We start from the raw sequence: 110,422 nt of genomic DNA on the forward strand, positions 1-110,422 counted from the left end.
GCCGCCGCCGCGTGGTCGAACATGAGGCCGCGCAGGCCGGAGCCGGTGGCGCTGGGGAGCTGCACGAGGATCGGCGTCACCGGCTGCCCGGCCGCGCGCACCAGGCGGAAGCCACAGCCGGCGCCCGAGCCGTAGACCATCTGGCTCGGCATCGACATCCAGAGCGTGTCCGGGCAGCCGATGTAGAGACCGTCCGGCACGTAGAAGCTGAGGCCGCTGTTGAACGCGCGCTGTGCTTTTGTGAAAAGCGAGGCGCCGTCAAAGTCCAGCACTGAGGAAAGCTCGCGCGCCTTGTCTTGAAGCGTGCGGCGCGGCGCGGCGCTATCGACGGGCTGATACGTCCCATCCGATCCGGCGCCACCCAACGCGATCAGCGCAACAGGATCGGTACTGGTGAGGCGGTACTGCGCCAAGCCGTCAGCGCAATCGAGGAACAGCACGTCTCCCTTCAGGAGCCGACGACGGGCCACATCGAAGTAGCCCGCAGCCGTGACCGCGCCGAGCGCGTCTGCCGTCCGATAGAACCAGACACTGTTGCCGTTCCCGTAGGAAACGGACGACATGCCCAGCCAATCGAACGGCATTTCGACGCGCCCCGGATCAGGTCAGGTCGGTGGCCGCGACCGTGACGCCGCCGACAGCCGCGGCGGTGACGCGGAGGATGCTGCCGGTCTCCGACCCGCCGACGCTCATGCGGGCGAAGATCACGTCGCCCTGGTTGAGCGTCGGCTGCGCGCTGTTGAAGTAGCCGGCCGCAACCACCGTCGCCTTGGCGTCGGCAGTCTTGTAGAGCCAGATCGCGTTGCCGTTGCCGTAGGCGACCTGGGAGAGGTTCTTGAGGTCGAGCGCCATGGATCAGGTCTCCGTGCTCTTGAGGCGCACGAGACCGGCTTCATCGATCAGGCCGGCACCCATCGCCATCATGGCGTTGATCCAGTGCGCGGCGCGGTCGCCGTGCCAGGTGATGTCGGTGGTGACATCCTCCTGGATCGCATGCGCCACTGCGGACTTGTGGTAGATGAAACCGGTCCGGATGTTCGACGTGATCGACAGGCCCGTGTAGCGAAGCCACACGACGCCCAGCCACCGCTTCATCTCCATGCCCTGCCCGCCGAACGGCAGGTCGGTCTGGCCGATGTACTGGCTGTTCACGAACTCGGTAATGCCGAGCATGTTCGTCCAGCCCTGCGGCGACACGAGGCCCACACGGTCGCCGTCATCGGGCACGTCGTTGGCGTTCAGCATCTCCAGGCCCTTGAGGATCTTGGCCTTGGTGATGCCGGCGCTGTCCGCCAGGTCACCGGTGCCGGTGACGTTGCGCGCGGTCGTCGCGCCGTCGAGCGCGGCGACGATCAGCGCATCCGTCTGCCGGCCCAGCGCGTAGGCGTGCGCATTGGCGAGAAGCTGGCGCTCCGGGATGTTGGTTTTCAGCTCGTCGAGCTTGTCCACCCAGTCGCCCGCGTAGTAGTCCGACAGGAACACCTCGACCGAGGAGTGGTCGGGGTTCATCGGCGGAATGGGCGAGTTGCGCGGCTTCTGCACCGCCGTGCCCGTGCCGAACTTGGGGAACATCACCGACGCGCCGCGCACACCGGTCTTGGTTCGGACGGACCCGCGCAGCTTGCTCGACTTGCGCTGGTACGCCTCCTTCACCTCGCTCTCGAACTGCTTGATGAAGGCAACGGGGATCGTGTTGGCCGTCACTGCCGGCAACCTCGTGAATGGGACGGGGGTCCGCATCCGCTCGGTTGTCCTGGGGCGATGCTCTGCGCGGGTGTCCGTCACCGGGCCGCGGCATCGCGGGGCAGGGCCACGCGTCAGCTACAGGGGCGGGTCCAATAGGCCCCGCCGCCTGTCAACAGGAAATCAGCCTCGCCCGAAGGGGTTCGGCACGCCGGCAGGGGTGGCGGCGTAGAGCTGTTCGAAGCCGCGCGTCACCCGCGCCTGGAATTCGGGGTCGGTCCGGTAGCGCGGGTCGGCCACCATCCTGTCCAGCTCGGCCTGCGTCACCCGGCTGCCGGCGCCGGCGCCGTTGATCGGCGCGAAGGTGGCGCCGGTCGCGCGGGTGATCAGGCTCTCGATCGCCTCGAAGGTCGCGCGGTCATGCACCACGCCGTCGAGGGACAGCGCCTTCTCGCCGATGAGCTGCTTCGCCTGCCCCCAGACATAGTTGGCGCGCTCCCGGCCGTGCTCGCCCAGCTCGCCGTAGAAGCGGTCGCGCTCGGCGGCGATCTGCGCCGCGGTGGGCTGCCGCGCCACCTGCATCTGGGCGTACTGCCCGATCAGCCCGGAGAACTCCTCCTGGCTCATGCCGGCCCGGTACGCCAGGTCGCGCGCCATGCCGTAGAGCGGATCGGCCTTGTCCAGGACCATCACCGTCTTGCCCTCGGGCGCCTTGAAGTCGGGCCCGGGCGGCTCCTCCAGCAGCAGCAGCCCCTCGGGCGCCTCGGCCGGCGGGCGGATCTCGTAGGCGGCGGCGCTGGCGGGCCGGTTGCCGAACAGCGTCTTCTCGGCCGCCGCGCGCGCCTCCTCCTGCCGACGGCCGACGAGCTTCTCCAGCTCGCCGTACCCCTTCACCAGCGCGTCGGTGCGCAGCTCGCCCTTGGCCGGGTCCCAGAACTTCTCCGGCACGCCGGCCGGCCGCTCGGTGACGGCCGCCTGCTGCTGCCCGCCCGGGGCGGGGCCGCCCGCCGGTGCTCCCTCACCCGCCGCCGGCGCTCCCGTCCCCGGCTGCGCGCCGCTGCCGCTCTCGTCGGCCATGCTCGATCCTCTCCATGATGATGCCGAACAGGCGCTTCTGCCCGTTCAGGTCCCGCAACTCGGCCTCGCTCGCCGTGGGGGGGAGGCATGGCTGGTGGACCAGCGCCTCCAGGTCGAGCAGCACGCGCTGCCCGGCCGGCGTGCTGAACGCCGCCAGGTACAGGTCCGCCAGCTCGTCGCGCTGCTGCACCGCGCGCTGGCGCGCCACCTCCAGGGCGGCGCTGCGGGTCGTGGGGGCGCTCATACCGCCGGCGCCTCCGGCTGCGGCAGCATGCCCGCCTGCTGCGCGAGGGCCATGCCCTGCTGCATCATCGCCGCCTTCTCGGCCGCCGTGCGGATCAGCGAGGGGTCGATGCCCAGCCGGTCCGCCAGCCAGGGCGTCGCTGCGTCCGTGTTCACCGCCAGCAGCGTCGCCTGTGGCCCGGCCACCTGCTGGTGCACGGCGGTGAATTGCGTGAACCGGAGCACCTCGCCCTGCGCCATGGCGCGCGTCAGCGGCGCCAGGGGGCGGATCGCCACCTGCCGGCCGTCCAGCCGCGGCCAGCCGGCGCCGGCCTGCCCCTGGTGGTGCCGGAGGATCCAGTAGACCCGCCGCACCAGCGGGAACAGGAAGTCCACCAGCAGCGAGCCATAGGCCGAGGACAGCGCCTCGGCCCGGTCCGCCGTCCGCTGCATCACCTCCGTGGCCGACATCGGCGTCTTCGTGGTCGGCCCCAGGTCGGGGATGTAGAAGGCGCCCTTGATCACGCCCGTCAGCCGCTCGGCCTCCGTCTCGGCCGGCCGGAGGTCGAAGCGCGGCGTCAGCGGCTCCAGCCCCTTGCCGCCCGGCGCGCGGGGGATCAGCGTGCCCGGCACCGACAAGTCCACCGTGTCGGGGTTCAGCACCCCGTCGTCGTCGTACTGCCAGACGCCGGTGAGCTGCATGTCCAGCGCCTCCAGCCGGATCTCCATCAGCTTGTTGAGCTGGCGGATGTCGGGCAGCGCCACCTGCATGGGGCCGCGCCCGAAGGCGCCGCCGGACCGCTCGAAGTCCCAGGCCAGAAAGGGACAGGAGCCGGCGCCGCGCCACTCGTTCTCGGCCACCACCTCCTCGGCGCTGCCGCCGTCGTCCGGCAGCACGGCGAACTGCCACACCTCCTCGGCCGGCTGCCCCCAGTCGCGGGTGCAGATCTCCACCACCTGCACCTTCTCCTCCGGCGTCGTATCGAGGAGGTCCCGCCACCGGTCCGGCAGCCGCGCGCGGGGGTAGAGCACCGGCACGTGCCGCACCTCCAGCCGGCGCGGGCGGAACAGTCCGTCGTACCGGCCGTCCGGCCCCTGCGAGAGGTAGGCCGTGGACAGCGGCACGTGCTCGAACCGCACCGGCTCGATCGCCGAGCCCGGGTTCGCGATCATGACCCCGGTCCCGACCCCGAAATCCTCCATCGCGGCATGGGCCTCGCTCCGGAAGCGGCTGCTGTTGATCTCCGTCGTGATCGTGCGCGTCAGGGCGGCGAGCCACCCCTCGGCATCCCGACCGCCCTGCGCGTCCGATCCCGCCTGGAGGTCGAACGGCTGCTCGTTCGTCGGCCAGATGCCCGTCAGCATCGAGGAGGCGAACCGCTGGAGCGCGAACGCCGCCGTGCTGTCGAACACGTTGTTCTGCACCACCGCCCCGCCGATCGCCTGCTGGTTCGGCCGGTCGCGCAACGGCAGCCCGTGCTCGTAGCACTCGGTCAGCAGGGCTTCGAGCGGCTGCCGCCGCCCCTTCGCCGCCTGGTACAGCCGCGCCAGCTCCTTCGCGTCGGCCGCCATCACACCCCGCCCAGCTTCGCCGGATAGCCGGCCTCGCTGCCGCTCAGCAGCGCGAACCGCCCGCGCAGCCGCTGCGCCGTCGCCGCGTTGTCGGCCGCCAGCCGCGCCGCCGCCTCCTGCGCCTTGATCTCGGCGTCGCGCTTGGCCTTCTCCTCCTCGGCCGTCGCCGCCTGCTGCGCCGCGGACGGCTGCGCCGCGACCGTCGTCCCACCGCCACCCATCACCGCCTCCGCGCCCTGCCGCGACGAGGCATCCAATCCGGGCCCCGCGGGATCAAGGCACCACCTCGGCCCCGGCCGCGAGCATCCGGCGGTACAGCCCCCACGGCGTCAGCGGCGTCGCGCGCATCCCGAGCAGCGCCGCGATCGCGCCGGCGCACGTCACCACCCACCGCGGCCGCGCCAGCCGCGCCCCCTGCCGGTCGATCCGCAGGATCCGCAGCGCCCCCACCTTGTTCATCGCGAAGGCCTCGACCACCGCCTCGAAGGGGATCAGCCGCACGTCCAGGCAGGTGAACGCCGGGTCGAAGAACACCCAGTGCACCTCGCCCGCCCGGTCCGGGTTGCCCCGCGGCGCGAAGGCGAAACAGTGCGCGAAGCCCTTCCGGCACAGCCGGTGCCACCACACCGTGTCCGCCGGCTGGAACGCCACGAACCACGTGCCCGGCTGCGGCACGAACGGCTCCAGGTGCACCACCTCGCCCGGCGGCGCCATCTCACCGTCCACGCAGCAGCCCTCCCCATCCGCGCCCGCGCCCGGCCGCCACCACCACCTGCCGCCGCGGCGCCTCGCGAGGCAGGCCGCCCACGCCGGGCGTGCCGGCCTTCTGGAACAGCGCCCGCCCCTCCCCGCCGCCGAGGATGAGGTACTGGCAGGCGTCCGCCACGTGGCTGAACCGGTTCTTCAACGGCCGGTCCGCATACCGGTCCTGGCTGCCCTGGATCCGCGGGTAGGCGTACTGGCCGCCCATCGCCGCCGTCAGCACCGGGCACGCCCCCTGGTCGATCAGGAACCGCGGCCGCCCGTCGAGGAGCTGCTGCAGCACCTCCCCCACCGCGTCCCGCCGCACCACCCAGTCGTTGTTCCCGGGCGCCGGGATGATGCGGATGCCCTCGGCTCGCATCGCCAGGAACGGCGACACGTCGTCGCTCTGCTCCATGTTCTCCCCCGCCGGGTCGCCCCACACCGCGTAGTCCCAGGCGGGGAACCACTGCGCCAGCGACCGCTTCAGCGCCCGCCCGAACTCGCGCGCGCCCATGCTCTCGGTCACGATCTCCCGCAGCACCCGCCACTGCCCGAACACGCACTGCCCGATCGCCGCCGCCGGCGTCCGACCGAAATCCACCCCCACCAGGATCTCGTGCCCCCGCACCGGCTCCAGGTCCCGCTTGCCGTGCAGCTCCACCCGGAACTGCGGCCACACCGCCTTGCCCGCCCGCTTCGCCCCGGGCTTGTTCCCCAGCTCCGTGTCGATCTCGGCCTTCGTCCGCCCGCCGATCTTGTCGGCGTAGTACCCCGCCGGCAGGAACCGCAGGTTCTCGGCCTCGGGGTTCGGCACGTACCCCGTCACCTCCCCCGCCTCGTCCCGCTCCTCGATCACCGCCGAGGGCTGGAGGTGGAACTCCCAGTCCGCCGGCTTGACCATCGACATCCGGTCCTCGCGCGACAGACCCTCCGGCATCGGCGCCTGGCCGCTGATCACCGACAGCCACGACCCCATCTCCGGCGGGTTCGTGTCCCCCAGCACCTGCGGCTGCGTGCACCCACCCCAGGCCACCGGCGGATACCGCCCCACGCGCTCGACCAGCGCCACGATGATCTGCCGGTCCACGTACCGCGCCTCGGACACGTAGGCGTCGCTGATCTCCAGCGACTTCAGGTCCTCTAGCGCGCTGTCCGGATCGTCCAGGCCGTAGAACAGGATCTCCCAATCCACCCCGGGCATCCGGATGTGGTGCCGCGGCCGCCCGGAAATCAGCGTCGCGCCCCACGTCTTCTCGGGCATCACCAGCCGCTTCGTCGGCAGCACCGTGTCCTTGATCTGCTTGAGCGTGTTCCGCACCACCAGCGTCCGCCGGAACCGCTTGCCCTTCCACGGCCGCTGCACCGCAAAGGCGTTCGCCATCAGCGCGTGCCACGACGCCGTGCTCTTGCCCGACCCCACCGGGCCCTGGATGAGCTTCACCTTCGCCGGCGACGCGATGTACCGCTCCAGCACCGCCCCGTCCGGCTCGATCCGAACCGGCGGCGCGCCCCGCAGGATCGTCTCGCCCTCGGCATCGTGCTGGAGCAGCGGGGGCATCAGCCCCGCCCCGCCTTCACCCGCACGCGCGGCTTCCAGGGCCAGCCCGCCGCCCTCAGCGCCCAGTACGCCGACAAGCACCGTTGCAGCATCGCGCGCTTCTCGGCATCGCTCCGCCGCTCGGCCAGCTCCCGCGCCAGCCGCTCCTGCTCGCGGCAGCAGTCGTCGTCACGATCCATCGGGCACCACCTTCTTCCGCGGCTTCCGGGGGCCAGGATTTTTTCCACCCTGACCTTTCGGGGCCGGAGACTTGCGGGTGACCCGGCTGGGGACTGGCGCGCGCGGATTTTCGACCCCCCGGCCCTCCTCGGCCGCCGCGTGAGCGACCCCCCCGGGGGGTGCCTTGCCCCTGCCGGAGCGGCGCGGGCCTGTGACCCTCGCCTGCTCAAGGCGCGTGTCACTCTCGTCCGTCGCAGTGCTATCCACGATGTTCGCCGCGTCTGACATGCGCTGTGCCAGCGTCTCGCCTGCATCGGTGCGGAACACGATCTGCACGGTCACGCCGGCGCCGGTCGCCTGCTGCGCGGACTGGTCCAGTCCACCGATCCGCAGTCCTGCCAACGCGGCGTCGAGCCTGACGCGCTCGCTGGTCGCTCGGCGCTCAAGGTGTCGTAACACGGCGAGAGAGCTGGCCGCGTCAATCTGCGCCGCTTCCTGGAGCGCCTTCGTCAGTGCTGCGCGCACGGCCGGGCGGGCGAGGGCGCGGGATGCCTGGATGCGGGCCACGTCACCTCTTCCATAGCCGGCGGCGGTTCCGGCCTGCTCACGGGTGACGGATGCGCCGCGGGAAGCGGCGTGCACGATGGCGTCCACGAGCCGCTGTTCCTTCTCCGTCAGGGCTCGCTGGGCCTGAGTTTCATCCGAACATGCCGCCAGGGCTTCGCTCATGACCTCGCCGCATCCAATAGGGCGAGGGGCGGCGCAAGCGGTGTGTGCGGTGCCAGGAAGTAGGATGCGGAGGATCAGGGGGATGTTTCAGCCGCCCTATACGAACTGTCATGGTACGTGTGTGGGGGTGGGATCGTATTTGACAGTTCGCACGGGGTAGCGGGAATATCCCCCTGATCCTACTGATCCTACTTTTACGATGCCGCACCGATAGAGGGGGCGTGACGTGGACGGCCTGTACGAGCGGGACATCCTGGCGTGGTCGGAGGATCAGGCGGCGCGTCTGGGGCGGCTGGCGGCGAGCGAGCGGGCGAACGAGGCCGGGATCGACTGGGCCAACGTGATCGAGGAAGTGGAGAGCGTGGGGCGGTCGGAGTTCCAGGCGGTCGAGAGCCTGCTGGTGGAGGCGCTGCGGCACATGGCGAAGCTGGCGGCGTGGCCGGAGGCGCCGGCGACGGCGCACTGGACCACCGAGGCGCTGGCGTTCCTGCTGGGCGCCCGGCGGCGGATCAGCCCGAGCATGCGGCGGCGGCTGGACGTGCCGGGGCTCTACGCCGATGCGGCGCGTCTGGTGCGTCGCCAGGCGGTGGCCGAGGGGCGGGCGATGGCGCCGATCGTGGACGCCTGCCCGCTCACCCTGGACGAGCTGCTGGCGGCGGACGCCGACCCGGCCGTGCTGGCGGGTCGGCTGCGGGCGGGGTGAGGGTCCAGCTCAGCCGAGCTTACCCTGCTCCCGCATCTCTCGCTCCCACTTCATGTCATCGGCGCGGTCAAGCTCGCTTTCACCGCTGTCCCGATCGATGTGCTGACCCGGGCCACGCCGAGCATGCGCGATGAATGCCCTGACCAATCGGTCTAGCGAGACCTCGGCCGGCGCTCGTGCGCCGATCTTCATCCACACTGGCAGTCGGCTCGTGATGAAGTCCAAATAGTCAGCGTCGTTGGGCGTCCATACCTCCAGGACCGTATCGCCGCTGTCCAGCTTGATGATCCAACCCTCCTCGGCGAAGCTTTCCGGGATCAACCACGAACGCGCCACATTGACATAGTCGTCGTTCTTTCCGAACGACATCACGGTGTGCTGTTCTCCATAAGACTGGGCGGTTGCCTCGTCCCACCATGTCGGCCGGTTTGCCATCTTGAAGCATCCGTCAGTCCACATGACCACCCGCTCAACCCTGCCACTCTCGCTCATTGCGATCCCTCTTTCTGCTGGCCTTACACCTTCACCAGCCGCCACAACGTGGCATTGTCGCGCTTCTTCTCGCTGGCCCCAAGCCGGAAGCCACGGATGACGCGCTTCTGCACGTCGCGCAGCCACTTCCCGAGTTTATCCCGGTCGATGACGCCGTTCTTCCCGGCGACGGCCAGCAGCGCATCGCGGAACTCGGCGTGGCGGAGCAACTTCGCGCCCTCCATGCCGGCGCCGTCTGACGTGGTGCCGTAGTGAAACTCGGTGGCGGTGGCGAGCACGTCCCGAGCGCGCACCTCTCGGTCGCCGAACGTGGTCCACCACCACGCCATCACCTCGGCGTTGCGCTCCATCTCCGGGTCCAGCTTCCGCATCGCCTCCTGCGACGCCACCGGATCGGCGCAGTCGAGCCAGATGAGCGCGTTCCGAACCCAACCGCTCCACTCCTCGAACGAGCCGAGCGGCTGCACACCCTTCTGCGCCGGCCGCCCGGCGACGTGGAAGGCGCGCAGGATGGTGAGAGCGGCGGCGAGGTAGCTGCCCCGCCGCGCCTTGGCGCGGGCCACCGGCTCGAAGTCGAAGACGCGCAGCTCGGGGCGCTCCACGCCGGGATCGAGCTGGCAGAGGAGGGCCCGGCGCGTCATGTCGCCGAGGAAGGCCAGGTTGTTGCCCGTCGCCATGACCAGGGCGTCCGAGGGCATCTCGGGCATCTCGCTCTTGCCCAGGATGCGGGTGCGCACGACGGGCTGCGTCATCATCTGGCAGAGCATGTCGCCCCCGACCGGGGCGGTGGCGTTGTCGATCGACACCACGGCGGCGCCGGCGAGGAGGAGGGCGCCGAGGCGCTTTTCCGTCTCCTCGTCGTTCCTGCCCTGCGTGACCACACCCACCTCCCGGCCGGTGGCGACGACACCGGCGATGTCCACCAGCTTCGACTTGCCGGAGCCCGGGGTGGGGGCGGTGAAGCCGAAGGCAGGCGCCGTGCGGAGCGAGCGGCGGATGCAGGCGGTCAGGATGCCGGCCAGCGCCACGGCGCGGTCCGTGTCCGAGCAGAAGTTGAAGTGCTGGATCAGGTCGCGGAGGAGCTGCAGCGCGTCCTCGGCCTGCCGCCGGGTCGGGTGTACCGGGATCTCGGGATAGTCCTCCCCCTGCGGGTCGTAGAGCAGGCCGGTGGCCTCGTCGTAGCCCGGAACCTGGAGGATAGAGCCGTCCGGCCGCAGGGTCGGGCCGTTGGTGACGCCGGCGATGTTGGGCAGGCGCCAGAGGCCGGCGCGCTGCTGGTAGGTCTTGGTGATGTCCATGGGCGCGTCGGCCACCACCCAGCTATCGGACCGGGCGTCCCACTTCTCCCAGGCGGCGGCGGTGTCCAGCGCCTCGCGGAGGGCGTGGTCACCCATCTCCAGCAGGCGCAGGCCGGTGGTGGTGCGGTTGCCGGAGATCCGGAACTCGGTCAGGCCCGGCCGGACCAGGTACGGGCCGCGCTGGTAGATGCCGAGATCGGCGGCGATCAGGGCGCCCTCGGCCGCGTCCACGATGGCGGCGATGTTGCCCTTCAGCAGGCGGATCAGCGGCCGGTTGCCCCGGTTCGGGTCGGGCTTGGTGTCCTCGGGGCGGGCGCCGCGGTCCCAGAGACGCTGCCAGTACCGCTCGTCGGCCGAGGCTTCCTCGCCCTTGCCGTGCGGCCACCGGCGCAGCAGCACCTTGCATTCCGGGAAGGAGAAGCCGCAACGGCGCAGCAGCGCCATCATGGACATGTCCATGCCGGAGCGGCTGCTGTCGTTCAGCCCTTCGGTGCTGCCCTCCCAGCGGCGCGCGACCTTGCGCCTCTTGGCGAACATGCCGTTCAGGCGCGCGAGCAGTGCGGCGTGGTCGGGGTCGGCGCCTTCGGTTTCGCCCTGCGGTGGAGCGCCATCGGAATTCCGATAACGCTCCTCCCGTGCCGGCGGCGGCTCCGTGAACTCGGCCTGCGCCTCTTCCCCGCGCCCGGACCGCACAAGGGCGGGGCCGGCCTCCTTGATCGCCCACAGCAGGGTGCGCAGGTCCACCGGCCGCATGTCGCGCGGCGCGCTCTCGAAGTGCTGGTCGGTGACGGCGAAATAGCGGTTGCCGAGGTGCAGCTCGATCGCCGGCGGGTGGTCGCCCTTGCCCTTCTTGAACTGCTTGCCGTGGTCGGTGCCCATCACGGCGCGCAGCGCCGGCAGGTCGGCCGCGGCATAGGTGAAGAACACCTTCACCCCGGTACCAGAGGGGCTGACCTCGGTGTAGGAGGCGAACCGCTCCATCACCTCCAGCGCCCATGGCTCGATCTGGCCGGTGGCGGGGTCGCGGCAGGTGTCCAGGTCCACCCCGCCAAAGGCCAGGCCCTCGTGCTGGTCCGACGCGCCCAGCTCGATCCCGACGCCGCCGCCGGCTCCGTTCACATGCCGCCGGGCCCAGTCCTCGGCCTCGCGGCGCCGCGCCCAGGTGGCGGGATCGTCGGCCTTGGCCCGGGAGCCGGTGCGCGGAGCGTAAGGCACCTTCGTGACCTTGCCGGCACGCTCCTCGTTCCGCCAGCCAACCCACCGCGGCATCGCGGCGGCGGCAGAGAGTGCGATCGGCGTCACCGGCTAGCCTCCAGCACCGCCACCGCCTCTTCCGGCGAGCGCACCACCCCCGCCACGCCGCCGAACCGCAGCACCATGGCGATGAACGCCCGCTGCTCCTGCGTCGCGCGGCCGTTGGCCTTCACCTCCAGGGCGACGAACCGGCCGATCACCTGCCCGACCATGGCGGGCGTGATGGTGACGGCCTGGATGCCGATCAGGTCGGAGCCGCCCGGGTTGCCGACGCCGTACCGGACCACGCTGCCGTCCGGGTAGTGCGCGACGCCGGCGTTGTTCCGGAAGACGCGCGTGTCCTCGCGGCCGCCCACGGCGAGCATGATGGCGGCCTGGATCTGGGCTTCGGTCACGGCAGCCTCCCGGCGAGGACCTGCCCGACCAGCGCCGCCAGGAAGGCGAGCGCGGTGACGAAGATGGCCTGCTTGAGGGTCATTGGGGCGCTCCGCCCATCTCGCGCATCACGTGCCAGGTCCAGCCGGGCTGAAATCCCTTGGCCCGGCGGATCGTCTCGACCTCGGCGCGGCCGATCCCGGGCCGGAGGAGGTTCCGCGTCGGCGTCGCGCGCAGCCGGGCGATGATCTCGGGGGTGACGGCGACCAGCTCGCCGTCGAGTTCGAGGAGTTCCTGCCGCTCCTCCCGTGCGTCGCCGTAGGAATGCCCGCAGGCGGGGCATTTGGGCGCCGGCGGATGCATGGCCCAGCAGGCAGGGCACTGCGTGACCGCCGGCGCGCCCTCGCGCTGCCGCTTCGGCCGGCCCGCCAGGCTCCATTCCCGCGGCGTGTCCGGCAGGCCGTGCCGGAGCGTGTTGCCGGCGTGGTCCAGGATCACGAGGTGGTCCTTGCCGGGCGCCGGGCGGAGGCCACGGCCGACCTGCTGCAAGTGAAGCCCGACGCTTTTCGTCGGCCGCAGCAGGATCACGGCGCCGATCGCCGGCACGTCCAGGCCCTCGCTGATCAGTTCACACGCGCAAAGGATTTGCACCGAGCCGTCCGCGAGCCCGTTGATGGCTGCGTCCCGGTCGGCCGGGGGCGTGGCTCCCGAGGCGGCCACGGCGCGCCAGCCCGCGTCCCGGAAGGCCAGGGCGACCTTCTCTGCGTGGCGGATGGAGGAGCAGAAGGCGACGGCCGGCCGGCCCGGGGCGAGGCGCTGGTAGTGCGCCACCGCGTCGCCGGTGATGGAGGGCTCCTCCATGGCCTCGGCCAGGGCGCCGGCCTCGTAGTCGCCGCCGCGGATGCCGACGCCCGATAGGTCGGGCCCATGGGCAGGCGCGTAGGCCACGGCCGGGCACAGGTAGCCGCGCTCGGTCAGCCAGGCCACGTCGGGGCCCTGCACCAGGATGTCGAACGGTCCGCCAGCGGCCCGGCCGAGGCCCTTGCCGTCGGCGCGCTCCGGCGTGGCGGTGACGCCGAGGATCCGGGCCTGGGGGAAGGCGGCGATCACCTCGGCCCACTGTCCGGCGACGGCGTGGTGCGCCTCGTCGATGATGATGAGGCCCGGGTTCAGCCCGGCGGCCTCGCCTTGCAGCCGGCGGCCGAGGGTCTGGACGGAGGCGACGTGGACCGGGTGACAGGTCAGGGTGTGGCCGGGCGCGATGATGCCGTGCTCGGGCACGCCGGCCTCGGTCAGCTTCTCGCTGGCCTGCCGCAGCAATTCCTTCCGGTGCACGAGGATCAGCACGCTGTTGCCGCGCCGGACGGCCTCGACGGCGATGTGGGAGAAAATTCTAGTCTTGCCGGCGCCTGTCGGGAGCTGCACCAGCACCGCGCGGTGCGCTGCCAGAAATGCCCGCCGGGCCGACCAGACGACGCTCTCCTGGTAGTCCCGCAGGGACACGGACATCACGATCCTCGGGTGTAGGCGCGGCGCGCACAGGCGGCGCAGTAGGGCTTGCCGGGCTCGACCGGCGCGCCGCAGTACCGGTGCGTCGGCTGCTCCTGGTGACCCCACAGAGGCCATCGGCATGTCCGGTGGATCACCGGCGCGGCGGGCGCGGAGGCGACCACCGGCGCCGGGCAGCGTGTCCGGTTGGCCGCCGACACGGCGAGCCGGTTCCGGAGGCCGTGCTTGACCGGGAACGCGATCACGGGTGCGGCGCGCTCCCGGTCCGGTCAGGCGGTGCGCCAGATGCGCGTCAGGTTCTCGCCCGCCTTGCGCACCTCGAACTTCGCGCCGGGCGCGTGCTTCTTCGCCCAGATCTCGGCCGAGCGGCGCGCGCCGGCGGCCGACATGTGCTGCACGGTGACGGACTGGCCGGGCTGGAGCCTGCCCCAGTCGTACACCTGCCCGCGCGCCAGCTCGGGCGACGGGATCGGCAGGCCCGTCTCGATCTCGCCGAAGACGGCGTGCGGCTTCTTCGGCGCGTTCGGGTCGCGGGCGCGCTTGGGCTTGTCGGCGGTCGTCGTCTCACTCATCGTCGTCATCCTTGTTGAGGGTGGTCCTGATGCTCCGGCGGTCTGTCAGCCGGGCAACGCGGTCTCGCGCTCGACCGAGCAGCTCACGGATGCGTCGCGCGCGCCACGTCAGCCAACCCAGATGCCAGCGTGCCAACACGAGCCGGAGGCTCATCCGTTTCTCCGTCGATTTTCGCGAGAAGGGCATCGAGCGCGGCCATCTCGTGTTCGGCACGGAGCCGGGCGAGACGCAGGCGATCCGCCTGCCGGCGCTTCAGGCGCTCGTATTCATCGACGGCAAGGTGCGTGACCTGCCGCCACCAGTAGGACTTCGCCCGGCGCGGGCTGATCCCGAAGAAGCGCGACACGGCCTCGTATGCCGCGTCCAGCGTGCCGAGCTTCGCCCGCTCGTCGCGGATGCTGTCGCGCACCCATTCCGTCGCGCGGTCGATGCAGCTCGTGTGCATTTCACCCACCCGTCTGTGCAAATCGCCCAACACGCTGTGCGTCCTTCCGCTCACAGTTGCTCTTGTCGGCGGAGCAACACGCGATGGACGGCAGCGAGGTGAACGGCAGCGGCGAGGCGGCGCGGGGTGGGTGCCCCGCGCCCGTCTTTTGCGGCGTCAGCGACGACCGGCGGCACACGCGCGTGCAGGCCGACGCGGTGCTGGGACCGGCCGAGCTGGAGACGCTGATCGTGACGCTGCTGGCGTGCCGCGCGGCGATGGCGCCGCGGCGCCTGCCCCTCCTGTTCGAGGGCAGCCGCACGCTGGTCGGCGACGCCTGGAAGGTGCGCGACGACGGCGCGGTGATGGTCCACCACCCGGGGCTCGGCTGGATCGGCGCGGTCGGCCCGAGCCGTTGCTGACCCGGGCCGACCTGCTCCACCATGGGGATGCGACCCACCCATGGAGGAACCCACATGTCGGACGCAGTGCCCGACCAGCCCCACAAGTTCACCTTGCAGGAGCTATTCATCCGCCTTTCGACGGCGCAGGGCATGGTCATGGCTGCCATGGTCCGTGCCCTGCGGTCGGACGATCCTGCCGCTGTGGCGGCTGTCGCGGCGCGCCTTCAGAACTGGCAGCCGGTTCACGAGGACCCGATGACGCAGGAGATGGCGACCAAGATGCATCGCATGATGGTCCTGACGCTGACGGCGAGCGAGGAACCAGCCGGCCGGGCGTGAACTCCAGGGCCGTGGGGTCGATCGACACCCACGGCTTCAGCGCCGGCCAGATCAGCCACAGCAGGAACCGGGCGACGAGACGGCGCATCACGCGGCGTCCTCCGAGGACGCGGCGTTGGCGAGCGCGGTGGCCTCGATATGGGCGCAGAGAAAGCCACGGAGCCAGCGAAGGGAGGCGAGAACTCTCTTTTCGTCAGGATGTCCCTTGAAATGGGCAGCAAACTCGGCTGGCGAAGTGTTCTTCGCAATATGGAGAGTATGAAAAACGATGTCCCCCACCAGCAGAGCGTAAGCGGCCCCGCTGTCTCCTGCTGCCAACTGAAGGATTTCGTAATAGGTGGCGTGCGGACGCTCGTCCCAGAGCGCCGAGACTTCGCGCAGGAGGCCCGCCATTTCTTGACCTTGTTCGGTAAGGCGGGCGCCTTCTTCGAGGCGGGCCTGCGCGAATGCCTCACACTCAGCGCGCGATGCCCCGTGGTGCCTGAACATCACGTTGGCGAGGTTGGCTCCACGATCCTCAGCCATGGAAGCGCGCGGCACGGCGACGGTCAGCATCTCCGGCACGAACTCGAACCATTCGTCCCTGACATGCTGGTCGGCGAACCGGCGGTGCAGCCATCGCTCCTCGGGGAGATCGCCGTCGGCAGTGCGCAGGAGCGTCAGCACGGTGGCGCTGCCAGTCTGGAGTTGCGCCATGCGTCGGCCGACGTCGCCCGTGCAGCCGATCTTCACGTGCCCATCGGCACCGGAGCGGAGGAAATAGACGGTCACGGCGCGCTCGCGGGGGCGGGGTGGGCGTCAGCGGGCGGGTACAGGTCCGGCCGCAGTTCGTGGCGGGTGACCTTGCCGCCGGTGGCACGCTCGACGGCGAGGACCCGCTCGGCAGGCACCCTCCGCACCCGCCACTTGAAGACGCTGGAGGGCTTCACGCCAACCAGATCCGCGAGCTTGGTCAGCCCGCCAGCCAGTTCGATCGCGCGTTCAGCGGCCGTGTCCATGCCTGCATGTAGCCATAAGCTAAGACACATCGCAATGGCTAACTTAGCCACAAGCCATGCGCCCTAGGCTAAAGGCGAGTAGGATGCTGGCATGACACTAGGCCAGAAGCTGAAAGACCTCCGAAACCGCGCCGGGATTGGGCAGGCTGAGGTTGCCGCTGAAATGGGAGTGTCCACGCCCACTGTCAGTGAGTGGGAGAACGGGAAGAAGAACCCCAGCAGCGGAAAACTCGCCGCGCTTGCTATTTTCTACTCGGTTTCCACAGACTACCTACTTGGTAATGAAGAGTTGCCTCCAGGCGATAAAGACAAAAAGTTGTTTGTTAGACGCCGAGGAGAAGTAGGAAACCTCGGCGCGTCGATGCGAGAAAGCCGATATCTCGTAAACGAAATCGAAACATTGATGAAAGAGCTTGGAGAGGACAATGACAACTTAAAACGGCTGTTGGAATTGAGAAAGAATATGCTCGATAACGCCAAAGAATTGATTGACACGCAAAATAAGTGGATCGACCAATCTAAAAAACGATCGGAAGTTTTGCAAAACGATGCGACAGTTTTTGCAAAAGCTCTGAGAGAGCTGCTTTCCAGACCAGAAGTGCGCTCGCAAGTCCTTGCGGGAGGTGAGGCAGAGGCATGGAGCGACATTGAGCATCGCGTCCGGCTGTTCCTCCACCGTGAGGCCGGCGAGGACGACGATGCAAGCTCAGTCTCAGGCTAATTTTAGCTTGCAGTGAATTTAGCTTAAGGCCAATACTCCCCTCCGCACCCCCAGTGTGGAGGCCCACCCGTGGACACCCCGTCCGCCCCCGCCTACCCCGCCCAGCCTGATCCCGCCGGCCCGGCGACCGCCCTGGAGCCCATCGTGCGCGAGCACGACGGCGCCGCCTGGGCGGACAGCCGGGACGTGGCGGCCGGTTTCCGGAAGCTGCACAAGGACGTCCTGAAGGCGTACCGGAACCTCGCCTGCTCGGAGGAATTCCGCCGGCGCAATTTTGCGCCGTTCTATATCAAGGACTTGACCGGCGAGAGCCTGTCCCACGTCCGCATGACCAAGAACGGCTTCGCCTTCCTGGCGCTGGGCTTCACCGGCGCCGAGGCGGCGGCCTTCAAGGAGGCGTACATCACCCGGTTCGACGCGATGGAGGCCGAGTTGCGCGGCCGGCCTGCGGTGGACCCGGTCGCGGCGCTGAACGATCCCACGCAGCTCCGGAACCTGCTGCTCGGCTACAGCGAGCGCATGATCGCGCTGGAAGCGAAGGTCGAGGCCGACAAGCCCAAGGCCGCCTTCTACGACCGCTTCGTCAACGCCGATGGCAACTACGGCTTGCAGAACGCGGCGCGAGTGCTGGGTCAGCCGCCCAACAAGTTCGTCCAGCACCTCAAGGGCGACGGCTACCTCTTCTACCAGGGCGGCTCGCTGGTGCCGAAGGTCCAGTACCGCAAGTACTTCGACGTGAAGTGCACGATGGTCGATGACAAGGCGCGCTACCAGACCTTCATCACGCCGCTCGGCATGCAGTACTTCGCGCGCAAGTTCGGTGTGGATCGGCTGCCGCTCTGCGACGAGCAGGCGCAGCGCGTGCACTTCGCTGGCGAGGAGGCGCACTGATGCCCGAGCCCGTGCCCATCTCCTATGAGACGTTCGTCGCGGACGAGGTCGGCCAGTACCGCGCCACACCTTCCGCTCTCGCGGCCGGCTTCATGATCGAGCAGGACGTGGTTGTCCCGATGCCCGACGGGTCGAAGCTCTACACCACGCGCGTGCTGATGACGCAGAAGGGCTTGGCGCACTTCAAGGCGCTGCTGGCGGAGGATGCACGGTGATGGCGACCCTCAAGGCGGCCGCGCGCCGCTCCCGCAAGGCCGAGGTCGCGGTGGCGACCGGCACCTTCACCACCCCGCCGCCGGCCGCCGAGGCGCCGGCCAGCGAGCCGCGCCACTACCTCGACCGGATCGCCGAGGCGGCGACGGCGACGGACCTGATGGGCATCTGCGCCGCCCTACGCCGCATGGAGCGGTTCCGGCACGAGCCGGCCTGGCTGGACGGCGGCACCGACGAGGAAGGCGATGCCTGGAACAACGCCGAGGAGCTGCTGCTCGATCGGCTCTCCAAGCTGCCCATCATCACGCCGACGCAGGCCCGCACGGTGCTGAACCTCGGCCTCGACTGGTTCTTCGAGATCAAGGATGCACCGGCGGCGGAACACCTGAACTACCCCGACCCCGCCCGCATCTACGACGTCATCAAGCACGCGCGCGACGCGCTGACCGCGACGGCGCGCCAGCCCGACCCCGCCTCCTCCGGCCACGTCGCCATGCTGGCCGAGCTGCGCGCGATCCAGGCCCGGCAGGATCTCTGGAACGACGACAAGCTGCCGGAAGCCGAGGGGCAGGCGGACTACGAGGCGTGGTGGCGGGTGGTCAAGCGCGCCATCGCGACGCCGCCCACGACGCAGGCCGACGTGGTGGCGATGGCCCACATGTTCCCGATCGTGCTGGATAGCGTGAAGGGGCCGACCCTGGACCCGCAGGAAGCCTTCGCCCTCACGCTGGTCAACGGCATCATCGGCGGCGCCGCACCCGCGCCGGCCCGGCCTGCCAAGCCCTGCCCGGTGGAGGCGCTGGGGCGGGAGTGGAAGCGGCTGGACGATGCGGTCGCCGGAGAATGGGACGCGGGAAACGACGACGATCCCCGGCACGATCGCGACCGCCGCATCCTGCTCTCCCGCATGCTCGCCGCCGAGAACGAGACAACGTGGCAGCGAGCGCGGACCCCGCTGGGCGCGCTGTTCCAGGCCATGGTCACCATGTCCCAGGTCCGGAAGCTGGAGGACCTGCGCAACCCCGAGGCCGAGGACGACGCCGAGAAGCTGGTCGAGAGCATCGAACGCCTGCTGCAATCCCTGTGCGCGTTCCTGGAGGACAGCTTCAGCGTTTCCAGGCGCGATGTGGGTGTGCAGGCGTTCCTCGACCGCGATCTCGATCCGCACGCCCGCATGGCGGCGGCGCTGGCAGAAGCGGAGGGCATGGCGTGATGCACATGCCCATCCACATCACCTACACCCCCGCCGACATCGCCGAGATGCGCGCCGCCGACGTCATCATGGCGACCTTCCCGGAAGGCGACCACCTCATCCTCAAGGGTGACGACCTGCTCAAGCTGATCGCCGACAGCGGCAAGGCGATGGAGACGCGCATCATGCGCGTCCCCTGCCGCAACACCACCGAGGCCGAGATACTGGCGGCGGTGCTCCAGGTCTACTGCCAGGAGCGGGGGCACTGATGACCTTCCACGGCACCCCACCCGCCCCGGACTGCGGCGCCATCAGCCCCCGCACCGAGGCGCTGCGCCCCGACATCGGCCTGTCGGAGGAGGTGGTCGGCGCGATCCGGCGCCTGCGCAAGCAGGGGCAGCCAGCGGCCGACATCGCCGCCACCCTGGCCCTGCCGATCGAGGTGGTGGAGCGCGCCATGCTGGCGATGCGGACCGACCGCCCCGACAGCACGCGCGCCACGCTCAACGTCACCCGCGAGGCGGCGCGCTTCGTCAACGGCGAGCGCGGCCGGCCGGACGAGCCGATCTGGGCGGTGATGGACCGGCTCGTCGCCGAGCTGATCGAGAGGAGGCGGGCCGGTGTCTGAGGCCAGGGTGTTTCCGTCGGAAGACGGCACGGCGCGCTTCATCTTCTCGTTCGAGGGTGGGGCGCCGGTCCTCCGCTACAACACGGACAAAGGCCATTGGGCTCGGCAGCAGTTCGCCCGGCGCCAGGCGATCGACCTCGCATCCTTCCTGCTCGACAGCGCCGAGAAGATGCCAGTTCCAGGAGCAACACTGCACTGCGCGTTCTGCGGCAAGTCGCAGCACGAGGTGCGCAAGCTGATCGCCGGGCCGGCGGTGTTCATCTGCGACGAGTGCGTGGACCTATGCCACGCCATCGTGGCTAAGGCGGAGGGCGGCGATGGCTGACGGCGCCCTCACCCACAAGGAAGTCGCGGAGCGGTTCGCCATCTCGCCGCGCACGCTCCGCGACATGGTTGCCGCCCATCACATCCCAATCCTGCGGATCGGCCGCGCCGTCAGGTACGACGCCGTGTCGCTGGCCGCCATGGAGGAGGCATTCAGGTGCCGCTCAAGCTCGTCCGGCGCAAAGGCTCCGCGCTCTGGTACATCCAAGGCACTGTCGCCGGAACAAGAATTCGCGAAAGCACGGGCATTGCTGATCGAGGCCTCGCGGAAGAGAAGCGAGCCCAGCGCGAAGCCGAACTCTTCCGTGGTGCCGTTTACGGGAGCCGCGCGGTCGTCAACTTCTCGAAGGCGGTGACCTCGTACATGAAGGTCAACAAGCCTTCGCCCGAGACGTCGAAGCTGGTGACCCGCCTGCACGGCCTGCTGGGGATGAAGCTGCTCAAGGACATCAAGCAGGAGCAGGTGGACGAGGCGATCGAGGCAATCTGCCCGGGCGCCTCACCGCAGCGGCAGGTCCGCGCGGTCATCACCCCGCTGACCGCGATCCTCAACCACGCGGCCTACCGGGACTGGTGCGACCCGCCCCGCTTCAAGCGCCCGCCCGGCGCGGCCGGCGAGAAGCGCACCCGCTGGCTGACCCCCGACGAATACCGGCGCCTCCTGACCTCGGCCTCGCCCCACCTCCAGCCCATGATCGTGTTCATGGCCTGCACCGGGGCCCGCATGGGGGAGGTGCTGACCCTCCAGTGGCGGGACGTGGATCTGGACCACGGCCGGGCCGTCCTGCGGGACGTGAAGGCCCAGCACGGCGTCCGCCGGAACCGGCTGTGCGACCTGCCCCCGGCCGCGGTCGAGGCCCTGCGCGGCATCGAGGGGCGGCAGGGCGAGGTGTTCCGCACCGAGGACGGCAAGGCCTACTCCGGCAAGGGCGGCCTCGGCAGCCGCGCCAAGAGCGCATGGGCCACCGCCTGCCGGCGCGCCGGGTTCGAAGGCGAGTGGGTGGTGACCCGCTGGGAGGACGGCACCGTCAGGAACCGGTGGTGGCAGGTCGAGGACGTGACCCCCCACGTCCTGCGGCACACCTGGGCCACCTGGCACTACGCCGTCCATCGCGATCTGTTGAAGCTCAAGCTGGACGGCGACTGGTCGAGCGTCACCCTGTGCGAGCGGTACGCCAAGCTGGCGCCGGCGGCGATGGCCCCGGCGATCATGCGGTGCTGGGGTCAGGAGGTCGCGGCGCAGGCGGTCGGTTAGGAGAAAAGACCCATCCCTGACGCATGGGAAATGCCCAACCGAGGCATCCATTTGCCGAGTAAGTATTTGATTTGCAACGGGAAATAGGTTGACATGGCGGGGGTCACAGGTTCAATCCCTGTCGCGCCCACCAATCCTCCCATGCTGGCAGGATTGGGGCCCGGCCCGGCGGAACGCACGCCTCATCGCAGCCCGATCCACCGGCTCCACCCGCACGCAGGGCGCCTCGCCCCTTCGCGAGGTCCTGGCCGGCGCTTCGGGAGGCGTCGCCGGACAACGCCGCGGGCCCGGAACTCAGACGGCCGCCGCGAGCGCGCCCGGCAGCGCCCCGATCACGTCCTCGGCCAGCATCCCATGCTGGTCGCAACGCCTGGCGGCGGCGCCGTGCAGCCAGACGGCGGCGGCCGCCGCCTCGAAGGGCGGCATGCCCTGCGCGAGCAGGCTGCCGGCGATCCCGGCCAGCACGTCGCCCGTGCCGGCGGTGGCGAGGCTCGGCGGCGCGTCGGCGTTGATCGCGGCGCGGCCATCCGGCGCCGCGATCACCGTGTCCGGCCCCTTCAGCACCAGCACCCCGCCGAAGGCGGCCGCGGCACGGCGCGCGGCCGCCAGCCGGTCCTCGCCCGCCTCCCCGAACACGCGGGCGAACTCGCCGGCATGCGGCGTGGCGATGGCGACGCCGCGCAGCCCGGCCGGATCGCCCGCGCAGGCGGTGAGCGCACCGGCATCGGCCACCACGGCGCGGCCGGCCTCGACCAGTTGCCGCAGCGCGGCGCGCGTGGCGGGCGCCGGCGGCAGGCCGGGGCCGATCACCCAGGCGTGGCGGCGCTCGTCGGCGAGCAGTTCGCCGATCCCCTCCTCCACCACGATCGTGCCGGGCAGGTCGTTCCGGTACACGGCGGCGGCGGCCGCATCGGGCGCCGCGATGGTGGCGAGCCCCACGCCGGCGCGGCGGGCGGCGCCGGCGACCAGCCGCGCGGCGCCGGTCATGCCGTCGCTGCCGACGATCGTCAGGTGGCCGCGCCGGTACTTGTGCGATTCGGCCGTCAACGCGGGGAGACGCCACAGGCCGGGCCGGTTCTCGCCTGGCCGGTTCTCGCCCGGCCGGTTCTCGCCCGGCCAATTCTCGAAGGTGCGCGGCGCGATCGGGCCGAGCACGGCGTCGGGCAGGCCGATATCGGCCAGCACCACCTCGCCGCACAGGTCGCGGCCGGGCAGCAGCAGGTGGCCGGGCTTGCGCCGGAAGAAGGTCACGGTGACGGCGGCCTGCGGCGCGAAGCCGCGCACGGCGCCGTTGGCGCCGTCGACGCCCGAGGGCACGTCCACCGCCAGCAGCGGGGCGCGGACGGCGCGCAGCACGGCCTCCACCTCGGGATCGAGGGCGCGGGAGAGGCCAGCGCCGAACACCGCGTCGATCACGAGGCCGGCGCGCGCGGCGAGCGCCGGCGTCGGCGCCACCACCGGGCCGCCCCAGCGCGAGGCCGCCACGGCCGCGTCGCTGCCGGGGCGCGGCGGGCCGAAGGCCGCGACCGTGACCGGCCATCCGCGCCCCTCCAGCAGCCGCGCCGCCACGTAGCCGTCGCCGCCGTTGTTGCCGGGGCCGGCGAGGACCAGCGCGCGGCAGGGCCGGAAGCGGCAGGCCGCCCGCGCCACCGCCGCCCCCGCCGCCTCCATCAGCCCGATCCCGGAACGGCCCGCGGCGATCGCCGCGCGGTCCGCCTCCGCCATCTCCGCGGGCGTCAGCAGCGCATGGGGCAGGATCGCTTCGGGCATCGGGCGCGCTCTCCGTTCCCCGGGCCGGAAGCGGGCCTGGGGCGGCGACCATACGCCGATTGGCTGGTACGGTTGCGCCGCGAACCGGGGAACTGAGGTGGGGCATGGCCTTCGTGGTGGCGCTGGCGCAGCGCAAGGGTGGCGTGGGAAAGTCCACGGTGGCGGCCAATCTCGCCGTGTCGCTGGGGCTGCGCGGCCAGCGCGTCGCCATCCTCGACACCGACCCGCAGAAGACGCTGCGCCACTGGCACGAGGCACGCGAGCGCAGTGTCGCCAGGCAGGGGGCCGCCAGGGAGGGGACCGCCAGGGAAGGAGCCGCCAGGGGCGGCGCCGGGAGCGCGGCCAACGCGCCCAGGGTGGAGATCGCCTTCGAGGATCCTTCCGGCTGGCGCGTGCCCGGCACGGTGGAACGGCTGCGCCGCAGCCACGACGTGGTGATGCTCGACACGCCGCCACACTCGGAGACCGACACCCGCCTGGCGATCCGCGCCGCCGACCTGGTGCTGGTGCCGCTCCAGCCCTCCCCCGCCGACCTCTGGGCCACCGACGCGATGCTGGAACTGGCCCTGGCCGAGAAGCGGCCGGCGGTGCTGCTGCTCAACCGCGTGCCCGCCACGGGGAAGCTGCGCGCCGAGATCGGGGCGGAGCTGAAGCAGCGCGGACTGGCCGTGATGCCGGTCGAGCTGGGCAACCGCACCGCCTATGCGAGCGCCTTCCTGCACGGGCTGGGGGTGGCCGAGGCCTCGCCGCGCTCGGCCGCCGCGACCGAGATGGCCGAGCTGGCGGAGGCGATGCTGGCAGTCGCGCCGAAGGGCTGAGACGCCGGGAAAGCCCGAGGGAGGCTCCGGAAGCAGGCGCCGCCTCCCTGGCGGGGCCCGTGGCAGCGCCCCGGCGCGTGGACGCCGGCCAAGCCCGCCGCTGGAGCCGTTCCGGCCTGGCCGTATCGGGCCGGAACGGCTCCAGCCTTTTGGTTTTTCGCATTTTCCAGGTCGCCGGGTGAGGACACCCGGCTTGAAAATGCTCTAGAACCACCCTGGGCGGCCGGCCCCGCGCGGCGGACGCGCGAGGAGAAGGACCGGCCCCATGCCGACCGAATTGCTGTTCCGCGACGATGCCTACGAGCCGGGCTGCGAGGCCAGGGTGCTCGCCGCCGGACCCGAGGGCGTGGTGCTCGACCGCACCGTGTTCTACCCGCGCGCCGGTGGCCAGCCGGGCGACACGGGCACGCTGCGCTGGCCGGGCGGCAGCCTGGCCGTCGCCGACACGCTCAAGGGGCCGGACGACACCGTGCTGCATCTCCCCGATGGCGGGCCCGGCGACGGGGCGCTGCCGCCGCCCGGCACCATGGTCGAAGCCGTGCTGGACTGGCCCCGCCGCCACCGGCTGATGCGCATGCACACCGCGCTGCACCTGCTGTGCAGCCTGCTGCCGGGCGTGGGCGTGACGGGCGGGCAGATCGGGACCGAGAAGTCGCGGCTGGACTTCGACCTCGCCGGCGCCGCCCTGCCGGAGAAGGAGGCGCTGGCGGCGGCGATCAACGCGCTGGTCGCGGCGGACCATCCCGTGACGGAAGGCTGGATCTCCGAGGCGGAGCTGGACGCCAATCCGGGCCTCGTGCGCACGCTCTCCGTGCAGCCGCCGCGCGGCGCGGGCCGCATCCGCCTCGTGCGCATCGGCGACGGCATGCCGCCGGTCGATCTGCAGCCCTGCGGCGGCACGCATGTGCGGGCGACCGGCGAGATCGGGCCAGTCACGATCGGCAAGATCGAGAGCAAGGGCAAGGCCAACCGGCGCGTCCATCTCGCGCTGGCGGACTGAACGGGGGAACGAACATGGCGGATGGGAATTTCGGACCGCTGGTCTCGACGGAATGGCTGGCCGGCGAGCTGGGCAAGCCCGATCTCGTGGTGTTCGACTGCACCTTCTACCTGCCGACCGAGAAGCGCGACGCGCCCGCCGAATTCCGCGACGCCCACATCCCCGGCGCGCGCTTCTTCGACATCGAGGAGATCGCCGATCCGGAGAGCGACCTGCCGCACATGCTGCCCACGGCGGCCCGCTTCCAGAAGCTCGTGCGGGCGCTCGGCGTCTCGGCCTCCTCGCGCGTGGTGTTCTACGACCAGAAGGGGATCTTCTCGGTCGCGCGCGGCTGGTGGATGCTGCGCCTGTTCGGGCACGATGCGGTGGCGGTGCTCGACGGCGGCCTGCCGAAATGGCGCGCCGAGGGGCGGCCGGTCGAATCCGGCGAACCGGCGCCGGCGCAGCCCGGCGATCTCGTCGCGGACTTCCGCGCCACGCGGCTGCGCGGCATCGGCGACATGAAGGCGATCGTCGCCGACGGCTCCGCGCTGGTGCTGGACGCGCGCGGCAAGGGCCGCTTCGACGGCACCGCGCCGGAGCCGCGCCCCGGCCTGCCCGCCGGCCACATGCCGGGTGCCGCGAGCGTGCCCTTCACCGACCTGCTCGCCCCCGACCAGACCCTGCTGCCGCCCGCGGCGCTGCGCGCCCGCTTCGCCGCCGCCGGCGTGGACGGCACGCGGCCGGTCGTCACCTCCTGCGGCACCGGCGTCTCGGCCTGCGTGCTGACGCTGGGGCTGGCGCGGGCCGGACTGCCGGAAGGCGCCGTCTACGACGGCTCCTGGACCGAATGGGCCGGACGGCCCGAGACACCCAAGGTGACGAGCTGACATGCCCGACGACAGCATCCCTCCCCGCCCGCGCCATCACGAGGAGGGCTTCGCCACCCGCATGTCGCATGCCGGCCGCGCCGGCACGCGCGTCCACGGCTTCGTCAACCCGGCCGTGCATCGCGGCTCGACGGTGCTCTACCCGGACTGCGCCAGCCGCGGCGGGTTGTGGAAGGACCGCTTCAACCAGGTCCTGACCTACGGCATCCATGGCGGGCCGACGCACCACGCGCTGGAGGACGTGGTCGCCGAGATCGAGGGCGGCACGCGCTGCTTCATCGTCGGCAACGGGCTCGCGGCCTGCGCCGTGCCGCTGCTCGCCTTCCTCGGCGCGGGCGACCACTGCCTGGTGCCGGACAGCGTCTATGGGCCGGTGCGCACGCTCTGCGACGGGCAGCTCCGCCGCTACGGCGTCGAGACCACCTACTACGACCCGACCGTGGACGAGGCCGGGATGCGCGCGCTGCTGCGGCCGAACACCAAGGTGGTCTACACGGAGAGTCCGGGCAGCCACACCTTCGAGATGCAGGACATCCCCGCCATCGCCCGCGCCGCGCACGCGCACGGCGCCAAGGTGCTGATGGACAACACCTGGGGCATCCACCACTTCCAGCCCTTCCGGCACGGCGTCGACGTCTCGATGCAGGCGCTGACCAAGTATGTCGGCGGGCATTCCGACATCCTGCTCGGCTCCGTCACCGTGGCGAACGACGCGGACTGGGCCGTGGTGCGCGGCGCCGGCGCCGAGATGGGTCACTACGCCAGCCCCGACGATTGCTGGCTGGCGCTGCGCGGCGCCCGCACCCTGCCGGTGCGCCTCAGGCACCAGGAGCAGGCCGGCATCGCGGTGGCGCGCTGGTTCGAGGCGCGGCCCGAGGTGCAGCAGGTCCTGCACCCCGCCCTGCCCTCGCATCCCCAGCACGAGCTGTGGAAGCGCGACTTCACCGGCGCATGCTCGCTGTTCGGCGTGATCTTCCGGCCGGAATTCACCATGGCCCGCGTCTCGGCGATGGTGGAGGGGCTGGCGCTGTTCGGCATCGGCGCCTCCTGGGGCGGCTACGAGAGCCTCGCCCTGCCGACCACGGGCTTCGTGACGCGCACCGCGACCTCGGCGCATCCCGGGCCGATGGTGCGCTTCCATATCGGGCTGGAAGAGGTGCCGGACCTGATCGCCGATCTCGCGCGCGGGCTGGATGGGCTGAGCGCAGGGGGCTGAGGCAGGCGGGGCGGCCGCGGCCGCCCCGCGCTGGTGCCGGCCCGCTTCCGCGCCGCCGCCTGGACGGCGCGAGCGGGTCGACGGCAAGGCGTGGCAGCCTCAAACATCCGGCGCGTGCGGCGCGACCTCCACCACCGGGTCCTCGGCCCATTCCTTCAGCAGCGTGAAGCCGACCGCCAGCAGCACCGGCCCCAGGAACAGCCCCAGGAAGCCGAAGGCGAACACGCCGCCCAGCGCGCCGAGCAGCGTCAGCAGCAACGGCAGGTCGGCGCCGCGCGAGATCATCAGCGGGCGGATCACGTTGTCCACGCTGCTGATGCCGAGCGCGCCGTAGAGCGCGAGGAAGATGCCCCAGCCCGTCGAGCCCTGGCTGAACAGCCAGAGCGAGGCGGGAATCCAGACCACCGGCGCGCCGATCGGGAAGATCGAGATGCAGCCCGTGACCACGCCGAGCAGCACGGGCTGCGGCACGCCGGCGATCCACAGGCCGAAGGCGGTCATGATGCCCTGCGCGATGGCGGTGCCGATCAGCCCGTACACCACCCCCTGCGTCACGTCGCCGGTCAGCGTGATCAGCCGCTTGGTGCGCGCGCCCGCCATCTTGCCGATCACCGCCTCGGTGCGCGCGGCGATGGCCGGCCCGTCGCGGTAGAGGAAGAAGGCCAGGAACAGGGAGACCAGCAGCTCGGCCAGCCCGCTCAGCACGGCGAGCAGCAGGCCGAGCAATTGCTGCGCGATCACGCCGAGATAGGGCCGCACCATGCCGAGCAGGCCGGAGAAGTCGAACCGCAGGCTGTGCAGCCACTCGTTGATGTAGCCGCCCACCACCGGCAGGCCGGCGAGCCAGTCGCCGAGGCCCGGCAGCCCGTCGCTGAGCAGCGATTCGATGGACGCCCGCAGCCCCTCCACGTCCTCGCGTCGCACGGGGGCGGCGAAGGCGAGCGGCAGCGCCACCAGCAGCGTCTCCAGCGTCACCATCAGCAGCGCCGCCCAGGTGGGGCCGAGGCCGGTGCGCTGGCGCAGCAGGCGGAACAGCGGCCAGGTGGAATAGACCAGGATCGCCGCCCAGAGCAGCGCCGAGAGGAAGGGCCGCAGCACCAGCAGGCATCCCACGGCCAGCGCGACCGTCGCCAGGAAGCCGAGCAGGCGGGCGGGTCGGAGGAGCGAATCCATCGGTGTCATGCGTTCCATCTCGCCGGCGGTCTCGGGATGGCCCGGCCGGTCACTCCTGTTGCGGCAGCGTCGCGGCCGGAGCAAGGTATCCGGGGCAAGGCGTCCGGGGCGGGGCATCGGCCCCGCCCGGACGTCCCGGTCGGTGCCGGCGCCGGGGCTGGAAGATCCATGCCAAGGCGCCAAGCCGGGGCGCCATGGTGGCGGCGGATGCTTTCATGCGCACGGCGGATGAACCTGACCCGTCCGGCCTCGGCCTCCGCGCCACCGTCGACGGGCCGGTCGACTCCGCCGGACTCAGTCCCCGACCGCGACGCCCTCGCGGCGCGGGTCGGCGGCGCCGACGAAGCCGCCCTCGGTGACGCGGATCGCCTGCAGGCCGGAGGTCATGCCGCGCACCGTCACCGGGAAGCCGCGCGCCTCCAGCGCCGGGGCCAGCGCCGCGGCGCTGGTGCCGCTCTCCAGCTCGACGGTCGGCCCCACCGTGCCGACATGCGGCAGCGCCAGCGCCGCGGCCGGCTCCAGCCGCCAGTCCAGCATCGCCACCAGCGACTGCGCCACGTAGCCGATGATGCGCGAGCCGCCCGGCGAGCCCACCGCCAGCACCACCCTCCCCCGGGCGTCGAAGACCAGCGTGGGCGACATGGAGGAGCGCGGCCGCTTGCCGCCCTCGACCCGGTTGGCGACGGGGCGGCCGTCGATCTCGGGCAGGAAGGAGAAGTCGGTCAGCTCGTTGTTCAGCACGAAGCCGCGCACCAGCAGCCTGGCGCCGAAGGTGTCCTCGACGGTGGTGGTCATGGCCAGCGCGTTGCCCTGCGCGTCCACGATCGAGACGTGGCTGGTGCCGTGCTCCGGCTGCGCCGGCTGCGAGGCCGGCGCCTCTCCCTCCCCCTGGCGCCAGCGGGGGTTGCCGGCGCGCACCGCGGCCAGGGCGCGGTTGCGGTCGATGAGCTGGGCGCGGGCCGTGAGGTAGCCGGGGTCGAGCAGCCCGACCAGCGGCATGCGCACGAAGTCGGGGTCGGCGAGGTAGGCGTTGCGGTCGGCGAAGGCGAGCCGCCCGGCCTCGCCCAGCAGGTGCGCGGCGTCGAGGCCCGTGGGCTCCAGCGACGCCAGGTCGAAATGCTCCAGCAGGCCGAGGATCTGCGCCACCGTGGTGCCGCCCGAGGAAGGCGGCGGGAAGCCGCAGACGCGCCACGCGCGATAGGGCGCGCAGACCGCCCGCCGCGGCTTCGCCTCGTAGCCGGCGAGGTCGTCCGTGGTCATCAGCCCGGGGCTGGCGGCGCCGCGCACCGCCACCACGATGTCGTTGGCGATGGCGCCGCGGTACAGCGCGTCGGCGCCGTTCTGGGCGATGGCGCGCAGCGTCTCGGCCAGGGCCGGGTTGCGCAGGCGCTGGCCCTCCGCCAGCGGCTGCCCGTCGGGCAGCAGGTAGGCGCGCATCGCGGGGTCGCGGCGCAGCCGCTCCGCATCGGCCGCGATCTCGGCCGCGAGCCGGCGCGAGACGGGGAAGCCCTCCTCGGCCAGCGCGATGGCGGGCTGGAACAGCCGCGCCCAGGGCAGCTTCCCGTGCGCGCGGTGCGCCGCCTCCAGCATGCGCACCGTGCCGGGCACGCCGACGCTCCGCCCGCCCAGCACCGCGTCGTAGAAGGGCATCGGCTGGCCGTCGCGCAGGAACAGGTCCGGGCCGGCGGCGGCGGGCGCCGTCTCCCGCCCGTCCCAGGCGTGCAGGCGGCGGCCGGCGGCGTCCCAGAGCATCAGCAACGCGCCGCCGCCGATGCCGCTCGACTGCGGCTCGACCAGGGTCAGCACCATCTGCACGGCGATCGCGGCATCGACCACGCTGCCGCCCTCGCGCAGGATGGCGAGCCCGGCCTCGGCGGCCAGCGGGTGCGCCGCCGCCACCATGCGCTGGCGCGGCAACCCCTGGGACGCTCCCTGGGACGTCCCCTGGCCCCCTCCCTGGGATGTCCCCTGGCCCGAGGCCCCGCCGGCGGGCCAGAAGCCGAGGAAGGGGCCGGCGAGCAGCAGGAGTACCAGGATGGGCCGTCGCATGGTGTCTCCTTTCTCGGATCCCGCCACCGACGCCATGCCAGACGCGGCGACGGGACACCATGCCCCCGGCGACGCCCCGGCGGCGGAATTGCGCGGCCGTGTCGCGGAGACGCGCGGGCGCCACGCGGAGGCACGGGCGGCCGAGGCGCTGCGCCGGGACGGATGGCGCATCCTGGGCGAACGGGTCAGGACCGAGGCGGGCGAGATCGACCTGGTGGCCGAGCGTGACGGGCTGCTGGCCTTCGTCGAGGTGAAGGCGCGGCCGACGCTCGCGGGGGCGGCGGCCGCGCTGGGGGCGAGGCAGCGCGCCCGGCTGCTGGGGGCGGCGGAGATCTGGCTGGGCGCGAATCCGGGCCGCGGCGCGGCGGGGGTGCGGTTCGACGTGATCGTGGTGGCGACGGACGGGGCGGTGCGGCGGATCGCCGATGCGTTCCGGCTGGGCGACTGATACGCATGGCGGGATCGTTCGACCCGTCTTCATGAATCGGGGGTCTCGAAGGGGACTTCGCCCCTTCGCGGGGTCCGGGGCGGCGCCCCGGGGTGTGTCAACGAGTGACGCCGTCGGTATGGGGACAGGGAAGCCGGAGACGCGGCATCCGAAGGCGGGGGCGCCAGAAGATCAGGACCGGAGCCGGGACCGGAGGCGGCGCCCTGGCCCGGCGCCCTGGCCCGGCGCGCTGCCCGGCCGGCGCCCGCGCCGCCGTCAGCGTCGTTGCGCCAGCGTCGTCCTGTAGCCCGCATAGCCGCGCATCAGGGTCGCGAACAGCTTGTCGGCCGTGAGGCGGTAGCCCGCCGCCCGCAGGTGGATGCGGTCCGGCAGGGCGAGCGGCGGCTCCTGCCGCGCCCAGCGGTCGATGGCGCACCGGCCTTCCCCGGAGGCTCCCCCAGGGCCACCCCCGGAGCCACCCCCGGTTCCACCCATGGCTTCCGACCAGTCCCAGAAGGCCCAGCCATTGGCCGCCGCCACACGGCGCTGCGCCTCGCGCACCGCGGCGAGGTTGGTGGCCGGGCGCCAGCGGCCGCCCTCGCAGGTCTCGCCCGCATGGCCCTCCCGCACCGGCCGCAGCGCGTCCGGCGGGCCCATGACCAGCACCGCCGCGCGCGGCGCCATGGCGGCGAGCGCCCGCACCCGCTGCTCGAAGAGCTGCGGGTAGGCGGCGGTGTCGGTCGATTCCCGCACGCCCTCGTTGGTGCCGAAGGCGATCACCAGCATGGCCGGGTCGGCGCGGGCGATCTCGGCCGCGACGGTCGCCGGGTCCCAGGCGCCCGGCAGCTCGATGGTGGCGCCGATCGTGCCGAGGTTGCTCCAGACCACGCCCGGCGCGTTGCGCCCGGCGCTCCAGGAGAGCAGCGAGACCGGCCCGTCGCCGCGCGTGCGCAGCGCGAGCTGCCGCGTCCCGGCCGGCAGCGAGAGCTTGACGAACTCGGCCGCCACGCGCGGGCCGGCGGTCGTCACCGTCCCGGCCGGACGGCCGTCGGCGAGCACGTCCAGCGTGCCGCCGCCGGGCTGGCGCAGCACCTCGACCTCGGCGCGGTCGAGGCCGCCCGGCACTTCGGTCGCCAGCGTCATCTCGGCGCCGGCGGCGCCCGTCTGCTGCCGCAGCCCGGCCAGGCCGAACGGGCCGGGCATGCCGCCCTCGGCGCTGCTGACCAGGGTCCAGTCCGGCGAGGCGGTGACGTGGACCTGCGCCGGGTTGTAGGTGCGGAAGGCGATGCCCGGCGGCAGCATGCCGCGCCCGGCATTGCCGAAGCGGCCCTGGAAGTTCTCCCGCATCCGGCCGGAGAAGGCGTCGTTGGCGGTGTGGCTGTCGCCGATCTGGAGCACCGTGACCGGCTCCCGACGCGTCCCGGCCTCGCGCGCGGCCAGGGCGGAAAAGAACGGCGCGAGGCCGCCGGCATTCGCCGGCGCCGGCGCGGCGGCGCCGCGTGCGTCGGCCGGGGCGGTGCCGGAGGCGCAGGCGGCCAGCAGCAGCCCGAGCAGCAGCGCCCCGGAGGCGCGGCGGGAGGCCTCCAGGGAGGCCCCCAGGGAGGCCCCCAGGGAGGCCCCTAGGGAGGCCCCCGGCGAAGCCCGAACGGCGCCGGGCGTGGCGACGCGCGCCGTCGCGCTCGGCCGGGTCATGGCTGCGCCGCCGGCGCGTCGGTGGCCGCTTCCGCGGCCGGTCGTGCCTCGGCCGGCGGCGCGTCGGGGGGCGGCGCGTTGGTGGGCGGCACGTCGGGGGGCGGCGCTTCTGCGGCAGGCGCCGCCGGCCCGGCGGGCGCGGCCTCGGCCGGCGCGGGCCGGCCGGCGGCCACGACGGCACGCCCCTGGCGCGCGGCGGCCTGCATCCGGTCCGCCTCGGCCCGCACCTGCTGCATCACCCGCGCCGCGACGAGGTCGTAGCCAGCCATGGTGAAGTGGATGCCGTCATCGGTGCGCAGCCGCTGCATGGAGCCGTCGAGCGCCGGGCCGGAGCCGACGAAGCGCCCGGAATCGTCGGCGACCAGGGTCCAGATGTCGAGATAGGTGCCGCCGGCGGCGACGGTGGCGTCGCGGAACAGGCCGTTCAGGTACTGCATGTCGCGGCTGTAATTGGCCTCGCGCGCGATCGGGTTGCCGCACCAGATCACGGGGATGCCGGCCTCGGCGAAGGCGCGCAGGATGGCCTCCACCCGCCCGCGGTAGAATTCCAGCCACGCCGCGCTGCGGAAGGGCAGGTAGCGCCCCTCGGCGGGGCGCGCCGGCACGCGGTCGTTGCCGCCGAACATCAGCACGGCGATGTCGGGCCGGTCGTGCTCGGCGGTGCGCTGGGCGACGGCCAGCCAGTCGTGGATCACCGGCTGGCTGATCGCGGTCGCGGGCTTGGTGCGGTTGAGCACGCGGAAGCGCGGGTCCCGCCGCACCTGCCGCAGCATCATCTGGGCGAGGCCCTGCGCCTGGCTGTCGCCGAGCACCGCGATGGTGAGCGGCCCGCCCTCCTCGGCCCGCGCCCGGCGGCCGGCGAGCAGGAGCCCCGCCAGCCCGCCGAGGACGGCGCCGCGGCGGGGGAGCGGCGCCGCGTGGCGGTGCGCCGGGAACGACAGGTCGGTCATGGGCATTCGTGCAGGGATTTCCCGGGCCGGATCGGAGGCGAGAGGCGGCGCCGCGCGGCGGCGGGCGCGGCCAGCCAATAGCCGCTATCGCCGCCGACGGGTAGCCGCGACGGCGGCGGCCGGCAACCCGACCTCGCCAACCCCTTGCTACAGAACGCTTTCCGTGGCCGGAACGGCACGCCCGGGTGCGCCCCGGCCCCCGCCGCCGTCCCGCTTTCCCTACTCCGCTCCCTATCCTGCTCCCTACCCCGCCCCCTACCCTGCTCCCTCTGGCGCCGGCGGGAACAGCCAGCCTTCCGCCGGCTCGTTGGCGCGCGGTCGGGCGGCGGCCGGGCGGCGCGGCGGGGCGGCGCCGCTGCGCAGGCGGATCAGCTCGTCCACCAGCCGGTCCACGGTCTGCCAGATCGGCTCGTCGCCCTGCCGCTCGCTCATGACGAAGCGGTGCGCGGCCAGGGTGACGTTGAGCGTGCCGCGCGTGGTCTCCGGCCGGGCGGAGCGCATCTGCACCAGCGCCTTCTCCACCTCCTCCAGCGGCACGCCGAAATGCGCGGCGATCCGCTCGGGCTCGTGCCCCTCGCGGCGCAGCCGGCGCGCCTTGTCGCGCTGGGTCGGCGTCAGCAGGATCGACGGCCGCAGCGCCTCGGTGCGGCGCGACATCTCGCCCGAGCCGGTGCCGGGCGGCTTTCCCTTGAACTTGGTCGGCATGGCTTGCTCCCAGGCCGGCACCGAGGCGCCCCGCGCGCCGGCCTGCATCTCTCGGGCCGCAGCATAGGCGGGATGCGCCGGCGCCGCACCTCCCCTGCCGGCCCGCGCGGCCCTTCCCGCCGCGACGCGCGCCGCCCCCGCGGGAGCCGCGTCGCCGTCACTCCTCCCGCAGCGCCGCCCCGCCCGCGATCGGCGCCACCGGCAGCAGCAGGGCCAGCAGCGCCAGCAGCAGCAGCAGGAAGGGCCGCGGCGAGAGGCCGGAAGCCGCCGCCTCGATCGCCGCCGCGCCGAAGATCACCGCCGGGATCGAGAGCGGCAGCACCAGCAGCGGCAGCAGCACGCCGCCGCGCCGCGCGCCCAGCGTCAGCGCCGCCGCCGCCGTGCCGAGCAGCGACAGCACCCCGGTCGCCAGCCCGAGCGCCGCCGCCGCCGCGCCCCAGGCCGCGACCGGCAGGTTGAGCAGCGCCGCCGCCGCCGGCACCGCCGCCAGCAGCGGCGCGCCCGTGGTCAGCCAGTGGCCGAGCGCCTTGGCGGCGGCGAGCCCGGCGCCGGGCAGGCCGGAGAGGCGGAGCTGGTCCAGCGAGCCGTCCTCCGCGTCGGCGCCGAACAGCCGGTCGAGCGGCAGCAGCGCGGCGAGCAGCGCCGCCGCCACCAGCGCGCCGGGGGCGAGGCGCGCCAGCGCCTCGGGCGAGGGGCCGATGCCGAAGGGGAACAGCGCCGCCACCAGCACGAAGAACAGCACCGCCGCCAGCGTGTCGGCCGGGTGGCGCAGCGCGAGGCGCAGCTCGCGCGCCAGGACGGCGAGGAAGGGCCTCACCGGCGGGGTCGTCCGGGCCGGCGGGCGGCGGCGGCGCGGCTCACAGCGCCAGCGTCCCGGCCCCGGGCAGCGGCAGCGGCAGGTGCGTCGCGGCCACCACCATGCCCCCTCCGGCGCGGTGGGCGGCGAGCAGCGCGCCGAGCCGCCCGACCGAGGCGGCGTCGAGCCCCACCGTCGGCTCGTCGAGCAGCCAGAGCGGCGCCGTGGCGGCCGGGACCAGCGCCAGCCGGGCCAGCGCCAGCCGGCGCCGCTGCCCGGCCGAGAGCACCCGCGCCGGCAGCTCCGCGAGCGGCGCGAGGTCGAGCGCCGCCAGCGCCGCCGCCGCGTCGCCGCCCCAGAGGCGGGCATAGAGGGCGAGGTTCTCGCGCAGCGTCAGCGCCGGCTTCGCGGCATCCGCATGGCCGACATAGCGCAGGCGCCGCGCATGCGCGGCGCGGTCGGCCTGCACGTCCTCGCCCGCCCAGAGCAGCCGCCCCGCCGCCGGCGCGAGCAGCCCGGCAAGCAGGCGAAGCAGGCTCGACTTGCCCGCGCCGTTGGCACCCGTCAGCAGCAGCGCCCCGCCCGGCGCCAGGCGGAAGCCGAGCCCGGCGAACACCGCCCGCTCGCCCCGCAGGCAGGCCAGATCCTCGGCTTCCAGCATCGCCCCTTCCCGAACCCCAACCGCGAACCCCGATCGGCCACCCCGTTCCCGGCCACCCGTTGCCGATGCCCCGGCGCCGATGCCCCGGCGCCGACGCCCCATCGCCCGGGGCCCACCACCCGCGGCCCGTGGCCGGCGCATCCCTTGCATGGCCGCCTTCCGGAGCCAACCCTTGCGTTGTCAACCCACTATCCGGGCCACCGCCCGGGGCCACCCGTGGACCGGCTCCCGCAGCCGTGCTTTAAGCCGGTCGGGATCGCATCCATATTTTGCCGCGCACAATCGATAAGGGGTCTGCAATCATGCGGATGATCGGGCAGGACAGCCTGAAGACCAGTCAGACGCTGACGGTCGACGGCAAGGAGTACCGCTACTTCTCCCTGCCCGAGGCGGCGAAGACCATCGGCGACATCAGCCGCCTGCCGGTCAGCCTGAAGGTGCTGCTGGAGAACATCCTGCGCTTCGAGGACGGCCGCTCCTACACGGTGGACGACGCCAAGGCGGTGGCGGGCTGGCTGCCGGCCGGCCACTCCGACAAGGAGGTGCCGTTCCGCCCCGCCCGCATCCTGATGCAGGACTTCACCGGCGTCCCCGGCGTGGTCGACCTCGCCGCCATGCGCGACGGCATCATCCGCCTCGGCGGCGACCCGCGCCGCGTCAACCCGCTGGTCCCGGTCGACCTCGTCATCGACCACTCCGTGATGGTGGACGTCTCCGGCACCGCCGACGCGCTGGAGAAGAACGTCGAGATCGAGTTCGAGCGCAACGGCGAGCGCTACACCTTCCTCCGCTGGGGCCAGACCGCGTTCGACAATTTCCGGGTCGTCCCGCCCGGCACCGGCATCTGCCACCAGGTGAACCTGGAGTACCTCGCCCAGGTGGTCTGGACCGCGCAGGACGGCGGCGACACCTACGCCTACCCCGACAGCTGCTACGGCACGGACAGCCACACCACCATGGTGAACGGCCTCGGCGTGCTGGGCTGGGGCGTGGGCGGCATCGAGGCCGAGGCGGCCATGCTCGGCCAGCCGATCGCCATGCTGATCCCCGACGTGATCGGCTTCCGCCTGACCGGGAAGCTGCGCGAGGGCGTCACCGCGACCGACCTCGTGCTGACCGTCACCCAGATGCTGCGCAAGAAGGGCGTGGTCGGCAAGTTCGTGGAGTTCTTCGGCTCCGGCCTCGACGACCTGCCGCTGGCCGACCGCGCCACCATCGCCAACATGGCGCCCGAATACGGCGCGACCTGCGGCTTCTTCCCGGTCGACAAGGCCACCATCGAGTATCTGCGCCTCTCCGGCCGCGACGAGCACCGCATCAGGCTCGTCGAGGCCTACGCCAAGGCGCAGAACATGTTCCGCGACGCGAACACCCCGGACCCGGTGTTCACCGACACGCTGGAGCTCGACCTCTCCACCGTGCAGCCCTCGCTGGCCGGCCCGAAGCGGCCGCAGGACAAGGTGCTGCTGGCCGAGGCGGCGCCCGCCTTCAAGGAGGCCAGCAAGTCCCTCGGCGTCGCCGACGGCACGCTCGGCAACCGCGTCCCGGTGGCCGGCGCCAATTACGACCTCGGCAACGGCGACGTGGTGATCGCGGCGATCACCTCCTGCACCAACACCTCCAACCCCTACGTGCTGGTCGCCGCCGGCCTGGTGGCCAAGAAGGCCAACGAGAAGGGCCTCAAGCCCAAGCCCTGGGTGAAGACCTCCCTCGCCCCCGGCTCCCAGGTGGTGCCGGAATATCTCGACAAGGCCGGGCTGACGCCGCACCTCGACGCGCTGGGCTTCCAGACCGTCGGCTTCGGCTGCACCACCTGCATCGGCAACTCCGGCCCGCTGCCGGACCCGATCGTGGACGCGATCGAGGACAACAAGCTGGTCGCGGTCTCGGTGCTCTCGGGCAACCGCAACTTCGAGGGCCGCGTGCACCCGAACGTGCGCGCCAACTACCTCGCCTCGCCGCCGCTGGTGGTGGCCTACGCGCTGGCCGGCTCGATCCTGATCGACATCACCAAGGAGCCGCTCGGCACCGGCAAGGACGGCCAGCCCGTCTACCTCAAGGACATCTGGCCGACCCAGGCCGAGGTGAACGCGCTGGTGGGCGAGGCCGTCACGCGGCCGCTGTTCCTCGCGCGCTACGCCGACGTCTTCAAGGGCCCGCAGCCCTGGCAGGACATCTCGGTGGACGCCGACACCGACACCTACCGCTGGAACAGCGGCTCCACCTACGTGCAGAACCCGCCCTACTTCGAGGGCATGACGCTGGAGCCGAAGCCGGTCGAGCCGATCACCGGCGCGCGCATCCTGGCCAAGCTGGGCGACTCGATCACCACCGACCACATCTCCCCGGCCGGTTCGATCAAGAAGGCCTCGCCCGCCGGCGAGTACCTGCTGGAGCACCAGGTCCGGCAGAACGACTTCAACAGCTACGGCGCCCGCCGCGGCAACCACGAGGTCATGATGCGGGGCACCTTCGCCAACATCCGCATCAAGAACGAGCTGGCCCCCGGCACCGAGGGCGGCGTGACGCGCCACCTGCCCGACGGCGCGGTGATGCCGATCTACGACGCCGCCATGAAGTACAAGGCGGAGGGCGTGCCGCTGGTGGTGATCGGCGGCAAGGAGTACGGCACCGGCTCCTCGCGCGACTGGGCGGCGAAGGGCACCTTCCTGCTCGGCGTGCGCGCGGTGATCACCGAGAGCTTCGAGCGCATCCACCGCTCCAACCTCGTCGGCATGGGCGTGCTGCCGCTCACCTTCATGAACGGCGAGACGCGCGAGACCCTCGGCCTGACCGGCGAGGAGACCATCGACATCGAGGGGCTGGAGAACTTGTCCCCGCGCATGACGCTGACGCTCGTCATCCACCGCCCGGACGGCACCACGCACCGGACCGACGTGCTCTGCCGCGTCGATACGGCGGACGAGGTCGAGTACTACCGCAACGGCGGCATCCTGCATTACGTGCTGCGCGGGATGGCCTCGGAGAAGGCGGCCGCCTGAGGCCGCTTCGCGTTCCGGCCGGCGGGCCGGGAGCGGGCTGAACGGGGGCGCGGGCCGGCAACGGCCCGCGCCCTTTTCCCTGCGCGCGGCACCGCCCTTCCCGCCCGCCACCGGGCCGGCATTTCCGGCCGCCCGCCTTCCCGCGCTACACTCCGCGCCCCGGCGCGGCGGAACCGTGCCGGCGGGGAGGAAATCCATGCCGAACGAGGTCGAATCCGGCCGCCGGCCGCTGCTGCTCGGCACCATGGCCGCCGCCATCGCCGGCACCGCCCGGGCGCAGACGGCGGGACAGGCGCCGCAACCGGCCCAGCCGGCCGCCGGCGCGGTGCGCTGGTCCACCGGCACCGAGCGGCCGCGCCTGCGCGTGCCGGCCAATGCCTGCGACTGCCACCACCACATCTACGACTCGAAGTACCCGGCCGCCGCCAACGCCGTGCTGCTGCCGCCCGACGCCTCGATCGCCGACTACCGGGCGCTGCAACGGCGCCTCGGCACCACGCGCAACGTGATCGTGCAGCCCTCCACCTACGGCACCGACAACCGCGTGACGCTCGACGCGATGAAGGAGATGGGTGCCAACACGCGCGCCGTCGCCGTGGTGAACGCCGAGGTCTCCGATGCGGAGCTGCGCCGGCTGCACGACCTCGGCGTGCGCGGCATCCGCTTCAATTTGCAGCAGGCGGGTGCGACGACCATCGACATGCTGGAGCCGCTCTCGCGCCGCATCCACGGGATGGGCTGGCACTGCCAGGTCTTCATGCCGGGCGAGAAGCTCGCCGAGGCGCGCGACCTGTTCATGCGCCTGCCGAGCCGGCTGGTGTTCGACCATCTCGGCCACGTGCCGCAGCCGGCCGGCGTCGAGAGCCCGACCTTCGCGACGGTCAGGGCGCTGATCGACAAGGGCAACACCTGGGTGAAGCTCTCGGGCGCCTACATCGACACCCGGGTCGGGCCGCCGGGCTACGCGGACACCAGCGCGGTGGCGCGCGCCTACGCCGCGCACGCGCCGCAGCGCATGGTCTGGGGCAGCGACTGGCCGCACCCGACGCAGGCGGCCGACCAGAAGCCGGACGACGCGGTGCTGCTCGACCTGCTCGCGGCCTGGGTGCCGGACGAGGCGGCGCGCAACCGCATCCTGGTGGACAACCCGGCGGAGCTGTACGACTTCCCGCGAGGGTGAAAATGGAGGTGCCTCGGCAATTCGATTAATGATCTGTCCGAGGCACCACTTGGACCTCGCGGCGCCGTAATGGATCCATTACTGACCTAATGAAAAATCCTCGGCCTTACATTTCAGCGAGATTCGCAAAGGTGCATCACCTTCTATCAAGCCATCTAGGTTGCGAATCGATTCTTTTAGGTAAGAATCCACCCTCATCCAAAAAACTTCATGGCGATCTCCATCGGTGTTTGCGGGCATCATTCGAGCAAAACGCTCACAGCGCGCCAAATCGAGTTGCCCCTGAACATGTTTCAGCCATTCGCGCATTATCTGAGCCGCCGCTAAATTTTCGTTTAAAAGTACTTGAGCCTCACTAAGAGCTTGCAATCCTAAAAACACCACCATAACCGCTTGGCGCGCTCGGTCAATCGCCCGCACAGTTTTCGATGAAGTGTCCCACATCAAACGTGTCGCATTGTATTTTGGTGGCTGCGGAATAATTTGGATTAATTCTGCCGCCTGCTGCAAAGCTCCGCCTATTGATTTTTGTAGGCCGTCTATTGTCAAGGCCAACATTTGACTGCGACTATTTCCATAATACTGAATTGTTCGAAGCGAAATGATTGCCGATTTCACCCTCCCAAGATCGCCCGCAATTTGCAACTTTAGAAGAAGATTGATATCATTCTGAAGCGTTTTAAGCTGACTAGAAATCTGTACCAGCATGGCATGACCTGCTAGCACGCTGACAGACGCAAGCAACCCAGGGCTGATCTCGCTAAGCCTTGCGACGGCGATAATCTTACCATCCGGCCCTTTCACAAAAGCATCGTATAGCCCATCCTTTCGCGGATTTAAGGCGCCGCCGACAGGCTGGCTAAGCACAACGTGATAAGAACCTCCTCTAGGCAGTTCCGCGATTCTGTGGCCGAGATCAGCAAAAGTAGCGCCGATCTCGGCAGCGAGTGCCGCCTGGTGTTGGCCAGCCACCTGATTGGTGGCAGGGCAAATCATCTCAGGCTGTGGTATTTCACCCATCCGGCGGCATTCCCAAATCCATTACGGACACCGAAGCCTATCAGGACTTGCATCAATAATGAAATGCCTTATCTGGAACCATAGATTCCCGTGATAGGTTCACCTTATCCCAGCCGCAGCTCCCGGAACGCCGCCCGCCCAGTGCCGCTCACCATCACCCCGACCTCGCCCGACAGCGGCTCGCCGTCGCCGATCGAGGCGACCTGCTGCCCGTCCATGGCGATGGCGAAGGACTCGGGCCGCACGGTGAGGCGCATGGCGTGCCAGCCACCGCCGCCCCAGGCGCCGTTGCGGCTCGACACGGACCGGGCGAAGCCGCCATCGGCGTAGCGGTAGACCGAGAGCGTGTCGCCGGCGAGCATCGCCACCCGGTAGCGCCTGCCGGGGCCCCCATCGCCGCGCTGGAAGGCGAAGACGATGCCCGCGCCCACCGCATGCCCCTCCACCGCCGGGATGTCGCCGTTCACCAGCACCTCCACCGCGTAGGCCGGGCCGGGCGGCGCGGTGAGGGCGGCGGTCCAGGCCGTGGGATCGGTCTCGTTGGCGAAGGTCAGGGCGCCGTCGCCCGTGGCCTGCACCAGCCAGGCGCCCTGCCGGCCGTAGCGCACGCGGCGGCCGATCTCGCCCATCGTGTAGGCGGTCTGTCCGCCGGCAGGCGGCGCGGCGGGCGCCGGGCCGGCGGGCGGCGGCGCCTTCTGCGCCAGCGCCGGCATGCCGCCCAGGGCGAGGGCCGCCGGCGCCGCGCCGAACGCCAGGCACGCGAACATTCTCCTGCGCATCGCGCGCTCTCCTTCCTGCCGGCGCAGCCGCCGGCGCCGCGGGGACGGCCGGCAAGACCACCCGCCTCGCGCCCGCATCGCCCGACGGCCGCCATCATGCCGCATCGGCACGCGGCGGCGCGGAAGCGCTTCAGGGCGTCGGCCGCCCGGCCGCCGCTCCCGCCCGCACCCCCAGCGCCGCCGGCACTGCCGCCGCGCAGAGCGCCGCCATCGCCCAGAACGCCCCGCCGCCGAGCCAGGCGTAGAGCGGCCCGCAGAGCAGCGTCAGCACGCCGCTCGCCAGCCCGACGCCGAGCGAGGCGTGCAGCGTCTGCGCCGTGGCGGCGAGCGGCGCCGGCACGCCGCCCGCCAGCAGCCGCATGGCGGCGAGGTGCTGCGCGCCGAAGGTCAGCCCGTGCAGCGCCTGCGCCAGCACCAGCGCCGGCAGCCAGCCGGTGACGGCGGTGATCGACCAGCGCAGCACCCCCGCCGCCGCCGCCAGCAGCGACAGGCCGCGCGGCCCGAGCCGCGCCACCAGCGGCGCGCCGAAGACGAAGAGAATCACCTCCAGCACCACGCCCTCGCCCCAGAGCAGGCCGATCAGCGCGGGCGAGAGGCCGAGCGACTGCCAGTGCAGCGCGCCGAAGCCGTAGTAGAGCGCGTGGCTGCCCTGGATCAGCGCGGAGAGCAGCAGCAGCCGGCGGAAGCCCGGCAGGCGCAGCACGGCGGCGAAGCCGGCGCGGCCGGACCGGGCCTCGACGCGCTCGCGCGGCAGAAGCAGGGCGCAGAGCGCCACCAGCGCCATGCCGCCCGCGATCAGCCAGACCACGATGCCGATCCCGGCGAGCTGCACCGCCCAGCCGGCCGCCACGGTGCAGAGGATGAAGGCGACGGAGCCGGCGGCGCGGACGCGGCCGTAGTCGAAGCCCTCGCGCCGGGCGACGCGCAGCGTCAGCATGTCCGACATCGGGATCAGCGGCGCCGAGACGATGCCGTGCAGCACCGCGACGGCGAGCAGCGCCCAGAAGCCCGCGGCCAGCCCGTAGGCCGTGGCGGTGAGCGTGGCGATGGCGGCGGACGCCAGCAGCACGCCGCGCGGATCGCCCGTGGCGTCGGCCACCCGCCCGGCGAGCGGCCCGGCCAGCAGCCGCACCGCCGAGGCGGCGGCGAGCAGCGCCGCGATCCCCTGCGCGGTGACGCCGAGGGCGGCGAGGTAGGCCGGCAGGAAGGGCTGGGCGACCCCGACCGCGCCGAACAGCGCGGCGTAGAGCAGGGCGAAGCGGGTCGGCAGTCTCATGGAGGGCGGCACCCTGGCCGTCCCGGCGGCGCGGGGAAAGCCGATTCCGGCGCGTCTCGCGCCACGTCTTCCGGCGCGTCTCGCGCCACGTCTTCCAGCGCGTCTCGCGCCACGTCGGCCGGGCCGGGTTGCCGCCCATGCGGCCGCCGCATGGCGCGCGCGGCGCAACCGGCCCTATCCTCGCCGGCAAGGAAGCGTCGCCAACCCAACACCGGAGACACGATGATTCCGCACCGCCCCGCCGCCCCGGCGAGCCGCCGCCTCCCCGCGCGCCGTCCCCGATGATCGCCGCCCTCGCCACCCTGCTCTGCTGCCAGCTCGCCGGCGAGTTGCTGGCACGGCTGCTGCACCTGCCCGTGCCCGGCCCGGTGATCGGTATGGTGATCCTGTTCGCCGCGCTGGTGGCCCGCGGCCGCGTGCCCGAGGCGCTGGGCCGCACCACGGACACGCTGCTGACCCATCTCGGCCTGCTCTACGTGCCGGCCGGGGTCGGGCTGGTGCTGTTCCTGCCGCTGCTGGCGCAGAACTGGCTGACGCTGCTGCTGGCGGTGGTGGGCGGCACGCTGGCGGGCATCGCCGCCACCGGGCTGATCGCCGAATTCCTGTTCCGGCGCTGGGGCTGAGCCATGGACGTGCCCGTCCCCGACCTCAAGGAGCTCTGGGTCTACCTGGCGCGGGAGCCGCTGGCGGCGCTGACCGTCACGCTGCTCGCCTGGCTGGCGGCGCTGCGGCTGCAGCGGCTGCTGCGGCTGCACCCGCTGGCCAACCCGGTGCTGATGGCGATCCTCCTCCTCGCCTGCGGCCTGCTGCTGACCGGCGTGCAGTACCGCGACTACTTCCAGGGCGCGCAGTTCGTGCACTTCCTGCTCGGCCCGGCGACGGTGGCGCTGGCGGTGCCGCTCTACCGCGAATGGAACGGGCTGCGCCGGGCGCTGCCGGCGGTGCTGACGGCGGTGCTGCTGGGCGGCATGGCCGCGGCCTGGGCCGGGGTGGCGGTGGCGCTCGCGCTGCATGCCGCGCCCGAGATCGTGGCCTCGCTGGCGCCGCGCTCCGTCACCACGCCGGTCGCGATGGGCATCGCGGAGCGGATCGGCGGGCTGCCCTCGCTGACGGCGGCGGTGGTGCTCTCCTCCGGCGCGACGGGGGCGGCGCTGGGGCCGGCGCTGATGAACCTGCTGCGGCTGCGCGACTGGCGCGCGCGCGGCCTCGCCATCGGCACCGCCTCGCACGGGATCGGCACGGCGCGGGCCATCTCGGTGAACGCGCAGGCCGGCGCCTTCGCCGGGCTCGGCATGGGGCTGAACGCGCTGCTCAGCGCCATCCTGCTGCCGGTGCTCTGGAAGCTGTTCATGTGAGCCGGCGCGCCGCCGCCTGCCGGGCGGCTTCCCGCGCCGGGGGCCGGGCGGCGCCCTACGGGTCGCCGATCGTCTTCATGTGGACGAAGACGCATTTGTGCGATTTGCCATCCATCAGCCGCTCGCTCGCATCCTTGGTGTTCTTGCCGATGCACTCGGTGGCGGTGGAGCCGTCCGGCCGGTAGGCGCCGGTCTGGTTGCCGTCGATGGTGGTGAACTTGCCGTCCTCGCCGGGGGGATCGACCACCATGCAGACATGCTTCCAGTACATCATGCCGGCGCTCTTCGGCTTGGGCTGCTCGCCCGGCTTCGGCTTCGGCGGGTCGTTGGAGCGGATCAGGCAGACATCGCCCATCCGCACCGGGTGCGCGCCGTCGATGTCGACATAGTCCTTCTGCACCAGCGCCTTGGCATCGGCCTTCGGCACCGCGTCCCAGGACCAGCCATAGGGGTCCGGCCCGGCATAGCGCAGCACCTCGGCGAGCGTCGGGTTGTGCAGCGTCCAGCCGATCGCCTTCTCCGGCGAGGCCAGCGTGTTGACGTTGCCGCCCAAGGGGTTGCCCCCCTTCACGCTGCCGACCGCCTGGTAGCACCAGTGGACGAAGGCGCCGCACCATTGCATCCCGGCCTTGAGGCCGTAGCGGCCGTCGCCGCCATTCGCGGTGCGGCCGATCTTGCTGTTCATCTGGTCCTCGGCCACCCGCACCAGCGCCTTGCGGAAGGACAGCGCGGCCACCTCGCGCTTGATCGAATCCGTCATGAACGCCTTCTCGCCGGCGCGCCGCGCCTCCGGGTCGCCGACCACCTCGATCGCCATCTCGCGCACCCAGGGGGTGCTGCCGTTCAGATAGGCGTTGAGCGTGGTGCGCCCGAGCGTGCGGCCGGTGACGACGAGCTTGCGCAGGTCCTGGCTGCGCTCCCAGCCGGTCAGCTCGGCGCTGTTGCGCTCCTGCGCGGAGACCTTGCCCTCGCTCAGGCCGGCGATGCCCTCGTCGCCCATCTTCGGGGTCAGCTCCGCGCCCGCCACCAGCAGCAGCGAGGCGCTGCCGCCGCGCGGCACCACCAGCAGGTCCGTGCCGCCGGGGCCGGGCGGCCCGAACGACGCGCCGTAGGCGGGCGTTCCCGGGGCGATGCGCAGATGGGCCATGGGCAACCTCCTCCGCTCGCGGCATGGCCCCGACGGCCGGACCGATGCAGGTCGGCACAGGAAACGGAAACGGACTTACAACACCCTTGCGTCGGCCGGCCCCCTGCGTCGCCGGCATCGAACCCGACCGGCCGGGACGGCAGGAAACCGCCCGGCCCGGAGCCGGCGGCGGGCGGGGCCGGCGCGCGCCACGACAGATCATTACCATTCAAGAATAAACAGTCGCCGTCCCCGTGCCCGCCGCCGAGCCGGTGGCGGCCGCGCCGCGCCGCTGGTATCGCTGGCGCATGCGCCGACGCTCCACCCTGCTGCTCGCCGGAACCCTGCCCCTCTCCCTCGCGCGCCCCCTCGCGCGCCCCGCGCTGGCCCAGCCGGCGGCGCGCGACACGCTGACCATCGGCATCACCCAGTTCCCTTCCACCTTCCACCCGAACATCGAGGCGATGGTGGCCAAGAGCTACGTGCTCGGCTTCTGCCACCGCCCGCTCACCGCCTACGACGCCGACTGGAAGCTCGTCCCGATGTCCTGCGAGGCGCTGCCGACGCTGGAGAACGGGCTGGCGGTGCGCGAGGAAGCCCCTGGTGGAAAGCCCGGCCTGCGCCTGACCTACCGGCTGCGCGAGGGGCTGCGCTGGGGCGACGGCACGCCGGTCTCCTCGGCCGACCTGCGCTTCGCCTGGGAGGCGGGGCGCGATTCCGCCACCGGCTTCGGCGGCGCCGAATTCTACCGCTCCGCCCACGCGCTCGACGTGGTGGACGCGCGCACCGTGACGCTGCACCTCGACAAGGTGACCTTCGACTTCGCCTCGATGGGCGACTTCGTGCCGCTGCCCGCCCACATCGAGCGCGCCCGCTGGGAGGCCGACCGGCACGGCTACCGCTCCCGCAGCGCCTACGAGACCGAGACCGCCAATCCCGGCCTGTGGAACGGCCCGTTCCGCGTCGCCGAGGTGCAGCCCGGCGCCGGCGTCACGCTGGAGCGCAACCCGGAATGGCGCGGCCCCGAGCCGGCCTTCCGCCGCATCCGGATACGCACCGTCGAGAACACGGCGGCGCTGGAGGCGCAATTGCTCGCCGGCCAGGTGGACATGGTGGCGGGCGAGCTGGGCCTGCCGCTGGACCAGACCCTGGCGCTGCAACGCCGCACCGGCGAGCGCTTCCGCTTCGCCTTCCGCTCGGGCCTCGCCTACGAGCACATCGACTGCAACCTCGACACGCCGATCCTGGCCGACCGCCGCGTGCGCCAGGCGCTGCTGCACGCCGCCGACCGCGCGCGCATCAACGAGCGCCTGTTCGGCGGCAAGCAGACCATCGCGCAGACCTCGGTGAATCCGCTCGACGGCGTGTTCGACGAGGGGGTGCGCCGCTATCCCTACGACCCGGCGCGCGCCGCCGCGCTGCTGGAGGAGGCGGGCTGGCGCCCGGGCCCGGACGGGCTGCGCCGCAACGCCGCCGGCGAGACGCTCTCGCTGTCGCTGATGACCACCGCCGGCAACCGCACGCGCGAGGCGGTGCAGCAGGTGCTGCAGGGGATGTGGCGGCAGGTCGGCGTCGAGACGCGCATCCGCAACGAGCCGCCGCGCGTGTTCTTCTCGGAGACGATGTCGAAGCGCCGCTTCGCCGGCCTCGCGCAGTACGCCTGGCTCTCGGCGCCGGAAGGCGTGCCGCGCTCCACCCTGCATTCCGACGAGATCCCGCGCGCCGAGCGCAACTGGTCCGGCCAGAACTACACCGGCTTCCGCAACGCCGAGATGGACGCGCTGCTGGAGGCCCTGCCGATCGAGCTGGACCGCGACCGGCGCACCGCGCTCTGGCACCGCCTCCAGGCGATCTACGCCGAGGAGCTGCCGGCCCTGCCGCTCTGGTTCTACGCCGACGCGCATATCTGGCCGCAATGGCTGGAGGGCGTGCGCCCGACCGGGCACCTCAACCTCTCCACCCTCTGGGCCGAGCAGTGGCGCGGCCGGTGACGGGCCGCGGCAGGGGCGATGCGCGGCAGGGAGGGGCGCGGCAGGGAGGGGCGCGGCAGGGAGGGGCCGCCATCGGTGACGGGGCCTGCGCGGCTGGCGGGGCGCTGACGCCGTGGCGCGCCTGATCGCCGCCCGCCTCGCCCAGATGGCGGTGCTGCTCGCGCTGCTCTCCTTCGCCGCCTACATGCTGATCGGGCTGATGCCGGGCGACCCGGTCGATCTCGCCATCATGGCCGATCCGCGCCTGACCGCGGCGGACGCGGCGCGGCTGCGCGCGCTGCACGGGCTGGACCAGCCGCTGCTCGCCCGCTACGGCGCCTGGGCGCTGGCCGTGCTGCACGGCGAGTTCGGCTTCTCGCGCCTCTATGCCCGCCCGGCGGCCGCGGTGCTGTGGCCGGCGCTGGGCAGCACGCTGGTGCTGCTGGCCGCCTCGCTCTCGCTCGCCATCCTGGTCGGCGTCGGGCTCGGCGCGCTGGCGGCGCTGCGGCCGCGCCTCGCGCCGTTCGTCGAGGCGCTGGCGCTGCTCGGGCAGGCGGTGCCGACCTTCTGGCTCGGCATGCTGCTCATCATCCTGTTCGCCGTCGATCTGGGCTGGCTGCCGGCCGGCGGCGAGGCGGACGCGCCGGGCCTGCTCGCCGCGCTGCGCTTCCTGGCGCTGCCGGTGGCGACGCTGGCGATCGCCAACCTCGCCGCCTATGCCCGCCACAGCGCCGCCGCGCTGGAGACCGCGCTGCGCGAGCCCTGGATCCGCAGCGCCCGCGCGCGCGGCGCCTCGGAGGAGCAGGTGCTTTGGCGGCACGCGGCGCCGAATGCCGCCGTGCCGGTGCTGACCATCGCGGCGCTGGACGCGGGCGCGCTGGTCTCCGGCGCGCTGGTGACGGAGACGGTGTTCGCGCGGCCGGGGATGGGCAAGCTGATCTACGACGCGGTGATGGGCAACGACTACAATCTCGCCCTGCTGGCGCTGCTGCTGACCGCCGCCGTGACGGTGCTCTCGGGCCTCGCCGCCGACCTCGCGCAACGCGCCCTCGATCCGCGCCTGCGCGACGCATGAAGGGTCGCTTCCACATCGGGGGTCTCGAAGGGGGCTTCGCCCCCCAATGGCCTTTGGCGCGGGAAGAAGGGAAGGGCGGCGCCCTTCCCTGCCGGGATCCGGGGCGGGGCCCCGGCCGGAACCTGACGCGGAGTCACCGGCCCTGAGCCCGCGCGACGCCACCGACGCCCCGATCCCCGCCGATGCCCCGCCCCGCCCCGCGCGGCGCCCGGGGAATCCGCGCCTGCTGGCCGGGCTGCTGCTGCTCGGCGGGCTCGCCGCCGGGGCGGCGCTGGCCGATGCCGTGGCGGGGCTGCTCGGCCACGACGCCTTCGCGCCCGACCTGTTCTCGCGCTTCGAGCCGCCCTCCGCCGCGCATCCGCTCGGCACGGACGAGCTGGGCCGCGACATCCTGCTGCGGCTGCTGTACGGCGCGCGCGTCTCGCTGGCGGTCGGGCTCGCCACGGCGCTGGCGGCCTCCGTCGTCGGCACGCTGGCCGGCGTGGTCGCGGCCTGGCGCGGCGGCCTCGTGGACGCGCTGGTGATGCGCCTCGCCGACGCGCTGCTCGCCCTGCCGGCGCTGCCGCTGCTGGTGGTGCTGGCGGCGATCGACCCGGCGCGCCTCGGCCTGCCGGCGCGCGGGGAGGGTCTCGGCACGGCCGGCGCCGACATCCTGCGCATCACGCTGATCCTGGCGCTGTTCGGCTGGGTGGGCGTGGCGCGCCTCTCGCGCGCGGCCGCGCTCTCCGTGCTGGCGCGCGACCACATCCGCGCCGCCCGCGCGCTCGGCGCCACCGAGGCGCGGGTGCTGCGCCGCCACGTCCTGCCCAACATCCTGGCCCCCGTCGCGGTGGCGACGGCGCTGGCCGTGGGCGGCGCGGTGCTGGCCGAGAGCGTGCTGAGCTTCCTCGGCCTCGGCATCCAGCCGCCGGCGCCCTCCTGGGGCAACATGCTGGCCAATGCGCAGGAGCTGGTCTTCGCGGCGCCGCTCTCGGCGCTGTGGCCGGGGCTGGCGATCCTGCTCACCGTCACCGGCTGCAACCTCGTCGCGGACGGGCTGCGGCGGCGCTGAAACGGGACAGGCCGGATCGCCGCAGGGCGCGACCCGGCCGCCGGACGACAACGGGGAGAATGCCGGCATGCGGCTTCACGTCACGCTTTCCGCCACCTTGCTGCTCGCCCTGGCCTGCCACGCCGGCGCGGCCCTGGCCGGGGAGGGGGCCGAGGGGCCCGGCGAACGCTGCCGCCGCCTCGGCGACGACGATGCGACGCACGGCATCCCCGCCTCGCTCGCCCCCGCCGCACGGCGGGCGCTCGGGCTGAACATGAGCGACGCCGAGGCGATGCGCGGCACGGTCTATCGCTGCATGGGCGGCGCGGTGCTGGTGTGCAGCCATGGCGCCAACATCCCCTGCGCCAAGGGCGACACCGGCCGCGACCTGCCCGCCGCGCGCGAGTTCTGCCGCGCCAACCCGGACACCGACTTCATCCCCGCCTACGTCACCGGCCACGACACGGTGCTGAACTGGCGCTGCCAGGATGGCCGCGCCGTGGCGAGCGGTCCCGGCCAGGCGCTGGACGCGCGCGGCTTCGTCGCGTCGCAGTGGCGGCCCCTGCCATGAGGCGCGGCGCCCCCGGGTGACGCCCCGGGCTGGTCGGAATTCCCCGCGCGCCGGAGAATGCCGGCCGGAACGGCGCCGGCCCTTGATCCGGCGCATTCGCCGGGCCGCCGGGCGATTCCGCCCGGCCTGGGAATGCCCTGGGCAAGGCCCGACCGGCGCACCGGGGGACGCACCGGGGCACGACGTGTCCGGCACCGGCCGGCACGGCATCACGGAGGAACGATCCATGCGCTGGCCCATCCTGCTGCTGCTCGCCGCCACGGCGGCCGCCGCTCCGGCGAAGGCGGAGGTGACACGCTTCGACGTGACCTCCCGGCAGTCCCCGGCCCTGGGCGGCCGGAGCTTCGGCCCCGCCGGCACGGCCGAGCGGATCACCGGCCGCGCCACCATCGCGCTCGACCCGGCCGACCCGCGCAACGCCGTCATCGCCGATCTCGCCCTCGCCCCGCGCAACGCCGAGGGTCGCGTCGAGGCGGCGACGGACGTGGTGATCCTGCGGCCGCAGCGCCCGAACGGCACGCTGCTGTTCGAGGTGCTGAACCGCGGCCGCAAGCTGGTCACGAGCTGGACGCAGGACACGGAAAGCGCCGCCGGCATCCGCCTGGAACGGCCCGACGACGCCGGCAACGGCTTCCTGCTGGAGCAGGGCTTCACCCTGGTCTGGGCCGAGTGGCAGGCGGACTCGCCCGCCGTGCCGGGCGCGCTGCGCCTCGCCGTGCCGACCGTGCCGGGCGTCACCGGCCCCTCGCGCGAGGAATGGAGCTTCGCGGACACGGCCAGCCCGAAGCGGGTCCGGCTCAGCTACCCGATCGCCGACCGCGCCGGGCTGCGGCTGACGGTGCGCGACCGCGCCGACGCGCCGCGCGCCACGCCGGAGGGGCTCGGCCTCACGGTGATCGACGACGACACGGTGGAGATCGCCCGCCCCTCCGGCGCCGCCGCGAACGCGCTCTACGAGCTGACCTACACGGCGCGGGACCCGCGCGTGATGGGCATGGGCCTGGCCGTCATCCGCGACGTCACCGCCTTCCTCCGGTACGACACCAGCGCCGCCAACCCGCTGGCCGCCAGGGGAGGCGATGGGGGTGCCGATGGGGGCCGCACCGGCATCGCGCGCGCCATCGGTCTCGGCATCTCGCAGTCCGGCCGCGTGCTGCGCGACTTCCTCTATTTCGGCATGAACCGGGACGAGCGCGGCCGGCAGGTGTTCGAGGGCGCGATGCCGATCATCCCCGGCGCGCGGCGCTCCTTCCTCAACGCGCGCTTCGCGCAGCCCGGTCGCAACCCGGGGCCGGAATTCGACCGGCTCTACCCGGTGCTGCAATTCCCCTTCACCTACCCGGTGCTGGACGACCCGCTGAGCGGCCGGCGCGACGGCATCCTGCTGCGCTGCCGCCTCGACAATTCCTGCCCGCGCCTCATGCAGATGGATTCCGAGTTCGAGTTCTGGGGCTCGCAGGCCAGCCTGCTGGTGACGGACCCGCAGGGCTTCCCGGTGGCGATGCCGGCCGATGTCCGGCTCTACATGCTGGCCGGCGCGCCGCACGGCAACCTGTGGAACGCGGTGGCGCGGCGCAACCCGGCCTGCGCCCTGCCGGTCAACCCGCAGAGCGGCGGGCCGGTGCTGCGGGCGCTGATCGTGGCGATGCAGGACTGGATCGCGACCGGCGCCGAGCCGTCCGCCAGCCGCTACCCGCGCCGCGAGGAGGGAACGCTGGTGCCGGCCGGCCAGGCGCTGCCGGCCATCCCCGGCCTCGGCTACCGCGCGCAATACGCGCGCGCCAACCTGATCGAGCCCAACCCGAACGAGCAGGGCGCGGGCGTGCCGGCCATCCGTGGCGAGTACCCGCTGTTCCTGCCGCGCGCCGGGCTCGACGGCAACGCCATCGCCGGCATCCGCCAGCCGCTGCTGGCCGTGCCGCGCGCCACCTACACGGGCTGGAACCCGATCGCGGGCGCCGACGGGCCGCAGGATCTCTGCACGCAACTCGGCGGCGTGCTGCCCCTGCCCGCCACGGCGGCCGAGGCGCGCGCCGCCGGCGACCCGCGCCCGACGCTGGAGGCGCTGTATCCGACGCCGGAATCCTACGTGGAGGCGGTGCGTGCCGCGGCCGCCGAGCTGCTGCACGCGAGGCTGCTGCTGCCGCGCGACGCCGAGGCGGCGGTGGCGGCGGCCCGGGACGGCACGCTGGCGCGGCTGGGCCGATAGCTTTCCCTGCCGGGGTTTCCAAAGGGGCTTCGCCCTTTGGCGGGATGGTCTAGAGCCGATCCAGCCTGACTGTATCAGGCCGGAACGGCTCTAGCCTTTGATTTTTCGCATTTTCCGAGCCGCTGAGCGAGGACGCTCAGCTTGAAAATGCTCCAGGAAGGGCGGCGCCCTTCCTGGATGCCGGCCGAGGCCCAGGCGGCCGGCGTGCAGACCGGGCTGACGCCGGGCCAGGAGACGCGGCCCGGCTACATGCCGCTCGACGAATTCGCCGACGAGGCCGTGGCGCTGTTCACGCGGCAGCCGACGCCGCCCGAGATCCTGGTCGAGCGGGTCCGGCCGCTGCGCTTCGCCGAGGCGGAGGGGCAATTCGACGAAAGGCTGGCGTCGCTGAGCGACATGGCCCGGCGCGCCCGGGCCGATGCCGGGGAAGGGCGGCACTGAACGGGGCGGCGGGGCCGGGACGGGCGCCGGGCGCCGCCCCTTTCCCGCCGCCGCGCCGCCTCAGCTCCCGATCGTCCCGCCATCCTTGCGCACGATCGCGATCACGCTCGGGCGCGGCGGCATGCCCTCCCGGAAGTCCGGCCAGCGCGTCGAAGGCCGCTCGAAGGTGCTGCCGGCATCCTCGCCGGGGTGCTGGATCGCCAGGAACAGCGTGGAATCGTCCGGTGTCAGCTTCGGGCCGCACACCTCGGCCCCGGTGGGGGCCTGGTAGAACAGCCGGGTCAGGGCACGGCCCTCGCCCGTCGTGTCGGCGCCGTACAGCCCGTCCGCGACGCGCGACGAGGCGGGGGCGCCATCGGTCGCGATCCAGATCCGGCCCTTGCTGTCGAAGGTACAGTTGTCGGGGCAGCTCAGCCAGCCGTTCCCGCTGATCGCCGCGTTGTACTGCGTGCCGGGCACCGCGCCCGGCTGGCCGGCGACCAGGAAGATCTCCCAGCGCGCCGTCTCCGCCGCGTGGTCCACCCGGCCGGTCCCCGCGCCGGGCGGGACGATCTCGACGACGTGCCCGTGGTCGTTGCGCGGGCGCGGGTTGGCGGCGTCCACGCGCTCGGGCGTGCGCCGGCCGTTGTTGGTCAGCATGACGTAGACGCGCCCCGTCGCCGGGTTGGTCTCCACGTCCTCCGGCCGGTCCATCGGCGTGGCGCCCAGCAGGTCGGCGGCGCGTCGCGTCTCGATCAGCACCTCGGCCTGGGAGCGGAAGCCGTTCGCCTCGGTCAGCGGCCCCTGGCCGTGCACCACGGGCAGCCAGCGCAGCGTGCCGTCCGCCTCGAAGCGCGCGACGTACAGCGTGCCCTCGTCGAGCAGGTCGCGGTTGGCGGCGCGGTCCTCGCGGTTCCAGGGCCGGGCGGTGACGAATTTGTAGACGTAGTCGAAGCGTTCGTCGTCGCCCATGTAGAAGGCGACGCGCCCGTCCGGGCACACCGCATGGGTGCAGCCCTCGTGCTTGACGCGGCCGAGCGCGGTGCGCTTCACCGGCACGCTCTCCGGGTCGTAGGGGTCGAACTCCACCACCCAGCCGAAGCGGTTGGGCTCGTTCGGCTCGCGGTCGAGGTTGAAGCGGTCGAAGTGGCGGTCCCAGGCGTAGGTGGCGGCGCGCTCGATGCCGTAGCGCCTGTACATGGCAGCCTGGACGCCGGTCTCGGCCGCGTCGCCGCCGAAGTACTGGTTGAAGTTCTCCTCGCAGGTGACGACCGTGCCCCAGGGCGTGTTGCCGCCGGCGCAGTTGTTGAGCATGCCGCGCACCAGCGTGCCGGTCGGGTCGGCGCTCGTGCGCAGCCGCTCGTGCCCGGCCGCCGGGCCGCCGATGCGGATCGGCGTCTCGCCGGTGATGCGCCGGTTCAGCCGGCTCTCCCGGTCGTGGCGCCAGGTGCCGTCCACGCGGCGTATCTCCACCACGCTGGCGCCGTGCGCGGCGATCTCCACCGAGGCCTGCGCCGCCGTGGTGCCGAGCCGCGCCGCCTGGCCGGTGCCGATCCCCGGGAACATCAGGTTGGTGTTGGTGTATTCGTGGTTCACCACCAGCAGCCCGTGGTCGGCGCTGCGGCTGCCGCGCGGCAGCGGGAAGAAGTCCACGTAGTCGTTGTTGTAGCCGAATTGCCGCGCCTGGGCCTCGGCGGTGGGGCTGGCCGGGTCGAAGGCGGGCGCGTCCGGCAGGATCGGGTCGCCCCAGCGCAGCAGCACCTGGATCTCGTAGCCCTCGGGCACCCGGTCGCGCGGGGAGATGCCGTGGGTCAGCTCGCCGAAGGTCAGGGTGGAGGGGCCGGCGGGCGCCGCGCCCGGGGCCGCCCCGCCGGCGGCCGCCGTCCCGCCCCCTGCCCCCGTCCCCTGCGCCCCCGCCCCCTGCGCCCCTGCCCCGGCCGCCGGCGCGGCGGCGGCAGCGGCCAGCCCGAGCAGCACCGCGCGGCGCGACAGGCGCTCGGCCATCACCTCGCCGATGGTCCGCGCCGGAGCCGGATTGCTGCCGATATCCTCGCGCCCGGCCCGTGCCTCATCGCCGGCGCGCGGCGCCTCGTGTCCCGTCTTCATGCGCTGCATCCCTGCCCCTTCGCGGGGTGATCCATCCGGCCGCGCCGGTGCTAGCCCCCGTCATGCGACGGGACGATGACGGAGCCATGACGAATCGATGACGCTGCCAACGCCGCCCCGGCGGGCGACACCTCCGTCCGGCCCTTCCGCCCCGCCCCGCCCGGCCTTATGACGCGCCCATGACTCCTGCCTCCTCCGATCCGGGTGACGTGGCGGCCCGGGTGCGGCCGCATGCCGGCCGGAACCTGCCGCTGCGGGTCGGGACGCGCGCCTCGCCGCTCGCCCTCTACCAGACCCGGCTGTTCCTGCGGCTGGTCGAGCACTTCTGCCCGGTGCTGCGGAATTTCAAAGCCTTCGAGGAGCATGCGATCAGCACCTCGGGCGACCGCATCCAGGACCGGCGCCTGGCGGAGATCGGCGGCAAGGGTCTGTTCGCCAAGGAGATCCACGAGGCGCTGCTGGACCGGCGCGTTGACTTCGCCGTGCACAGCCTCAAGGACCTGGAGACCGAGCTGCCGCCGGGCATCGTGCTCGCCTGCACCCTCAAGCGCGAGGATGCGCGCGACGCGCTGATCCTGGCCCCCGGCCAGATGGCGCCGGACCCGGCCGACCCCTGGGGCGCGATCCCGGCCGGCGCGGTGGTCGGCACCGCCTCGCTGCGCCGGCAGGCGCAGCTGCTGCACGCGCGGCCGGACCTGCGGGTGGCGATGATCCGCGGCAACGTGCAGACGCGCCTCGGCCGGGTGGCGAGCGGCGAGGTGGACGCCTCGCTGCTGGCGCTGGCCGGGCTGCGCCGCCTCGACCTGGAGGACCGCGCGGCGCTGGTGCTGGACCCCGAGGCGATGGTGCCGGCCGCCGGCCAGGGCATCATCGGCATCACCTGCCGCGCCGGCGACGAGGAGCTGCACCAGCTCCTCTCCGGCATCGAGGACCGGGAGGCCGCCGCCGTCTCCACCGCCGAGCGGGCGATGCTGGCGGCGCTGGACGGCTCCTGCCGCACCCCGATCGGCGGCCATGCCCGCCTGCTGCCGGCGCCGCCGGGCACCTCGCCGGACGGCAAGGGCGAGGTGTTGCACCTCACCGGGCTGGTGGCGCGGCCGGACGGCTCCTTCCTGCTCAAGCGCAGCCTGCACGGCCCGGCCGGCGAGGCGCGCCGGCTGGGCGAGGAGCTGGGCCGCAGCCTGCGCGCCGATTCGCCGGCCGACATCTTCGGCTGACGTCCCTGGCGGCCGTTGGCCGCCACCCGTCCCGGCCGGCCGGGCCCCGCCGCCCGGAATCCCGCGCCCGAACGCCCGGCCCGCCTTGTCCGCGTTGCGCGGTGCCGGGCGCGCGCCGGGCGCCCCGGCTGCCATGCACGGCGCCCCTGGCCCCCGCGCCGCTCCTCTGCGCCCGTCCCCGGACGCGCGACGCTGCCGGTCGCCGCCGCCGCCTCGGCACCGGACACGGCCTGTCCCGGGGCTCGAAGGGGGGCCAGATGGGGAGCCGGATCCGGGTCCCGGCACGATCGCCCTTCCCACCCGGCGCGGCCCGGCGCATCTCCCCGCCCATGGCCGATGCCGTCCTGATCACCCGACCGGAACCCGGCGCCGCCGGCACGGCACGCGCCGTGGCGGCGCTCGGCTGGCAGCCGGTCGCGGCGCCCGCCCTGCTGCTGGCCCCGCGCCCCCCCGCCATCCTGCCCCCGGCCCAGGCGCTGCTGCTGACCAGCCGCGCCGCGGCACGGGCGCTGGCGCCCGATCCGGCCCCGAGCGATGCCTCGGATGCCTCCTCGTGCGATCGCGCGCTGCCCGTGCTCGCCGTGGGCGACCGCACCGCCGCCGAGGCGCGCGAACGCGGCTTCCGGCGGGTCGAGAGCGCTGGGCGCACCGCCGCCGAGCTCGCCGCCCTCGCCGCCGCCCGCCTGGATCCCGGCGCCGGGCCGCTGCTGCTGGCGGTGGGCGAGGGCTACGGCGCGGAACTCGCGGCGGCGCTGCGCGGGCGCGGCTTCCGGGTGCACCGGCGGGTGGTCTACCGCGCCGCGCCCGCCCCCTCGCTGCCGCCCCCGGCACGCGCGGCGCTGGCGGCGGGCCGGATCGGCGCCGCGTTGTTCTACTCGCCGCGCTCGGCCGCCTGTGCGATGACCCTCCTGCGCGAGGCGGGCCTTGCCGGCGCCGCGACGCGGATGCTGGCGCTGGCGATCAGCCCCCGGGTCGCGGAGACGCTGCGCGCCGCGCCGGTCGCATGGCGCGCCGTCCACGTCGCCGCGCAACCCGACGAGGCCGCGCTGTTGGCACTGCTGGGGCGGGCGGATAGGACTGACGCGTTTTCCGGCTGGGCAGCGGCGCCCGACGGCCCGGACAATGCGACGAGGCGTTGATCCACGACGTTGCCGGAGCCGCCGGCGCGGGCGATTCGCGTGGTGGCCCCGGGCGGCCCCGGCGGGACGCCGCGGCCGGGGCGCCAGGGACCGAGGCGCGAGGGACTGGGTGAAACCGAGAATGAGCGACGCACGATGAGCGACCGGCCCGAACCCACAGCGCCCGAGGGCGCGGCCATCCCGGTCAGCACGGCGCCCGCGCGGCGCTTCCACCTCGACCCGGCCGTGTTGATGCTCGGCATCGCCGGCCTGGTGCTGGTCGTGGTGCTGGGCTTCCTGTGGCGCCAGCCCGCCGTGCAGGGCGGCAGCTACGTCGATCCCGACCGGGTGGAGGCGCTGGAGACACGGGTGCGGCAGCTCGGCAACCTGGAGCCGCTGGCCGGCCGGGTGCAGGAGCTGGAGGCCCGTTCCCGCGAGCTGGCCGCCCTGCAGGAGCGCGTGCAGCGCCTCGCCGTGCTGGACGACCGGGTGCGCGCGCTGGAGCCGCTGGCGCAGCGCGTGCAGCAGCTCCAGGGTCTCGGCGACCAGGTGCAGCAGCTCGCCGGCCTGCCGGACCGCGTGCAGCAGCAGATCGCCGCGGCGACCGCACCGCTCGCGGACCGGCTGCAGCAGCTCGCGGCCCAGGCCGCGCCCCTGGCGGACCGGCTGCAGGCGCTGGAGGCGCGCCCGGCGCCCGACCTCGCGCCGCTGCAGTCGGGCCTCGCCGATCTCGGCCGCCGGCTGGAGGCGCAGGACCAGACGCTGCGCAACCTCGCCGCCCGCCCCGCCTTCGACCCGGCCGCCGTCGCCTCGCGCGAGGCGCTGGACCGGCTGTCGCAGCGCGCCGACGGGCTCTCGGCGCAGATGCAGGCGCTGCAGGCCGAGCAGGGCCGCCGGCTCGACGCCGCCGAGCGCGGCACCGGCGAGCGTCTGGCCGCCATCGAGCGCGGCCTGACCGAGCGCGTGGCGACGCTGGAGCGCACCCTGGGCGAGCGCGTCGCCGGCGCCGAGACCGGCGCGCAGCAGCGCGTCGCCGCCCTCGACACCTCGCTGCAGGGCCGGATCGCGGCGCTGGAGACGGCGCTCGGGCAGCGCGTCGCCACGGCCGAGAGCGGGCTCGGCGCCCGCCTCGGCGCCCTGGAGCAGGCGCAGCAGCGCCTCGCCGCGGTGGAGGGCCGCGCCGCGCGGCTCGCCGCCGTCGATTCGGTGCGCGCCCTGCTGGAGGCCGGCCGGCCGCTGGCCCCGGCGCTGCGCAACGTGCCGGACGCACCGGCCCCGCTCGCCCGCTTCGCCAATGCCGCGCCGCCGACCGAGGCCTCGCTCCGCCTCGCCTTCGACGAGCATGCGCGCGCCGCCCGCGCCGCCTCCGATCCCGGCGCGCAGCAGCAGGGCGTGCTGGACAGCGCCCTGTCCCGCCTGTCCGGACTCGTGACGGTGCGCCGCGGCGACCAGGTGGTGTTCGGCGACGCCGCCGCGGCCGAGATCGAGGCGTCGCGCCGGGCGCTGGAGGCGGGCGACCTCGATGCCTCGCTGGTGCCGCTGCGCAAGCTGCCGCCGGCGGCGCAGGAGGCGATGCGCCCCTGGGTCGAGCAGGTGCAGGCGCTGATCGCGGCCCGCGCCGCGCTGCGCCAGATGGCGGCGGGCTGAGCCGATGCGTCGTGCCATTTCGCTGCTGATCGTCCTCGTCGCCGGCGTCGCGCTGGCCTGGTGGCTGGCCGCGCTCGGCGGCACGGTGGAGATCCGGGTGCAGGACGCCTGGATCGGCCTCTCGCTGCCGATCCTGCTGCTGCTGCTCGCCCTGCTGTTCATCGTGCTGCTGGCGATCGCCTCGCTGATCGGCTGGCTGCGCCGGATGCCGGCGCGGCTGCGCCAGCGACGCGCCCTGCGCCAGCGCAGCGAGGGCGACGCGGCGGTGACGCGGGTGCTGATCGCCCTGGCCGCCGGCACCGCCGACACGGCGCGGCTGGAGGCCAGGCGCGCCCGCACCCTGCTCGGCGAGACGCCGCAGGTGCTGCTGCTGACCGCCGAGGCGGAGCGGCTGGCCGGGCGCGAGGAGGCCGCCGCCGAGGCCTTCGCCGCCCTGGCCGAGCGCCCCGATGCCCGCTTCCTCGGCCTGCGCGGCCTGCTGCGTCAGGCCATGGCGCGCGAGGACTGGGAGGAGGCCAAGCGACTGGCGCGCGAGGCCGAGGCGGCGCAGCCCGGCGCCGGCTGGATCCGCGAGGAGCGGGCGCAGTTGGCGCTGCGCACCCAGGACTGGCGCGAGGCGCTTTCCCTCGCCCCGCCCGACGCCCCGCGCGCGGCACTCAGCCTCGCCGCCGCGGGACAGGAGCCCGATCCGGCCAAGGCGGCGGAGCTGGAGCGCAAGGCCTTCCAGGCCGACCCCGGCTTCGCCCCCGCGGCGCTGGCGCACGCGGCGCGGCAGCGCGCCGCCGGCAGCCCACGCCGCGCGCGGGCCACGCTGGAGGAGGCCTGGGCGGTGGCGCCGCACCCCGACCTCGCCGCGCCGCTGCTGGAGGGGGTGACGGAGCCCCTGGCTCGGGTGAAGGCGGTGGAGCAGCTGATCCGCCGCAACCCGCAGCATCCCGAGAGCCGGCTGCTGCTGGCGCGGATCGCACTGGAGGCGGGGCTGACGGGCCGGGCGCGGCAGGAGCTGGACGCGCTGCGGGCCGCGGGCCAGGCGGACCGGCGGGCCTACCTGCTGCTCGCCGAGCTGGAGGAGGCCGAGCACGGCGATGCGCCCGAGTCGCGCGCCGCGCAGTCGCGCTGGCTGCGCGAGGGCGCGCTGGCGGCACCCGAGCCGCGCTGGCGCTGCGGCAACTGCGGCACGGATCACACCGGCTGGAAGCCGGTATGCAGCGCCTGCAACGCGGTGGGCCAGATCGCCTGGACCAAGCCGACTCCGGCGATGCCAGCCGCGGCGGAGGCGTGATTCGACGGTTGCCCGCTCCGGACGGCACCGCTATAGCGGCTCCGCCCGGACTGGCCGTGATCATCCGCGCCTGAATTCCGGACGTCACGACCACCGTGGTGACCGATCCGGCGCCGCCTTAGCTCAGCGGTAGAGCAACTGATTCGTAATCAGTAGGTCCCCGGTTCAATCCCGGGAGGCGGCACCACTTTCCCCACGGGGGCACATCGGGGGCACAAATCCGAAGTTGCCCCCCTTCCCTCTTCCTCACAGCACCATGCCAGACCGTCTCCGGTGTGGCGCCAAGCGCTTTGGGCGCCTGGGACCAGGCACCTTGCCTGAGCGGCTGCCGCCGACACCTGGGCGTCGTCGGAGCAGGGCGCCCTGGCGACGGGGCGCCCTCTCTCCAGGTCACCAGTAGCAGGTGTGGGGCTGCCGGCCGCCGAGGCGATGCGCCCCGGCGTCGGGGCGCCGCGCGACCCACCCGCGGGCCGCGACGCCGGCGGCCGGTGCCGTCACTCGCCCGCGGCGGGGTCCACGGGCACCACGATGCGGCCGCGCACCTGCCCGGCGAGCAGGCGGCCCGCCGCCGCGACGGTGTCCGGCAGCGCCACCTCCTCGACCAGCCCGGCGAAATGCGCCGGGTCGAAATCCCGCGCGAGGCGCGACCAGGCCTCCAGCCGGCGCGGGCGCGGGCACATCACGCTGTCCACCCCGGCCAGGGTGACGCCGCGCAGGATGAAGGGCGCCACCGTCGCCGGCAGCGACATGCCGGCGGCGAGGCCGCAGGCCGCGACCACGCCGCCGTAGCGCATGGCGGCGCAGACATTGGCCAGCACGTTGCCGCCCGCCACGTCCACCGCGCCGGCCCAGCGTTCCTTGGCCAGCGGCTTGCCGGGCTCGCCGTAGGCGCCGCGCCCGATCACCTCGGCGGCGCCGAGCGCGGCGAGGTAGGCCGACTCCGACTCCCGCCCCGTCATGGCCACCACGCGGTAGCCGAGCTTCGCCAGCACCGCGACCGCGACGCTGCCCACGCCGCCGGCGGCGCCCGTCACCAGCACCTCGCCGTCGCCGGGCTTCACCCCCTCCCGCTCCAGCGCCAGCACGCAGAGCATGGCGGTGTAGCCGGCCGTGCCGATCGCCGCGGCCTGCCGCAGCGTGAAGGGCGCCTGCAGCGGCACCAGCCACTCGCCCTTCAGCCTCGCCCGGCCGGCGAGGCCGCCCCAATGCGTCTCGCCCACGCCCCAGCCGTTCAGCACGACCCTGTCGCCCGGCTTCCACCCGGGGCTGTCCGAGGCCTCGACCACGCCGGCGAGGTCGATCCCGGGCACCATCGGGAAGCTGCGCACCACCGGCGCCTTGCCGGTGATGGCCAGCGCGTCCTTGTAGTTCAGCGTCGAGTACGCGACCCGCACGGTGACGTCGCCGGCGGGCAGGCGCGTCTCGTCGAGCCGGGTCAGGCCGGCACCGTAGGTGCCCTCGGTCTTGTCGATCAGGATGGCATCGAACATGGTCTGGCTCCGGAACAGGGCGGCAGAGGGGTGGGCGGGGGTGCGGGCCGGGCGGATGCCGGAACGGCTCCAGCCTTCGATTCGGCGCATTTTCCGAGGCGCCGGACGAGTACGCACATCCTGGGAACGCTCTATGGCAAGGCCTGCCCACCATAGCGCCGGTCCAGCAACAGGCCGATCCGGTCGCGCTGGATCTCGCTGGTGCCGTCGACATAGGCGGCGATGCGGGCGGCGGCGAGGTGGCGGGCGAAGGGCTGCGCGTCGGTCAGCCCGTCCGCGCCCATCGCCTGCATGCAGGCCGAGACGGCGGGCAGCGCCATCTCGACCGCGAAGAGCTTGGCCTGCGACGCCTCCAGGATCGCGTCCCGCCCCTGCTCGACCAGCAGCGCGGCACGGTCGACGAGCAGCCGCGACGCCTCCAGCCGGGTCGCCACCTCGGCCAGCGACCAGCGCAGCCCCTGGTGCTCCAGCAGCGTGCGGCCGAAGGCCCGGCGCGTGCCGGCATGGTCCACGGCCCGACCCAGGCATTCGGCGACCATCCCGTTCACCATCGCCGACACGTGGACGCGGGCGGCGGTGATGCCGGCCATGGCGCGCCGGAACGCCTCGCCGGGCGGGGCGAGCAGGTCGGCATCGGGGACGAACACGTCGTCGAGGGCGATGGCCGCCGCGCCGATCGCGCCGCCGCCGATCAGCCCGTAGGGCGCGCCGCGCGTGACGCCCGGGGCGCGCAGGTCCGCCAGGAAGCAGGCGATGCCCCGGGCGCCGCTGCCGGGGGCCGTCTGGGCGTGGAGCAGGGCCAGGTCGGCATGGGTGCCGTTGGTGACCCAGGCCTTGTCGCCGCGCAGGCGCCAGCCGCCATCCACCTTCGTGGCCAGCGTGGCCATGGCCGAGGCGTCGCTGCCGGCGCCGGGCTCGGTGAGGACGATGGTGGAGACCAGATCGCCCGCGAGCAGGCCCGGCAGCCAGCGTTCCCGCTGCTCCGGCGTGCCCTCGCGGACCAGCCGCGCGATGCCGCTCTGCAGGTTGTTGAGCGCGAAGGCGGAGGCCATGCAGGCCCGCGCCATCGTCTCGGCGACGTGGATCTTGCAGGGGAAGGAGGCGCCCTGCCCGCCCAGCGCCCGCGGCACCGTCAGCCCCGCGAAGCCCTCGGCGGCGTAGCGGCGGAAGGCCGGGCGCGGCAGCGCCTCGCGCCGCCGCTCCCGCCCGGCGGCGTCGGGCGCGATCACCGCCGCCGCGAAGGCGGCGGCGCGGGCGACGAAAGCCCGCTCCTCCGCGGGGAGCGGCGGATCCATGGTCGGGCCGGTCATCGGCGTTCCTCCCCTTGCTCAGGCAAACCGTCGTCGGAGGCGGGACGCCTCGGGCCCTCCCCTGCCCGCCACGCGGCGCGAGGCCGGGCCGGGCCTGGAGGGACTGGTAGAGCATTTTCGCGCCGGGTGGACGTGCCCGGCGGCGGGGGAGAGCGTGAAACCGACGGCCGGCGCCGTTCCGGCCCGACCGCGCCGGACCACCGGCCCCGGCCACGACCACGGCCCTAACCGCGCCTGCGCCGCCACGGCTCCCCGCTTCCGGAGCGGCTTCCGTTCGCACGGCTCGCGAAATCCGCTACGGCTCCTTGTCCCGCCGGGCATCCTCGCCCGATCGGGCGTTGCCTCCGACCGGGATCCGCGCCGGCCTGCCTTCCGGCGAGCGCCGTCCGCGCAGCGCGGCGAGCGGCAGGCGGCCGGATTCCTTCAGCCGCTCCAGCACGATCGAGGAGCGGACCCGCGCCACGCTGCCGTGCGGCAGCAGCACGTCGTTCACCAGCGCCGAGAGGTCCTGGAGGTCTGGCAGCACGGCCTTGAGCAGGTAGTCCGTGTCGCCGGTCATGGCGTAGGCCTCCTGCACCGCGTCCAGCCGCGCCACCAGTTCGCGGAAGCGGCGGGCATTGTCGCCGGTATGGGTGGCCAGCGTGACCTGGATGAACACCAGCAGCCGCAGGCCGAGCCGTTCCGCCGCCAGCTCGGCCCGGTAGCCGCGGATCAGCCCCGCCGCCTCCAGCGCCGTGCGCCGGCGCGAGCATTGCGAGGCGGAGAGGCCGACCCGCTCGCCGGCTTCCTGGTTGGTCAGCCGGCCGTCCTCCTGCAGCACGGCGAGCAGGCGCAGGTCGGCGGCGTCGAGACTGACGATATCATGCATGCCGAGGCATCCCGACGCATGTTCCGTGCGGAATTTCGGCCATACGGCCTCATTCCGCAAGCCTCTTGCGCGGCTTCCGCCCTAGCCTTGCGCGAAGCAGAGCTTTCGAGGAGGCGTGCCATGGGTCCCTTTCCGCACGATGCGCCGCGCGCGACGATCAGCCCGCACAACCCGATGGGCACGGACGGCTTCGGCTTCGTCGAGTACGCGCATCCCGAGCCGGAGAGGCTGCACGCGCTGTTCCGGCAGATGGGCTTCGCGGCGGTGGCGCGGCACCGCGCGAAGCGGGCCACCCTCTACCGGCAGGGCGACATCGACTACCTGGTGACCGAGGAGCCGGGCAGCCACGCCGCCCGCTTCGCCGAGGCGCACGGCCCCTGCGTCCCGTCCATGGCCTTTCGGGTGGTGGATGCGCGGCACGCCTACCATCGCGCGCTGGAGCTGGGCGCGGAGCCGGCCGAGGCGGGGCGGACGCTGGACGTGCCGGCGATCCGGGGGATCGGCGGCAGCCTGCTCTACTTCATCGACCGCTACGGCGAGCGCGGCTCGGCCTACGACGCGGAATTCGAGTGGCTCGGCGCGCGCGACCCGCGCCCCGAGGGGGTGGGCCTCTACTACATCGACCATCTGACGCACAACGTGTTCCGGGGCCGGATGGACGTCTGGTACGAATTCTACCGCAAGCTCTTCAACTTCCGGCAGATCCGCTACTTCGACATCAAGGGCGAGTACACGGGCCTGTTCTCCCGCGCGCTGACCAGCCCGGACGGGCGCATCCGCATCCCGCTGAACGAGAGCGCCGACGAGGAGAGCCAGATCGAGGAGTACCTGCGCGCCTACAAGGGCGAGGGCATCCAGCACATCGCCTGCGGCTGCGACGACATCTACGGCACCATCGAGGGGCTGCGCGGGCGCGGGCTGGCCTTCATGCCCTCGCCGCCGGAGACCTACTACGAGAAGGTCGATGCGCGGCTGCCCGGCCATGGCGAGGACCTGGCGCGGCTGCGGCGCAACGGCATCCTGGTGGATGGCGAGGGCGTGGTGGAGGACCGCAAGGCGCGCCTGCTGCTGCAGATCTTCTCGGCCAACGTGATCGGGCCGGTGTTCTTCGAGTTCATCGAGCGCAAGGGCGACGACGGCTTCGGCGAGGGCAATTTCCGCGCCCTGTTCGAGAGCATCGAGGAGGACCAGATCCGGCGCGGCGTGATCTCCGCCGCGGCGTAGCGGGGCGGTCGGACGGCACCGCGCAGGCGACCCCGGCCAGCGCGGCCGGGGCCGGCGCGGGGGATGGGGGCGGCGCCACCGGCCCCATGCGCCTCCCGCGCGAAGCCGGCCCGCGGCGGGCGGTGCCGCCGCGGGGCCGGCGTCAGATGTGCAGCGCGCGGCCTTCCACCGCCAGCGCCGCCTCCTTCACCGCCTCGTTCAGCGAGGGGTGCGCGTGGCAGGTGCGCGCCACGTCCTCGCTGCTGGCGCCGAACTCGATCGCCATCACCAGTTCGGCGATCAGCGTGCCGGCATCGGGCCCGATGATGTGGGCACCGAGCACGCGGTCGGTCTTCGCGTCCGCCAGGATCTTCACGAAGCCGTCCGTGTCGCCCATGGCGCGGGCGCGGCCGTTGGCGGTGAAGGGGAACTTGCCGACCTTGTAGGCGACGCCCTTCTCCTTGAGCTGCTCCTCGGTCTGCCCGACCGAGGCGACCTCGGGCCAGGTGTAGACCACGGCCGGGATCGCGTCGTAGTTCACGTGCCCGGCCTGCCCGGCGATGATCTCGGCGACGGCGACGCCCTCCTCCTCGGCCTTGTGCGCCAGCATCGGGCCGGCGATCACGTCGCCGATGGCGTAGATGCCGGGCACGCTGGTCGCGTAGTGCGCGTCGGTCTTCACCCGGCCGCGCTCGTCGAGCGCGACACCCGCCTCGGCCGCGCCCAGCCCGTCGGCGAAGGCGCGGCGGCCGATCGAGAGCAGCACCACGTCGGCCTTCAGCGTCTCCGCCTCGCCGCCCGCCGCCGGCTCCAGCGTCAGCGTCACGCCGTCCTCGCCCTTCTCGGCGGCGGTGACCTTGGTCTTGAGGCGGAACTTCAGCCCCTGCTTGCCCAGGATGCGCTCGAAGGTCTTGCCCACCTCGCGGTCCGTGCCCGGGACGATGTGGTCGAGGAACTCCACCACCGTCACCTCGGCGCCGAGGCGCCGCCAGACCGAGCCCAGCTCCAGCCCGATCACGCCGCCGCCGATGACGACGAGGTGCCCCGGCACCTTGTCCAGCTCAAGCCCGCCCGTCGAGGTGACGATCCGCTTCTCGTCCACCTCGACGCCGCGCAGCGGCGTGCTCTCGCTGCCCGTCGCGATGACGATGTTCTTCGCGCCGTAGGTCTCGCCGTTCACCTCGACCTGGCCGGGCCCGGCGATGCGCCCCCTGCCCTTCAGCCAGGTGACCTTGTTCTTGCGGAACAGGAACTCGATGCCCTTGACGTTGGCCGTCACCACCTCGGCGCGGCGGGCCTGCATGCGGGCGAGGTCGAGCGTCAGCCCCGCCACGCCGATGCCGTGGTCGGCGAACTTGTGGTTCGCCTCCTCGAACAGCTCGGAGGATTGCAGCAGCGCCTTGGAGGGGATGCAGCCGATGTTGAGGCAGGTGCCGCCCAGCGTCTCGCGCATCTCGACGCAGGCGGTCTTCAGCCCGAGCTGCGCCGCGCGGATGGCGCAGACATAGCCGCCGGGGCCGGCGCCGATGACGATGACATCGTAGTTCTCAGCCATGTGACGGTTTTTTCCTGAGCTGGGCACGGAGGAGCGGGGCGGACCATGGCGCGGCGGCCGGGCCGGTTCAACCCCGGCCGGCAGTGGAGGAGCCAGGGGGAGAGCCAGCGGGAGCGGAGGGGCCGGCGGCGTCCGGAAAGCGCGCGCCGGCGGCGGCCGGCGACAGTGCGGCGAGCAGCAGCAGCAGCCAGCCGAGCATCAGCAGCAGGCCGCCGGTCGGCGCCACCCGGCCGAGCGGCATCCCGCCGATCGCCCCCGCATAGACGGCGCCGCAGAACAGCAGCGCCCCCAGCGCGAAGGCGGCGCCGGCGGCGTGCCCCAGGGCGCGGGCCGTGCCGGCGCGCCGCTCGGCCAGCAGCCCGGTCGCCAGCAGCGCCAGCGCGTGCCAGCCCTGCATGGTCAGGCCGTTCTGCACGGCGGCGAGGGCGGCGGGCCCGAGGCGCTGCGGCAGGCCGTGCGCCGCCCAGGCGGCCATGGCCACGGCGAGCAGGCCGAACAGGGAGCCGAGGGCGAGCCAGAGACGCGACATGGCCGGCTTGGTAGCCCCGGGGCGCCGGAAAGGCCAGGAGCGCCGCCCCCCGATGCCGGCTCTCGCCCGCGCCGAGGCGCGGGCGGCGGCTGCGGCGAACCGCAGTCCGGTCGGGACAGCGGTTCGTCGCAGCTCGTCGTGCTCGGCGCGGATTCACGCCGCCGGGCGTGCCCGCCCGCCGGCGATCCGCTCTATTCCGCGTCCGCCTGCCGGTCCGGCGCCGCCGCCCGGAAGGCGGGCAGGGCGGCGCAGGCCGCCTCGGCGGCCAGGAGGCGCGGCAGCCCCTCCAGCGCGACGCCGAAGCGGCGCCCGTTGGCGAGCTGCGGCACCAGGCAGAGATCGGCCAGGGTCGGCGCGTCGCCGAAGCAGAACGGGCCGGGCTCCCCGGCCAGCAGCGCCTCGCAGGCGGCCAGCCCGTCGGCGATGATCCAGCGCGCCCAGCCCGTCACCTCCGCCTCCGGCAGTCCCAGGCCGCGCAGCCGCGCCAGCACCTTGAGGTTCTGCACCGGGTGGATGTCGCAGGCGATGGCCTGGGCGAAGGCCCGGATGCGGGCGCGTTGCCGCGCGTCGCCGGGCAGCAGCGGCGGCGCGGGATGCGTCTCGTCCAGCCACTCGCAGATGGCGAGGGACTGGGTGAGCACCGCCCCTCCCCCCGGCCCGTCATCCGTCTCCAGCGCCGGCACCAGCCCCTGCGGGTTCAGCCGCAGGAAGTCCGGCGCGCGCTGCCCGCCATGCCGCAGGTGGTGGAAGGCGTGCTCCGCGTCGAGGCCCTTGAGGTTCAGCGCGATGCGCACGCGCCACGCCGCCGAGGACCGGAAATAGCCATGCAGGCGCATCGCCGCCCTGCCTCCGTTGCCATGTGGGAAAGCCGAAAGCCGGGGCCGGGCGGGAACGCCTGCCGGGGGCGCCCCCGCACGGCCTCAGTCCAGGGTGATGCCAAGCTCGCGGATCAGCGGAAGCCAGGTCGCCCGCTCCGCGTTCAGCAGCGCCTGGAACTCGGCCGGGCCGCCGGTCAGCGGCTCCAGCCCGATCTCGCGCATCCGCCGCCGCACCCCCTCGTCGGCCAGCGTCCTGGCCAGTTCCTCGGTGAGCCGGGCGACGACGGCGTCCGGCGTCGCCTTCGGGACCACCATTCCCTGCCAGGCATAGGCCTCGAAGCCGCGCAGCCCGGCCGCCTCCTGCGCCGTCGGCACGTCCGGCAGGTCGGCGGGGCGGGCGGCGGAGAACACCGCCAGCGGCCGGACGCGCCCGGAGCGCAGGTAGTCGACGCTGGAGGGGTAGTCCACGACCATGGCGGGCACGGTGCCGGCCAGCAGGTCGTTGAGCGCCGGCGCCGCGCCGCGATACGGCACGTGGTTGAAGCGCACCCCCGCCTCGCGCGCGAAGCGTTCCAGGGCGAGATGGTGCGGCGAACCGACCCCCGGCGAGGCGACGTCGATCGTCCCCGGCGCCGCCTTCGCCCTGTCCAGCAACTCGCGCAGCGTGCGGGCCGGGTAGTCCGGCGCCACGGCGAGGAAGAGCGGGAAGCGCGCCATCAGCCCGACGCCGCGGAAGTCGCGCTCCGGGTCGTAGGGCAGGCGGCGGAACAGGGCGGTGTTGAAGACCAGCGTGCCGTTGTCGGCGCTGAACACGGTGTAGCCGTCCGGCGCCGCCTTGGCCGCCGCCTCGGCGCCGACATTGGTGGCCGCACCCGGGCGGTTGTCGATCACGAAGGGCTGGCCCAGGCGCTGCGACAGGTTGGCGCCGAGCAGCCGCGCCAGCGTGTCGGTGCCGCCGCCGGCCGCGTAGGCGACGATCCACTTCACCGGCCGGCTCGGGAAGCCTTCGGCCGCCAGGGCACGGCCCGGCGCGACCAGGGGGGCAACGAGGGGTGCGGCCAGCGGCGTGGCGGCCAGGGTGGCCAGCAGGTCGCGGCGGCGGATGCGCGCTTGGTCCATCTCGTTTCCTCCAGTCGGGCCGGCCGGGCCGGCGGGTCGTCGGCCGGGCATGCCGGCGGGAGCGTCAGGGGTGGCAGGGACAGGCATCGGCAAGGCTGGCCGGCACGGCGGCCGCCCGCCGCCAGGGCGTTTCCCCGGCGCCGGGTGGCGTCTTGCGCCCGGCACGCGGCAAGCACTGTCTTGCGCCCGGCGCGCGGCAAGCACTGTCTTGCGCCCGGCGCGCGGCAAGCACTGTCTTGCGTCCGGCGCGCGGCAAGCACTGTCGTGCGCCCGGCGCGCTGGCAACACGTCGCGCCCCCGGCGTGCGGACGGCGTCACGCCGTCAGCGCGCGGGCAGCACCGTCGCGCGGCACTCGCCGAAGCCGATGGCGACGAAGCCGGGATTTTCCGCGCGCGCGCGCAGGATCACCGCGTCGCCATCCTCCAGGAAGCGGCGCGTCTCGCCGGATTCCAGCTCGACCGGCCGCGTGCCGCCCTTCGTGGTCTCCAGCAGCGAGCCGCAGCCGGCCTCGTCGGGCGCCGAGATGGTGCCGCTGCCCAGCAGGTCGCCGGGGTGGAGGTCGCAGCCATTGCTGGCGTGGTGCGCCACCATCTGCGCGACCGTCCAGTACATGTGCCGCGTGTTGGAGGCGGAAAGCCGGTGCGGCGGCAGGCCGCGCTCGCGCAGGCCCGGCGTTTCCAGGAACACCTCCAGCCCGATGTCGAAGGCGCCGGCACGCTGGTCGGCGTCGTCGAGCAGGTAGGGCAGCGGCGCCGGGTCGCCCTCTGGGCGTGCCGGCTGGGCGATGCGGAAGGGTGCCAGCGCCTCGGGCGTGATCACCCAGGGGCTGATGGTGGAGCCGAAATTCTTCGCCAGGAACGGCCCGAGCGGCTGGTACTCCCAGGCCTGGATGTCGCGCGCCGACCAGTCGTTGAGCAGGCAGAAGCCGGCGACGTGCGAGTCGGCCTCGCCGACCGGAATCGGCTCGCCGAGCTCGTTGCCCGGCCCGATCCAGACGCCGACCTCCAGCTCGTAGTCGAGCCGCCGGCACGGCCCGAACACCGGCGCCTCGGAATCCGGCAGCTTGAGCTGCCCGCTCGGCCGGCGCACCGGCGTGCCGGAGACGCGCACCGAGGAGGCGCGGCCGTGATAGCCGATCGGCACGTACTTGTAGTTCGGCAGCAGCGGGTTGTCGGGCCGGAACACCTTGCCGATGTTGGTGGCGTGGTGGATGCCGACGTAGAAATCGGTGTAGTCGCCGATGCGCGCCGGCAGGTGCAGCGCGCAGTCGGCCGCCGCGTGCAGCAACGGCTCGACGCGCGCGCGCGCCGGGCTGCCTTCCGCGAGCAGCTCGGAAAGCTGCGCCCGCAGTGCCCGGCGCGGCCCGGCGCCGAGGGCGAACAGCGCGTTCAGCGTCGGCGCGCCGGCGGCGGCGGCCGCCTGCGCCGCCTCCCCGATCAGCAGCGCGGCGGCCGCCGGCAGGTCCAGGATGCGGTCGCCGATCGCGACGCCGCCGCGCGGGGCGCCGCCGCCGGGGGGCGAGAAGATCCCCAGCGGTAGGTTCTGGATCGGGAAGTGCGGGTGGCCGTTGGCGGATTCCACCCAGGAGCGGAGCGCCGGGTCGTGGGTCGCGTCGATCATGCGTCCGGTCTCAGGCCTGGCGCGGGTCGAAGTGGCGGTGCAGGCCGAGCCCGTAATCGGGATAGTCCTGCTGGAACTGCGGCACCTCGGCGGCGAAGCGGGTGACGCACTGCGGGAAGCGGGTCTCGAACATGAAGGCCAGCGTCCCCTCCAGCTTGTGCGGCGCGAGTGCCGCGCTGCTCGCCGCCTCGAAGGCGCTCATGTCCGGCCCGTGCGGCAGCATGGTGTTGTGCAGCGAGAAGCCGCCCGGCTCGAAGCCGCCGCCGGTCTTGGCGTCGTACACGCCCTCGACGAGGCCCATGAACTCGCTCATCACGTTCATGTGGTACCAGGGCGGCCGGAAGGTGTTCTCGGCGACCATCCAGCGGTCGGGGAAGATCACGAAGTCGATGTTGGCGGTGCCGGGCGTCTCGGAGGGCGAGGTAAGCACGGTGAAGATCGACGGGTCGGCATGGTCGAACAGCACCGGGCCGACCGGCGAGTAGCGGCGCAGGTCGTACTTGTAGGGCGCGTAGTTGCCGTGCCAGGCCACCACGTCCAGCGGCGAGCGCGCGAGCGCCGTGCGCCAGAGCGAGCCGCCCCACTTCACGGTTAGCGTCGAGGGCGCCTCGCGGTCCTCGTAGGCCGCCTGCGGGGTGAGGAAGTCGCGCGGGTTGGCGAGGCAGTTGGCGCCGATCGGCCCGCGCTCCGGCAGGGTGAAGGCGCCGCCATAATTCTCGCAGAGATAGCCGCGGGCCCCGGCCGTGCCGTCGGCCAGCTCGACGCGCAGCTTCACGCCGCGCGGGATCACGGCGATCTCGGTCGGCGCGATGTCGATGATGCCGAACTCGGTCCAGAGCCGCAGCGAGCCCTGCTGCGGCACGAACAGCATCTCGGCGTCGGCGTTGTAGAAGTACTCGTCCCGCATGGAGCGGGTGACGAGGTAGACATGCGCCGCCAGCCCGGCCTGCGCGGCGGCGTCGCCGGCGGTGGTGATGGTGCGGATGCCCTCCAGGAAGGAGGTGGGCGCCTCCGGCAGCGGGATCGGGTCCCAGCGCAGCGGCGCCGGGGGCAGCTCCACCTCGGCGCAGGGCGCGGTGCGCCAGAGGCCGGCATCGACCTTCTCGAACTTCCCCCAGTGCGCCACGGTCGGGCGGATGCGGTAGAGCCAGCTCCGCTCGTTGCTCGCGCGCGGCGCGGTGAAGGGCGAACCGCTGAGCTGCTCGGCGTAGAGCCCGTAGGCGCAGCGCTGCGGCGAGTTGCGGCCGATCGGCAGCGCACCGGGCAGCGCCTCGGTCTCGAAGCCGTTGCCGAAGCCGGACATGTAGCCGGGCGCGTTCGCCGTGACGGCGCCGGGACGAAGCAGAACGTTCATCCTGTCAATTCCCCTTTCTAACGCTCGATCTCGCCTAACGCTCGATCTCGGCGGACTTCATCGCGGCGCCGTGCTCCAGCGCCTTCCACATCTCGACGTCGCGCTCGGCGGTCCAGATGCGCGGGTGGTCGAGGCCCTTGGCCTCGTCGTAGGCGCGGGAGACGTCGAAGGGCATGCAGTGCTCGAAGATCACCCAGTGCCCGTATTTCGGCCGCATCGCCGCCATCGCCGCGTCGTAGACCTGCTTCAGCGAATGCCCGGCGGCCACGCCGCGCTTCGCGATCGCGAACAGGTCCGACGTGAAGTCGGCGGTCCCCTGCAAGCCTTCCTCGATCTGCGCCGGCGTGGTCAGCGAGGCGCCGCGCCCCGGGACCAGCGCCACCGGCTTCAGCGCCCGGATCGCCTCCAGCGTGCCCGGCCAGTCGGCGAAATGCGCGTCGCCGCAATAGGGGGTGGCGCCGTACTCCACGCAGTCGCCGGAGAACAGCACGCGCTCCTGCGGCAGCCAGACCACCGTGTCGCCGGCGGTGTGGGAGCGGCCGATCTGGATGATCTGCACCTCCCGCTTGCCCAGCCACAGCGTCATCTTCTTGTGGAACACGATGTCGGGCCAGGTGAGGCCGGGGATGCTCTCCTTGCCGCGGAACAGGCGCGGGAAGCGGCCGATCTCGCTGTCCATGTCCTGCCGGCCGCGCTCGACGATCAGGTCGCGCGTGACGTCGGAGGCGATGATCTCGGCCCCGTGGTAGCCGGAGGCGCCGAGCACGCGCACCGCGTGGTAGTGGCTCAGCACCACGTGCCGCACCGGCTTGTCGGTGACGGTGCGGATGCGCGCGATCACGTCCTCGGCCATGCGCGGCGTCGCCTGCGCGTCGACCACGAGCACGCTGTCGTCGCCGATCACGATGCCGGAATTCGGGTCGCCCTCCGCGGTGTAGCCGTAGAGGCCGGGGCCCAGCTCGTCGAAGGAGATCTTCTTCTCGGCGAGGTCGTTGGTGCTGGCGAAGCCGGACATTTCTCTATCTCTCCTGGGATCAGGCGCGGGCCGCGAGGATCGCGTCCTGCCCGGCCGGGACGATGCCCTCGCGCGCCTTCGCCATGGCCTGGCGCAGCACCTCGGGGTCGCCGATGTGGTTCGAGAGCAGCAGGATCAGCTTGGCGTCCACCAGCCGGCTCTGCGCCGGCAGCAGGTCCTGGTGGATGGCGAGCAGCGCCTCGTAGAAATCGTCGGGCGCGGCGATGTTGGGCTCGGTGTTGAGCATGGCGCTTCCTCCCCTCACGCCCGTTTCCCGGTGGCGCGTTCCAGCGCCGCCCGCACCGCCGCCGGGTCGAACCGGCGCCAGCGGGCGCAGACATGCTGGTCCGGCCGCAGCAGGTAGGTGGTGCCGGGGCGGGCATCGTAGCGTTGCCGCGCCAGCCCGTCCGCGTCCTCCAGGACCGTGACGGTCCCGGGCACGCCTTCGTGCGGGCCGCCCGCCGCGGCGCCCGGCGGCACCACCAGCACCGCCCGCACCGGCAGCGGCAGGTCCCCGGGTGCCGGCGGCGAGGCCGCGTCGTCCGAGAAGTGCAGCAGGGTGAACGCGTTCCCCAGATACCGCAGCAGCCAGTCCGCCCCACCCGCCGCGCGCACCGGCGCGTCGAGGGCCGGCGCGCCCGGCACCATCGCCCCCGCGAACGCCTCGGCATCCGGCGTGTTCAGCGGCGACGCCGCGTAGGTGCTGGGCAGCGACAGCCGGCCGCTGTTGACGAGGCGCCGGGCGAAGGCGCAGTCGCGCGCCAGGGCCAGGGTGGCGTCGCGGAAGGCGCGGCTGGCCTCGTTCTTCGGCGTGATGAAGTCGGTGGAACGCGTCGAGTTCAGGATGTTCTCGTCCGCCGCCGCCACGCGCTCCGCGTCGTAGCTGTCGAGCAGGCTGTCGGGCGCCGCGCCGCGCAGCACCAGGGCCAGCTTCCAGGCCAGGTTCTCCGCGTCCTGCACGCCGCTGTTGGCGCCGCGCGCGCCGAAGGGCGAGACGCCGTGCGCGGAATCGCCGGCGAACAGCACCCGCCCGTGCCGGAAGCGCTCCATGCGCAGGCAGGAGAAGGTGTAGATGCTGACCCATTCCAGCTCGAAGGGCACGTCCGGGCCGAGCAGGGCGCGCACGCGCGGGATCACCTTGTCCGGCTGCCGCTCCGCCACCGGGTCCGCGTCCCAGCCGAGCTGGAAGTCGATGCGCCACACGCCGTCCGGCTGCTGGTGCAGTAGCACGGACTGGTTCCGGTGGAAGGGCGGGTCGAACCAGAACCAGCGCTCGGCCGGGAAGTCCGCCTCCATGCGGACATCGGCGATCAGGAAGCGGTCGCGGAAGGTGCGGCCCCGGCTCTCCAGCCCCAGCGCCCTGCGGATCGGGCTGCGGGAGCCGTCGGCCGCCACGAGGTAGTCGGCCAGCAGCCGGTACTCGCCCTCCGGCGTCTCGACGGTCAGCGTCACGCCGTCATCGGCCTGCGCCACCGCCGTCACCCGGCTGCGCCAGCGGATCTCGATCTCCGGCAGCGCCTGCGCCCGATCCAGCAGGAAGCCTTCCAGGTAGTACTGCTGGAGGTTGACGAAGGCCGGGCGCTGATGGCCGCCCTCGGGCAGCAGGTTGAAGCCGTAGACCGGCTCCTCGCGGTGGAAGACGCGGCCGAGGTTCCAGGTGACGCCCTTCTCCACCATGCGCTCGCCGCAGCCGAGCCGGTCGAACACCTCCAGCGTGCGCTTGGCGAAGCAGATGGCGCGCGAGCCGTGCGACAGCGCCTCGTCGTCGTCGAGCAGCAGCACGCGCTGGCCCTGCTGCGCGAGGTCGATCGCGGTGGCGAGCCCGACCGGCCCGGCGCCGACCACGATCACGGGATGGCGCGCCGGCACGGCAGCCGACTGGTCCGCGCAGCGGCGATAGTCGAAGCGGAGTGCCTGGTAGTCCACCTGCATGGGCGCGCTTCCCTCCTCCTCCCGGCCGTCGGTGCACGGGGTTCACCCCGTGGCGATCGTCTCAGCCGAGATGTTATGATCTACGGCAATATCATCTCATCTGCGACGATACAAGGGTCTTCCGATGCCGAGCCTGCCGGGCTGCGCCGCCACCCCGCTCTGCCAGGACTGCACCACGCTGCGCCTGGCGGACTTCCTGCCCTACCGGCTCTCGGTGGTGACGGAGAGCGTCAGCCGCGCCTTCGCCGACCGTTACGAGGCGGAATTCGGCCTCGGCATCCCGGAATGGCGGGTGATGGCGGTGCTGGGCGAGGGCGAGCCGCTCTCCACCCAGTCGGTGATCGTGCGGACCGAGATGGACCGGGTGAAGGTCAGCCGCGCGGTGATCCGGCTGGTGGACAAGGGGCTGGTGTCGCGCTCGGCGCATCCGGAGGACCAGCGGGCGCACATGCTGGCGCTCTCGCCGGCGGGCGAGGCGCTGTACCGGCGCATCGTGCCGCGCGCCTGCGGCCTCCAGGCCGCGCTGGCCGAGACGCTGAGCGAGGCGGAGCTGGCGGCGCTGGACCGGATCCTGACCAAGCTGCACCGGCGTGCCGCCCGGCTGCTGGGCCGCGAGGACGAGGGAGGCTGAGGCCGGCGCCCCCCGGATCACCCCGCCGGCCGGGCCGCGCCGGGCTCAGGCGCCGTCGTCCTCGGCATCGTCGAGGCGGTGCGCGGCGTCGAACCAGGCACCGGCCGGGCTGGGGCCGCTGCCGAGCAGGACGACTCCGTCAGGCGCGGGCGCGGTGATGGTGTAGCGGCGATGGCCGCGCCGGATGGCGGCCGCGCCGGGATGGAGGGCGACGACGCGGGCCTGCGGCGTGTGGCGCGGCGGTACGGGCAGGGCGTCGGGGAGCATGGCGTGGCCATCCTGGCAGGGCGGCGATGCCGCCAGGATCGGCGCAAGCGGTTGACCGAGGGTGAAGCGGCCGCTCAGCCCGCCAGCAGCGGCGGCAGGCGCGACAGCACGTCCCCGGCCACCTGCTCGTAGGCATGCGCGAGCTGGAGCACGGCGAGATCCTGCCGGGCGCGGCCGACGAGCTGGATGCCCGAGGGCAGGCCGGCAGGACCGAAGCCGGCCGGCACGGCGACGACGGGCAGACCCGCCAGGCTCGGGCCCGCCACGACCTCCATCCAGCGGTGGTAGCTGTCCATGGCCACCCCCGCCACCTCGGCCGGCCAGTGCAGCGCGGCGTCGAAGGGAAAGACCTGCGCGCTCGGCAGGGCGAGGAAGTCGTGGTGCCGCAGGGCGTCGCGGAAGGCGCGGTACACGGCCGAGCGGCGCGCCGAGGCCTCGAACAGATCCGCCGCCGAGCGCCGCAGCCCGCCCTCGATCTCCCAGACCGCCTCGGGCTTGAGCCGCGCCCGCGCCGCCGGGTCGGCGTACAGGCCGCGCAGGCTGCCCGCCATGAAGCCCTGGCGCAGCGCCACGAAGCTGTCCCAGATGACGTCGCGGCCGATGCCGAGGCGCGCCTCCTCGATCGTGCAGCCCGCCGCCTCCAGCCGGCGCAGCCCGCCGAGGCAGAGGTCGAGCATGCCCGTCTCCATCGGGATGCCGCCCAGGTCGCCGAGCCAGCCGATCCGAACGCCCCGCATGTCGCGCCCGAGCGGCGCCGCGAATTGCCGCCCGTCGCCGTCGAGCGACAGCGGCGTGCGGTCGTCGTAGCCGGCCATCACGGAGAGGAGCAGGGCGAGGTCGCCGACGCGGCGTGCCATCGGCCCGTCATAGCCCATGTTCTGCATGAACAGCTCGGGCAGCGGGCCGTGCGGCACGCGCCCCGCGCTCGGGCGGAAGCCGAACACGTTGTTCCACCCCGCCGGGTTGCGCAGCGAGCCGGCGAAGTCGCTGCCGTCGGCCACGGGCACGAGGCGCATGGCGAGCGCCGCCGCCGCGCCGCCGCTGCTGCCGCCGGCGGTGCGGGACGGGTCGTAGGCGTTGCCGGTGGTGCCGAAGACGGCGTTGTAGGTCTGCGAGCCGAGCCCGAATTCGGGCGTGTTGGTCTTGCCGACGAGGATGGCGCCGGCGGCGCGCAGACGCTCGACGAAGACCGCGTCCGCCGCCGGCACGTCGTCCGCGAAGAGGGGCGAGCCGCGCGTGGTGCGCAGCCCGCGCGTCTCGGCGAGGTCCTTCACGGCGTGCGGCAGGCCGTGCATCCAGCCCCGGTCCTCGCCGCGCGCCAGCGCCGCGTCGGCCTCCCCGGCCTCGGCCAGCAGCGCCTCGCGCGGACGCAGGGAGACGATGGCGTTCACCGCCGGGTTCAACCGCTCGATGTGGTCGAGATAGGTCGCCATGACCTCCCGGCAGGAGACCTCGCGCCGGTGGATCCGCGCGGAGAGCTCGCTGGCGTCCAGCATGACGAGGGCGGGTGGGACGGCCATGGATGCGGTTCTCGCGGTCGGGTTGCGGGGCGGCCGCCTCGGCGCACCCGGCAGGGGGAGCGGGGATGGGGCGCGGGGATGGGGCGCCGGCGGGCGTATCAGGGCGTGGCGCCGTGGCCAAGCAGGCCGCAGATCGGCAGGGGCGGCAGCGCCGCCGCGTCCGCCCAGGGGAGCGGCGGACGGAACGGCCGGGGGAGCAGGGACGGCAGGGCGGCGAGCGCCAGGACGAGGACGGCCAGCGCGCCGGGCCCGGCGCGGCGACCGGCGGCCGCCCGGCCGGGCCTCCACCCGAGCGTCGGCCGTTCGCGCGGCGGGCAGCCGGCGGCGCGATGCCGGCCGCAGCCCGGCGGCGCCGGGCGGGCACGGCGGGCGGCAGGCGCGACCAGCCCGGTGGCGGCCGCCAGCAGGGCGAACAGGCAGCAGAGCATGCGTCGTGGTCCAGGCCAGAGGAGCGGGAGTCGGAGCGGGAGCCGGAGACGGGTCCGGGCGATCGGCGGCGGGGCACGGCGGCCAGGCGGGCCGCCGCGCCGGCCGGGTCAGCCGCCGTGGCAGCAGCCGCCACCCCCGCCGCCGGACGCCGCGCCCGTCGCTCCCCCGGGCGCTCCCCCGGGCGCCGCGCGGTTGTCCACGCTGTGCGCGTTGCGGCCGGCCGGCACGTCGTTGGCCGCGTTGGCGTCGAAGAAATTGTTCGGCTTCAGCGTGAAGCCGGCATACTCCACCGGCATGACCGGGAAGTCCTCGGGCTTGCAGACATGGGTGTGGCCGAAGCTGTGCCACAGCACGATGTCGGCGTTCTCGACCGGCCGCCGCTGCCGCACGTAGCGCGGCAGCCCGTCGTCGCCGGCATGGACGTTGGGGTAGTCGCCGCTCGCGTACTTCTCCGCCGGGTCGTAGGGCGTCACCCAGACGTGCCGCGTGGCGAAGCCGCCGCGGCGGCGGACGAAGCTGCCCTCCTGCGCCAGCATCAGCGGGCTCGGCATGCCGACCAGCTTGTAGCCGGTGGGGTTGCCCACGTGGTTGCGCGCGTTCGGGTTGATCACCTTCCAGAAGCGGCCGCTCGGCCCGTCCAGGAGGCCGGCGGTGTCGTCCTCGTGCGCCAGGGTGCGGCTGCGCAGGTCGAAGACGTTGCCGTACGGGTTGTCCGGCCCGAAGGGACGGGGCGCGAATTCGTGCTCGGTGACCGAATTGCCGCCCAGCTCCCCGTCCAGATCCATGTGCAGGCGGGCGTTGAAGAAGTGCTGGTGCGTCGGCCCGCCCAGGTTCTCGTCCACCATGCCGCCCCATTTGTAGGTCTGGCCGGGCGCCACGCCGGCGGTCTGGATGATGCCGGTGAGCTTCGCCTCGAGCTGGATCGTGCCGTCCTGGTAGAGGTACCAGAAGAAGCCGTAGTCGTAGTTGCCGACCGTCGCGAAGAAGCTGATGACCAGGCGGCGGGAGCGGCGCACCTCGAACAGCCCGTTGCGGAACTCGTAGTGCTTCCAGAGGATGCCGTAATCCTCCTCGTGCATGCAGACCGCGTTCTTCATGACGATGGCGTTGCCCAGCGCGTCGGCGGCCGGCACGTCGAAGTAGTGGATGTGGCCGAGGCAGTCGCAGCCCAGCTCCAGCGTGTTGGCCAGCGTGCCGAGACCGTACTCGCCGGCGTCGAAGGCGCTCTTCCAGTAGTGCGTGTTCGAGGGGTCGGCGTAGGGCACCACCATCTCGGTCACGCTGGCGCGGTGGATGATCGAGCGGCGACGCCCGCCGTCCCGGTAGCCGAGCCGGTGCAGCACCAGCCCCTCGCGCGGCGTGAAGCCGACGCGGAAATCCCATTTCTGCCAGGCGACGTGCCAGCCATCGACGGTGAAGCTCGGCCCTTCCGGCTGCACGATGTCGAGCGGCTTCAGGTCGGTGCGCGGCGGCGGCAGATCGGAAGGGGCGTAGCCGCGCCGCTTGCGCGGGACGGGGACGATCTCCGGATCGTCCACCAGGTCCACCACGCGGTTCTCGATCAGGTCCACCACCGCCACCACGCCCTCGATCGGGTGCGCGTAGGCGTTGTCCTGCGGATCCTCGCGCAGGAAGCTGATGGCGCGCAGGATGCGGCGGCCGCGCTCGAATTCGTTGTCGAAGAAGCCGGAGGAGAAGGGGTCGATCTGCGCCAGCTCCATCTCCGCCTCGGTGATGCCGCGCCGGCGCAGCGCGGCGCGCCAACCCGGATCGGCCTTGACGATCCGCTCGCAGCGCAGGAACTCCTCGATCGTCACGGCCGGCTGGCCGTAGGGCGCCTCCCGGTTCGGCAGCAGCCGGCTGTCGGCGACCCGGCCCGCGCCGAGATCGACCACGTGCTCGTGCACGGCGCCCGTCCGCCCGTCCAGCACGACCAGGAAGGCGAGGCGCGGCAGCGCCGCGCCGGCGGCATGGGCGCGCAGCGCCGCCTTGTCCGGCTCCTCCAGCCGCACCATCGGGAAGCGGCAATGCGCCGTCAGGCCGAGCTGCTCGCGGGCGATGGCGCAGGCCGACGCGATCTCCGCCTCGGTCAGCGGGTCGAGCGGGTGGCGGACCTCGGTCCGGGGCGGGGCGGAGACGGTCGGCATCGGTCTCTCCATCGTCGGGGAAGGCGCCCGGGGCGGGGCGCCGGGCGGCGGCGGGCGGGCACCCGGCGGTTCGGGAAGGCGACGCCGCGTCTGGGGAGCGACCCCCCGCGCCGGCGCCCTGCGTCGTGGCGGCAGTTTCCGGCGGAAGGCCGCCGGCACGCATCGGCGGAAGGCGCCAAAGACTCGATATTCCGCGCCACGCCGCTTATTCCTGGCGCATCGGGCGGGGGCAGGCGCCATGGATGCCGGCGTGTCGGGCAGGAGGCAGAGGCCGGAGCCGACGATCAGGGCCTCCATCCTGCTGCCGGTGCTGCGGGTGGTGGACGGGCTGGGCGGGGAGACGGAGGCGCTGCTCACCCGGCAGCGCCTGCGGCGCGCCGACCTGCAGGACCCCTATGCCACCGTCCCGCTGCGCCGCTACGTCGCCCTGCTGGAGGAAGCCGCGGCGCATCTGGGCAACCCGGCGCTCGGCCTGCGCATCGGCGCCCTGCTGCGGCCGGCCGATCTCGGCCCGGCGGGGCTGCTCTTCTCGCTCGCCCCGACCCTGCGGCTGGGCTTCGCCCAGCTCGGCCGCTACCTCGGCACGCTCCAGGGCGGGACCGCGATCGCGCTCGACGAGCGGCCCGGCCGGGCCGCCTTCGCCTACCGCATGGAGGACCCGTCCATCTGGCCCCGCGCGCAGGACAGCGAGCTGACCCTGGCGGCGATGTGCGGCCTGGTGCGCAGCCGGCTCGGCTCCGGCTGGGCACCGATCGAGGTGCACTTCGACCATCACGGCGACCCGCGCCGGCCCGCCCTGCGGCAGGCCTTCCAGGCCCCCGTCCTGTTCCGCCAGCCGGTGACGCAGCTCCTGATCGCCCCCGGGGAGCTGGACCTGCCGCGGCGGGCGCGGGATGTCGACGTGCTGCCGGTGCTCGAGCGGCACGCGCAGGATCTGCTGGCGCGGGAGGCGCCGGTGCCGGATCGGCCGCCCGACCGCCTGTCGGACCAGGTGCGGCGGCTCATCGCGCTGCGGATCGCCCGAGGGGAGGCAGGCGGGGAGACGGGCGGGGCGCTGGGCGTCGCCGCCGTCGCGGCCGGGCTCGGCCTCTCGGCGCGCACGCTGCAGCGCGGGCTGGCGGCGGAGGGGACCACGCTGCGCGACCTGCTGCGCGCGCACCGGCAGCACCTCGCCGGGGCGCGGCTGCAGGCGGGCGGCGAGACGATGGCGCAGATCGCCCGCGCCCTGGGCTATTCCGACGCGACCGTGTTCTGGCGCGCCTTCAGGACCTGGAACGGCACGGCGCCGAGCGCCGCGCGGCGCCGACGTTGAGCAAGGGGACGTTGAGCAAGGGGGCGTTGAGCAAGGGGCGCGGCTTCCGCGGCGCGGCCCCACGGGCACGCCGCCGGCACGGCTTGCCTGCCCCGGGGCGGACGCCCATCCTCCCGCCGGGTGGGGCGCCATGGCGGAAGGAACGCGGCATGGCGGGAGGAAACGGGACGCTCCGCACCGCCCGCCACGGCGGCGATCCCGCCCGCCCACGCGCCGGCCGGCCGCCGAGGGAACGCCCCATGGAACAGGAAGCGGCGGGGCGGCGACCCTCGGGGCACCCGCCGCGGCAACCCGTGCGCCAGCCCGGCCCGGCCGCGCGGGTGCGGGTGGAGAGCGCGGCCGGCCGCCTGCGCACCGCACGCTTCCTCGCCGCCCCCGGACCGACGCTGGTCGGCGCCATGGCGGGCCCGCTCGCGGCGGCCGGGATACGCGGCGGCGCGGTGGACCTCGCCGGCCTCCGCCTGCGGCCCTTCGCCTACGTCATGCCCGCCCCCTCCCCCGATGCGCATCACGCCGCCTACTACAGCGAGACCTTCCGGGTGGCGGACGGGGTGACGGTCGAGCAGGGCACCGCGACCTTCGGCAGCCGCGACGGCGCGCCGTTCCTCCACGCCCATGCCCTCTGGCGCGACGCCGCCGGCCGCGCCGGGGCCGGCCACATCCTGCCGCTCGACACCGGCCTGGCCGCGCCCGGCACGGTGTCGGCCTGGGGCGTCGCGGAGGCCGGGATGCGCGCCCTGCCCGATCCGGAGACGAATTTCACCCTGTTCCACCCCGTGCCGGACGGCGACGCCGCGACGGAGGGCGACGGCGTCCTCGGGCGGCTGCGCCCCGGCGTGGACCTGGTGGAGGGAATCGAGGCGCTGTGCCGCCGGCACGGCGCGGCGCGGGCCACGGTGCGCAGCGGCATCGGCAGCCTCGTCGGGGCCGCGTTCGAGGATGGCCGGCGCGTGGAGACGGTCCCGACCGAATTCCTCGTCCGCCACGGCCGGGTCGCGCCCGACGGGCGGGGCGCGCCGCGCGCGGCCATCGAGATCGTGCTGGTGGACGAGGCCGGCGGCATCCATGCCGGGCGGCCGCTGCGCGGCGGCAACCCGGTGCTGATCTGCGCCGAGATCGTGCTGACGCTCGGCTGAGAGTTCGCGAAAGAATGCCCGTCAGCGTTGAAACCGGCCGAAAAGGACGCGTCTTTCCGACGGGCCTTCTGTCGCAGGTTCGATTTCTTCACACACTCTGACGCCCGCGGCGGGACGGCACCGGCCCGCGCTGCCGCCGGATCGCGTCGGGGCGCGGGCGCCCTGCCGGAAACGCCCGGCCCGCGCCGGCCGGCGTCACAGCCGCGTCCCGGTGGGCACCGCCGGCAGCAGCAGGAACAGCGCGACGCCGATCAGCGTGGCGGCCGCCAGGAACAGGATCGCCGCGCCGACGCCGCTCGCCGCCGCCACCGGGCCCGAGAGCGGCTGCAGCACCGCCGTGCCCAGGAAGTTGACGATGTTGATCGCCGACAGGGCCCGCCCGGTGAGCGCCACCGGCACCGCCGCGCGCGCCAGCGCGAACAGCAGCGAGGTGACGCCGAGCGACAGGCCGAACAGCACCAGCATCGTGGAATCCCACCAGGCCGGCAGCATCTCGACACCGGCCAGGCGCGACAGCGGCCCGCCCGGCCCGCCGCACACCATCAGCACCGCCAGCAGCGCCGCCAGCGCGTGGCCGCCCGCCGCGGTGTAGCGGCGCCGCCCCAGGCGCCGGTCCAGCACGCCCGTCAGCAGCGGCCCGCACACCAGGGCGACGGTGGTGGCGAGCAGGACGTTGCCGGCCTCCAGCCGCGTCAGCCCCTTCACCTCCATCAGCCACGGCCCGCCCCAGAGGCCGCGCAGGCCGATCTGGAGCGCGTAGGAGCCGAAGGCCAGCGCCGCGAGGCCGCGCAGGGAGGGCGAGACCATGAGCTGCAGCGTCTCGCGCACCTCCCGCGCCATGCCGCGCGACGGCGCCTGCGTGGCCCCGGGCGCCTTCGGCGGCAGGCGCGGCACCAGCAGCGCGATCAGGGCCAGCGCCGCCAGACCGAGCCCCACGCCCGCCCAGTAGCCGGCGCGCCAGCCGGCGGCCTCCACCAGCCAGGCCATCGGGCTCGCGGAGAGCAGCATCCCGCAATTGCCCACCGCCAGCACGATGCCCGACCAGAGGCCGAGCTGGCGCGGCGCCACGGTGCGCGCGGCCAGCGTCATCGGCGTCACCAGCACGCCCGAGCAGCCGGTGCCCAGCACCACCTGCGCCAGCAGCATGCTCCACGGCCCCGTCGCCAGCGCCGCCAGCGCCGCGCCCAGCGTGATGATCGCCACCAGCCCGAGGCCGACGCGGCGCACGCCGTAGCGGTCCAGCGCCACCCCGGCCGGCAGCGAGGCCAGGGCGAAGGCCAGCGGGAACACGCCGACGATCGCTGCCAGCCCCTGCTGCGTCACGCCGAGGTCGCGCGCCAGCACGTCGGCCGCGATCGCCGGCATGGTGCGCACGGCGTTGGACAGGACGTGGCCGAGCGTCAGGGCGAGCAGCGGCAGCACGAAGCGGCCGTCCCCGGGCCCGGTCGCCCCGCGCGGGGCCGCGCCGCCCGCCGCATTCCCGGTCGCATCCGTACCCGGCATCGCATGTCCCGACATCGGGCGGCCGATACGCCCGCCCTCGCCGCCCGGCAACCCGCCCCCGGGCATGCCACCCACGCCCGGCGCGGCGGGCAGGGCGCGCGGATGGGGCTCGCGCCGTGACCGGGCCCCGGCGAGCCTCCCGACGAGGCCCGCCCCATCACGGCGTTCAGCCCGGCGGCCGGGGCCCGCCCGCGCCGAGCAGGCCGCGCGCCGCCAGGTTGCGCATCAGCCAACCCGTCCCGTGTACCCAGGGCGGGCAGTCCTGCGTGTGCCGCACCCGGTTCACCAGCCGCCCGAGCCTCGGGCTGGCGATGGTCACGAGGTCGCCCACCGCGTGGGTGAAGCCCTGGCCCGGCCCGTAGCGGTCCTGCGTCGGGGCGAACATGGTGCCGAGGAACAGCACCGCCCCGTCCGGGTACTGGTGGTGCGGGTTCACCGCCTGCGCCACCAGGTCGGCCGGGTCGCGGCTGATCTCGGCGAGCGAGGAATGCCCGTCCAGCACGAAGCCGTCCTCGCCCTCCACCCGCAGCGTCACCTCGGCGCGGCGCACGTCGTCCATGCCGAATTCCGCGTCGAACAGGCGCAGGAAGGGGCCGAGCGCGCAGCTCGCGTTGTTGTCCTTGGCCTTGCTCAGCAGCAGCGCCGAGCGCCCCTCGAAGTCGCGCAGGTTGACGTCGTTGCCGAGCATCGCCCCCACCGCGCGACCGGCGGCGGAAAGGGCGAGCACCACCTCCGGCTCCGGGTTGTTCCAGCCGGAATCGGGCCGCACGCCGATGTCGGCGCCGGTGCCCACCGCCGCCATGGGCTGCGCCTTGGTGAAGATCTCGGCGTCCGGCCCGATGCCGACCTCGAGGTACTGGCTCCACAGCCCCTGCGCGACCAGCAGCTCCTTCACCCGCGCCGCCTCCGGCGAGCCCGGCCGCAGCGCCCGCAGGCTGCCGCCGATCGCCTCGGCGATCTGCCCGCGTATGGCCAGCGCCGCCTCCAGCGCCCCCTTGGCCCGCTCCTCGATCACCCGCTCCAGCATGGAGGCGACGAAGGTCACGCCGGCGGCCTTGATCGCCTGCAGGTCGACCGGCGCCAGCAGCCAGGGCAGGGCCGGGTCGCGCGCGTCGGGCGGCGTGTTGGCGAGCACCGCGCCCGCCGTCCCGACGGCCGGCCCCTCGGCCCGCCGCAGCGCGGCGGCGGGGTCCGGCGCCTCGCACAGGTCGCGCATCGTGGGAAAGGCGGCGGAGACGTCGATCAGCGTCCCGCCGCGCAGCGCCACCACGGCCGGACCGCCCGCCGCGGGCAGCCAGACCCGCCCGGCGAGCGTCGCCGACGCCGCGTCCTCGGGCAGCGCCGCCGGGGAGAGGCCCGGCATGGCGGCGCGCGCGGGGCCGCCGCCCGTCTCCTGGGGTCGTCCCTCCCGCATTGTCCTTCTCCCCTGCCCCGGCGTCGCGGAAGCGCCGCCTCCTCCCGCCGGGACCGGACCGGCGGCGGGTGGCGGTCCGCCGCGGCGGATCGGCGGCCTCGCCGCGATGTCCGAGCGTGCCGCCGCGGACCGGCCCCGGGCAACCGGTTTCCGCCGGCCCGGCCGGGCACCCCGAGGGCGGCGCGCCGCCGCCCCGCGCCGCAGGCGGCGGGGCCGGGCGGCGAGGCCCCCGCCATGTGCCCAGCCATGTGCCCGGCACGGCTTGCCGCCCCCGCCGTGCCGGGGCATAGGCCGCCGGCCATGACCGCGGCCGCCCTCACCTCGCACCTCGCCTTCGCCTTCTGCATGGCGCTGCTCTCGGCCGGCGTGGTGCGGCTGATGATCCGCTTTCCCATCCTGGACCACCCGAACGCGCGCTCGGCGCATGCGCGGCCGACGCCGCGCGGCGGCGGCGTCGGCGTGGTGGCGGCCTTCCTGGCCGGCACGCTGGTGCAGTACGGGCTGGCCGAGAACGCCCGCCTCGCCGACCCGCAATTCGTCGGCGTGATCCTGGCCGCCTTCGCCATGGCCGGCGTGGCGCTGGTGGACGACGCCAAGAACGTCCGCTTCACCGTCAAGCTCGCCACGCAGTGCGCGGCGGCGCTGGTGGCGGTCGCGAGCGGCCTCTACCTGCGCCGCGTGGCGCTGCCCTGGGTGGGCGTGGTGGAGCTCGGGCTGCTCGGGCCGCTGCTGACCCTGTTCTGGATCGTCGCCTGCACCAATGCCGTGAACTTCATGGACGGGCTGGACGGCCTCGTCGGCGGCACGCTGCTGGTGGCCTGCGGCATCCTCAGCATCGTCGCCGCCACGCAGGGGGGCTGGTACGTCTACGCCGCCTCGCTGCTGCTGGCGGCGGGGCTGGCCGGCTTCCTGCCCTTCAACCTGCCGCCCGCGCGCATCTTCATGGGCGACGTGGGCAGCCAGTTCCTGGGCTTCGTCCTCGCCGTGCTGGCCGTCGCCGCCGCGCGCTTCGACATGAACCAGGTGAGCTTCCTGATCGTGCCGCTGCTGCTGTTCGGGCTGCTGTTCGACGCGGGCTTCACCCTGGTCCGCCGCGCGCTGATGGGCGAGCGCGTCTCGCAGCCGCACCGCACGCACCTCTACCAGATGGCGCAGCGTTCGGGCATGCCGACCGCCGCCGTGGCCGGGGCGCACTGGCTGTTCGCGCTGTCCAACGGCGGGCTGGCGCTGCTCTTCCCGCTGCTCGCCCCTTCGGCCAAGCCGCTGGTGGTGCTGCCGGCGCTGCTGGTGCAGCTCGGCTGGCTGGCGCTGGTGCTGGCCCGGATGCGGCGCGCCGGGCTCAGCTGGCGGGCGCGTTGAGCACGTCGATGCGCAGCGGGCCCGCCCGGGCGCCGACCCACTGCTCGGAGCGGAACACGGCGCCGGTGACGGGATCCGCCCAGTAGCGGTTGGTGAAGCGGCCGAGGCTGGCCGAACGGCAGCGCTCCTCCACCAGCACGGCCCGCTCCCCGTCCTCCTCCACCCGGGCGGCGGCGAGGCGGCATTCCACCGTCAGGCCGAAGCGCATCGAGGACGGCTCGCGGTCGGCACCCATCAGGTCCACCTGCCGGCGCAGCGCCGTCTCCCGCCCCACCAGCTCCAGCGGCGCCTCCAGCGGGTCGGGGCCGTCGAGCCGCGTGCCGGCCAGGATGTCGGACAGGCCCGCCGTCGCCACCACGCGCGGGCCGGCGGTGGCCACCACCACCCCGTCCAGCGTGCGCCACAGGCGCTGCTCGCCGTTCTGCTCCAGCAGGGTGGCGACGGCGTCGCGGCTGCCGTAGCCGAGGCGCAGCGCCGGGCCCTCCGCCGCGGCCGCGGCGTCGTCGGCCCGGATCGTGGTCCGGTCCGCGCCCCCGAACGAGGGGAGCGCGAAGGCCTCGCGCAGCAGGTCGCCGGCCGGCGTCTCGCCGCAGGCGGCGACGAGAAGGACCCACGGGAAGGCCAGGACGAGAATGGTGACGCGCGCGAGCATCGCGCCAGGATGCCCCACCCTCGGGTTGCGGTCGATTGGTGGGCAGAACGTCCCCCGGCGCGGCCCGGCCGGCGCCGCGCGATGGCGCGGGAGAGGCCCGGCTCGCCCGCGCCCGCCTTCAGCGCCAGGGCGCCGGCCGCTCCAGCACCTCGGTGAGGTCCGGCGCGCGCAGGCGGTAGCGGAAGCCGGCCCAGCGCAGGGTGCGGCCGCACCCGCCCGCGATCGCCAGCCCCGCATGCAGCGGCACCGCGAGCGGCAGCAGCCAGCGGTCCCGCCGCAGCGACCGCACGGCCAGGGCGGCGGCCTCCCCGGGCAGCACGCGCCGGGCGATGGCGAGCCGCAGCGAGGCCCGCCCCTGCTGCAGCGCCAGCCCCGCGCCGAGCGCCGCCAGCGGCAGCGACTCGCCCGCCAGCGCCCCCGGCAGCGCCGCCGCCGCGCCGAGCACGGGCGGCACCAGCGCGGCCATGGCCAGCCACCAGTGGCGCGGCGCGTGGACCCGCAGGATCAGGTACTGCCGGCGGCCATAGGCGAGCAGCCCGCGCCAGCCGAACCGGGCCGGCCCCGGCAGCAGCACGAAGAGCGGCGCGTGGATGCGGCAGCCGGCGGCGCGGGCGGCGCGGGTGAGCATCAGGTCGTCCGAGACGGTGCCGGCCCAGGCGCGCGGCAGGTCCATCCGCTCCAGCGCCGGGCGCGCGAGGGCGGTCGAGCCGCCCCAGCACAGGTTCCAGCGGTGGAAGCGCGCCAGCGTCGCCACCGAGGCGCCGATCAGCCCGGCGAGGCGCGACGGCAGGGCGTCGTCCGCCGGCAGGGTCCAGAAGTAGCCGCTCGCCGCCTCCGCCCGGCCGAGCAGCACGGGGCGCAGGAGCTGCGCCAGCCAGTCCGGCGGCGGCGCGGTGTCGGCGTCGGCGAAGACGACGAAGGCGTCGGCGGGCTCCAGCACCGGCAGCGCGGCGAGCAGGTTGTGGACCTTCTGGCCACGACCCGCGGCCGGTCCGGCGGTGACGCGGCGCACCGGCACGGGCGCCGCGCGGGTGGCGGCGTCGATCGCGGCGGCGGCGGGGTCGGATTCGGATTCGACGGCGAGGATCAGGCGGTAGGGCACGCCGCGCTGCGCCAGCGCGCCGCGCAGGAAGGCGTCGAGGCCGGGGCCGGCGCCGCGCACCGGGACGATCAGCGCCACCCGGCCGGCGGCGGGCGCCGGGGCGAGCGGGCGGCGGACGCGCCAGAGGTAGAGGGCGGTGCCGAGCGTCGCGAGCAGGGAGACGAGCAGCCAGGCGGCGAGGAGGGCCTGCGTCACGCGCGGGGCGGGGGGCTTCGCCCCCTGCGACCCCCACCAAGGGGCGCCGCCCCTTGGATCCCCGCCAAGGGGCGAAGCCCCCTTGGATCCCCCTTTCCGGGAGAGACGGCCGGGCTGCTGCAACACCGCGTGCCAAAACGAGCAGAGGTCCAGGAGGGCCTCGCCCTCCTGGCGGATGGGGTCCGGGGAAGGCGGAGCCTGCCCCATGCATCCCTCCGGGCGGAATGGATTTGACAAAGGCGCGGCCCGCTCAGCCTTGCGCCACCCGCTTCCGCCAAAGGCCCCCGCCCTCGTGCCATGCCGGGCGGCAGTGTAGGGTGCCGCCTTCGCACACGCCACTGCCGGGGCCGCCTTCCGCCGCATGCTCGCCGAGCCCGAAGCGCCAGCCTCGATATCCCCCGCCCCGATGCCGGAAGTGCCCGACCGCCCGCCCTCGGCGCTGCGGGCCGTCTGGCAGGCGCGGCGGGACCTGCTGCCGCTCTTCCCGCGCGCCGCCTACCGGCACGAGGTGATGACCTTCCGCGCGCTGCGCCGCCGCCTGCTGGTGGTGAACGAGCCGGAGACGGTGCGCGAGGTCTTCGTGCTGCGGCACGACGTCTACGGCCGCAAGAGCCGCTTCATGGAACGGGCGCTGGCGCCGGTGATCGGCGACAGCCTGTTCATCAACCACGGCCCGGCCTGGGCGGCGCGGCGGGCGGCCATCGCGCCGCTGTTCCATCCCTCGCGGCTGGGCGATTTCCACGGGCTGTTCGTGCAAGCGGCGGCGGAGCTGGCCGACTCGCTCGCGCGCACAGGCGGCGCGGTGCCGGTGGACATGGCGGCGGCGCTGGCGCGGGCCACGGCGCGGGTGGTGATGCTGGCGGTGTTCGGGCCGGGCGTGCCCGAGGAAGCGACGGCGGAGCTGGCGGCCGCCTTCACCGACTACCAGGACGCGGTGGAGAGCCTGGACCTCGCCTATCTCGCCGGGCTGCCGGGCTGGCTCTCGGGCGGCCAGGGGCGGCGGGCGCGGGGCGCGGCCACGCGCATCCGGGCGCTGATCGAGCGGCTGGTGGCGGCGGCACGGCCCGGCGACGGCGGGCTGCTGGCGACGATCCGGGAGTCGCTGGCCGGCGCGAAGGCGTCTGATACGGCCGGCGCGGCGGCGCCTTATACGGCCAGCGCGAAGGCGCCTTATACGGCCGGCGCGGCGGCGCTCGGCGCGGCCGGCGAGGCGGCGGTGCTGGTCAACGAGATCGGCATGCTGCTGCTGGCCGGCAGCGAGACGGCGGCCAACGCGCTGGGCTGGACGCTGCTGCTGCTCGCGCGCGACCCGGCGGCGCTGCGGGGATGCCGCGAGGAGATGGCGGCGGTGCTGGGCGAGGGCGCGCCGGGGGCCGAGGCGCTGACGGCGCTGGTCCTCACCCGGGCCGCGATGCAGGAGGCGATGCGCCTGTATCCGCCGGTGGCGATCCTCTCGCGCCAGGCGGCGCGGGCGGACCGCATCCGGCGCTGGGAGATCGCGCCGGGCGACACGGTGATGGCGATCCCCTGGCTGCTGCACCGGCACGAGGCACTGTGGGAGCGCCCGCACCACTTCCTGCCGGAACGCTTCCTGCCCGAGGCGGCGAAACGCCACCGGCGCTTCGCCTACATCCCGTTCGGCCTGGGCCCGCGCGTCTGCGCCGGCGCCGCCTTCGGCATGGCGGAGATGACGGTGCTGCTGGCCGTGCTGCTGCGCCGCTTCGACTTCGCCGTGGCGCCGGGGCATGTGCCGATGCCGCGCCTGCGCCTGACGCTGCGCCCGGCCGGCGGCCTGCCCATGCTGGCGACGCCGCGTTGAGCGGGGCGCCGGGCGACACGTCGGACGCCGCCGGTGCGGCGGCGATGGCCGGAACGGCCGCAGCGGCCGCAGCGGCCGAGACGGTGGCCATGGACCGGCCGGAGGCGCCGCCGCCCTGCCCCGTCACCGGTCGGCCGGCGGTGCGGCGCATCCAGACCGTCTCGGCGAAGCTGCTGCGCGGGCTGTGGCGCGCGAGCTTCGGGGTGGAGGCCGGGCCGTCGCTGGCCGAGGGGCGCTACGGGCTGTGGGAATCCCCCTGCGGCCTCGCCTTCTTCCACCCGATGCGGCCGGGCGACGGCGCCTTCTACGGCGCCTTCTACGGCAGCCGCGGCTTCGCCGCGCAGCTCGACCGGGAGGCGGCGACGCGCGAGGACTACCGCGCCGGGGCGCGGCAGGTGCGGCCGGGCGACCGGGTGCTCGACGTGGGCTGCGGCCTCGGCAATTTCGCGGCGCACGTGCCGGGCGCCGACTGGCACGGGCTGGACGCGCACGCGGCGCGCTTCGCCGGCAACCCGCGCATCCTGGCCGAGACGCCGGCCGCGCACGCGGCGCGGCTGGGCGCCGTGTACGACGTGGTCTGCGCCTTCCAGGTGATCGAGCACGTGGCCGGGCCGGCGGCGCTGGTGGCGGACATGCTGCGCTGCCTGCGCCCGGGCGGGCTGCTGCTGCTGGCGGCGCCGGGCTGGCCCTCGCCGGTGACGCGGCTGCCGAATTTCGTGCTGAACGCGCCGCCGCACCATCTGAGCTGGTGGAGCGCGCCGGCCTTCGCGGTGCTGTGCGAACGCTTCGGGCTGGAGGTGGTCGAGAACCGGGCACTGCCGCCCTCGCCGGCCTACGGCCTCGCGCTCTGGATGGCGCGGCTCTCGCCGGTCAAGGCGCGGGAGCGGCATTTCCGGCCGCTCTGGCGCTGGCATGCGAGCCTGGGCCTGGCCTGGCTCGGCGCGCGGCTGGCCCATGCGCTGCGCGGCCTGCCGCCGGGGGCGGAGCCGGTCGAGGTGTTCCTGGCGGCCCGCAAGCCGCCGGGCTGACGGCGGCCCGCACGGCCCGCGGCGCCCGCCCGGATCAGGCGTCGAGCACCAGCGTCTGCCCCGCCCGGCCGCGCGAGCAGCAGACGGTGATGCGGGAATTCGTCACCTTCTCCGCCTCGTTCAGGAACAGGTCGCGGTGGTCCACCTCGCCGCTCACCACGCGGGTGACGCAGGTGCCGCAGACGCCCTGCTCGCAGGAGATCGGGATCTCCACGCCGCGCTCGGCCAGCACCTGGGCGATGCTGCGCTCGGAGGGCACCTCGGCGGTGACGCCGCTGCGCGCCGCGACCACCGTGAAGGGCTCGCCCTTGCGGTCCACGTCGGCGGTGAAACGCTCGCGGTGCACGCGTGCCGGGTCCCAGCCGAGGCGCGCGGCGGCGTCCGCCACCGCGTCCTGCAGCCGCGACGGGCCGCAGACATAGACATGCGTGCCGGGCGGTGCCGCGGCCAGCGTCGCCAGCGCGTCGAAGCGGTGCGGGTTCTCGCCGCTGGCGAGGTGGACGTGCAGGTTGGCGGCGAGCGGCCCGCTCTCCAGCGTCTCCAGGAAGGGCGCGGTGGCGCGGCCGTGGGCGCTGTAGTGCAGCGCGAACTCGCCGCCCGCGCGGTGCAGGGCGAGCGCCATCGGGATCACCGGCGTGACGCCGATGCCGCCCGCCACCAGCAGGGTGAAGGGGGCTGCCATCTCCAGCGCGAAGTTGGAGCGCGGCGCGGTGATGCGCACGCGGCGGCCTTCCTTGAACGCGTCGTGGATGGTGGCCGAGCCGCCGCGCGAGGCGGCCTCCAGCAGCACGGCGATGCGGTAGCGCCGGCGGTCCTCCGGGTCGCCGCAGAGCGAGTACTGGCGCACGATGCCGGTCGCGACGTGGACGTCGATATGGGCGCCGGGCGCGAAGGGCGGCAGCTCGCCGCCGTCCGGCGCCACGAGGTCGAGCGCCACCACGCGCTCCGCCTCGCGCACCACGCGGTCCACGACGACGGGCATGGTGCCGGGCGCGCCGGGGCCGCGCAGCATCTCGCCGGGGCGGGTGGGCGGCGGCGCCGGCGGCTCGGGGCGACGGATCTCGTCCTCGCCGTTCTGCCGCAGCAGGTCGAGCAGCCGGTTGCGCATGATCATGCCCGGCCGGTCGGAGACCATGTGGCTCTCGATCTTGCGGCCGATGTCGATCGTCGCGTCGTAGTCGGTGCTCTCCAGGATCTCCTTGTCCTCGATGGTGATCTTGAGGTCCCACTCGATCAGCTTGGCGGTGGAGCAGTCCGCCTCGGTGTCGTTGCGGTAGAGGAGCTGGACGAGCTGGATGGTCCCGTCGTCGATCGGCGTCGCGCAATTGATGATGATATGGCGGATGCCGCTCGGGTACTCCATGTCCATCCGCCGGCAGAAGGGAAGATACCAGTGGTTCTCCATCTTGCGCACCGTGGTCGGGTTGGTGTCGCCCGTCACCTCGTGCGCCTCGGGCGGGTTGAGGATCTCGACCGAGGAGGCGGCGTAGAAGCCGTAGTCGGTCTCGACGATCTCGTAGCGCTTCGGCTTGGGCTGCGTCGCGTCGCCGAAGGTGTTCTTGTGCACGAAGGAGAAGTGCGCGTTGTCGAAGGAGTTCTCCATCATGCGCAGCGGCGCGGTCTTCCAGGTCTCGTAGAACTGGAAGATGCGGCGGAAGCCCGGGTCGCGGTCCTCGGGGATGTCGAACAGGTCCTCGATCGGCTCCTCGAGCGCGACCCACACGTAGCCGTAGCGGGCCATGCACCAGTAGCTGTCCACGCCGAGGTCGGGCAGCGGCGTGCTCTCGTCGTATTGCGGGATGCGCACCAGCTTCCCCGTGCCGTCGTACTCCCAGCCATGGTAGCCGCAGACGAGGTTCCCGCCCTGGCACCAGCCCTTGGACAGCTTCGCGGTGCGGTGGCAGCAGCGGTCGCGCAGCGCGCGCGGCTCGCCCTGCCCGTCGAGGAACAGCACGATGTCCTCGCCCATCAGCCGGAACGGCTTCGGACCGCCCTCCAGCTCGTGGACCGGCATGATGGCGTACCAGAACCGGCGGAACAGCCTCTGCTGGGTGGTGAGCATCGTTGTTTCCCTCACGAACCGGATTGCGGGCCGGCGGTGGGCGGTGGGCGAGCAAGCGGCGCGCCAGACCGGCGGCGCGCCGCTCCCGGTCGCGCATCCGTGCGGCACCGGCCGACCGGCCCGGCGCCGCACGGATGCGCGACCGGATCGCCCCGCCTTGGCGGCGATCCCTGACGAGGCGGCATAGACAGCCTCCCGGCGCACAATTAAAGCATCAAAAAGCGCCCTTGCCGTTGCCTTCAGGGCAACGCACCGGAACCCGCCCGATGCTCCATTCGCGACTGCTGACCTATCTCGACGCCGTCGCCCGGATCGGGACGATCCGGGGCGCCGCGGAACGGCTCGGCATCGCCGCCTCCTCGATCAACCGGCAGATCATCGCGCTGGAGGAGGCCTATGGCGTCCGCCTGTTCGAACGCCTGCCGCGCCGGCTGCGCCTGACCGTCGCGGGGGAGCTGCTGATCGCGCATGTCCGCCAGACCCTGCGCGAGCACGACCGCCTCCGGGCCCGCTTCGCCGACCTGCGCGGGCAGCGGCGCGGGCTGGTACGGGTGGCGACCATGGGCGGCCTCGCCAACACGCTGATGCCGCCGCTGGTGGCCTGGATGCGGCGCGAGCACCCCTACGTGAAGCTGGTGGTGCGCGCCCTGCCGCTGGACGGGGTGGTCGCCGCCGTGCTGGCGGGGGAGGCGGAGCTGGGCCTCGGCTACCAGCTTCCGGCCGACCAGAAATTGCGCCTGCTGCTGCGCCTGCCGGTGCGGATCGGCGCGGTGGTGGCGCCGTCGCACCCGCTGGCCCAGCCGCCGGACCGCTCCCCGGCGCCCGCGCCGGTGCCGCCGGCGGCGGCCCTCGCCGCCGGGGATGCCGAGCCGGGCGAGGCACCAGAGGATGCACCGAAGGATGCTTCCACGGATGCCCTGGCGGACGCACGGGAGATCGCACGGGGGAGCGCCCTGGCCGACGCCATGGCGGACACGCCGGAGGGCGCGGAACGGGGCATGGCGGCGGAGGGCCACGCCGTCTCGCTCGCCGACTGCGTCGGCTTCCCGATGGTGATCCCCGACGGCTCCATCACCGTCGGCCGGCTGCTGGCCGAGGCGTTCGAGCGGGCCGGCATCGGCGTGGACACGGTGGTGGAGACCAATTCGGTGGAGCTGCTCAAGCGCGCCGCCACCCGGGGCGGCACGGTGGCCTTCCTGAGCGAGGCGGAGATCGAGGTGGAGCGCCGGCGCGGCGAGCTGGCCTTCCTGCCGCTGCGCGATGCCGGCCTGCCGGGGCAGGAGCTGCGCCTCGTCACCCGGCGCGCGGGCGTGCTGGAGCCGACGCAGGAACGCGTGGCGGACGAGCTGCGCCGCCTGCTGCTGCGCGCGGCCGGGCCGGCGGCCGGCTGATGCCGCCCCGCCCGGGCCCCGACCCCGGGCGGGAAGGAGGAGAGGGCCTCGCGCGCGGCGTTACCCACCCGCAGAGCAGGGGCGGCCGCGCGCCGGATGCGCGAGCAGGCCGGTCCGCATTCGTGCGGGCCGGCATGCCTCCCTGCCCGGCGCCCGCTCCGCCCTCCTCTCCTCCCGCCGGCCTCCCCCTGCGCGACGGGTCCGGCGCAGGTCGGGCGCCGGGCCGGACGGCGTCAGCCGCGGCTGTCGCGCTGCGCCTGGGCATCCTTCACGAATTGCGAGACGCGGCCGATCTCGCGCGGATCGGTCTGCACCGTGCGGCGATCGCTCTCGTTCGCCTGCATGCCCGCCGAGGCGGTCTGTCCGGGATCGGGGTGGTGCACCGCCGCGCCCCGCCGGCGCGACAGCGCGCCGCGCAGCAGCGAGACGCTGCGGGCCTTCCTCTCCGCCGCCTGGTGCCGGGCGATGTGACGGTTCACCCGCTTCAGCGCCGCCGAGAAGATCTGCTTCTTCAGCGGCGTGCCGGGATCGCCCGCCTCCGCCACCACGGCGGGGGCCGCGCCCCGCGCCTCGACGCCGCCGCGCTGCGCCCGTCGCCGGGTGCGATGCACGTCGCGCACCTTGTCGCGATAGGCCCGGAGCTGGCGGGCGAGGCCGACCAGCGCCTCCTTGTCCAGCGCCGCGACGGCCGGATGGTGCGAGCGCGAGACGTGCTCGAACTCCGCGTCACTCAGGCGACGACGCTCCTGATGCAATGGCACGCTCAAGGCAGATCCTCCTTTCCTTCCGATTGCCGTCCTGCCGGAACGGGGCACCCGGCCGGTCGCGACGCGCCGCCGCCGGGGCCCGGAGCGCGGCAACGCGCCGTCCAGGCGGGCCGCGGACCGGCAGACACGGTTCCCCGCCGCCAGCGGCGTGACCGGTGGCGTGGCCCGGCCGCCTGCGGTGGCGGGCACGCGCCTCCCGGTGCGGACCGCCGGCAGGAGCCTCCGGTCCCGGCCGGTTCCGGGCCTGCGCGGAACCGGTCGCCGATCGCCGGGCCGGCCGGGGCGGTTCCCGCGCCGCCGGGCCCGGATCGGCAGGACACCGGCGCGCCGGTCGCGGCGATGCCCGCCGCGCCGACTCCATGGAAGCGATGCGGGCGCGCCCGCGCCGGTCAGGCGGCGCGGCGGCGCAGGCGATCGGCGAAGGCCTTGCGGAACTTCGCCACCTTCGGCGCCACCACCACCTGACAGTAGCCGGCCCAGGGATTGCGGGCAAAGTAGTCCTGGTGCTCGGGCTCGGCCGGCCAGAAGCGGCCGGACGCCCCGGTGGCGGGCACCAGCTCGGTCACCAGCGGCGCATCCCAGATCCGGGCCGCCGCGATCTCGGCCATCACCTGCTCGGCGACGCGCTTCTGCGCCTCGGAATGGTAGAGGATCACCGAGCGGTACTGCGGCCCCACGTCGGCGCCCTGGCGGTTCGGCGTGGTCGGGTCGTGGATCGTGAAGAAGACGCGCAGCAGGTCGGCATAGGAAAGCTCGGCCGGGTCGAAGGTGACCTCGACCACCTCGGCATGGCCGGTGCGCTTGCCGCAGACCTGCTCGTAGCTCGGGTTCTCGACATGGCCGCCGGCATAGCCGGAGACCACCCGCGTCACCCCGCGCAGCTCGCGGTACACGGCATCGAGGCACCAGAAGCAGCCGCCACCCAGGGTGGCCGTCTCCGTGGCGGGCTCGGCGCGGGGCGTGGCGATCGGGGTGTCGGTCATGGCGTGGCTCCGTGGCGGCGGCGTCGGTGGTGCCGGTGCGGCGTCCCGGGCGCAGAGATGGGCACGCGCCGGCCGCTTCGGGAGGGGCCGGCGGCGGACCGGCCACAACGCCGCGAGCCGACACGGGCGCAACGTTTCATGATATTGAGAACCATTATCATCTCATGCGGCCCGGCAATCCGGACACGGGGAGATGGCGGATGCGACGACGGGACAGAGAGGCGTGGCGTTGCGGCGCCGCCCGGCTGCCGCCGCCGCGCCGCCGGCGTCACGCCTCCGGCACGTTGCGCTCCAGCTCCTCCAGCCAGATCCGCGCATTGCCGTCCGAGGGCGCGCGCCAGTCGCCGCGCGGCGAGAGCGAGCCGCCCGCCGCCACCTTCGGCCCGTTCGGCATGGCCGAGCGCTTGAACTGGCTGAAGCCGAAGAAGCGGCCGACGAACACGGCGAGCCAGCGGCGGATGGTGGCGAGGTCGTAGCCGCGCCGCCGGTCCTCGGGGAAGCCCGGCGGCCAGGCGCCGCGCGCCGCGTCGCCCCAGGCGTGCAGCGCCATGAAGGCGATCTTCGACGGGCGGAAGCCGTGGCGCAGCGTGTAGAACAGGTTGAAGTCCTGCAGGTCGTAGGGCCCGACCTTCGCCTCGGTGCTCTGCGGCGTCTGCCCGGCCTCCACCGGCACCAGCTCGGGCGAGATCTCCTGGCGCAGGATGGCCTCCAGCGTGCGGTCCACCCCGGCCTCGAACTGGTGCGAGGCGATCACCCAGCGGATCAGGTGCTGGATCAGCGTCTTGGGCACGCCGGCGTTGACGTTGTAGTGCGACATCTGGTCGCCCACGCCGTAGGTGCACCAGCCGAGGCCGAGCTCGGAGAGGTCGCCCGTGCCGATCACGATGCCGTCGTTCTGGTTGGCCAGCCGGAACAGGAAGTCGGTGCGCAGCCCCGCCTGCACGTTCTCGAAGGTGACGTCGTAGACGGGCTCGCCGCGCGCGAAGGGGTGGCCCATCTCCTCCAGCATCCGCGTCGCGGTCGGGCGGATGTCGAGCTCGGCGGCGGTGACGCCGAGCGAGCGCATCAGCGCCCAGGCATGCCCCTTCGTCCCCTCGCTCGTGGCGAAGCCGGGCATGGTGTAGGCGAGGATGTCGGTGCGCGGCCGGCCCAGCAGGTCCATCGCCCGCGCCGCCACGATCAGCGCCTGGGTGGAGTCGAGCCCGCCCGAGACGCCGATCACCGCGCGCCGGATGCGCGCCGCGCGCAGCCGCTGCACCAGGCCCGAGACCTGGATGTTGTAGGCCTCGTAGCAGTCCTGCTCCAGCCGCGCCGGGTCGGCCGGCACGAAGGGGAAGCGCTCGATGCGCCGCTCCAGCCCGAGGTCGCCCGCCGGCGGGTCCAACCGGAAGGCGACGGTGCGGAAATCCTCCGGCTCCACGCCGAGATGGCGGCGGTTGTCGTCGAAGGTGCCCTGCCTTGCCCGCTCCTGGCGGATCAGGTCGAGGTCGAGGTCGGCCAGGGCGAACTGCTCGGCCTCGGGGAAGCGCTGCGTCTCGGCCAGCGTCGCGCCGTTCTCGAAGATCGAGGCCTGCCCGTCCCAGGCGAGGTCGGTCGTGCTCTCCCCCGTCCCGGCGGCCGCGTAGAGATAGGCGGCGAGGCAGCGCGCCGACTGCGACTGGCACAGCAGCCGCCGCGTCTCCGCCTTGCCGATGGTGATGTTGGAGGCGGAGAGGTTGGCGAGCACCGTCGCCCCCGCCAGCGCCGCCGTGCCGGAGGGCGGCACCGGCACCCAGAAATCCTCGCAGACCTCGGCATGCACCACGAGGCCGGGCAGGTCCTCGGCGGCGAAGAGCAGGTCCGGCCCGAACGGCGCCGCGTGGCCGCCCAGGGCGACCGTCCCGCCCTCCGTGCCGTCGCCCGAGGCGAAGTGGCGGCGCTCGTAGAATTCGCGGTAGTTGGGCAGGTGGATCTTGGGCACCGCGCCGAGCAGCCGCCCCCGGTGGATCGCCAGCGCGCAATTGTACAGCCGCCCGGCATGGCGCAGCGGCGCCCCCACCAGCAGCAGCGGCAGCAGGTCGGCCGAGCCCTCGACCAGCGTCGCGACCGCCGCCTCCACCGCGTCCAGCAGCGGGTCCTGCAGCAGCAGGTCGTCGATCGCGTAGCCGGAGAGGGCGAGCTCCGGGAACACGGCCAGCGCCGCCCCCCGGTCGTGGCACTGCCGCGCCACGGCGAGCACCGAGGCGGCGTTGGCCGCCGGGTCGGCGATCGCGGTGCGGATGGTGCAGGCGGCGACGCGGGCGAAGCCGTGCCGGTAGAGCGAGCGGAACGTCATGGCGGAACCCGTGGCCGGTGCGGAACTCATGGCATGAGGATGGCAACGCCGGACGGCGGAAGGAAGCCATGCGCCCTCACGCCTCGTTGCGCCGGGCCGCGCCGGCCGCCGGCGAGGGGACGGCGGCGCGGGCGCCGAGGCATCGCGGTGGGGCGCCGGGCCGGACGTTCCGGGCGCCCCCCCGGCCGGCCGCGAAGCGATCCCGGCATTACAATCGGTTAATCAAGCAGAATCTTTCATCGCCTTGCACGGGCACGCAATTATGGGTACGTGCCTCCCCGAATCCGCCCAGGCCATGCCGGTATCGGCCGCGCCGGGCGCACAAATCGAACGCCTCTGGCCACGAACCTTTGGCCACGAACCTTCGGCCGAATGCCCCTGGGAGCAACGTCCATGTCCCGTCCCGTGCCCCGCCGGGCGGCCCTCGCCGCTGGTGCCGCCCTCGTTCTCCCTGCCATCCTCCCGGGCCGTGGCCACGCCCAGGGGAGCGGCCAGGCGCAGCACACGCTGAAATTCGCCAACAACCTGCCCGACACCCACCCGCTGAACATCCGCGCCCGCGAGGCCGCCGAGCGGGTGGCGCGCGAGACCAGCGGCCGCGTCGCCATCCAGGTCTTCCCCAACAGCCAGCTCGGCTCCGACACGGACACGCTGAGCCAGGTGCGCTCCGGCGCGGTGGAGCTGTTCACCCTCTCCGGCCTGATCCTGGCGACTCTGGTGCCGGCCGCCTCGATCAACGGCGTGGGCTTCGCCTTCCCCGACTACGCCACGGTGTGGAAGGCGATGGACGGGCCGCTCGGCGCCTGGGTGCGCGGGCAGATCAACCGCGCCGGCCTCGTGGTGATGGACCGGATCTGGGACAACGGCTTCCGCCAGATCACCTCCTCGACCCGCCCGATCGCCACGCCCGACGACCTCAGGGGCTTCAAGATCCGTGTCCCCGTCTCGCCGCTCTGGACCTCGATGTTCCGCGCCTTCGAGGCGGCGCCGGCCTCGATCAACTTCAACGAGGTGTACTCCGCGCTCCAGACCCGCATCGTCGAGGGCCAGGAGAACCCGCTCGCCCTGATCGAGACGGCGCGGCTCTACGAGGTGCAGAAGTACTGCTCGCTGACCAACCACATGTGGGACGGCTTCTGGCTGCTCGCCAACCGCCGCGCCTGGGAGCGCCTGCCGGCCGATGCGCGCGAGATCACGGCGCGCGCGCTGAACGAGGGCGCCGTCGCCGCGCGGCGCGACACGGAGGCGCTGAACGGCACGGTGCAGGCGCAGCTCCAGTCGAAGGGGCTGACCTTCAACACCGTCTCCACCGACGCCTTCCGCGACAGGCTGCGCCGCGCCGGCTTCTACGCCGAGTGGAAGGGCAAGTACGGCGACGAGGCCTGGGGCCTGCTGCAGCAGGCGGTGGGCGAGCTGGGCTGAGGCCGATGGCGGCGCCGGCGGTGGCCCTGCACGACCCGGCCGCGGCGGCGCGCCCCGCCCCCGCCTGGCTCGGCGCGCTGGACCGCGCGCTCGGCCTGCTGCTGGAGGTCCCGGCGGCGGCGCTGGTGCTGGTGGAGGTCGGGCTGCTGCTGGCGGGCGTGGTCTCGCGCTACGCGCTGCACAACCCGCTGGTCTGGACCGACGAGCTGGCCTCGATCCTGTTCCTCTGGCTCGCCATGCTGGGCGCCGCCGTGGCGCTGCGCCGCGGCGAGCACATGCGCATGACGGCGCTGGTCAACCGCGCCGGGCCCGGCACGCGCGCCTTCCTCGACGCCTTCGCCACGGCGGCCGCGCTGCTCTTCCTGCTGCTGCTGCTCCGCCCGGGGATGGAATTCGCCGAGGACGAGGGCTTCATCACCACCCCGGCGCTGGAGATCTCCAACCTCTGGCGCGCGGCGGCGCTGCCGGTGGGGCTCGGGCTGATGGCGCTGATGGCGGCGCTGCGGCTGCTGCGCCAGGCGCTCGGCGGCGGCGTGCCCGCCGTGCTGGGCGGGGTGGCGCTGGCGGCGGCGCTGGCGGCGGGCCTCGCCCTGGCGCAGCCGCTGTTCCCACCGCTCGGCAACCTCAACCTCGTCGTGTTCTTCGTGCTGGTGGTGGGCGCCGGCGTGTTCGCCGGCGTGCCGATCGCCTTCTCCTTCGGCCTCGGCACGCTGGGCTACCTGGCGCTGGCCACCAGCGCGCCGCTGACCGTGGTGGTGGGGCGGATGGACGAGGGGATGAGCCACCTGATCCTGCTCTCCGTCCCGCTCTTCGTGCTGCTCGGCGCGCTGATCGAGATGACCGGCATGGCGCGGGCCATGGTGGACTTCCTGGCCTCGCTGCTCGGCCACGTCCGCGGCGGCCTCTCCTACGTGCTGCTCGGCGCCATGTACCTCGTCTCCGGCATCTCGGGGGCCAAGGCGGCGGACATGGCGGCGGTGGCGCCGGTGCTGTTCCCCGAGATGCAGCGGCGCGGGAGCCGGCCGGGCGAGCTGGTGGCGCTGCTCTCCGCCTCCGGCGCGATGAGCGAGACCATCCCGCCCTCCCTCGTGCTCATCACCATCGGCTCGGTCACCGGCGTCTCGATCGCGGCGCTGTTCACCGGCGGGCTGCTGCCGGCGCTGGTGATGGCGCTGGCGCTGGCCGCGCTGGTGTGGTGGCGCAACCGGGGCGAGGACCTCTCGGGCGTCAGGCGGGCCAGCCTCGGCGGGGTGCTGCGCGCGCTGGTGATCGCGGCGCCGGCGATCGCCCTGCCCTTCCTGATCCGCGCCGCCGTGGTGGAGGGGGTGGCGACGGCGACCGAGGTCTCCACCATCGGCATCGCCTACGCCGTGCTGGCCGGGCTGCTGATCTACCGCCGCTTCCCGCTGGCGCGGCTGTGGCCGGTGCTGGTGGAGACGGCGGCGCTCTCGGGCGCCATCCTGCTGATCATCGGCGCGGCGACCGGCATGGCCTGGGCGCTGACGCAGTCCGGCTTCTCGCGCGACCTCGCCCACGCCATGGCGTCGCTGCCGGGCGGGGCCATGGGGTTCCTGCTGGTCTCGGTGGCGGCCTTCGTGGTCCTCGGCAGCGTGCTGGAGGGGATTCCCGCCATCGTGCTGTTCGGCCCGCTGCTGTTCCCGATCGCGCGCCAGCTCGGCATCCACGACGTGCACTACTCGATGGTGGTGATCCTCGCCATGGGCATCGGCCTGTTCGCGCCGCCCTTCGGCGTGGGCTACTACGCGGCCTGCGCCATCGGGCGGGTGGACCCGGCGCTGGGCATCAGGCCGATCTGGGGCTACCTCGCGGCGCTGGTGGTCGGGCTGCTGGCCGTGACCTTCGTGCCGTGGATCTCGATCGGCTTCCTCGGGGGGCGGTAGCGGGGCGCCGCCCCGAGGCAGGGAAGGGCGTTGCCCTCCCCCGCACCCCTCCCACCAAAGGGCGAAGCCCCTTTGGAAACCCCTTTCCGGGAAAAGATGGCCCGCCCGTTGCGACAACGGGCTCAAACGAGGAGAAGCCCGGGAGGGCCTCGCCCTCCTGGCGGATGGGTGCGGGGAAGGCGGCGCCTTCCCTGCCGGGGTCCGGGGCGGAACCCCGTTCAGGCCGACCAGTCGGGCGCGAAGGCCGGGCTGACCCGGCGCCGGTCCTTCGGCAGCCCGTCGATGGCGGCGCGGTCGACCTCGTCGAGCTTCACCGCGAGGGCGGCGAGGTTGGCCTCCTGCGAGCGGCGGCTGGCGGCCTTCGGGATGGCGGCGACGCCCTCCTGCTCCAGCAGCCAGGCGAGCGCCACCTGGGCCGCGGAGACGCCGTGCTTCTCGCCGATGCGGGCGAGCACCGGCTCGTCGCGCAGCTCGCCCTTGGCGAGGGGCGAGTAGGCGGTGAGCGGGATGCCGAGGGGGCGCAGGTAGTCGAGCAGCCGGTCCTGCGACAGCTCGGCGTGGTACTCGACCTGCACGGCGGCGATCGGCGCGCCGATCTCCCCGATGGCGCGGCGCAGCAGGCCGACCGGGAAGTTGGCGACGCCGACGGCGCGGGCGAGGCCGGCATCGCGCACCGCGACGAGGCCCTCGATGGCGGCCGCGAGGTTCATCGCCGGGCCGGGCCAGTGGATCAGGTAGAGGTCCACCTGATCCAGCACGAGGCGGCCGAGGCTGTCCTGCGCCGCCTCCAGGATGCCGCGCGGGGTGAGCTTGTCCTTGCCGTCCGGCGTCAGCGGCCAGGCCTTGGTGGTGACGAACAGCTCCGCGCGGGGGACGCCGCTGCGGGCGATGGCGGCGCCGACCTCGGCCTCGTTGCCGTACATCTCGGCGGTGTCGAGGTGGCGGTAGCCGAGGGCGAGGGCGGATTCGATCGCCGCCTCGCCCTCCTTGCCGGCGAGTCGCCAGGTGCCGAAGCCGAGCTTCGGCATGCGCAGGGACGGCGTCTCGATGACGGGGATGGGGTTGCTCATGGTCAGCGCTTCCCGAGGTCGATGAGGGCGGCGAAGCCGGTCTCGGTGCCGAAGGCGAGATGCGAGCCGGCGGCGTTCCAGGCCAGCGCCGAGACGGCGCCGCGCCCGGGGGCGGCGACGGGGACGACCTTGCCGGAGCTGACCTCGGTGATCAGGACCAGCCCGTCGCCGAAGCCGGCGGCCACCACCTCGTGCTGCGGGTGGCAGGCGACGGCGGTGCAGAACACGTTGTCGCCGCCGGCCAGCTCCGTGGGCGCCTTGCCCATCGGGCCGCCGCCGAAGAAGGGCCAGAGCACGATGCTCTCGGCCCCCGAGGTGGCGAGCCAGCGGCCCTTCGCCGTGAAGGCGAGGCTGCGCGTCTTGGCCGGGTAGCCCGACATGCGCATGTGCTGGCCGTCCGCGAGGCGCCAGCCGTGCAGCGCGTTCTCCTGCATGGCGGTGACGACGTGGGTGCCGTCCGGGCTGAAGGCGATGGCGGCGTGGCTGCCCTTCCACTCCAGCACGCGCGGCTTGTCCTCCTTCGCGCCCACGAACCAGAGCGAGGCGCCGTTGTAGTGGCTGGCGGCGACGCGCTTGCCCTTGGCGTCGAAGGCGAGGCCGCCGACGGAGCTGGGGTGGGAGAGCTGCTTCAGCTTCGCCCCCTTGCCGTCGAACAGGTGCAGCGCCTTGCCGACGGCGGCGGCGCGCAGGCCGGATTCGTGGGTGGCGACGTGGTCCACCCATTTCGCGCCGAAGCTGGCCAGCGGCGCGGTGGTGCCGTCCGGCGCGGTGAGGGCGAGGGTGCCGTCGTCGCCGCCGGAGAGGAAGCCGGAGCGGCCGTCGGCGGCGAGGGCGAGGCAGGCGCCGTCATGCGCTGCCACGGTGCGCCAGGGGGCGTCCGGCGCGGCGGGGTCGGCGAGGCGCAGCGTGCCGTCGCCGAGGGCATAGGCGACGGTGGCGCCGTCCCGCGCGAAGGCGAGGCCGATCACCCAGGCGTCGAGCGCCTGCGTCGTGCCGCGCCGGTCGAGCAGGAAGTCGACCGGCTCGGGCGCGGCGTCGGGGGTGAGCAGGCCGCCGCTCATGCCGCGGTCCCTGGGGCGGCGTCCACCTGGCAGGCCTCGAAGCCGCGGCGGAGCTGCGGGCGGTTCAGGTCGCGGCCGATGAAGACGATGCGCGAGCGGCGGGGCTCGCCCTCCTTCCAGGTGCCGACGTAGTCGCCATCCGCCATCATGTGGACGGCCTGGAAGGCGAAGCGGCGGTCCTCGCCGGGATAGGCGAGGATGCCCTTGGTGCGCAGCAGGTCCTGGCCCTTGGCGGCGAGGAGCTGGCTCATCCAGGCGTTGAACTTCTCGGGGTCGATCGGGCGGTCCACGGAGAAGGAGAGCGAGTTCACCTCGCTGTCGTGCTCGTGGTGGTCCTCGCCGGAGAGGAATTCCGGCTCGCGCTCCAGGATGCGCGCGAGGTTGAAGGCGTCGCGGCCGATCACCGCGTCGATGGCGACGTCGGACTTCGTGGCGCGGCGGATCTCGACCGTCGGGTTGATGGCGCGGATGCGGCGCTCGACCTCGTCGGCCTCCTCGGGGGTCACCAGGTCCATCTTGTTGAGCACGATGAGGTCGGCGAAGGCGACTTGCTCCTCGGCCTCCTTGCTGTCGCCGAGGCGGGCCAGGAGGTTCTTGGCGTCGACCACGGTAACGATGGCGTCGAGGCGGGTGGCGCGCTTGACGTCCTCGTCCACGAAGAAGGTCTGGGCGACGGGGGCGGGGTCGGCGAGGCCGGTGGTCTCGACGATGATGCCGTCGAAGCGGCCGCGCCGGCGCATCAGGCTGCCCAGGATGCGGATCAGGTCGCCGCGCACGGTGCAGCAGATGCAGCCGTTGTTCATCTCGAACACCTCCTCGTCGGCATCGACGACGAGGTCGTTGTCCACCCCGAGCTCACCGAACTCGTTGATGACGACGGCGAACTTCTTGCCGTGGTTCTCGGAGAGGATGCGGTTGAGCAGGGTGGTCTTGCCGGCCCCGAGATAGCCGGTCAGCACGGTGACGGGGACGGTGGGTTGGGTGGTGTCGCTCATGGGGTATCGGGTCTCCGGGGGCCGGCGGGCGGCCGTTGCCGGATATATGGCAGCCATGGGGCGGGATGGCACCCCGGGGGCGGCGTGTCGGGCGCGGCAAAGGGGCGCGGCGGGCGCGGGGCCGGGGCGGGCGGCATGGGCGCGCCGGGAAGGGCCGGGCGGGACGGATTCGGACGAATGGGTGGCGGGCGCCGGTTGCGACATGACGGAGGCTGGGGTCGGGTCGAGTCCGGACGAATGGACGGTGGGCGGTGTCGCCGGGGCGCTGCCGGACAAATCCACCGGGTGCGGGGACGGAAGGGGTATTTTCGGACGAATGGGTGGGGTGCGGCGGAGGTGGGGCGCTTTCGGACAAATCGGCGGGATGGGGCGGAGGTGGGTGCTTCCGGACGCGGCGGCGGGAGGCGAAGCGGGCCGCGCGGAGACAGGGGCTGGCGCGGCCGGGATGCGGCGGGGCGGGTTCGGGGGCGGTCGGCGGGATGGGCGTCTGGCATCCGCCGGGCACCGATGTTATGGGTAAAAAATCCTATCATTCCGGGCCAGCAAAAGCAAGCCGGTCCCCCTGCCCCGCCCGGCTCAGCCGCGCGGCGGGAGGCGGGCGGTGGCCTGCAACTCGATCCGCATGCCGGGGGCGACCAGGCCAGCCACGACCACGGTGCAGCGGTTGGGCCAGGGCGGGGTGAAGAAGGCGCGGTATTCGGCGTCCATGGCACGGGTGTCGGCGGCGTCGATCAGGTAGATCGTGACCTGCATCACGTCGTCGAGGGTGCCGCCGGCGGCGGCGACGGCGGTGCGCAGGTTCTCCAGGGTCAGGCGGGTCTGCGCGGCGATGTCGCCCTGCAGGATGGTGCCGTCGGGCAGCACCGGGCCGTGCGCGGTGTAGAGCGTGCCGGCGGACTCGACAGCCCAGGCGAAGGGCTGGCCGAGGTCGGGCAGGCCGGTGTCGATCTCGCGGCGCATGGGGGCTCCGGGGGGACGGGGACGATGCCGGTGGGGATGGCGACAGGATAGCGGACGTACCCTGCCGGCATCGAGCCGGACGGAGCCATGGCGCGCGATGGAGAAGCTGCTTCTCGCCCTGGGCGGCGCGGCCGTGGCCGCGCTGGCGGTGCTGAGGTTCCGGGCGCTGGCGCGGTGGCGGCGCTGCGACGCGACGTATTCCGGCCGGCCCGGCGACGGTCCGCTGCGGGTGACGCGGACGGGGCAGCCCCTGCCGATCCGCTTCCGGCTGGCGGATGGCCGGCCGGTGGAGGCGGCGCTGCGCCACCACGACAGGGGGGCGGCGCCGGAAGCGGGCGGGACGGTGCGGATCATCCACGACCCCGACGATCCGGAGCGGGTGGAGCGGCCCTCGATCCTCGTCGCGATCGCGGCGATCGGCGCGTTCGCGGCGGTGGCGATGGCGTGGGCCCTGCTGGGCTGGCTCCGCGACCTGTCCGGCGCGGGGTGAACCCTGGCCCGCCCGCGCGGCGGCAGGGCCGGGCGGGTCCGGGCGGCGGAGTCGGAGGGCGCGGGTCCCAAGGGGGCGGGTCCCGGGGACGGGTCTGGGTGGCGGTGGCCGGGACGGGCGTCGCCGCCCCGGCCGGTGGATCAGCGCCAGCCCAGCGCCGGTGCGACGTGCTTCAGCACGCCCTCGATGACGTGGGCGCAGTAGTCCACGCCGAGCTGGTTCGGGATGGTCAGCAGCAGCGTGTCGGCCTCGGCGATGGCCTCGTCGCGGCGCAGCTCCTCGACCAGCGCCTCGGGCTCGGCGGCGTAGCCGCGGCCGAAGATGGCGCGGGTGCGCTCGTCGATGAAGCCGACCGAATCCTCCTCCTTGCCGCGGCCGAAATACATCCGGTCGCGGTCGTCGAGCAGCGGGAAGATGCTGCGGCTGACCGAGACGCGCGGGGTGCGCTCGTGGCCGGCCTCCTTCCAGGCCGCGTGGTAGGCGCGGATCTGCTTCGCCTGCTGGACGTGGAAGGGCTCGCCGGTCTCGTCGTCCTTGAGGGTGGAGCTCTGCAGGTTCATGCCCTGCTTCGCCGCCCAGACGGCGGTGGCGTTGGAGCCCGAGCCCCACCAGATGCGCTCGCGCAGCCCCTCCGAGTGCGGCTCCGGGCGGAGCAGGCCGGGCGGGTTGGGGAACATCGGGCGCGGGTTGGGGCGGGCGAAGCCCTGGCCCTTCAGCACCTCCAGGAACACCTCGGTGTGGCGGCGGCCCATCTCGGCGTCGGTCTCGCCCTCGGCGGGGGCGTAGCCGAAGTGGCGCCAGCCATCGATCACCTGCTCGGGCGAGCCGCGGCTGAGGCCGAGCTGGAGGCGGCCGCCGGCGATGAGGTCGGCGGCGCCGGCATCCTCGGCCATGTAGAGCGGGTTCTCGTAGCGCATGTCGATCACGGCGGTGCCGAGCTCGATGCGGCTGGTCTTCGCGCCCATGGCGGCGAGCAGCGGGAAAGGGGCCGCGAGCTGGCGGGCGAAGTGGTGGACGCGGACATAGGCGCCGTCCGCGCCCAGCTCCTCCGCCGCGACGGCGAGGTCGATGGATTGCAGCAGGGCGTCGGACGCGGAGCGGGTGCCGGATTGCGGCGAGGGCGTCCAGTGGCCGAAGGAGAGGAAGCCGATCTTCTTCATGGGATGGGGTTTTCCGGAGGGGCGGTGGCGATCCGCCGATGGGGTGGATACGGGGGGCCGGCGGCGGGGCCGCGCGGCGTCTGTTGCCCGATCATATGGGTCGGGAACGAGGCCGAGTGCCATCACCGGCGCCAATGACGGTCATGTGTGGCAGGGGCCGGGCCAGCGGGAGCCGGGCCAAGGGCTGGCAGGCGGGCGGCGGGTCGCAGGCGCGGCGGCCGGCCGGCAGGGCGATCCGGCGAGCGGGCGGCACGGCCCGCGGGGCGGTCACGGCGGGGCGGGCCGGGAGGACGGGGCGGCGGGGCTCGTATAGGCTGCGCCCGACACGCGGCGGCGCCCCTCCCCTCACCTCGGCGCGCGGCCGCCGGGCATTCGGGAGACCGGAAGAATGAGCAGCGCCACCGAGTACGTGCCGCCCCGCGTCTGGACCTGGAACAAGGGCAATGGCGGCCGCTTCGCCAACATCAACCGGCCGGTGGCCGGGCCGACGCACGAGAAGGAATTGCCGGTCGGGAAGCACCCGTTCCAGCTCTACTCGCTCGGCACGCCGAACGGGGTGAAGGTCACGATCATGTTCGAGGAGCTGCTGGCCGCCGGCCATGCGGGCGCCGAGTACGATGCGTGGCTGATCCGCATCGGCGAGGGCGACCAGTTCGGCAGCGGCTTCGTGGCGGTGAACCCGAACTCCAAGATCCCGGCGCTGCTGGACCGCAGCGGGCCGGAGCCGGTCCGGGTGTTCGAGTCGGGAGCGATCCTGATGCACCTGGCCGAGAAGTTCGGGGCCTTCCTGCCGGCGGGCGGCGCGGCGCGGGCGGAGTGCCTGAGCTGGCTGTTCTGGCAGGTGGGCAGCGCGCCCTACGTGGGCGGCGGGTTCGGGCACTTCTACGCCTACGCGCCGACGAGGATGGAGTACCCGATCGACCGCTTCACCATGGAGACGAAGCGCCAGCTCGACGTGCTCGACCGGCGGCTGGCGGAGAGCGAGTACCTGGCGGGGGCCGAGTACACCATCGCCGACATGGCGACCTTCCCCTGGTATGGCGGGCTGGCGAAGGGCTGGCTGTACGGGGCGGCGGAATTCCTCGACGTGGCCTCCTACAGGAACCTGAACCGCTGGGCGGACGCGCTCCTGGCGCGGCCGGCGGTGCGGCGGGGGCGGATGGTGAACCGGCTGAGCGGGGCGCCGAGCGAGCAGCTGCACGAGCGGCACGACGCGGGGGACTTCGAGACGCGGACGGCGGACAGGCTGGCGGGCGGCTGAGCGACCCCGCGCGGGGGCCGGGGCACGGAGATGGCGGGCAGGCCGGACCCGGCCTGCCCGGCCACGGTGCCTCGCCCGGCCCGGCCGGCACCCGCCGCCCGCGCGGCCGCCGCCCATCCGCCCGCGCTCCGGCGGCCCCGATGCCGCGTCGGGGCCGCGCCCGGCCGGGCGCGGGCGGGGCCCCGGCCGGCGGCGAACGGGCCGGCGGCTGCACGATTCTGCTTACTTTGTGCGCTGCGACACGACATACTTACGACCCATGAAGATTACGTATTTCGTACACGACACGTCCCACGCGGATGTGCCGCGCCGGGTGGATCTGCTCCAGCAGGGCGGGGCGGAGATCACGAGCATCGGCTTCCGCCGGGGCAGCCGGCCCGCGCCCGAGATGCCGGGTACCGTGATCGACCTCGGCCAGACGCGCGACGGGCAGTTCGCGCAGCGCATCGCCGCCGTGGCGCGGACCCTGCCGAAGCTCGGCCGCTACGCCGACGCGGTGCGCAGCGCCGACATCATCATCGCGCGCAACCTGGAGATGCTGATCCTCGCCGCGGCGGCACGCCGCCGCTACGCGCCGGAGACGCCGCTGGTCTACGAGTGCCTCGACATCCACCGGCTGATGACGGGCACGGGCATGGCCACCCGGGCGCTGCGGCTGGTGGAGCGGACCATGCTGCGCCAGTGCGCCGGGCTGATCAGCAGCTCCCCGGGCTTCGTGAACGAGTACTTCGCCAAGCTGACGCCGCGGCTGCCCAAGGTCTTCCTGATCGAGAACAAGATCTTCCCGGCGGTGAACGAGACGCGCGGGGTTCCGACGGTGGCGGACGGGCCGCCCTGGCGCATCGGCTGGTACGGCGTGGTGCGCTGCACCCGCAGCCTCGGCATCATCAAGCAGGTCATGGCGGAGAATCCGGGCCTCCTCGAGGTGGTGGTGGCGGGGCGGCCGGCCAAGACGGAATTCCCCAATCCCGAGAAGGATTTCGGTGGCATTCCCGGCCTGCGCTACCACGGCTCCTTCGCCGACGAGACCGAGCTCGCCTCGCTGAACCGCTCGGTCCACTTCGCCTGGGCGATCGACTTCTTCGAGGCGGGCGCCAATTCCAACTGGCTGCTGCCGAACCGCCTGTACCGCTCCTCCTACTACGGCGCCGTGCCGATCGCCCCCGGCGGCACCGAGACGGCACGCTGGCTGCAGCGCAAGGGCGCGGGCTTCGTGCTGGACGAGGTGACGCCCGAGAGCGTGGCGGCGCTGCTGAAGGGCATGACCATGGAGAAGCTGGCGGCGGCCCGCGCCGCCCTGCGGGCGATCCCGGACGCCGATCTGGTGACCAGCCCCGAGGAGCGGTTCACCCTGATCCGCGAGCTGGGCGCGCTGGCGCGGCGCAAGCCGCCGGGCGCGATGCCGGCCGGC

General features: G+C 73.7%; 104 protein-coding genes, 1 tRNA gene and 2 pseudogenes (1 of these 107 cut by a window edge). 45 read left to right on the top strand and 62 right to left on the bottom strand.

Going from position 1 to position 110,422, the window contains the following annotated elements; genetic code table 11:
* The 11 genes from M0638_RS12550 to M0638_RS12600 form a co-directional block, all read right to left on the bottom strand.
* Positions 1-584 (bottom strand): hypothetical protein (locus M0638_RS12550; RefSeq protein ID WP_248667339.1); only part of this gene is annotated, 584 nt, incomplete at its 3' end.
* A 16-nt stretch (positions 585-600) separates the two neighbouring features.
* Entirely contained in the window at positions 601-852 is a 252-nt protein-coding gene (locus M0638_RS12555) for a hypothetical protein (protein WP_248667340.1), read from the bottom strand.
* A 3-nt stretch (positions 853-855) separates the two neighbouring features.
* Positions 856-1,704, bottom strand: coding sequence for a phage capsid protein (locus M0638_RS12560; RefSeq protein WP_248667341.1), 849 nt, complete (start codon positions 1,702-1,704; stop codon positions 856-858).
* A gap of 162 nt (positions 1,705-1,866) precedes the next feature.
* The gene (locus tag M0638_RS12565; RefSeq protein ID WP_248667342.1) at positions 1,867-2,760 is read right to left on the bottom strand and encodes a capsid assembly protein; all 894 of its coding nucleotides are present in this window, start codon (positions 2,758-2,760) and stop codon (positions 1,867-1,869) included.
* Positions 2,702-3,004, bottom strand: a complete 303-nt coding sequence (locus M0638_RS12570) for a Bbp19 family protein (protein WP_248667343.1) — start codon at positions 3,002-3,004, stop codon at positions 2,702-2,704. Before M0638_RS12570 ends, M0638_RS12565 begins: the two co-directional genes overlap by 59 nt.
* Positions 3,001-4,554 carry a portal protein gene (locus tag M0638_RS12575; RefSeq protein ID WP_248667344.1) on the bottom strand — a complete coding sequence of 518 codons (1,554 nt, stop codon included), beginning with the start codon at positions 4,552-4,554 and terminating at the stop codon, positions 3,001-3,003. Before M0638_RS12575 ends, M0638_RS12570 begins: the two co-directional genes overlap by 4 nt.
* Positions 4,554-4,775, bottom strand: coding sequence for a hypothetical protein (locus M0638_RS12580; protein WP_248667345.1), 222 nt, complete (start codon positions 4,773-4,775; stop codon positions 4,554-4,556). The genes M0638_RS12575 and M0638_RS12580 overlap by 1 nt, the downstream gene beginning before the upstream one ends.
* A gap of 52 nt (positions 4,776-4,827) precedes the next feature.
* Positions 4,828-5,280, bottom strand: a complete 453-nt coding sequence (locus M0638_RS12585) for a hypothetical protein (RefSeq protein WP_248667346.1) — start codon at positions 5,278-5,280, stop codon at positions 4,828-4,830.
* The gene (locus M0638_RS12590) at positions 5,270-6,856 is read right to left on the bottom strand and encodes a hypothetical protein (protein ID WP_248667347.1); all 1,587 of its coding nucleotides are present in this window, start codon (positions 6,854-6,856) and stop codon (positions 5,270-5,272) included. The genes M0638_RS12585 and M0638_RS12590 overlap by 11 nt, the downstream gene beginning before the upstream one ends.
* Positions 6,856-7,035, bottom strand: coding sequence for a hypothetical protein (locus M0638_RS12595; protein WP_248667348.1), 180 nt, complete (start codon positions 7,033-7,035; stop codon positions 6,856-6,858). The genes M0638_RS12590 and M0638_RS12595 overlap by 1 nt, the downstream gene beginning before the upstream one ends.
* Complete coding sequence (locus M0638_RS12600) at positions 7,025-7,744, bottom strand: hypothetical protein (protein WP_248667349.1); 720 nt, start codon at positions 7,742-7,744, stop codon at positions 7,025-7,027. The genes M0638_RS12595 and M0638_RS12600 overlap by 11 nt, the downstream gene beginning before the upstream one ends.
* 226 nt (positions 7,745-7,970) lie before the next feature.
* On the opposite strand from M0638_RS12600, the gene M0638_RS12605 reads away from it, so the two are divergent.
* A complete protein-coding gene (locus tag M0638_RS12605) occupies positions 7,971-8,447 on the top strand; it encodes a DUF29 domain-containing protein (RefSeq protein WP_248667350.1) in 477 nt (158 codons plus the stop codon).
* 9 nt (positions 8,448-8,456) lie between these two features.
* On the opposite strand, the gene M0638_RS12610 is transcribed toward M0638_RS12605, so the two are convergent.
* The 7 genes from M0638_RS12610 to M0638_RS12635 form a co-directional block, all read right to left on the bottom strand.
* A complete protein-coding gene (locus M0638_RS12610; RefSeq protein ID WP_248667351.1) occupies positions 8,457-8,939 on the bottom strand; it encodes a hypothetical protein in 483 nt (160 codons plus the stop codon).
* Between the two features lie 23 nt (positions 8,940-8,962).
* Entirely contained in the window at positions 8,963-11,452 is a 2,490-nt protein-coding gene (locus M0638_RS12615; protein WP_248667352.1) for a hypothetical protein, read from the bottom strand.
* A gap of 83 nt (positions 11,453-11,535) precedes the next feature.
* A complete protein-coding gene (locus tag M0638_RS12620; RefSeq protein ID WP_248667353.1) occupies positions 11,536-11,886 on the bottom strand; it encodes a VRR-NUC domain-containing protein in 351 nt (116 codons plus the stop codon).
* Positions 11,887-11,965: 79 nt separating this feature from the next.
* Entirely contained in the window at positions 11,966-13,375 is a 1,410-nt protein-coding gene (locus M0638_RS12625; protein ID WP_248667354.1) for a DEAD/DEAH box helicase, read from the bottom strand.
* Positions 13,375-13,620, bottom strand: coding sequence for a GcrA family cell cycle regulator (locus M0638_RS29245; RefSeq protein WP_408903500.1), 246 nt, complete (start codon positions 13,618-13,620; stop codon positions 13,375-13,377). Before M0638_RS29245 ends, M0638_RS12625 begins: the two co-directional genes overlap by 1 nt.
* A gap of 24 nt (positions 13,621-13,644) precedes the next feature.
* Positions 13,645-13,947, bottom strand: a complete 303-nt coding sequence (locus M0638_RS12630) for a hypothetical protein (protein ID WP_248667355.1) — start codon at positions 13,945-13,947, stop codon at positions 13,645-13,647.
* Positions 13,948-14,030: 83 nt separating this feature from the next.
* Positions 14,031-14,423 carry a hypothetical protein gene (locus tag M0638_RS12635; RefSeq protein WP_248667356.1) on the bottom strand — a complete coding sequence of 131 codons (393 nt, stop codon included), beginning with the start codon at positions 14,421-14,423 and terminating at the stop codon, positions 14,031-14,033.
* A 53-nt stretch (positions 14,424-14,476) separates the two neighbouring features.
* Between M0638_RS12635 and M0638_RS12640 the strand changes: the two genes are divergently transcribed.
* Together M0638_RS12640 and M0638_RS12645 are read left to right on the top strand one after the other, a co-directional pair.
* The gene (locus M0638_RS12640) at positions 14,477-14,794 is read left to right on the top strand and encodes a hypothetical protein (RefSeq protein ID WP_248667357.1); all 318 of its coding nucleotides are present in this window, start codon (positions 14,477-14,479) and stop codon (positions 14,792-14,794) included.
* 54 nt (positions 14,795-14,848) lie between these two features.
* The gene (locus M0638_RS12645; RefSeq protein WP_248667358.1) at positions 14,849-15,115 is read left to right on the top strand and encodes a hypothetical protein; all 267 of its coding nucleotides are present in this window, start codon (positions 14,849-14,851) and stop codon (positions 15,113-15,115) included.
* Between the two features lie 87 nt (positions 15,116-15,202).
* Here M0638_RS12645 and M0638_RS12650 read toward each other — a convergent pair whose 3' ends face one another.
* Positions 15,203-15,886 (bottom strand): GIY-YIG nuclease family protein, encoded by a 684-nt coding sequence (locus tag M0638_RS12650; protein WP_248667359.1) that lies wholly within the window; start codon positions 15,884-15,886, stop codon positions 15,203-15,205.
* Positions 15,883-16,113: a transcriptional regulator gene (locus M0638_RS12655; protein ID WP_248667360.1), complete on the bottom strand. Its 231-nt coding sequence runs from the start codon at positions 16,111-16,113 to the stop codon at positions 15,883-15,885. The genes M0638_RS12650 and M0638_RS12655 overlap by 4 nt, the downstream gene beginning before the upstream one ends.
* A gap of 91 nt (positions 16,114-16,204) precedes the next feature.
* On the opposite strand from M0638_RS12655, the gene M0638_RS12660 reads away from it, so the two are divergent.
* The 9 genes and pseudogenes from M0638_RS12660 (at position 16,205) to M0638_RS12695 (ending at position 21,337) form a co-directional block, all read left to right on the top strand.
* A complete protein-coding gene (locus M0638_RS12660) occupies positions 16,205-16,834 on the top strand; it encodes a helix-turn-helix domain-containing protein (protein ID WP_248667361.1) in 630 nt (209 codons plus the stop codon).
* A 69-nt stretch (positions 16,835-16,903) separates the two neighbouring features.
* Positions 16,904-17,725 carry a Rha family transcriptional regulator gene (locus M0638_RS12665; protein ID WP_248667362.1) on the top strand — a complete coding sequence of 274 codons (822 nt, stop codon included), beginning with the start codon at positions 16,904-16,906 and terminating at the stop codon, positions 17,723-17,725.
* 11 nt (positions 17,726-17,736) lie between these two features.
* Entirely contained in the window at positions 17,737-17,940 is a 204-nt protein-coding gene (locus M0638_RS12670; protein WP_248667363.1) for a hypothetical protein, read from the top strand.
* Entirely contained in the window at positions 17,940-19,151 is a 1,212-nt protein-coding gene (locus M0638_RS12675; protein WP_248667364.1) for a hypothetical protein, read from the top strand. Before M0638_RS12670 ends, M0638_RS12675 begins: the two co-directional genes overlap by 1 nt.
* Positions 19,151-19,399, top strand: coding sequence for a hypothetical protein (locus M0638_RS12680; RefSeq protein ID WP_248667365.1), 249 nt, complete (start codon positions 19,151-19,153; stop codon positions 19,397-19,399). The genes M0638_RS12675 and M0638_RS12680 overlap by 1 nt, the downstream gene beginning before the upstream one ends.
* On the top strand, positions 19,399-19,758 hold the full coding sequence (locus M0638_RS12685; protein WP_248667366.1) for a hypothetical protein: 360 nt from the start codon (positions 19,399-19,401) through the stop codon (positions 19,756-19,758). The genes M0638_RS12680 and M0638_RS12685 overlap by 1 nt, the downstream gene beginning before the upstream one ends.
* Positions 19,759-19,927: 169 nt before the next feature.
* Positions 19,928-20,056, top strand: a pseudogene (locus M0638_RS12690) (ClpX C4-type zinc finger protein); the annotation flags it as partial.
* 19 nt (positions 20,057-20,075) lie between these two features.
* Positions 20,076-20,219: pseudogene (locus M0638_RS29250) on the top strand (helix-turn-helix domain-containing protein); the annotation flags it as partial.
* Positions 20,220-20,239: 20 nt separating this feature from the next.
* The gene (locus tag M0638_RS12695; protein WP_248667367.1) at positions 20,240-21,337 is read left to right on the top strand and encodes a tyrosine-type recombinase/integrase; all 1,098 of its coding nucleotides are present in this window, start codon (positions 20,240-20,242) and stop codon (positions 21,335-21,337) included.
* A 294-nt stretch (positions 21,338-21,631) separates the two neighbouring features.
* Here the strand turns inward: M0638_RS12695 and M0638_RS12700 are convergent, their stop codons facing one another.
* A complete protein-coding gene (locus M0638_RS12700; RefSeq protein ID WP_248667368.1) occupies positions 21,632-23,107 on the bottom strand; it encodes an NAD(P)H-hydrate dehydratase in 1,476 nt (491 codons plus the stop codon).
* A gap of 104 nt (positions 23,108-23,211) precedes the next feature.
* Here M0638_RS12700 and parA point away from each other — a divergent pair, with 104 nt between their 5' ends.
* The 4 genes from parA to metC all read left to right on the top strand — a co-directional run bounded on the left by parA (position 23,212) and on the right by metC (position 27,010).
* Positions 23,212-23,925: a ParA family partition ATPase gene (gene parA, locus M0638_RS12705; RefSeq protein ID WP_248667369.1), complete on the top strand. Its 714-nt coding sequence runs from the start codon at positions 23,212-23,214 to the stop codon at positions 23,923-23,925.
* Between the two features lie 265 nt (positions 23,926-24,190).
* Positions 24,191-24,925 (top strand): alanyl-tRNA editing protein, encoded by a 735-nt coding sequence (locus M0638_RS12710; protein ID WP_248667370.1) that lies wholly within the window; start codon positions 24,191-24,193, stop codon positions 24,923-24,925.
* A 14-nt stretch (positions 24,926-24,939) separates the two neighbouring features.
* Positions 24,940-25,794 (top strand): sulfurtransferase, encoded by an 855-nt coding sequence (locus tag M0638_RS12715; RefSeq protein WP_248667371.1) that lies wholly within the window; start codon positions 24,940-24,942, stop codon positions 25,792-25,794.
* A 1-nt stretch (position 25,795) separates the two neighbouring features.
* Positions 25,796-27,010, top strand: a complete 1,215-nt coding sequence (gene metC, locus M0638_RS12720) for a cystathionine beta-lyase (RefSeq protein WP_248667372.1) — start codon at positions 25,796-25,798, stop codon at positions 27,008-27,010.
* A 99-nt stretch (positions 27,011-27,109) separates the two neighbouring features.
* Here metC and M0638_RS12725 read toward each other — a convergent pair whose 3' ends face one another.
* On the bottom strand, positions 27,110-28,183 hold the full coding sequence (locus M0638_RS12725; protein WP_248667373.1) for an AI-2E family transporter: 1,074 nt from the start codon (positions 28,181-28,183) through the stop codon (positions 27,110-27,112).
* A gap of 294 nt (positions 28,184-28,477) precedes the next feature.
* Entirely contained in the window at positions 28,478-30,232 is a 1,755-nt protein-coding gene (gene ggt, locus M0638_RS12730) for a gamma-glutamyltransferase (protein ID WP_248667374.1), read from the bottom strand.
* On the opposite strand from ggt, the gene M0638_RS12735 reads away from it, so the two are divergent.
* Positions 30,231-30,680, top strand: coding sequence for a YraN family protein (locus M0638_RS12735; RefSeq protein ID WP_248667375.1), 450 nt, complete (start codon positions 30,231-30,233; stop codon positions 30,678-30,680). The two genes, ggt and M0638_RS12735, sit on opposite strands and share 2 nt — an antisense overlap.
* Before the next feature lie 255 nt (positions 30,681-30,935).
* On the opposite strand, the gene M0638_RS12740 is transcribed toward M0638_RS12735, so the two are convergent.
* The 5 genes from M0638_RS12740 to ccmA form a co-directional block, all read right to left on the bottom strand.
* Positions 30,936-32,351 carry a GDSL-type esterase/lipase family protein gene (locus M0638_RS12740; protein WP_248667376.1) on the bottom strand — a complete coding sequence of 472 codons (1,416 nt, stop codon included), beginning with the start codon at positions 32,349-32,351 and terminating at the stop codon, positions 30,936-30,938.
* Entirely contained in the window at positions 32,348-33,301 is a 954-nt protein-coding gene (locus M0638_RS12745; protein WP_248667377.1) for an SGNH/GDSL hydrolase family protein, read from the bottom strand. The genes M0638_RS12740 and M0638_RS12745 overlap by 4 nt, the downstream gene beginning before the upstream one ends.
* A gap of 255 nt (positions 33,302-33,556) precedes the next feature.
* Positions 33,557-34,006, bottom strand: a complete 450-nt coding sequence (locus M0638_RS12750) for a hypothetical protein (RefSeq protein WP_248667378.1) — start codon at positions 34,004-34,006, stop codon at positions 33,557-33,559.
* A gap of 157 nt (positions 34,007-34,163) precedes the next feature.
* Positions 34,164-34,823, bottom strand: a complete 660-nt coding sequence (ccmB, locus tag M0638_RS12755; RefSeq protein ID WP_248667379.1) for a heme exporter protein CcmB — start codon at positions 34,821-34,823, stop codon at positions 34,164-34,166.
* A gap of 40 nt (positions 34,824-34,863) precedes the next feature.
* Complete coding sequence (gene ccmA / locus M0638_RS12760; RefSeq protein WP_248667380.1) at positions 34,864-35,463, bottom strand: heme ABC exporter ATP-binding protein CcmA; 600 nt, start codon at positions 35,461-35,463, stop codon at positions 34,864-34,866.
* Positions 35,464-35,765: 302 nt separating this feature from the next.
* On the opposite strand from ccmA, the gene acnA reads away from it, so the two are divergent.
* The gene (acnA, locus tag M0638_RS12765; protein ID WP_248667381.1) at positions 35,766-38,465 is read left to right on the top strand and encodes an aconitate hydratase AcnA; all 2,700 of its coding nucleotides are present in this window, start codon (positions 35,766-35,768) and stop codon (positions 38,463-38,465) included.
* Positions 38,466-38,661: 196 nt separating this feature from the next.
* Entirely contained in the window at positions 38,662-39,645 is a 984-nt protein-coding gene (locus tag M0638_RS12770) for an amidohydrolase family protein (protein WP_248667382.1), read from the top strand.
* Between the two features lie 78 nt (positions 39,646-39,723).
* Here the strand turns inward: M0638_RS12770 and M0638_RS12775 are convergent, their stop codons facing one another.
* From M0638_RS12775 to M0638_RS12785, 3 genes are all read right to left on the bottom strand, one after another.
* Complete coding sequence (locus M0638_RS12775; RefSeq protein WP_248667383.1) at positions 39,724-40,665, bottom strand: hypothetical protein; 942 nt, start codon at positions 40,663-40,665, stop codon at positions 39,724-39,726.
* 104 nt (positions 40,666-40,769) lie between these two features.
* Positions 40,770-41,444 (bottom strand): hypothetical protein, encoded by a 675-nt coding sequence (locus M0638_RS12780; protein WP_248667384.1) that lies wholly within the window; start codon positions 41,442-41,444, stop codon positions 40,770-40,772.
* A 130-nt stretch (positions 41,445-41,574) separates the two neighbouring features.
* The gene (locus M0638_RS12785; RefSeq protein WP_248667385.1) at positions 41,575-42,720 is read right to left on the bottom strand and encodes an MFS transporter; all 1,146 of its coding nucleotides are present in this window, start codon (positions 42,718-42,720) and stop codon (positions 41,575-41,577) included.
* 281 nt (positions 42,721-43,001) lie between these two features.
* On the opposite strand from M0638_RS12785, the gene M0638_RS12790 reads away from it, so the two are divergent.
* Together M0638_RS12790 and M0638_RS12795 are read left to right on the top strand one after the other, a co-directional pair.
* Complete coding sequence (locus M0638_RS12790) at positions 43,002-43,343, top strand: CidA/LrgA family protein (protein ID WP_248667386.1); 342 nt, start codon at positions 43,002-43,004, stop codon at positions 43,341-43,343.
* Positions 43,344-43,346: 3 nt separating this feature from the next.
* Positions 43,347-44,075, top strand: coding sequence for an LrgB family protein (locus tag M0638_RS12795; protein ID WP_248667387.1), 729 nt, complete (start codon positions 43,347-43,349; stop codon positions 44,073-44,075).
* A 55-nt stretch (positions 44,076-44,130) separates the two neighbouring features.
* Here the strand turns inward: M0638_RS12795 and M0638_RS12800 are convergent, their stop codons facing one another.
* Positions 44,131-45,222 (bottom strand): hypothetical protein, encoded by a 1,092-nt coding sequence (locus M0638_RS12800; protein WP_248667388.1) that lies wholly within the window; start codon positions 45,220-45,222, stop codon positions 44,131-44,133.
* Positions 45,223-45,455: 233 nt separating this feature from the next.
* Between M0638_RS12800 and M0638_RS12805 the strand changes: the two genes are divergently transcribed.
* From M0638_RS12805 to M0638_RS12830, 6 genes are all read left to right on the top strand, one after another.
* Entirely contained in the window at positions 45,456-47,192 is a 1,737-nt protein-coding gene (locus M0638_RS12805) for a peptide ABC transporter substrate-binding protein (RefSeq protein ID WP_345893024.1), read from the top strand.
* Positions 47,193-47,304: 112 nt separating this feature from the next.
* Positions 47,305-48,246, top strand: coding sequence for an ABC transporter permease (locus M0638_RS12810; RefSeq protein ID WP_248667389.1), 942 nt, complete (start codon positions 47,305-47,307; stop codon positions 48,244-48,246).
* A gap of 46 nt (positions 48,247-48,292) precedes the next feature.
* Positions 48,293-49,297: an ABC transporter permease gene (locus tag M0638_RS12815; RefSeq protein ID WP_248667390.1), complete on the top strand. Its 1,005-nt coding sequence runs from the start codon at positions 48,293-48,295 to the stop codon at positions 49,295-49,297.
* Between the two features lie 67 nt (positions 49,298-49,364).
* Positions 49,365-49,847 (top strand): hypothetical protein, encoded by a 483-nt coding sequence (locus tag M0638_RS12820; RefSeq protein ID WP_248667391.1) that lies wholly within the window; start codon positions 49,365-49,367, stop codon positions 49,845-49,847.
* Positions 49,848-50,073: 226 nt separating this feature from the next.
* Positions 50,074-52,056 (top strand): alpha/beta hydrolase domain-containing protein, encoded by a 1,983-nt coding sequence (locus tag M0638_RS12825; RefSeq protein WP_248667392.1) that lies wholly within the window; start codon positions 50,074-50,076, stop codon positions 52,054-52,056.
* Between the two features lie 141 nt (positions 52,057-52,197).
* The gene (locus M0638_RS12830) at positions 52,198-52,497 is read left to right on the top strand and encodes a hypothetical protein (protein ID WP_248667393.1); all 300 of its coding nucleotides are present in this window, start codon (positions 52,198-52,200) and stop codon (positions 52,495-52,497) included.
* Between the two features lie 60 nt (positions 52,498-52,557).
* Here M0638_RS12830 and M0638_RS12835 read toward each other — a convergent pair whose 3' ends face one another.
* Entirely contained in the window at positions 52,558-54,582 is a 2,025-nt protein-coding gene (locus M0638_RS12835) for a PhoX family protein (protein ID WP_248667394.1), read from the bottom strand.
* A gap of 179 nt (positions 54,583-54,761) precedes the next feature.
* Here M0638_RS12835 and hemC point away from each other — a divergent pair, with 179 nt between their 5' ends.
* The 5 genes from hemC to M0638_RS12860 all read left to right on the top strand — a co-directional run bounded on the left by hemC (position 54,762) and on the right by M0638_RS12860 (position 60,033).
* Positions 54,762-55,799, top strand: coding sequence for a hydroxymethylbilane synthase (gene hemC / locus M0638_RS12840; RefSeq protein WP_248667395.1), 1,038 nt, complete (start codon positions 54,762-54,764; stop codon positions 55,797-55,799).
* A 329-nt stretch (positions 55,800-56,128) separates the two neighbouring features.
* Positions 56,129-56,938, top strand: coding sequence for a uroporphyrinogen-III synthase (locus tag M0638_RS12845; protein ID WP_248667396.1), 810 nt, complete (start codon positions 56,129-56,131; stop codon positions 56,936-56,938).
* 135 nt (positions 56,939-57,073) lie between these two features.
* Positions 57,074-58,564 (top strand): COG4223 family protein, encoded by a 1,491-nt coding sequence (locus tag M0638_RS12850; RefSeq protein ID WP_248667397.1) that lies wholly within the window; start codon positions 57,074-57,076, stop codon positions 58,562-58,564.
* 4 nt (positions 58,565-58,568) lie between these two features.
* Positions 58,569-59,846, top strand: coding sequence for a heme biosynthesis HemY N-terminal domain-containing protein (locus M0638_RS12855; RefSeq protein ID WP_248667398.1), 1,278 nt, complete (start codon positions 58,569-58,571; stop codon positions 59,844-59,846).
* Positions 59,847-59,958: 112 nt separating this feature from the next.
* A tRNA-Thr gene (locus M0638_RS12860) sits at positions 59,959-60,033 on the top strand.
* 307 nt (positions 60,034-60,340) lie between these two features.
* On the opposite strand, the gene acuI is transcribed toward M0638_RS12860, so the two are convergent.
* The 3 genes from acuI to M0638_RS12875 form a co-directional block, all read right to left on the bottom strand.
* Positions 60,341-61,336, bottom strand: coding sequence for an acrylyl-CoA reductase (NADPH) (gene acuI, locus M0638_RS12865; protein WP_248667399.1), 996 nt, complete (start codon positions 61,334-61,336; stop codon positions 60,341-60,343).
* Between the two features lie 131 nt (positions 61,337-61,467).
* On the bottom strand, positions 61,468-62,646 hold the full coding sequence (locus tag M0638_RS12870) for an acyl-CoA dehydrogenase family protein (protein WP_248667400.1): 1,179 nt from the start codon (positions 62,644-62,646) through the stop codon (positions 61,468-61,470).
* A 295-nt stretch (positions 62,647-62,941) separates the two neighbouring features.
* Positions 62,942-63,514, bottom strand: coding sequence for an Lrp/AsnC family transcriptional regulator (locus M0638_RS12875; protein ID WP_248667401.1), 573 nt, complete (start codon positions 63,512-63,514; stop codon positions 62,942-62,944).
* 120 nt (positions 63,515-63,634) lie between these two features.
* Here M0638_RS12875 and hppD point away from each other — a divergent pair, with 120 nt between their 5' ends.
* Complete coding sequence (gene hppD, locus M0638_RS12880) at positions 63,635-64,738, top strand: 4-hydroxyphenylpyruvate dioxygenase (RefSeq protein ID WP_248667402.1); 1,104 nt, start codon at positions 63,635-63,637, stop codon at positions 64,736-64,738.
* Between the two features lie 142 nt (positions 64,739-64,880).
* Here the strand turns inward: hppD and lpdA are convergent, their stop codons facing one another.
* The 9 genes from lpdA to M0638_RS12925 form a co-directional block, all read right to left on the bottom strand.
* Positions 64,881-66,272, bottom strand: a complete 1,392-nt coding sequence (lpdA, locus tag M0638_RS12885) for a dihydrolipoyl dehydrogenase (RefSeq protein WP_248667403.1) — start codon at positions 66,270-66,272, stop codon at positions 64,881-64,883.
* A 67-nt stretch (positions 66,273-66,339) separates the two neighbouring features.
* Positions 66,340-66,801 carry a DUF423 domain-containing protein gene (locus M0638_RS12890; protein ID WP_248667404.1) on the bottom strand — a complete coding sequence of 154 codons (462 nt, stop codon included), beginning with the start codon at positions 66,799-66,801 and terminating at the stop codon, positions 66,340-66,342.
* Between the two features lie 191 nt (positions 66,802-66,992).
* A complete protein-coding gene (maiA, locus tag M0638_RS12895) occupies positions 66,993-67,637 on the bottom strand; it encodes a maleylacetoacetate isomerase (protein WP_248667405.1) in 645 nt (214 codons plus the stop codon).
* A gap of 84 nt (positions 67,638-67,721) precedes the next feature.
* On the bottom strand, positions 67,722-68,738 hold the full coding sequence (locus tag M0638_RS12900) for a Bug family tripartite tricarboxylate transporter substrate binding protein (protein WP_248667406.1): 1,017 nt from the start codon (positions 68,736-68,738) through the stop codon (positions 67,722-67,724).
* A 322-nt stretch (positions 68,739-69,060) separates the two neighbouring features.
* Positions 69,061-70,359: a fumarylacetoacetase gene (gene fahA / locus M0638_RS12905; RefSeq protein WP_248667407.1), complete on the bottom strand. Its 1,299-nt coding sequence runs from the start codon at positions 70,357-70,359 to the stop codon at positions 69,061-69,063.
* A 10-nt stretch (positions 70,360-70,369) separates the two neighbouring features.
* Positions 70,370-71,713 carry a homogentisate 1,2-dioxygenase gene (gene hmgA / locus M0638_RS12910; RefSeq protein ID WP_248667408.1) on the bottom strand — a complete coding sequence of 448 codons (1,344 nt, stop codon included), beginning with the start codon at positions 71,711-71,713 and terminating at the stop codon, positions 70,370-70,372.
* A gap of 34 nt (positions 71,714-71,747) precedes the next feature.
* Positions 71,748-72,728, bottom strand: a complete 981-nt coding sequence (locus M0638_RS12915; RefSeq protein WP_248667409.1) for an MBL fold metallo-hydrolase — start codon at positions 72,726-72,728, stop codon at positions 71,748-71,750.
* A gap of 19 nt (positions 72,729-72,747) precedes the next feature.
* A complete protein-coding gene (locus M0638_RS12920) occupies positions 72,748-72,975 on the bottom strand; it encodes a DUF2783 domain-containing protein (protein WP_248667410.1) in 228 nt (75 codons plus the stop codon).
* 14 nt (positions 72,976-72,989) lie between these two features.
* Positions 72,990-74,660: an FAD-dependent oxidoreductase gene (locus M0638_RS12925; RefSeq protein ID WP_248667411.1), complete on the bottom strand. Its 1,671-nt coding sequence runs from the start codon at positions 74,658-74,660 to the stop codon at positions 72,990-72,992.
* Positions 74,661-74,784: 124 nt separating this feature from the next.
* Here M0638_RS12925 and M0638_RS12930 point away from each other — a divergent pair, with 124 nt between their 5' ends.
* A complete protein-coding gene (locus M0638_RS12930; protein WP_248667412.1) occupies positions 74,785-75,291 on the top strand; it encodes a MarR family winged helix-turn-helix transcriptional regulator in 507 nt (168 codons plus the stop codon).
* A gap of 45 nt (positions 75,292-75,336) precedes the next feature.
* On the opposite strand, the gene M0638_RS12935 is transcribed toward M0638_RS12930, so the two are convergent.
* The 4 genes from M0638_RS12935 to M0638_RS12950 all read right to left on the bottom strand — a co-directional run bounded on the left by M0638_RS12935 (position 75,337) and on the right by M0638_RS12950 (position 79,654).
* Positions 75,337-75,558 (bottom strand): hypothetical protein, encoded by a 222-nt coding sequence (locus M0638_RS12935; protein WP_248667413.1) that lies wholly within the window; start codon positions 75,556-75,558, stop codon positions 75,337-75,339.
* A 74-nt stretch (positions 75,559-75,632) separates the two neighbouring features.
* A complete protein-coding gene (locus tag M0638_RS12940; protein WP_248667414.1) occupies positions 75,633-77,078 on the bottom strand; it encodes an amidase in 1,446 nt (481 codons plus the stop codon).
* 98 nt (positions 77,079-77,176) lie between these two features.
* A complete protein-coding gene (locus M0638_RS12945) occupies positions 77,177-77,506 on the bottom strand; it encodes a hypothetical protein (protein ID WP_248667415.1) in 330 nt (109 codons plus the stop codon).
* 108 nt (positions 77,507-77,614) lie between these two features.
* Complete coding sequence (locus M0638_RS12950) at positions 77,615-79,654, bottom strand: primary-amine oxidase (protein ID WP_248667416.1); 2,040 nt, start codon at positions 79,652-79,654, stop codon at positions 77,615-77,617.
* Between the two features lie 250 nt (positions 79,655-79,904).
* Here M0638_RS12950 and M0638_RS12955 point away from each other — a divergent pair, with 250 nt between their 5' ends.
* Entirely contained in the window at positions 79,905-80,966 is a 1,062-nt protein-coding gene (locus tag M0638_RS12955) for an AraC family transcriptional regulator ligand-binding domain-containing protein (protein ID WP_248667417.1), read from the top strand.
* A gap of 239 nt (positions 80,967-81,205) precedes the next feature.
* A complete protein-coding gene (locus M0638_RS12960) occupies positions 81,206-82,102 on the top strand; it encodes a PCC domain-containing protein (RefSeq protein WP_248667418.1) in 897 nt (298 codons plus the stop codon).
* 195 nt (positions 82,103-82,297) lie between these two features.
* Here M0638_RS12960 and M0638_RS12965 read toward each other — a convergent pair whose 3' ends face one another.
* The gene (locus M0638_RS12965; protein ID WP_248667419.1) at positions 82,298-83,605 is read right to left on the bottom strand and encodes an MFS transporter; all 1,308 of its coding nucleotides are present in this window, start codon (positions 83,603-83,605) and stop codon (positions 82,298-82,300) included.
* A gap of 166 nt (positions 83,606-83,771) precedes the next feature.
* Positions 83,772-85,019, bottom strand: coding sequence for a fumarylacetoacetate hydrolase family protein (locus tag M0638_RS12970; RefSeq protein WP_456316035.1), 1,248 nt, complete (start codon positions 85,017-85,019; stop codon positions 83,772-83,774).
* 300 nt (positions 85,020-85,319) lie between these two features.
* On the opposite strand from M0638_RS12970, the gene M0638_RS12975 reads away from it, so the two are divergent.
* Positions 85,320-86,378 carry a glycosyltransferase family 4 protein gene (locus M0638_RS12975; RefSeq protein WP_248667420.1) on the top strand — a complete coding sequence of 353 codons (1,059 nt, stop codon included), beginning with the start codon at positions 85,320-85,322 and terminating at the stop codon, positions 86,376-86,378.
* Here the strand turns inward: M0638_RS12975 and M0638_RS12980 are convergent.
* Positions 86,359-87,030 carry a YjbF family lipoprotein gene (locus tag M0638_RS12980; RefSeq protein WP_248667421.1) on the bottom strand — a complete coding sequence of 224 codons (672 nt, stop codon included), beginning with the start codon at positions 87,028-87,030 and terminating at the stop codon, positions 86,359-86,361. The two genes, M0638_RS12975 and M0638_RS12980, sit on opposite strands and share 20 nt — an antisense overlap.
* A 118-nt stretch (positions 87,031-87,148) precedes the next feature.
* Positions 87,149-88,327 (bottom strand): glycosyltransferase family 2 protein, encoded by a 1,179-nt coding sequence (locus M0638_RS12985; RefSeq protein WP_248667422.1) that lies wholly within the window; start codon positions 88,325-88,327, stop codon positions 87,149-87,151.
* 406 nt (positions 88,328-88,733) lie between these two features.
* On the opposite strand from M0638_RS12985, the gene M0638_RS12990 reads away from it, so the two are divergent.
* Together M0638_RS12990 and M0638_RS12995 are read left to right on the top strand one after the other, a co-directional pair.
* Positions 88,734-90,146 carry a cytochrome P450 gene (locus tag M0638_RS12990; protein ID WP_248667423.1) on the top strand — a complete coding sequence of 471 codons (1,413 nt, stop codon included), beginning with the start codon at positions 88,734-88,736 and terminating at the stop codon, positions 90,144-90,146.
* Positions 90,147-90,235: 89 nt separating this feature from the next.
* Positions 90,236-91,174 carry a class I SAM-dependent methyltransferase gene (locus tag M0638_RS12995; RefSeq protein ID WP_248667424.1) on the top strand — a complete coding sequence of 313 codons (939 nt, stop codon included), beginning with the start codon at positions 90,236-90,238 and terminating at the stop codon, positions 91,172-91,174.
* Positions 91,175-91,208: 34 nt separating this feature from the next.
* Here the strand turns inward: M0638_RS12995 and M0638_RS13000 are convergent, their stop codons facing one another.
* Positions 91,209-93,236, bottom strand: a complete 2,028-nt coding sequence (locus tag M0638_RS13000) for a Rieske 2Fe-2S domain-containing protein (RefSeq protein ID WP_248667425.1) — start codon at positions 93,234-93,236, stop codon at positions 91,209-91,211.
* Between the two features lie 266 nt (positions 93,237-93,502).
* Here M0638_RS13000 and M0638_RS13005 point away from each other — a divergent pair, with 266 nt between their 5' ends.
* Positions 93,503-94,627: a LysR family transcriptional regulator gene (locus tag M0638_RS13005; RefSeq protein WP_248667426.1), complete on the top strand. Its 1,125-nt coding sequence runs from the start codon at positions 93,503-93,505 to the stop codon at positions 94,625-94,627.
* Positions 94,628-94,860: 233 nt separating this feature from the next.
* Here the strand turns inward: M0638_RS13005 and M0638_RS13010 are convergent, their stop codons facing one another.
* The 3 genes from M0638_RS13010 to M0638_RS13020 all read right to left on the bottom strand — a co-directional run bounded on the left by M0638_RS13010 (position 94,861) and on the right by M0638_RS13020 (position 98,691).
* Entirely contained in the window at positions 94,861-95,394 is a 534-nt protein-coding gene (locus M0638_RS13010; protein ID WP_282571986.1) for a hypothetical protein, read from the bottom strand.
* Between the two features lie 389 nt (positions 95,395-95,783).
* The gene (gene msrA, locus M0638_RS13015) at positions 95,784-96,377 is read right to left on the bottom strand and encodes a peptide-methionine (S)-S-oxide reductase MsrA (protein ID WP_248667427.1); all 594 of its coding nucleotides are present in this window, start codon (positions 96,375-96,377) and stop codon (positions 95,784-95,786) included.
* A 268-nt stretch (positions 96,378-96,645) separates the two neighbouring features.
* Positions 96,646-98,691 carry an NAD(+) synthase gene (locus tag M0638_RS13020; protein WP_248667428.1) on the bottom strand — a complete coding sequence of 682 codons (2,046 nt, stop codon included), beginning with the start codon at positions 98,689-98,691 and terminating at the stop codon, positions 96,646-96,648.
* Between the two features lie 393 nt (positions 98,692-99,084).
* On the opposite strand from M0638_RS13020, the gene M0638_RS13025 reads away from it, so the two are divergent.
* Together M0638_RS13025 and M0638_RS13030 are read left to right on the top strand one after the other, a co-directional pair.
* Positions 99,085-100,113, top strand: a complete 1,029-nt coding sequence (locus M0638_RS13025; RefSeq protein ID WP_248667429.1) for a TRAP transporter substrate-binding protein — start codon at positions 99,085-99,087, stop codon at positions 100,111-100,113.
* 5 nt (positions 100,114-100,118) lie between these two features.
* Positions 100,119-102,014, top strand: coding sequence for a TRAP transporter large permease (locus tag M0638_RS13030; protein ID WP_248667430.1), 1,896 nt, complete (start codon positions 100,119-100,121; stop codon positions 102,012-102,014).
* Between the two features lie 218 nt (positions 102,015-102,232).
* Here M0638_RS13030 and M0638_RS13035 read toward each other — a convergent pair whose 3' ends face one another.
* The 4 genes from M0638_RS13035 to M0638_RS13050 all read right to left on the bottom strand — a co-directional run bounded on the left by M0638_RS13035 (position 102,233) and on the right by M0638_RS13050 (position 106,100).
* Positions 102,233-103,084, bottom strand: coding sequence for an aldo/keto reductase (locus tag M0638_RS13035; protein ID WP_248667431.1), 852 nt, complete (start codon positions 103,082-103,084; stop codon positions 102,233-102,235).
* 2 nt (positions 103,085-103,086) lie between these two features.
* The gene (locus M0638_RS13040) at positions 103,087-104,145 is read right to left on the bottom strand and encodes a WD40 repeat domain-containing protein (RefSeq protein ID WP_248667432.1); all 1,059 of its coding nucleotides are present in this window, start codon (positions 104,143-104,145) and stop codon (positions 103,087-103,089) included.
* On the bottom strand, positions 104,142-105,140 hold the full coding sequence (locus M0638_RS13045) for a CobW family GTP-binding protein (protein WP_248667433.1): 999 nt from the start codon (positions 105,138-105,140) through the stop codon (positions 104,142-104,144). Before M0638_RS13045 ends, M0638_RS13040 begins: the two co-directional genes overlap by 4 nt.
* A 576-nt stretch (positions 105,141-105,716) precedes the next feature.
* Positions 105,717-106,100, bottom strand: a complete 384-nt coding sequence (locus M0638_RS13050; protein WP_248667434.1) for a RidA family protein — start codon at positions 106,098-106,100, stop codon at positions 105,717-105,719.
* A 97-nt stretch (positions 106,101-106,197) separates the two neighbouring features.
* Here M0638_RS13050 and M0638_RS13055 point away from each other — a divergent pair, with 97 nt between their 5' ends.
* Positions 106,198-106,590 (top strand): DUF3592 domain-containing protein, encoded by a 393-nt coding sequence (locus tag M0638_RS13055; RefSeq protein WP_248667435.1) that lies wholly within the window; start codon positions 106,198-106,200, stop codon positions 106,588-106,590.
* Positions 106,591-106,730: 140 nt separating this feature from the next.
* Here M0638_RS13055 and M0638_RS13060 read toward each other — a convergent pair whose 3' ends face one another.
* Entirely contained in the window at positions 106,731-107,750 is a 1,020-nt protein-coding gene (locus M0638_RS13060) for an LLM class flavin-dependent oxidoreductase (protein WP_248667436.1), read from the bottom strand.
* A gap of 388 nt (positions 107,751-108,138) precedes the next feature.
* Here M0638_RS13060 and yghU point away from each other — a divergent pair, with 388 nt between their 5' ends.
* Together yghU and M0638_RS13070 are read left to right on the top strand one after the other, a co-directional pair.
* Complete coding sequence (gene yghU, locus M0638_RS13065; RefSeq protein WP_248667437.1) at positions 108,139-109,011, top strand: glutathione-dependent disulfide-bond oxidoreductase; 873 nt, start codon at positions 108,139-108,141, stop codon at positions 109,009-109,011.
* A 313-nt stretch (positions 109,012-109,324) separates the two neighbouring features.
* Positions 109,325-110,422, top strand: partial view of a glycosyltransferase gene (locus tag M0638_RS13070; RefSeq protein ID WP_248667438.1) — the 5' portion only. The gene runs 33 nt beyond the window's last position; the window shows 1,098 of its 1,131 coding nt (coding positions 1-1,098); it begins with the start codon at positions 109,325-109,327; the stop codon falls past the right edge of the window.

Source organism: Roseomonas acroporae, from assembly GCF_023223525.1.
Classification (GTDB): domain Bacteria; phylum Pseudomonadota; class Alphaproteobacteria; order Acetobacterales; family Acetobacteraceae; genus Roseomonas_E; species Roseomonas_E acroporae.

What these genes read in the sequence shown, in the direction of transcription:
- M0638_RS12555 (WP_248667340.1), bottom strand. Translation starts at nt 852, where the DNA reads ATGGCGCTCGACCTCAAGAACCTCTCCCAGGTCGCCTACGGCAACGGC.
- M0638_RS12565 (WP_248667342.1), bottom strand. Translation starts at nt 2,760, where the DNA reads ATGGCCGACGAGAGCGGCAGCGGCGCGCAGCCGGGGACGGGAGCGCCG.
- M0638_RS12570 (WP_248667343.1), bottom strand. Translation starts at nt 3,004, where the DNA reads ATGAGCGCCCCCACGACCCGCAGCGCCGCCCTGGAGGTGGCGCGCCAG.
- M0638_RS12575 (WP_248667344.1), bottom strand. Translation starts at nt 4,554, where the DNA reads ATGGCGGCCGACGCGAAGGAGCTGGCGCGGCTGTACCAGGCGGCGAAG.
- M0638_RS12580 (WP_248667345.1), bottom strand. Translation starts at nt 4,775, where the DNA reads ATGGGTGGCGGTGGGACGACGGTCGCGGCGCAGCCGTCCGCGGCGCAG.
- M0638_RS12590 (WP_248667347.1), bottom strand. Translation starts at nt 6,856, where the DNA reads ATGCCCCCGCTGCTCCAGCACGATGCCGAGGGCGAGACGATCCTGCGG.
- M0638_RS12595 (WP_248667348.1), bottom strand. Translation starts at nt 7,035, where the DNA reads ATGGATCGTGACGACGACTGCTGCCGCGAGCAGGAGCGGCTGGCGCGG.
- M0638_RS12600 (WP_248667349.1), bottom strand. Translation starts at nt 7,744, where the DNA reads ATGAGCGAAGCCCTGGCGGCATGTTCGGATGAAACTCAGGCCCAGCGA.
- M0638_RS12610 (WP_248667351.1), bottom strand. Translation starts at nt 8,939, where the DNA reads ATGAGCGAGAGTGGCAGGGTTGAGCGGGTGGTCATGTGGACTGACGGA.
- M0638_RS12625 (WP_248667354.1), bottom strand. Translation starts at nt 13,375, where the DNA reads ATGTCCGTGTCCCTGCGGGACTACCAGGAGAGCGTCGTCTGGTCGGCC.
- M0638_RS12630 (WP_248667355.1), bottom strand. Translation starts at nt 13,947, where the DNA reads ATGAGTGAGACGACGACCGCCGACAAGCCCAAGCGCGCCCGCGACCCG.
- M0638_RS12640 (WP_248667357.1), top strand. Translation starts at nt 14,477, where the DNA reads ATGGACGGCAGCGAGGTGAACGGCAGCGGCGAGGCGGCGCGGGGTGGG.
- M0638_RS12645 (WP_248667358.1), top strand. Translation starts at nt 14,849, where the DNA reads ATGTCGGACGCAGTGCCCGACCAGCCCCACAAGTTCACCTTGCAGGAG.
- M0638_RS12655 (WP_248667360.1), bottom strand. Translation starts at nt 16,113, where the DNA reads ATGGACACGGCCGCTGAACGCGCGATCGAACTGGCTGGCGGGCTGACC.
- M0638_RS12660 (WP_248667361.1), top strand. Translation starts at nt 16,205, where the DNA reads ATGACACTAGGCCAGAAGCTGAAAGACCTCCGAAACCGCGCCGGGATT.
- M0638_RS12675 (WP_248667364.1), top strand. Translation starts at nt 17,940, where the DNA reads ATGGCGACCCTCAAGGCGGCCGCGCGCCGCTCCCGCAAGGCCGAGGTC.
- M0638_RS12680 (WP_248667365.1), top strand. Translation starts at nt 19,151, where the DNA reads ATGCACATGCCCATCCACATCACCTACACCCCCGCCGACATCGCCGAG.
- M0638_RS12685 (WP_248667366.1), top strand. Translation starts at nt 19,399, where the DNA reads ATGACCTTCCACGGCACCCCACCCGCCCCGGACTGCGGCGCCATCAGC.
- M0638_RS12700 (WP_248667368.1), bottom strand. Translation starts at nt 23,107, where the DNA reads ATGCCCGAAGCGATCCTGCCCCATGCGCTGCTGACGCCCGCGGAGATG.
- parA (WP_248667369.1), top strand. Translation starts at nt 23,212, where the DNA reads ATGGCCTTCGTGGTGGCGCTGGCGCAGCGCAAGGGTGGCGTGGGAAAG.
- M0638_RS12710 (WP_248667370.1), top strand. Translation starts at nt 24,191, where the DNA reads ATGCCGACCGAATTGCTGTTCCGCGACGATGCCTACGAGCCGGGCTGC.
- M0638_RS12715 (WP_248667371.1), top strand. Translation starts at nt 24,940, where the DNA reads ATGGCGGATGGGAATTTCGGACCGCTGGTCTCGACGGAATGGCTGGCC.
- metC (WP_248667372.1), top strand. Translation starts at nt 25,796, where the DNA reads ATGCCCGACGACAGCATCCCTCCCCGCCCGCGCCATCACGAGGAGGGC.
- M0638_RS12725 (WP_248667373.1), bottom strand. Translation starts at nt 28,183, where the DNA reads ATGGATTCGCTCCTCCGACCCGCCCGCCTGCTCGGCTTCCTGGCGACG.
- M0638_RS12735 (WP_248667375.1), top strand. Translation starts at nt 30,231, where the DNA reads ATGGTGTCTCCTTTCTCGGATCCCGCCACCGACGCCATGCCAGACGCG.
- ggt (WP_248667374.1), bottom strand. Translation starts at nt 30,232, where the DNA reads ATGCGACGGCCCATCCTGGTACTCCTGCTGCTCGCCGGCCCCTTCCTC.
- M0638_RS12740 (WP_248667376.1), bottom strand. Translation starts at nt 32,351, where the DNA reads ATGACCCGGCCGAGCGCGACGGCGCGCGTCGCCACGCCCGGCGCCGTT.
- M0638_RS12745 (WP_248667377.1), bottom strand. Translation starts at nt 33,301, where the DNA reads ATGACCGACCTGTCGTTCCCGGCGCACCGCCACGCGGCGCCGCTCCCC.
- M0638_RS12750 (WP_248667378.1), bottom strand. Translation starts at nt 34,006, where the DNA reads ATGCCGACCAAGTTCAAGGGAAAGCCGCCCGGCACCGGCTCGGGCGAG.
- ccmA (WP_248667380.1), bottom strand. Translation starts at nt 35,463, where the DNA reads ATGCTGGAAGCCGAGGATCTGGCCTGCCTGCGGGGCGAGCGGGCGGTG.
- acnA (WP_248667381.1), top strand. Translation starts at nt 35,766, where the DNA reads ATGCGGATGATCGGGCAGGACAGCCTGAAGACCAGTCAGACGCTGACG.
- M0638_RS12770 (WP_248667382.1), top strand. Translation starts at nt 38,662, where the DNA reads ATGCCGAACGAGGTCGAATCCGGCCGCCGGCCGCTGCTGCTCGGCACC.
- M0638_RS12775 (WP_248667383.1), bottom strand. Translation starts at nt 40,665, where the DNA reads ATGGGTGAAATACCACAGCCTGAGATGATTTGCCCTGCCACCAATCAG.
- M0638_RS12780 (WP_248667384.1), bottom strand. Translation starts at nt 41,444, where the DNA reads ATGCGCAGGAGAATGTTCGCGTGCCTGGCGTTCGGCGCGGCGCCGGCG.
- M0638_RS12785 (WP_248667385.1), bottom strand. Translation starts at nt 42,720, where the DNA reads ATGAGACTGCCGACCCGCTTCGCCCTGCTCTACGCCGCGCTGTTCGGC.
- M0638_RS12790 (WP_248667386.1), top strand. Translation starts at nt 43,002, where the DNA reads ATGATCGCCGCCCTCGCCACCCTGCTCTGCTGCCAGCTCGCCGGCGAG.
- M0638_RS12795 (WP_248667387.1), top strand. Translation starts at nt 43,347, where the DNA reads ATGGACGTGCCCGTCCCCGACCTCAAGGAGCTCTGGGTCTACCTGGCG.
- M0638_RS12800 (WP_248667388.1), bottom strand. Translation starts at nt 45,222, where the DNA reads ATGGCCCATCTGCGCATCGCCCCGGGAACGCCCGCCTACGGCGCGTCG.
- M0638_RS12815 (WP_248667390.1), top strand. Translation starts at nt 48,293, where the DNA reads ATGGCCTTTGGCGCGGGAAGAAGGGAAGGGCGGCGCCCTTCCCTGCCG.
- M0638_RS12820 (WP_248667391.1), top strand. Translation starts at nt 49,365, where the DNA reads ATGCGGCTTCACGTCACGCTTTCCGCCACCTTGCTGCTCGCCCTGGCC.
- M0638_RS12825 (WP_248667392.1), top strand. Translation starts at nt 50,074, where the DNA reads ATGCGCTGGCCCATCCTGCTGCTGCTCGCCGCCACGGCGGCCGCCGCT.
- M0638_RS12835 (WP_248667394.1), bottom strand. Translation starts at nt 54,582, where the DNA reads ATGAAGACGGGACACGAGGCGCCGCGCGCCGGCGATGAGGCACGGGCC.
- hemC (WP_248667395.1), top strand. Translation starts at nt 54,762, where the DNA reads ATGACTCCTGCCTCCTCCGATCCGGGTGACGTGGCGGCCCGGGTGCGG.
- M0638_RS12845 (WP_248667396.1), top strand. Translation starts at nt 56,129, where the DNA reads ATGGCCGATGCCGTCCTGATCACCCGACCGGAACCCGGCGCCGCCGGC.
- M0638_RS12850 (WP_248667397.1), top strand. Translation starts at nt 57,074, where the DNA reads ATGAGCGACCGGCCCGAACCCACAGCGCCCGAGGGCGCGGCCATCCCG.
- M0638_RS12855 (WP_248667398.1), top strand. Translation starts at nt 58,569, where the DNA reads ATGCGTCGTGCCATTTCGCTGCTGATCGTCCTCGTCGCCGGCGTCGCG.
- acuI (WP_248667399.1), bottom strand. Translation starts at nt 61,336, where the DNA reads ATGTTCGATGCCATCCTGATCGACAAGACCGAGGGCACCTACGGTGCC.
- M0638_RS12870 (WP_248667400.1), bottom strand. Translation starts at nt 62,646, where the DNA reads ATGACCGGCCCGACCATGGATCCGCCGCTCCCCGCGGAGGAGCGGGCT.
- M0638_RS12875 (WP_248667401.1), bottom strand. Translation starts at nt 63,514, where the DNA reads ATGCATGATATCGTCAGTCTCGACGCCGCCGACCTGCGCCTGCTCGCC.
- hppD (WP_248667402.1), top strand. Translation starts at nt 63,635, where the DNA reads ATGGGTCCCTTTCCGCACGATGCGCCGCGCGCGACGATCAGCCCGCAC.
- lpdA (WP_248667403.1), bottom strand. Translation starts at nt 66,272, where the DNA reads ATGGCTGAGAACTACGATGTCATCGTCATCGGCGCCGGCCCCGGCGGC.
- M0638_RS12890 (WP_248667404.1), bottom strand. Translation starts at nt 66,801, where the DNA reads ATGTCGCGTCTCTGGCTCGCCCTCGGCTCCCTGTTCGGCCTGCTCGCC.
- maiA (WP_248667405.1), bottom strand. Translation starts at nt 67,637, where the DNA reads ATGCGCCTGCATGGCTATTTCCGGTCCTCGGCGGCGTGGCGCGTGCGC.
- M0638_RS12900 (WP_248667406.1), bottom strand. Translation starts at nt 68,738, where the DNA reads ATGGACCAAGCGCGCATCCGCCGCCGCGACCTGCTGGCCACCCTGGCC.
- fahA (WP_248667407.1), bottom strand. Translation starts at nt 70,359, where the DNA reads ATGATCGACGCGACCCACGACCCGGCGCTCCGCTCCTGGGTGGAATCC.
- hmgA (WP_248667408.1), bottom strand. Translation starts at nt 71,713, where the DNA reads ATGAACGTTCTGCTTCGTCCCGGCGCCGTCACGGCGAACGCGCCCGGC.
- M0638_RS12915 (WP_248667409.1), bottom strand. Translation starts at nt 72,728, where the DNA reads ATGTCCGGCTTCGCCAGCACCAACGACCTCGCCGAGAAGAAGATCTCC.
- M0638_RS12920 (WP_248667410.1), bottom strand. Translation starts at nt 72,975, where the DNA reads ATGCTCAACACCGAGCCCAACATCGCCGCGCCCGACGATTTCTACGAG.
- M0638_RS12925 (WP_248667411.1), bottom strand. Translation starts at nt 74,660, where the DNA reads ATGCAGGTGGACTACCAGGCACTCCGCTTCGACTATCGCCGCTGCGCG.
- M0638_RS12930 (WP_248667412.1), top strand. Translation starts at nt 74,785, where the DNA reads ATGCCGAGCCTGCCGGGCTGCGCCGCCACCCCGCTCTGCCAGGACTGC.
- M0638_RS12935 (WP_248667413.1), bottom strand. Translation starts at nt 75,558, where the DNA reads ATGCTCCCCGACGCCCTGCCCGTACCGCCGCGCCACACGCCGCAGGCC.
- M0638_RS12940 (WP_248667414.1), bottom strand. Translation starts at nt 77,078, where the DNA reads ATGGCCGTCCCACCCGCCCTCGTCATGCTGGACGCCAGCGAGCTCTCC.
- M0638_RS12945 (WP_248667415.1), bottom strand. Translation starts at nt 77,506, where the DNA reads ATGCTCTGCTGCCTGTTCGCCCTGCTGGCGGCCGCCACCGGGCTGGTC.
- M0638_RS12950 (WP_248667416.1), bottom strand. Translation starts at nt 79,654, where the DNA reads ATGCCGACCGTCTCCGCCCCGCCCCGGACCGAGGTCCGCCACCCGCTC.
- M0638_RS12960 (WP_248667418.1), top strand. Translation starts at nt 81,206, where the DNA reads ATGGAACAGGAAGCGGCGGGGCGGCGACCCTCGGGGCACCCGCCGCGG.
- M0638_RS12965 (WP_248667419.1), bottom strand. Translation starts at nt 83,605, where the DNA reads ATGCCGGGTACGGATGCGACCGGGAATGCGGCGGGCGGCGCGGCCCCG.
- M0638_RS12970 (WP_456316035.1), bottom strand. Translation starts at nt 85,019, where the DNA reads ATGCGGGAGGGACGACCCCAGGAGACGGGCGGCGGCCCCGCGCGCGCC.
- M0638_RS12975 (WP_248667420.1), top strand. Translation starts at nt 85,320, where the DNA reads ATGACCGCGGCCGCCCTCACCTCGCACCTCGCCTTCGCCTTCTGCATG.
- M0638_RS12980 (WP_248667421.1), bottom strand. Translation starts at nt 87,030, where the DNA reads ATGCTCGCGCGCGTCACCATTCTCGTCCTGGCCTTCCCGTGGGTCCTT.
- M0638_RS12990 (WP_248667423.1), top strand. Translation starts at nt 88,734, where the DNA reads ATGCCGGAAGTGCCCGACCGCCCGCCCTCGGCGCTGCGGGCCGTCTGG.
- M0638_RS12995 (WP_248667424.1), top strand. Translation starts at nt 90,236, where the DNA reads ATGGACCGGCCGGAGGCGCCGCCGCCCTGCCCCGTCACCGGTCGGCCG.
- M0638_RS13000 (WP_248667425.1), bottom strand. Translation starts at nt 93,236, where the DNA reads ATGCTCACCACCCAGCAGAGGCTGTTCCGCCGGTTCTGGTACGCCATC.
- M0638_RS13005 (WP_248667426.1), top strand. Translation starts at nt 93,503, where the DNA reads ATGCTCCATTCGCGACTGCTGACCTATCTCGACGCCGTCGCCCGGATC.
- msrA (WP_248667427.1), bottom strand. Translation starts at nt 96,377, where the DNA reads ATGACCGACACCCCGATCGCCACGCCCCGCGCCGAGCCCGCCACGGAG.
- M0638_RS13020 (WP_248667428.1), bottom strand. Translation starts at nt 98,691, where the DNA reads ATGACGTTCCGCTCGCTCTACCGGCACGGCTTCGCCCGCGTCGCCGCC.
- M0638_RS13025 (WP_248667429.1), top strand. Translation starts at nt 99,085, where the DNA reads ATGTCCCGTCCCGTGCCCCGCCGGGCGGCCCTCGCCGCTGGTGCCGCC.
- M0638_RS13030 (WP_248667430.1), top strand. Translation starts at nt 100,119, where the DNA reads ATGGCGGCGCCGGCGGTGGCCCTGCACGACCCGGCCGCGGCGGCGCGC.
- M0638_RS13035 (WP_248667431.1), bottom strand. Translation starts at nt 103,084, where the DNA reads ATGAGCAACCCCATCCCCGTCATCGAGACGCCGTCCCTGCGCATGCCG.
- M0638_RS13040 (WP_248667432.1), bottom strand. Translation starts at nt 104,145, where the DNA reads ATGAGCGGCGGCCTGCTCACCCCCGACGCCGCGCCCGAGCCGGTCGAC.
- M0638_RS13045 (WP_248667433.1), bottom strand. Translation starts at nt 105,140, where the DNA reads ATGAGCGACACCACCCAACCCACCGTCCCCGTCACCGTGCTGACCGGC.
- M0638_RS13050 (WP_248667434.1), bottom strand. Translation starts at nt 106,100, where the DNA reads ATGCGCCGCGAGATCGACACCGGCCTGCCCGACCTCGGCCAGCCCTTC.
- M0638_RS13055 (WP_248667435.1), top strand. Translation starts at nt 106,198, where the DNA reads ATGGAGAAGCTGCTTCTCGCCCTGGGCGGCGCGGCCGTGGCCGCGCTG.
- M0638_RS13060 (WP_248667436.1), bottom strand. Translation starts at nt 107,750, where the DNA reads ATGAAGAAGATCGGCTTCCTCTCCTTCGGCCACTGGACGCCCTCGCCG.
- yghU (WP_248667437.1), top strand. Translation starts at nt 108,139, where the DNA reads ATGAGCAGCGCCACCGAGTACGTGCCGCCCCGCGTCTGGACCTGGAAC.